At 72.0% G+C, this 113,656-nt stretch carries 83 protein-coding genes and 1 pseudogene; 28 read left to right on the forward strand and 56 right to left on the reverse strand.

Translation table 11 applies throughout. From position 1 onward, the window contains the following. The first annotated feature begins 367 nt into the window (after positions 1-367). Positions 368-1,030 carry a response regulator transcription factor gene (locus tag ABZ490_RS34085; RefSeq protein WP_059202319.1) on the forward strand — a complete coding sequence of 221 codons (663 nt, stop codon included), beginning with the start codon at positions 368-370 and terminating at the stop codon, positions 1,028-1,030. A gap of 1,052 nt (positions 1,031-2,082) precedes the next feature. Next, entirely contained in the window at positions 2,083-3,381 is a 1,299-nt protein-coding gene (locus tag ABZ490_RS34090) for a ribonuclease D (protein ID WP_358998959.1), read from the forward strand. Positions 3,382-3,390: 9 nt separating this feature from the next. Here ABZ490_RS34090 and ABZ490_RS34095 read toward each other — a convergent pair whose 3' ends face one another. The 3 genes from ABZ490_RS34095 to ABZ490_RS34105 are packed head-to-tail and all read right to left on the reverse strand — an operon-like array spanning position 3,391 to position 6,493. Further along, positions 3,391-4,221, reverse strand: coding sequence for a carbohydrate ABC transporter permease (locus ABZ490_RS34095; RefSeq protein ID WP_358998962.1), 831 nt, complete (start codon positions 4,219-4,221; stop codon positions 3,391-3,393). After that, positions 4,218-5,177 carry a sugar ABC transporter permease gene (locus tag ABZ490_RS34100; RefSeq protein ID WP_358998965.1) on the reverse strand — a complete coding sequence of 320 codons (960 nt, stop codon included), beginning with the start codon at positions 5,175-5,177 and terminating at the stop codon, positions 4,218-4,220. The genes ABZ490_RS34095 and ABZ490_RS34100 overlap by 4 nt, the downstream gene beginning before the upstream one ends. Beyond that, a complete protein-coding gene (locus tag ABZ490_RS34105) occupies positions 5,177-6,493 on the reverse strand; it encodes an ABC transporter substrate-binding protein (RefSeq protein ID WP_358998967.1) in 1,317 nt (438 codons plus the stop codon). The genes ABZ490_RS34100 and ABZ490_RS34105 overlap by 1 nt, the downstream gene beginning before the upstream one ends. 171 nt (positions 6,494-6,664) lie before the next feature. Here ABZ490_RS34105 and ABZ490_RS34110 point away from each other — a divergent pair, with 171 nt between their 5' ends. The 4 genes from ABZ490_RS34110 to ABZ490_RS34125 all read left to right on the forward strand — a co-directional run bounded on the left by ABZ490_RS34110 (position 6,665) and on the right by ABZ490_RS34125 (position 13,532). After that, positions 6,665-9,037 (forward strand): glycoside hydrolase family 2 protein, encoded by a 2,373-nt coding sequence (locus tag ABZ490_RS34110; protein ID WP_358998970.1) that lies wholly within the window; start codon positions 6,665-6,667, stop codon positions 9,035-9,037. Continuing rightward, a complete protein-coding gene (locus tag ABZ490_RS34115; RefSeq protein WP_358998973.1) occupies positions 9,034-10,062 on the forward strand; it encodes a LacI family DNA-binding transcriptional regulator in 1,029 nt (342 codons plus the stop codon). The genes ABZ490_RS34110 and ABZ490_RS34115 overlap by 4 nt, the downstream gene beginning before the upstream one ends. A gap of 126 nt (positions 10,063-10,188) precedes the next feature. After that, entirely contained in the window at positions 10,189-11,406 is a 1,218-nt protein-coding gene (locus ABZ490_RS34120; RefSeq protein WP_358998976.1) for an acetyl-CoA C-acyltransferase, read from the forward strand. After that, on the forward strand, positions 11,403-13,532 hold the full coding sequence (locus ABZ490_RS34125) for a 3-hydroxyacyl-CoA dehydrogenase NAD-binding domain-containing protein (RefSeq protein WP_358998979.1): 2,130 nt from the start codon (positions 11,403-11,405) through the stop codon (positions 13,530-13,532). The genes ABZ490_RS34120 and ABZ490_RS34125 overlap by 4 nt, the downstream gene beginning before the upstream one ends. An 88-nt stretch (positions 13,533-13,620) precedes the next feature. Here ABZ490_RS34125 and ABZ490_RS34130 read toward each other — a convergent pair whose 3' ends face one another. The 5 genes from ABZ490_RS34130 to ABZ490_RS34150 form a co-directional block, all read right to left on the reverse strand. Continuing rightward, on the reverse strand, positions 13,621-15,591 hold the full coding sequence (locus ABZ490_RS34130; protein WP_358998982.1) for a PIG-L family deacetylase: 1,971 nt from the start codon (positions 15,589-15,591) through the stop codon (positions 13,621-13,623). A gap of 11 nt (positions 15,592-15,602) precedes the next feature. Continuing rightward, entirely contained in the window at positions 15,603-18,473 is a 2,871-nt protein-coding gene (locus tag ABZ490_RS34135; protein ID WP_358998985.1) for a stealth conserved region 3 domain-containing protein, read from the reverse strand. A gap of 8 nt (positions 18,474-18,481) precedes the next feature. Next, positions 18,482-19,435 (reverse strand): hypothetical protein, encoded by a 954-nt coding sequence (locus tag ABZ490_RS34140; RefSeq protein ID WP_358998988.1) that lies wholly within the window; start codon positions 19,433-19,435, stop codon positions 18,482-18,484. Further along, positions 19,432-21,162 (reverse strand): stealth family protein, encoded by a 1,731-nt coding sequence (locus ABZ490_RS34145; protein ID WP_358999180.1) that lies wholly within the window; start codon positions 21,160-21,162, stop codon positions 19,432-19,434. The genes ABZ490_RS34140 and ABZ490_RS34145 overlap by 4 nt, the downstream gene beginning before the upstream one ends. Before the next feature lie 282 nt (positions 21,163-21,444). Further along, on the reverse strand, positions 21,445-22,572 hold the full coding sequence (locus tag ABZ490_RS34150; protein WP_358998991.1) for a hypothetical protein: 1,128 nt from the start codon (positions 22,570-22,572) through the stop codon (positions 21,445-21,447). Between the two features lie 277 nt (positions 22,573-22,849). Here ABZ490_RS34150 and ABZ490_RS34155 point away from each other — a divergent pair, with 277 nt between their 5' ends. Further along, the gene (locus ABZ490_RS34155; RefSeq protein WP_358998994.1) at positions 22,850-23,932 is read left to right on the forward strand and encodes an LCP family protein; all 1,083 of its coding nucleotides are present in this window, start codon (positions 22,850-22,852) and stop codon (positions 23,930-23,932) included. Positions 23,933-23,968: 36 nt separating this feature from the next. On the opposite strand, the gene ABZ490_RS34160 is transcribed toward ABZ490_RS34155, so the two are convergent. Then, positions 23,969-24,985 carry a hypothetical protein gene (locus tag ABZ490_RS34160; RefSeq protein ID WP_358998997.1) on the reverse strand — a complete coding sequence of 339 codons (1,017 nt, stop codon included), beginning with the start codon at positions 24,983-24,985 and terminating at the stop codon, positions 23,969-23,971. A 98-nt stretch (positions 24,986-25,083) separates the two neighbouring features. Here ABZ490_RS34160 and ABZ490_RS34165 point away from each other — a divergent pair, with 98 nt between their 5' ends. Further along, entirely contained in the window at positions 25,084-25,470 is a 387-nt protein-coding gene (locus ABZ490_RS34165) for an NTP pyrophosphohydrolase (protein ID WP_358999183.1), read from the forward strand. Between the two features lie 7 nt (positions 25,471-25,477). On the opposite strand, the gene ABZ490_RS34170 is transcribed toward ABZ490_RS34165, so the two are convergent. The 9 genes from ABZ490_RS34170 to ngcE all read right to left on the reverse strand — a co-directional run bounded on the left by ABZ490_RS34170 (position 25,478) and on the right by ngcE (position 37,819). Further along, positions 25,478-26,995 carry an amino acid permease gene (locus tag ABZ490_RS34170; protein ID WP_358999000.1) on the reverse strand — a complete coding sequence of 506 codons (1,518 nt, stop codon included), beginning with the start codon at positions 26,993-26,995 and terminating at the stop codon, positions 25,478-25,480. Positions 26,996-27,153: 158 nt separating this feature from the next. Further along, positions 27,154-29,082 (reverse strand): 1-deoxy-D-xylulose-5-phosphate synthase, encoded by a 1,929-nt coding sequence (gene dxs, locus ABZ490_RS34175; protein ID WP_358999003.1) that lies wholly within the window; start codon positions 29,080-29,082, stop codon positions 27,154-27,156. 206 nt (positions 29,083-29,288) lie between these two features. Beyond that, on the reverse strand, positions 29,289-30,710 hold the full coding sequence (locus ABZ490_RS34180) for a sugar ABC transporter permease (protein ID WP_358999006.1): 1,422 nt from the start codon (positions 30,708-30,710) through the stop codon (positions 29,289-29,291). After that, positions 30,707-31,498: an ATP-binding cassette domain-containing protein gene (locus tag ABZ490_RS34185; RefSeq protein ID WP_358999009.1), complete on the reverse strand. Its 792-nt coding sequence runs from the start codon at positions 31,496-31,498 to the stop codon at positions 30,707-30,709. Before ABZ490_RS34185 ends, ABZ490_RS34180 begins: the two co-directional genes overlap by 4 nt. A 270-nt stretch (positions 31,499-31,768) precedes the next feature. Beyond that, positions 31,769-32,854 (reverse strand): substrate-binding domain-containing protein, encoded by a 1,086-nt coding sequence (locus tag ABZ490_RS34190; protein WP_358999186.1) that lies wholly within the window; start codon positions 32,852-32,854, stop codon positions 31,769-31,771. Between the two features lie 135 nt (positions 32,855-32,989). Further along, positions 32,990-34,189: an ROK family transcriptional regulator gene (locus ABZ490_RS34195; RefSeq protein WP_358999012.1), complete on the reverse strand. Its 1,200-nt coding sequence runs from the start codon at positions 34,187-34,189 to the stop codon at positions 32,990-32,992. Positions 34,190-34,505: 316 nt separating this feature from the next. Next, positions 34,506-35,420 carry a carbohydrate ABC transporter permease gene (locus ABZ490_RS34200; protein ID WP_358999015.1) on the reverse strand — a complete coding sequence of 305 codons (915 nt, stop codon included), beginning with the start codon at positions 35,418-35,420 and terminating at the stop codon, positions 34,506-34,508. 2 nt (positions 35,421-35,422) lie between these two features. Continuing rightward, positions 35,423-36,349 (reverse strand): sugar ABC transporter permease, encoded by a 927-nt coding sequence (locus tag ABZ490_RS34205; protein ID WP_358999018.1) that lies wholly within the window; start codon positions 36,347-36,349, stop codon positions 35,423-35,425. Positions 36,350-36,355: 6 nt separating this feature from the next. Beyond that, entirely contained in the window at positions 36,356-37,819 is a 1,464-nt protein-coding gene (gene ngcE / locus ABZ490_RS34210) for an N-acetylglucosamine/diacetylchitobiose ABC transporter substrate-binding protein (RefSeq protein WP_358999021.1), read from the reverse strand. 361 nt (positions 37,820-38,180) lie between these two features. On the opposite strand from ngcE, the gene ABZ490_RS34215 reads away from it, so the two are divergent. Together ABZ490_RS34215 and ABZ490_RS34220 are read left to right on the forward strand one after the other, a co-directional pair. Continuing rightward, positions 38,181-41,903 carry a GH92 family glycosyl hydrolase gene (locus tag ABZ490_RS34215; protein WP_358999188.1) on the forward strand — a complete coding sequence of 1,241 codons (3,723 nt, stop codon included), beginning with the start codon at positions 38,181-38,183 and terminating at the stop codon, positions 41,901-41,903. Further along, positions 41,900-43,855, forward strand: a complete 1,956-nt coding sequence (locus ABZ490_RS34220; protein WP_358999024.1) for an alpha-glucuronidase — start codon at positions 41,900-41,902, stop codon at positions 43,853-43,855. The genes ABZ490_RS34215 and ABZ490_RS34220 overlap by 4 nt, the downstream gene beginning before the upstream one ends. Here ABZ490_RS34220 and ABZ490_RS34225 read toward each other — a convergent pair. Genes ABZ490_RS34225 through ABZ490_RS34250 form a run of 6 tightly spaced genes read right to left on the reverse strand, consistent with a single transcriptional unit; the run spans position 43,849 to position 51,686 of the window. Next, on the reverse strand, positions 43,849-45,900 hold the full coding sequence (locus ABZ490_RS34225) for a beta-galactosidase (RefSeq protein WP_358999027.1): 2,052 nt from the start codon (positions 45,898-45,900) through the stop codon (positions 43,849-43,851). The genes ABZ490_RS34220 and ABZ490_RS34225 overlap by 7 nt on opposite strands. Then, a complete protein-coding gene (locus ABZ490_RS34230) occupies positions 45,897-46,577 on the reverse strand; it encodes a hypothetical protein (protein ID WP_358999030.1) in 681 nt (226 codons plus the stop codon). The genes ABZ490_RS34225 and ABZ490_RS34230 overlap by 4 nt, the downstream gene beginning before the upstream one ends. Next, entirely contained in the window at positions 46,574-48,148 is a 1,575-nt protein-coding gene (locus ABZ490_RS34235) for a xylan 1,4-beta-xylosidase (protein ID WP_358999033.1), read from the reverse strand. Before ABZ490_RS34235 ends, ABZ490_RS34230 begins: the two co-directional genes overlap by 4 nt. Beyond that, positions 48,145-49,800, reverse strand: a complete 1,656-nt coding sequence (locus tag ABZ490_RS34240) for an extracellular solute-binding protein (RefSeq protein ID WP_358999036.1) — start codon at positions 49,798-49,800, stop codon at positions 48,145-48,147. The genes ABZ490_RS34235 and ABZ490_RS34240 overlap by 4 nt, the downstream gene beginning before the upstream one ends. Positions 49,801-49,821: 21 nt before the next feature. Next, positions 49,822-50,706, reverse strand: coding sequence for a carbohydrate ABC transporter permease (locus ABZ490_RS34245; protein ID WP_358999039.1), 885 nt, complete (start codon positions 50,704-50,706; stop codon positions 49,822-49,824). Next, positions 50,700-51,686, reverse strand: coding sequence for an ABC transporter permease subunit (locus tag ABZ490_RS34250; protein WP_358999042.1), 987 nt, complete (start codon positions 51,684-51,686; stop codon positions 50,700-50,702). The genes ABZ490_RS34245 and ABZ490_RS34250 overlap by 7 nt, the downstream gene beginning before the upstream one ends. Before the next feature lie 240 nt (positions 51,687-51,926). Here ABZ490_RS34250 and ABZ490_RS34255 point away from each other — a divergent pair, with 240 nt between their 5' ends. Further along, positions 51,927-52,925: an acetylxylan esterase gene (locus ABZ490_RS34255; protein ID WP_358999045.1), complete on the forward strand. Its 999-nt coding sequence runs from the start codon at positions 51,927-51,929 to the stop codon at positions 52,923-52,925. 60 nt (positions 52,926-52,985) lie between these two features. Here ABZ490_RS34255 and ABZ490_RS34260 read toward each other — a convergent pair whose 3' ends face one another. The 4 genes from ABZ490_RS34260 to ABZ490_RS34275 form a co-directional block, all read right to left on the reverse strand. Next, a complete protein-coding gene (locus ABZ490_RS34260; protein ID WP_358999191.1) occupies positions 52,986-54,059 on the reverse strand; it encodes a lytic polysaccharide monooxygenase in 1,074 nt (357 codons plus the stop codon). Positions 54,060-54,271: 212 nt separating this feature from the next. Beyond that, positions 54,272-55,252, reverse strand: a complete 981-nt coding sequence (locus ABZ490_RS34265; RefSeq protein ID WP_358999048.1) for an aminoglycoside phosphotransferase family protein — start codon at positions 55,250-55,252, stop codon at positions 54,272-54,274. Positions 55,253-55,333: 81 nt separating this feature from the next. After that, on the reverse strand, positions 55,334-56,848 hold the full coding sequence (locus ABZ490_RS34270) for an ATP-binding protein (protein ID WP_358999051.1): 1,515 nt from the start codon (positions 56,846-56,848) through the stop codon (positions 55,334-55,336). Continuing rightward, positions 56,845-57,570, reverse strand: coding sequence for a response regulator transcription factor (locus ABZ490_RS34275; RefSeq protein WP_358999054.1), 726 nt, complete (start codon positions 57,568-57,570; stop codon positions 56,845-56,847). The genes ABZ490_RS34270 and ABZ490_RS34275 overlap by 4 nt, the downstream gene beginning before the upstream one ends. 168 nt (positions 57,571-57,738) lie before the next feature. On the opposite strand from ABZ490_RS34275, the gene ABZ490_RS34280 reads away from it, so the two are divergent. After that, positions 57,739-59,034 carry a transposase gene (locus ABZ490_RS34280; RefSeq protein ID WP_358999057.1) on the forward strand — a complete coding sequence of 432 codons (1,296 nt, stop codon included), beginning with the start codon at positions 57,739-57,741 and terminating at the stop codon, positions 59,032-59,034. Positions 59,035-59,076: 42 nt separating this feature from the next. On the opposite strand, the gene acnA is transcribed toward ABZ490_RS34280, so the two are convergent. After that, positions 59,077-61,806, reverse strand: coding sequence for an aconitate hydratase AcnA (acnA, locus tag ABZ490_RS34285; RefSeq protein WP_358999061.1), 2,730 nt, complete (start codon positions 61,804-61,806; stop codon positions 59,077-59,079). Positions 61,807-62,041: 235 nt separating this feature from the next. Here acnA and ABZ490_RS34290 point away from each other — a divergent pair. From ABZ490_RS34290 to ABZ490_RS34300, 3 genes and pseudogenes are all read left to right on the forward strand, one after another. Beyond that, positions 62,042-62,715: pseudogene (locus ABZ490_RS34290) on the forward strand (class I SAM-dependent methyltransferase). Between the two features lie 88 nt (positions 62,716-62,803). Next, complete coding sequence (locus tag ABZ490_RS34295; RefSeq protein ID WP_358999064.1) at positions 62,804-64,333, forward strand: UDP-N-acetylglucosamine 1-carboxyvinyltransferase; 1,530 nt, start codon at positions 62,804-62,806, stop codon at positions 64,331-64,333. Positions 64,334-64,659: 326 nt separating this feature from the next. Next, positions 64,660-65,007, forward strand: coding sequence for a Fic family protein (locus tag ABZ490_RS34300; RefSeq protein WP_358999067.1), 348 nt, complete (start codon positions 64,660-64,662; stop codon positions 65,005-65,007). Between the two features lie 109 nt (positions 65,008-65,116). Here the strand turns inward: ABZ490_RS34300 and trxB are convergent, their stop codons facing one another. The 8 genes from trxB to ABZ490_RS34340 form a co-directional block, all read right to left on the reverse strand. Further along, positions 65,117-66,049, reverse strand: coding sequence for a thioredoxin-disulfide reductase (trxB, locus tag ABZ490_RS34305; RefSeq protein WP_358999194.1), 933 nt, complete (start codon positions 66,047-66,049; stop codon positions 65,117-65,119). A 218-nt stretch (positions 66,050-66,267) separates the two neighbouring features. Further along, positions 66,268-66,942: a serine O-acetyltransferase EpsC gene (gene epsC, locus ABZ490_RS34310; protein ID WP_358999070.1), complete on the reverse strand. Its 675-nt coding sequence runs from the start codon at positions 66,940-66,942 to the stop codon at positions 66,268-66,270. A 209-nt stretch (positions 66,943-67,151) separates the two neighbouring features. Further along, positions 67,152-68,096 (reverse strand): 2-oxoglutarate and iron-dependent oxygenase domain-containing protein, encoded by a 945-nt coding sequence (locus tag ABZ490_RS34315; protein ID WP_358999073.1) that lies wholly within the window; start codon positions 68,094-68,096, stop codon positions 67,152-67,154. 40 nt (positions 68,097-68,136) lie between these two features. Continuing rightward, the gene (locus ABZ490_RS34320) at positions 68,137-68,850 is read right to left on the reverse strand and encodes a methyltransferase domain-containing protein (protein WP_358999076.1); all 714 of its coding nucleotides are present in this window, start codon (positions 68,848-68,850) and stop codon (positions 68,137-68,139) included. Next, a complete protein-coding gene (locus ABZ490_RS34325; protein WP_358999079.1) occupies positions 68,834-69,946 on the reverse strand; it encodes a pyridoxal-phosphate dependent enzyme in 1,113 nt (370 codons plus the stop codon). Before ABZ490_RS34325 ends, ABZ490_RS34320 begins: the two co-directional genes overlap by 17 nt. 32 nt (positions 69,947-69,978) lie before the next feature. Next, the gene (locus ABZ490_RS34330; RefSeq protein ID WP_358999082.1) at positions 69,979-70,950 is read right to left on the reverse strand and encodes an SUMF1/EgtB/PvdO family nonheme iron enzyme; all 972 of its coding nucleotides are present in this window, start codon (positions 70,948-70,950) and stop codon (positions 69,979-69,981) included. Further along, on the reverse strand, positions 70,947-71,579 hold the full coding sequence (ribA, locus tag ABZ490_RS34335; RefSeq protein WP_358999085.1) for a GTP cyclohydrolase II RibA: 633 nt from the start codon (positions 71,577-71,579) through the stop codon (positions 70,947-70,949). The genes ABZ490_RS34330 and ribA overlap by 4 nt, the downstream gene beginning before the upstream one ends. Beyond that, positions 71,576-73,501 carry a WD40 repeat domain-containing protein gene (locus tag ABZ490_RS34340; RefSeq protein ID WP_358999088.1) on the reverse strand — a complete coding sequence of 642 codons (1,926 nt, stop codon included), beginning with the start codon at positions 73,499-73,501 and terminating at the stop codon, positions 71,576-71,578. Before ABZ490_RS34340 ends, ribA begins: the two co-directional genes overlap by 4 nt. A gap of 355 nt (positions 73,502-73,856) precedes the next feature. On the opposite strand from ABZ490_RS34340, the gene ABZ490_RS34345 reads away from it, so the two are divergent. Genes ABZ490_RS34345 through ABZ490_RS34360 form a run of 4 tightly spaced genes read left to right on the forward strand, consistent with a single transcriptional unit; the run spans position 73,857 to position 80,275 of the window. Beyond that, entirely contained in the window at positions 73,857-77,201 is a 3,345-nt protein-coding gene (locus ABZ490_RS34345) for an ATP-grasp domain-containing protein (RefSeq protein ID WP_358999091.1), read from the forward strand. After that, on the forward strand, positions 77,198-77,743 hold the full coding sequence (locus ABZ490_RS34350) for an NADPH-dependent FMN reductase (protein ID WP_358999094.1): 546 nt from the start codon (positions 77,198-77,200) through the stop codon (positions 77,741-77,743). The genes ABZ490_RS34345 and ABZ490_RS34350 overlap by 4 nt, the downstream gene beginning before the upstream one ends. A gap of 14 nt (positions 77,744-77,757) precedes the next feature. Next, on the forward strand, positions 77,758-79,053 hold the full coding sequence (locus ABZ490_RS34355; RefSeq protein WP_358999097.1) for an ATP-grasp domain-containing protein: 1,296 nt from the start codon (positions 77,758-77,760) through the stop codon (positions 79,051-79,053). Next, positions 79,046-80,275, forward strand: coding sequence for an MFS transporter (locus tag ABZ490_RS34360; RefSeq protein WP_358999100.1), 1,230 nt, complete (start codon positions 79,046-79,048; stop codon positions 80,273-80,275). The genes ABZ490_RS34355 and ABZ490_RS34360 overlap by 8 nt, the downstream gene beginning before the upstream one ends. 462 nt (positions 80,276-80,737) lie before the next feature. On the opposite strand, the gene ABZ490_RS34365 is transcribed toward ABZ490_RS34360, so the two are convergent. Together ABZ490_RS34365 and ABZ490_RS34370 are read right to left on the reverse strand one after the other, a co-directional pair. After that, positions 80,738-81,127, reverse strand: coding sequence for a hypothetical protein (locus tag ABZ490_RS34365; RefSeq protein WP_358999103.1), 390 nt, complete (start codon positions 81,125-81,127; stop codon positions 80,738-80,740). Between the two features lie 185 nt (positions 81,128-81,312). Beyond that, entirely contained in the window at positions 81,313-81,753 is a 441-nt protein-coding gene (locus tag ABZ490_RS34370; protein WP_358999106.1) for a GNAT family N-acetyltransferase, read from the reverse strand. Positions 81,754-81,888: 135 nt separating this feature from the next. Between ABZ490_RS34370 and ABZ490_RS34375 the strand changes: the two genes are divergently transcribed. The 9 genes from ABZ490_RS34375 (at position 81,889) to ABZ490_RS34415 (ending at position 94,914) form a co-directional block, all read left to right on the forward strand. Beyond that, entirely contained in the window at positions 81,889-82,878 is a 990-nt protein-coding gene (locus ABZ490_RS34375; RefSeq protein WP_358999109.1) for an NADPH:quinone reductase, read from the forward strand. A 73-nt stretch (positions 82,879-82,951) separates the two neighbouring features. After that, the gene (locus tag ABZ490_RS34380; protein WP_358999112.1) at positions 82,952-83,515 is read left to right on the forward strand and encodes an SRPBCC family protein; all 564 of its coding nucleotides are present in this window, start codon (positions 82,952-82,954) and stop codon (positions 83,513-83,515) included. Between the two features lie 66 nt (positions 83,516-83,581). Further along, complete coding sequence (locus ABZ490_RS34385) at positions 83,582-85,144, forward strand: class I adenylate-forming enzyme family protein (RefSeq protein ID WP_358999115.1); 1,563 nt, start codon at positions 83,582-83,584, stop codon at positions 85,142-85,144. A 167-nt stretch (positions 85,145-85,311) separates the two neighbouring features. After that, positions 85,312-87,291, forward strand: coding sequence for an FAD/NAD(P)-binding protein (locus tag ABZ490_RS34390; protein WP_358999118.1), 1,980 nt, complete (start codon positions 85,312-85,314; stop codon positions 87,289-87,291). Continuing rightward, on the forward strand, positions 87,288-88,688 hold the full coding sequence (gene pcaB, locus ABZ490_RS34395; RefSeq protein WP_358999121.1) for a 3-carboxy-cis,cis-muconate cycloisomerase: 1,401 nt from the start codon (positions 87,288-87,290) through the stop codon (positions 88,686-88,688). The genes ABZ490_RS34390 and pcaB overlap by 4 nt, the downstream gene beginning before the upstream one ends. Positions 88,689-88,747: 59 nt before the next feature. Next, positions 88,748-90,130 carry a nitrate/nitrite transporter gene (locus ABZ490_RS34400; RefSeq protein WP_358999124.1) on the forward strand — a complete coding sequence of 461 codons (1,383 nt, stop codon included), beginning with the start codon at positions 88,748-88,750 and terminating at the stop codon, positions 90,128-90,130. Between the two features lie 22 nt (positions 90,131-90,152). Further along, the gene (locus ABZ490_RS34405) at positions 90,153-92,297 is read left to right on the forward strand and encodes a molybdopterin oxidoreductase family protein (RefSeq protein ID WP_358999197.1); all 2,145 of its coding nucleotides are present in this window, start codon (positions 90,153-90,155) and stop codon (positions 92,295-92,297) included. After that, entirely contained in the window at positions 92,294-93,694 is a 1,401-nt protein-coding gene (locus ABZ490_RS34410) for an FAD-dependent oxidoreductase (RefSeq protein WP_358999128.1), read from the forward strand. Before ABZ490_RS34405 ends, ABZ490_RS34410 begins: the two co-directional genes overlap by 4 nt. Continuing rightward, a complete protein-coding gene (locus ABZ490_RS34415; protein ID WP_358999131.1) occupies positions 93,691-94,914 on the forward strand; it encodes an FAD-dependent oxidoreductase in 1,224 nt (407 codons plus the stop codon). The genes ABZ490_RS34410 and ABZ490_RS34415 overlap by 4 nt, the downstream gene beginning before the upstream one ends. A 266-nt stretch (positions 94,915-95,180) precedes the next feature. Here ABZ490_RS34415 and ABZ490_RS34420 read toward each other — a convergent pair whose 3' ends face one another. The 17 genes from ABZ490_RS34420 to ABZ490_RS34500 all read right to left on the reverse strand — a co-directional run bounded on the left by ABZ490_RS34420 (position 95,181) and on the right by ABZ490_RS34500 (position 113,348). Then, entirely contained in the window at positions 95,181-95,765 is a 585-nt protein-coding gene (locus ABZ490_RS34420; protein ID WP_358999133.1) for an NAD(P)H-dependent oxidoreductase, read from the reverse strand. A gap of 148 nt (positions 95,766-95,913) precedes the next feature. Further along, a complete protein-coding gene (locus tag ABZ490_RS34425; RefSeq protein WP_358999200.1) occupies positions 95,914-96,081 on the reverse strand; it encodes a hypothetical protein in 168 nt (55 codons plus the stop codon). A 42-nt stretch (positions 96,082-96,123) separates the two neighbouring features. Continuing rightward, positions 96,124-97,752, reverse strand: a complete 1,629-nt coding sequence (locus ABZ490_RS34430; protein ID WP_358999136.1) for an AMP-binding protein — start codon at positions 97,750-97,752, stop codon at positions 96,124-96,126. 172 nt (positions 97,753-97,924) lie between these two features. Then, positions 97,925-98,572, reverse strand: coding sequence for an NAD(P)H-dependent oxidoreductase (locus ABZ490_RS34435; protein WP_358999139.1), 648 nt, complete (start codon positions 98,570-98,572; stop codon positions 97,925-97,927). 103 nt (positions 98,573-98,675) lie between these two features. Further along, a complete protein-coding gene (locus ABZ490_RS34440; RefSeq protein WP_358999142.1) occupies positions 98,676-99,068 on the reverse strand; it encodes a DUF4440 domain-containing protein in 393 nt (130 codons plus the stop codon). 33 nt (positions 99,069-99,101) lie between these two features. After that, positions 99,102-99,716 (reverse strand): NAD(P)H-dependent oxidoreductase, encoded by a 615-nt coding sequence (locus ABZ490_RS34445; protein WP_358999145.1) that lies wholly within the window; start codon positions 99,714-99,716, stop codon positions 99,102-99,104. A 114-nt stretch (positions 99,717-99,830) separates the two neighbouring features. Then, positions 99,831-101,018: an MFS transporter gene (locus tag ABZ490_RS34450; protein ID WP_358999148.1), complete on the reverse strand. Its 1,188-nt coding sequence runs from the start codon at positions 101,016-101,018 to the stop codon at positions 99,831-99,833. 163 nt (positions 101,019-101,181) lie between these two features. Next, positions 101,182-102,666, reverse strand: coding sequence for an MFS transporter (locus tag ABZ490_RS34455; protein WP_358999151.1), 1,485 nt, complete (start codon positions 102,664-102,666; stop codon positions 101,182-101,184). Between the two features lie 96 nt (positions 102,667-102,762). Then, positions 102,763-103,248, reverse strand: a complete 486-nt coding sequence (locus ABZ490_RS34460; protein ID WP_358999154.1) for an Rrf2 family transcriptional regulator — start codon at positions 103,246-103,248, stop codon at positions 102,763-102,765. A gap of 80 nt (positions 103,249-103,328) precedes the next feature. Then, the gene (locus ABZ490_RS34465; RefSeq protein WP_358999157.1) at positions 103,329-104,897 is read right to left on the reverse strand and encodes an FAD-dependent oxidoreductase; all 1,569 of its coding nucleotides are present in this window, start codon (positions 104,895-104,897) and stop codon (positions 103,329-103,331) included. 5 nt (positions 104,898-104,902) lie between these two features. Then, positions 104,903-105,709, reverse strand: coding sequence for an arylamine N-acetyltransferase (locus ABZ490_RS34470; protein ID WP_358999160.1), 807 nt, complete (start codon positions 105,707-105,709; stop codon positions 104,903-104,905). A gap of 10 nt (positions 105,710-105,719) precedes the next feature. Further along, complete coding sequence (locus tag ABZ490_RS34475; protein ID WP_358999163.1) at positions 105,720-106,775, reverse strand: ketoacyl-ACP synthase III; 1,056 nt, start codon at positions 106,773-106,775, stop codon at positions 105,720-105,722. A gap of 164 nt (positions 106,776-106,939) precedes the next feature. Continuing rightward, positions 106,940-108,862: an anthranilate synthase family protein gene (locus tag ABZ490_RS34480; protein WP_358999166.1), complete on the reverse strand. Its 1,923-nt coding sequence runs from the start codon at positions 108,860-108,862 to the stop codon at positions 106,940-106,942. Next, the gene (locus ABZ490_RS34485) at positions 108,859-109,482 is read right to left on the reverse strand and encodes an isochorismatase family protein (protein ID WP_358999168.1); all 624 of its coding nucleotides are present in this window, start codon (positions 109,480-109,482) and stop codon (positions 108,859-108,861) included. Before ABZ490_RS34485 ends, ABZ490_RS34480 begins: the two co-directional genes overlap by 4 nt. A gap of 95 nt (positions 109,483-109,577) precedes the next feature. Then, on the reverse strand, positions 109,578-110,366 hold the full coding sequence (locus tag ABZ490_RS34490) for a 2,3-dihydro-2,3-dihydroxybenzoate dehydrogenase (protein WP_358999171.1): 789 nt from the start codon (positions 110,364-110,366) through the stop codon (positions 109,578-109,580). Positions 110,367-110,422: 56 nt separating this feature from the next. Further along, positions 110,423-111,592 carry a 3-deoxy-7-phosphoheptulonate synthase gene (locus ABZ490_RS34495; protein ID WP_358999174.1) on the reverse strand — a complete coding sequence of 390 codons (1,170 nt, stop codon included), beginning with the start codon at positions 111,590-111,592 and terminating at the stop codon, positions 110,423-110,425. Positions 111,593-111,707: 115 nt separating this feature from the next. Beyond that, positions 111,708-113,348: a carboxylesterase family protein gene (locus ABZ490_RS34500; RefSeq protein WP_358999177.1), complete on the reverse strand. Its 1,641-nt coding sequence runs from the start codon at positions 113,346-113,348 to the stop codon at positions 111,708-111,710. Between the last annotated feature and the right edge of the window lie 308 nt (positions 113,349-113,656).

Here is a 113,656-nt window from a genome sequence, read left to right on the forward strand (position 1 = left end):
GCCGCGCCCGCGCGGGGGGGCGCTTTGGGGGGTGGGGGGGCGCGGGGGGGGCGTCGGGTTCCCGGTGGGGGCGGCGGGGGCGCCCCCCCGCCCGCCCCCCGACCCATTTGGCCGTCCTGATTGACCATCTCTTTGTCGATACGGCCACTTTCGATCCCGGACCGCAAGCACCCAAACCGATTCGATCTTCGGATGATCGATCGCGTGTCCGAATTGCACGTATTGTTACTCACTAGATCGTGATCATTTTCTAAAGGACCCCGGGCCCGCTGCCGAAGACGACTGTGACCTTGAAAGCACGGTTCGTCCGGGCCGCCCTCTCCCCACAAGCCCGCGAACCGGCTCCGTCCCCCACCCAGGAGGCCTGGTGTCCGTTCTTCTCGAGCAGCCCGCAAGCCTGGTCGCCTACCGCCCGAACAAGCCCACCGCCATGGTGGTCGTGGCCGACCCGCGCGTGCGCTCAACCGTCACCCGCCATCTGTGGGCGCTCGGTGTGCGCGACGTCATCGAGGCCTCGTCCATCGCGGAGGCTCGTCCCCGCGTCGGCAACCCCCGGGACATCTGCGTCGCCGACGTCCACCTTCCCGACGGCTCCGGACTCACCCTGCTGTCGGAGACCCGCGCCGCGGGCTGGCCCAACGGGCTCGCCCTGTCCGCCGCCGACGACATCGGCGCCGTACGCAACGCCCTCGCGGGCGGTGTGAAGGGCTATGTCGTCACCGGCACCCGCACCAACGTCGGGCTCCCCACCCGGCCCGGTGCCGCCCCCATCGGATCCGCGGCCGCCCGGCTGCACCGCCGCCCCCCGGGTGCCCCGAGCCACCCGGGCGGCTACCGCGAGCTCTCCGGCCGTGAGGTCGAGGTGCTCCGCCTGGTCGCCGAAGGCCAGTCGAACAAGGCGATCGGCGTCTCGATGGGACTGTCCGCGCTGACCGTCAAGAGCCACCTCGCCCGGATCGCCCGCAAGCTCGGCACGGGCGACCGCGCCGGGATGGTCGCGGTGGCCCTGCGGACCGGCATCATCCACTGAGCCCCGGCGGGACCGCGACTTCCGGTCCCTCCGGACCCCCTCCCCCTCCGACCCGCCCCTCAGACCCTTCTCTCAGGCCCGCCCCTCCGGCCCATCCGTACGGCCCGCCCCTACGGCCCATCTCCGCGGGCCCCATCCCTCAGGCCCCTCGCCAAGGGCCCCATCCCCCCGGCGGATCGCCAGGAGCCCCATCCCGCAGGCTCCATCCCGCAGGCTCCATCCCGCGGGCCCCATCCCGCGGGCCCCATCCCGCGGGCCCCATCCCTGCGGGCCCCGACCTGCGGCCCCTTCCCTCCGGGCCCGATCCCTATAAGCCCCACACCTCTGGCCGATCTCCAGGGCCCCCATCCCTGCGGGCCCCAACCTGCGGACCCCAACCTGCGGCCCCCTTCCCTCCGGCCCATCCCTCCGGGCCCGATCCCTATCAGTCCCACACCTCTGGCCAATCTCCAAGGGCCCCATCCCTGCGGGCCCTGACCCGCGGGGCCCTTCCCTCCAGCCCTTCCCTCCGGCCCCTCCGTCCGGGCCCATCCCTGCGGGCCCCAACCTGCGGCCCCCTTCCCTCCAGCCCATCCCTCCGGCCCCTCCCCCCGGGCCCCATCCCCACAAGCCCCACACCGCTGGCCAATCTCCAGGGGCCCCATCCCTGCGGGCCCCGACCCGCGGGCCCCCCAGCCCGTCCATCGGCCCTCCTCCCGGCCCCCTCCCGCCGGCCCGTCTCCGCGGGCCCCCTCCCGCCGGCCCGTCTCCGCGGGCCCCCTCCCGCCGGGCCCTCCTTCCGCCCGTTCCCCGGTCCATCTCCCGCCCGTTCCCCTGTCCATCTCCCGCCCGTTCCCCTGTCCATTCCCTCGGTCGGCGGCCACATTCCGGATCCTCTCTCTCCCTCCGCACGGCCCCTTACCCGACCTTCCCTGGTCCTTCCCGTCCCTTGCCGGACACTTCCGGGCCCCTTTGCCGTCTCCTCCCGGCCCTGACTGGTTTACGACCCTGGGGCGCCCGTCGGCGGAACGTTCCGTCGGCGGGTCGCGTCCACACACGGATACCCTTGACAGGTGACCGACGCCCAAGAAACCGCAGCAGCCAGCTCACTGCGAACCACCGGAGGCGCCCCTCCGGACGACGGCGGATCTACTGCTTCTGTTTCCGGGGCGCCCACACCTCAGCCGACCCCCCTGCTGGAGCCCCGCGAGGGCATCCCGCCGGTGATCGCCGACGAGGCCTCCCTCGCCGAGGCCGTCGCTGCCTTCGCCGCCGGCACCGGCCCCGTCGCCGTCGACGCCGAGCGTGCCTCCGGCTACCGCTACGGACAGCGCGCCTACCTGGTGCAGCTGCGCCGCGAGGGCGCCGGCAGCGCCCTGATCGACCCCGTCGCCTGCCCCGACCTCTCCGGGCTCGGCGAGGCCCTCTCCGACGTCGAGTGGGTGCTGCACGCCGCCACCCAGGACCTGCCCTGTCTGCGCGAGATAGGCCTCGTACCCACCCGGCTGTTCGACACCGAGCTGGCCGGGCGGCTCGCCGGATTCCCGCGCGTCGGCCTCGGCGCGATGGTCGAGAGCGTGCTCGGTTTCGTCCTGGAGAAGGGCCACTCCGCGGTCGACTGGTCCACCCGCCCGCTCCCCGAGCCCTGGCTGCGCTACGCCGCCCTGGACGTCGAGCTGCTGGTCGACCTGCGCGACGCGCTGGAGAAGGAGTTGGACCGGCAGGGCAAGCTGGACTGGGCCCACCAGGAGTTCGACGCGATCGCCTCCGCTCCCCCGCCCGAGCCCCGCAAGGACCCCTGGCGCCGTACCTCCGGCATGCACAAGGTGCGCAGACGGCGGCAGCTCGGTGTGGTGCGGGAGCTGTGGCAGACCCGGGACCGGATCGCCCAGCGGCGGGACGTCTCGCCGGGCAAGGTGCTCTCGGACGCGGCGATCGTGGAGGCCGCGCTCGCCCTCCCGGCCAACGTGCACGCGCTGGCCGCGCTGAACGGCTACGGGCATCGCATGGGCCGGCGCCAGCTGGAGCAGTGGCAGGCCGCCGTCGACCGGGCTAAGGCGCTCGGCGAGTCCCAGCTGCCGCAGCCGGGGCAGCCCGTCGCGGGGCCTCCGCCGCCGCGGGCGTGGGCCGACAAGGATCCGGCGGCCGCGGCCCGGCTTTCGGCGGCCAGGGCGGCTGTGTCCGCTCTGGCCGAGCAGTTGAACATGCCCCAGGAGAACCTGATCGCCCCGGACAGTGTGCGCAGGGTGTGCTGGGAGCCGCCCGTTCCGCTCGACGGGGAGTCGGTCGCCGGTGTGCTCACGGGGCTCGGCGCCCGGCCGTGGCAGGTCGAGCAGGTGACACCCGTACTGGTCAAGGCACTGACCGCTTGAAAGAGCTGCTCATCTGGTCGCTCCTCTCATGAAGCCGTTGTAGATGTACTTCTGGAGGGCCAGGAAGACGATCAGGGTCGGCAGGATCACCAGGACCGCTCCTGCCGAGATCGTCTCCCAGTGGGCTCCGAAGGGGCCCTTGAAGCGGAACAGGGACGTCGAGATCACGCCAAGATCTTGTGAGGGCATGTACAGGAACGGGATGTAGAAGTCGTTGTAGACGGTGATCCCCTTCACGATCACGACGGTCGCGATCGCCGGCTTCAGCAGCGGGAAGATGATTTTCCGGTAGACGGTGAAGGCGTTCGCGCCGTCCAGGCGGGCCGACTCGTCCAGCGAGACCGGGATCGAGCGGACGAACTGCAGGAAGATGTAGATCGAGACGATGTCCGTGCCCATGTAGAGGGCGATGGGCGCCCAGAGCGTGTCGAACATGCCGAAGCTGTTGACGATCTGGAAGGTCGCCACCTGGGTGGTGACCCCGGGGACCAGGGCGGCCAGCAGGAACAGGGCCACCACCAGCTTGCGGAAACGGAACGTGAAGCGGTCGATGGCGTACGCCGTCATGGAACCGATGAGGACGGTCCCGCCGATCGAGAACACCAGGATGAACGCGGTGTGCCCGAAGGCCGAGAGCATCCGGCCGTCCTGGAACGCCGTCACGTAGTTGTGGAAGTTCAGCGGGTCGTCCGGGAGCGTCAGGGCCCCGCTGTCGTCGGCGAGTTCCGCGTCGGTCTTGAGCGAGGTCAGCAGGACCACGCCCAGCGGCAGCAGCACGACCAGCGAGGCGAGGACCAGGGACAGGTACATCAGCGTGCGGGCTGCGGCGCGGCGGGTCATACGAGGTCCACCCTGTCGTCGGGGACCAGGCGGCGCTGGAGCCAGGTCACTGCCAGGATGATCAGCAGCAGGACCACGGCGGCGGCCGAGGCGAGGCCCGTCTTGTTGAACTGGAAGGCCAGCTTCACGGTCTGGATCACGAAGGTCTCGGTGCCGGTCGCCCCGCCCGTCATGATGTACGGGATCTCGAAGGCCGACAGCGAGCCGGAGACCGAGAGGATCACGGTCAGCGTCAGCACCGGCTTGATGCCGGGCAGGATGATGTGCCGGAACTGGTGCCAACGGTTGGCGCCGTCCAGTGCGGAGGCCTCGTACAGCTCGCCCGGGATGGACTGGATCGCGCCCAGGAACAGCACGAAGTTCAGGCCCAGATAGCGCCAGACGGATACGCCCGCGAGGGAGGTGTTCGCGGAGACCGGGGTGCCGAGCCAGGCGTGGTCGGTGTGGTGTCCGAACAGGGCGAGGACCGAGTCGAGGGTGCCGCCGTCCTGGAAGAAGTACAGGAAGACGAAACCGATCGCGACCCCGTTGATCAGGTACGGGAAGAACAGCACGCCCTTGAAGAAGTTCCGGAAGCGGACGTCGAAGCTGAGGACCGTGGCGAAGTAGAGCGCGGCCACGATCTGCACGGCCGAGGCGGCCAGGTAGTAGCCGCTGACGAAGAACACCTCGAACAGGTCGGAGCGGGTGAAGAGTTCGGTGTAGTTCTCGGTGCCCGTGTAGTGCAGCCCGGGGCTGACGCCGTCCCAGTCGGTGAAGCTGAACGCGACCATGTTGACGATCGGCGCGTAGGTGAAGGCGATCAGCAGGGCGAGCGGTGCGGCGAGGAAGAGCCAGGGGGTCAGCCGCCGCCGGAAGCGGGCCCGGCGGGGGGCCGGGGCCGCCACGGGGGCGTCCCCCCGTACCGGCCGTGCCCCGGGACGTCCCACCGCCGGCTTCTCGGTGGTGTCCGCCATCAGGACCCCACGTTCTTCTGCGTGTCCGTCCACTTCTTGCCGAGGTCCGCGAGGAAGTCGTCCAGGGTGCCCTTGCGGGCGCCGCGGGCGAGGTCGACGAGGTCCTGGCGGTAGTCGGGGGTGTTGATGCCGACCTCGGACTCGGTGTCGATCAGTTTGACCTCGGCGCCCTTGCCGTCGTCGAGTTCGATCAGCTTGACGCCCGCGTCCTCGTACGGCTTGAGCACCTCGGGCAGGGCCGCGCCCTTCAGCGGCGAGATGGCGAGGTTGTCCTTGTCGTAGCCGGACTTGTCGGTGAACCAGTCGATCCAGGCGCGGGCGGCCTCCTTGTGCTTCGAGTGGACGTTGACGGCCTGGTTGTAGTCGGGGCTGACGACCGCGCAGAACGCTCCGCCCGCCTGGACCGGGAAGGGCATGAAGCCGATGTCGTCCGGGTCGACGCCGGCCTTGCGGGCCGCGTCCTGGAACTGGACGATCGCCCAGGTGCCGAGCCACTGCGTGGCGATCTCGCCCTTGGCCAACCGGGGCTTGGACGCCTCCCAGTTGGAGGTGGTGGGGTCCTTCTCGGCGAGGCCCTCGTGGACGATGTCGTACAGGAGCGTGTCGCCGACGCGCAGATCGGCGCCCGCGGCCCAGGGGTCGCCCTCGGCCAGCTTCGTGGTGGCCTGCGGATCGCAGTGGACCGAGCCGTTGACGAAGGTCCAGGAGGTGAGCGTCCAGCCCGCGGCGAAGTTGGTGTAGTAGGGGACGGCGTCCGTCTTCGCCTTGATCGCCTTCAGGTCGGCGAGGAATGCGGCGGGGGTGGTCGGCCAGTCGGTGACCCCGGCCTCCTTCCAGACCCGCTTGTTGTAGACGAAGCCGGGCATCACCCCGATGGGGCTCTGGCCGTACACCTTGCCGTCGACGGCGGTGAAGTCGGTGAACCGGTACTTCTCGCTGCGCTCGCGCACGGTGCCGAGGGAGGCGAAGAACTTCGGGTAGTCGCTCTTCTTGATGACCCCGGGGATCATCAGGACGTCCCCGTAGTTCTCCGTGTTCATCCGGATCTTGACTTCGGCCTCGTAGTTGGTGAGGGCCTGGAACTCGACCTTCACCTTCGGGTACGTCTTGTTGAACGCGGCCGCGTACTTCTTCATCGTGCCGTCCTGCACGAGGTCGGTCCGCTGGGTGAGGACCGTGATGCTGCCGGTGACCTTCGACGGATCGTCGGCGGCCTTGGCGTCGGCCCCCTTCGAGGTACCGCCGGTGGCGGTGCAGGCGGGCAGGACGAGCAGCGCGGCTCCCACGGCGGCGGCCAGGACTGTACGGCGGTTCATGTGCATCAGCTCCGTTCGAGGGGACGGACGAGCACGTGCGGGTGGGGCGAAAGGTGCGGGTTGGCTGATTCGGCACTCTGACAGCGCTTTCCTCAACCGGTAAAGTCCCATTCCCGCCAAGGATGGAGATCTGGCACCCAATACTCGGCTCGACCGGTTTAGGGAGTGCGCATGCTGGAGGCCTCACCGCTCGTCGACGGATGGATCCTGCGGCACGAAGGAGAGGCGCTGGCGGCCTCGGTGCCGGGGTGTGTGCACACCGATCTGCTGGCCGCCGGGGTGATCCCGGACCCGTTCGTCGGCCGGGGCGAGCACGAGGTCGCCTGGGTGGGGCGGCGCGACTGGACGTACGAGACCGACCTGCCGGACGTGCCGTCGGGGCACGAGCAGACCGATCTGGTCTTCGACGGTCTGGACACGGCCGCCGAGATCCTGCTCGACGGGCGGCTGCTGGGGTCGGTGCGGAACATGCACCGCTCGTACCGGTTCGACGTGACGGGGGCGAGCGGGCGGCTGACGGTCCGGTTCGCGTCCGCGTACGCCGAGGCCGAGGCGGTGCGCGGACGGCTGGGCGAGCGGCCGGCGGCCTATGCCGAGCCCTACCAGTACCTGCGCAAGATGGCCTGCTCGTTCGGCTGGGACTGGGGGCCGACCCTGGTGACGGCGGGGATCTGGCGGCCGGTGCGGCTGGAGCGCTGGTCGACGGCGCGGATCGCCCGGGTGCGCCCCCTGGTCACCGTCGAACAGGGTGTCGGGGTGGTCGAGTTGCGGGTGGAGGTGGAGCGGACCCGGGTGGAGGCCGGACTGACGGTCACCGCCCGGGTGGGCGGGGCGCGGGCGCAGGCCCGGGTGGAGGGCACCGGCGCGGTCGTACGGCTTGAGGTGCCCCGGGCACGGCTGTGGTGGCCGCGCGGATACGGCGAACAGCCCCTGTACGACGTGGAACTGACGTTGCGCCATGAGGACGCGGAGCTGGATTCCTGGCGGCGGCGGATCGGCTTCCGGACCGTCGAGCTGGACCGGCGGCCCGATGCGCACGGCACCGGGTTCACCCTGGTCGTCAACGGCGAGCGGCTGTTCGCGCGCGGCGTGAACTGGATCCCGGACGACGTCTTCCCCTCCCGGGTGACGCGGCAGCGCTACCGGCGGCGGCTGGAGCAGGCCGCCGGCGCCGGGGTGGACCTGGTGCGGGTGTGGGGCGGCGGGATCTACGAGAGCGAGGACTTCTACGACGCCTGCGACGAGCTGGGGCTCCTGGTGTGGCAGGACTTCCCGTTCGCGTGCGCGGCCTATCCCGAGGAGCAGCCGCTGCGCGGGGAGGTGGAGGCGGAGGCCCGGGAGAACGTCGTACGGCTGATGCCGCATCCCTCGCTGGTGCTGTGGAACGGCAACAACGAGAACCTGTGGGGGTTCCGGGACTGGGGCTGGGAGGGGCGGCTCGCCGGGGACTCCTGGGGGGAGGGGTACTACCTGGGCGTACTGCCGCGGATCGTGGCCGAGTCGGATCCCACCCGGCCGTACACGGCGGGCAGCCCCTGGTCGGGTTCCTGGGCGCGGCATCCGAACGACCCGGCGCACGGCACGCACCACTCCTGGGAGGTGTGGAACCGGCGGGACTACACCGAGTACCGGGACGAAGTGCCCCGGTTCGTCGCCGAGTTCGGCTGGCAGGCGCCGCCCGCGTACGCCACGCTGCGGCGGGCGCTGCCCGGTGAGGAGCCGGCCGCGGACTCCCCCGGGATGCTGCACCGGCAGAAGGCGGACGACGGCAACGGCAAGCTGGCGCGCGGGCTCGCCCGGCATTTCGCGCCGCCGGAGGGGGACTTCGACCGCTGGCACTATCTGACGCAGGTCAACCAGGCGCGGGCGGTGGCCACGGGGATCGAGCACTGGCGGTCGCACTGGCCGGTGTGCGCGGGCACGGTCCTCTGGCAGCTCAACGACTGCTGGCCGGTGACCTCGTGGGCGGCGATCGACGGCGACGGGCGGGAGAAGCCGCTCTACCACGAGCTGCGGCGGCTGTACGCGGACCGGTTGCTGACCCTGCAACCGCGGGACGAGGGGCTGGTGTCGGCGGCCGTGAACCAGTCGGCCGAGCCGTGGACGGGGGTGCTGCGGCTGCGCCGGATGTCCGTCGACGGGGAGGTCCTCGGGGCGGCGGAGGTGCGACTGGCCGCGGGTGCGCGGGCGGTGGGCGTGGCGCGGGTGCCGGTGGAGCTGGAGCCGGCCGGGGCGAAGGAGTTCCTGGTGGCCGACACCGGGGGGTTGCGGGCGCTGTACTTTCCGGTCGCCGACCGTGAGATCCCCTATCCGGAGCCCGAGTTCGAGGTGAGCGTGGCACCGGGGAGCGTCACGGTGACGGCCCTCACCCTCGTACGGGACCTGCTGCTCCAGGCCGACCGGCTGGGGCCGGACGTACGGACCGACCGGGGGCTGGTGACCCTGCTTCCCGGGGAACGGGTGACGATCGGAGTGACGGGCTGGGAGACTCCCGGTGCCGACGCGGCCCGTGCCGCCCTGTACTGCCTGGAGCCCTCCCGATGACGACCTCCCGCGTCACCATCAAGGACGTCGCCGCGCGCGCCGGGGTGTCCAAGGGGGCGGTGTCGCTCGCCTTCAACCGCAAGCCGGGGCTGTCGGAGGCGACCCGGGAGCGGATCTTCACGGCGGCGCGGGAGCTGGGCTGGGAGCCGAACCTGACCGCGCGGTCGCTGTCGAGCTCACGGGTGGACGTGGTGGGGCTGGCGATCTGCCGGCCGGCCCGGATGCTGGGCCTGGAGCCGTTCTACATGGAGTTCGTCTCCGGGGTGGAGAGCGTGCTGACCGAGCACGCCTGCTCGCTGCTGCTGCGGCTGGTCCGCAGCGTGGAGGAGGAGGCCTCCCTCCTCGAGTCGTGGTGGCGGGGGCGCCAGATCGGCGGGGCGATCCTGGTGGACTTCCGGGCCGACGATCCGCGGGTCGCGGCGGCCGAGCGGCTCGGGATGCCGGTGGTGGCGGTCGGGCATCCCTCGCTGACGGGGTCCCTGACCTCGGTGTGGACGGACGACGCGACGGCGGTGACGGAGGCGGTGCGCTATCTCGCCGCGCTCGGTCATCGCCGCATCGCCCGGGTCGGGGGTGCCGCAGCGCTCGGGCACACGGTGATGCGGACGGCCGCCTTCGACGCGGCGGCGCGGGAGCTGGGGCTGGCCGGGGCCTGGCAGGTGGCCACGGACTACTCCGGTGAGGCGGGGGCGCGGGCCACCCGTTCGATGCTGACCGCCGCCCCGCCGGACCGGCCGACGGCTGTCGTCTACGACAACGACATCATGGCGGTGGCCGGGCTGGCCGTGGCGGCCGAGATGGGGCTGCGCGTGCCGCAGGACGTCTCCCTGCTGGCCTGGGACGACTCCCAGCTGTGCCGGCTGACCCATCCGACGCTCTCCGCGATGAGCCATGACGTGCACGGATTCGGCGCGGAGGCGGCCCGGACGCTGTTCGGGGCGATCACCGGAGGGGGGCCGGGGTCGCACCCCGTGCCCACTCCGGTGCTGACGCCGCGGGGGTCGACGGCTCCGCCGAAGGTGTGACCTTCGCCGCTTGGGCCTGCGGGACTGGGCAGCTACGTTACCGATAAGTAGCATGGGTTCTGAGCGCGCGCTCAGCGCATGCGTGACGCAGCAGTGCCATCCCGCACCCTCTGGAGGAGAGCCATCGTGCCTCGTACCGTCAGGGACGTCGTCTTCGTCGACGGCGTCCGTACCCCGTTCGGCAAGGCGGGCCCGAAGGGCATCTACCACGAGACCCGCGCCGACGACCTCGTCGTGAAGGCGATCCGGGAGCTGCTGCGCCGCAACCCCGGTCTCGACCCCCAGAAGATCGACGAGGTCGCCATCGCCGCGACCACGCAGATCGGCGACCAGGGCCTGACCATCGGCCGCACCGCCGGCATCCTGGCCGGTCTCCCCCAGTCGGTCCCCGGCTACTCCATCGACCGGATGTGCGCCGGCGCGCTGACCGCCGTCACCACGGTCGCGGGCTCGGTCGCGTTCGGCGCGTACGACATCGCGATCGCCGGCGGTGTCGAGCACATGGGCCGCCACCCGATGGGCGAGGGCGTCGACCCGAACCCGCGGTTCGTCTCCGAGAAGCTGGTCGACGAGTCCGCCCTGTTCATGGGCATGACCGCGGAGAACCTGCACGACCGCTACCCGCAGATCACCAAGCTGCGCGCGGACGAGTACGCGGTCCGCTCCCAGGAGAAGGCCGCCAAGGCCTACGCCGACGGCAAGATCCAGGCCGACCTGGTGCCGATCTCGGTGCGCCGCACCAACGCGGACGCCGGTGAGACGGGCTGGGGCCTGGTCACCGCCGACGAGCCGATGCGCCCGGGCACCACCCTGGAGAACCTCTCCGGCCTGAAGACCCCGTTCCGCGTCCACGGCCGGGTCACCGCGGGCAACGCGGCCGGTCTGAACGACGGTGCGACCGCCTCGCTGATCGCCTCCGAGGACTTCGCCCGCGAGAACGGCCTGCCCGTCAAGATGCGCCTCGTGGCGTACTCCTTCGTGGGCGTCGAGCCGGAGGTCATGGGCTACGGCCCGATCCCGGCCACCGAGAAGGCGCTCGCCCAGGCGGGTCTGTCCATCTCCGACATCGGTCTGTTCGAGATCAACGAGGCCTTCGCCGTGCAGGTGCTGGCCTTCCTCGACCACTACGGCATCGCCGACGACGACGAGCGCGTCAACCAGTACGGCGGCGCCATCGCCTTCGGCCACCCGCTGGCCTCCTCGGGCGTGCGTCTGATGACGCAGCTGGCCCGTCAGTTCGAGGAGCAGCCGCACGTCCGCTACGGCCTGACCACCATGTGCGTCGGCTTCGGCATGGGCGCGACGGTCATCTGGGAGAACCCGCACTTCGAGGGGGACAAGTGAGCACCACCACCGAGCTGCTGAAGGGTGCGGCCGAGCTGTTCCCGGGCGAGGTCGTCACCGAGGCGCACGTACGCCACCTGGACCTGCCGTTCGGTGCCGGGCGCTTCGCCCTGATCACCCTCGACAACGGCCTCGACCACACCAAGCCGACCACCTTCGGCCCCGCCTCGCTCGCGCGTCTCGACGCCGCGATCGACCAGGTGGAGAAGGAGGCCGCGGCCGGCGAGATCGTCGGGGCCGGCGTGACCGGCAAGCCGTTCATCTTCGCCGTCGGCGCGGACCTCAAGGGCGTCGAGCTCCTCAAGGAGTACGACCACGCGCTCGCCATCGGCAAGGGCGGCCACGAGGTCTTCAAGCGCCTCGCGGGCCTCGCGGTCCCGACCTTCGCCTACTACAACGGCGCGGCGATGGGCGGCGGTGTCGAGGTCGGTCTGCACTGCGCCTACCGCACCGTCTCCAAGGCGATCCCGGCGTTCTCGCTCCCCGAGGTCTTCCTCGGTCTGGTCCCCGGCTGGGGCGGCTGCACGCTGCTGCCGAACCTGATCGGCGCCGACAAGGCCGTCTCGGTGATCGTCGAGAACAGCCTCAACCAGAACAAGCAGCTCAAGGGAGCCCAGGTCTTCGAGCTAGGGATCGCCGACGCGCTCTTCGAGGGCGCCGACTTCCTGGAGCAGTCGCTGATCTGGACGGCGAACGTCCTCAAGGGCGACGTCACGGTCGAGCGTCCGGTCGTCGACCGCGGTGAGGCCTGGGACCAGGCCGTCGCGCGCGGCCGGTTCGTCGCCGACTCCAAGGTGCACGGCGCGGCCCCGGCCGCCTACCGCGCCCTCGACATCATCGCGGCCGCCAAGAACGGCGACCTCCAGCAGGGCTACGACGCCGAGGACACCGCGCTCGCCGACCTGATCATGGGTGGTGAACTGCGCGCCGGCATCTACGCGTTCAACCTGGTGCAGAAGCGCGGCAAGCGTCCCGCGGGCGCCCCGGACAAGAACCTGGCCCGCCCGGTCACCAAGGTCGGCGTGGTGGGCGCGGGCCTGATGGCCAGCCAGCTCGCGCTGCTCTTCCTGCGCCGCCTCGAGGTGCCCGTCGTCCTGACGGACATCGACCAGGAGCGTGTCGACAAGGGTGTGGGCTATGTCCACGCCGAGATCGACAAGCTGCTCGGCAAGGGCCGGATCAACCAGGACAAGGCCAACCGTCTCAAGGCCCTGGTCAGCGGCGTCCTGGACAAGGCCGAGGGCTTCGCGGACGCGGACTTCGTCATCGAGGCCGTGTTCGAGGAGATCGGCGTCAAGCAGCAGGTGTTCGCGGAGGTCGAGGCCGTCGCCCCGGCGCACGCGATCTTCGCGACCAACACCTCCTCCCTCTCCGTGTCGGAGATGGCGTCGAAGCTCAAGCACCCCGAGCGGGTCGTGGGCTTCCACTTCTTCAACCCGGTCGCGGTCCTGCCGCTCCTGGAGATCGTCCGCGGCGAGCAGACCGACGACGCCTCCCTGGCCACGGCGTTCGCCGTCGCCAAGAAGCTGAAGAAGACGGCGGTGCTGACGAAGGACGCCCCGGCGTTCGTCGTGAACCGCATCCTGACCCGCTTCATGGGCGAGGTGCAGAACGTCATCGACGAGGGCACCCCGGTCGAGGTCGCGGAGAAGGGCGTGGAGCCGCTCGGCCTGCCGATGTCCCCGCTGGTCCTCCTCGAGCTGGTCGGCCCGGCGATCGGGCTGCACGTCTCGGAGACGCTCCACCGGGCGTTCCCGGACCGCTTCACGGTCTCCCCGAACCTCAAGGCGGTCGTCGAGGCCGGCAAGCGCGGCTTCTACGTCTACGACAGCGGCAAGCCGGAGCTGGACCCCGAGGTCGCCGCGCTGCTGAAGCAGGGCGACACGGTCCTCACCGAGGAGCAGGTGCGGGCGCGCGTCCTGGACGCGGTGGCGCAGGAGATCGGGCTCATGCTCGACGAGGGTGTCGTCGCCGAGGCGCAGGACATCGACCTCTGCCTGATCACGGGCGCCGGCTGGCCCTTCCACCTGGGCGGCATCACGCCGTACCTGGACCGCGAGGGTGTCTCCGAGCGGGTGAACGGCAAGCGGTTCCTGGAGCCGGGGACGGCGTCGGTCCCGGCGTAACCGCCGTAACCGCCGTACGGATGTGAAGAGGGCCCCCGCCGGACGGCGGGGGCCCTCTTCCCGTGTGTGCTCCCCGGGTCGGCCCGAGTCAGCCCGTGACCGTCCACGGTCCGAACTCCGTTGACCCCGGAGCAAGTTGACGGGCCACGGCGAGGCGGCCGTCGGCGCCGAGGACCGCGATCACGGCGCGGCCCAGGGCGTCGAAGGCGGCCGCGGGGGCGCCGGCGATCGTGCCGCCCAGCTCGGTCGTGGGCAGTTCCCGCCAGGTCCCGTCGCCCGGCAGGAAGCGGTGGGCCACCCCGCCGAGGTCGCCGCGGGTGACGACCAGCGTGCCGGTCGCGGGCGACGGCGCGGCGGCCAGCGCGATCGCGCCGAAGCCGCCGCGGCCCCCGATCGAGGCCGCGGGCTGGGCCCAGCGGCCGCCGGGGGCGTCCTCCTGGGCCATGAGGAGGCGTCCGGTGCCGGGCTGCCGGTAGACCGTCATGACCTGCCCGGTCGGCTGGACCACGGCCGCGGCGGGCCCGGCGGGCACGGTGAGCCGGAACCGGGGCGCCCGGCTCAGCGGTGCGTCGAGGGAGCCCTGCGCCCAGTGGAAGACGCCCTCCCTGCTGGCGGCGAACACCTCCACATGGCCGTTGGGCGCGGTGAGGGCGGCGATGCCCTCCTGGAGCTCGTGTCCGCGCAGGTCGGTCCAGTCGCCCCAGGAGCCGTCGGTCTCCTGGATCCGGGTGTGCAGGCCCTGCCCGGCGTTGCGCACGAACAGGTGCAGCCGGCCCCGTCCGTCGCGGGTGACGGCGGGGGCGCCGAGGTGGCGGTCGCGCTGCGGGTCGCCGGCGGAGGGGTTGCCGAGCGTGACCCAGCCGGTGAACACGCCGTCGGGCTCGGCCTGTTCGAGCAGGACGATCTCCCGGGTGTGGGCGCCGTCGGCGGCGAGCTGCGAGAGCCGCTCGGCGAACACCTGCCAGCGTCCGTCCGGGGTGAGGCCGACGGCGAGGCCCGGGGCGAGGGGGCCGCCGCCGAGGAGGAAGGGGCCGCGCCATTCGTCGGTGCCGGGCCGGGCCTCCAGCCAGACCGCCGCCTGCTGGTTGACGACGGCGAACGCGGCGAGCTGGCCCCGCCGGTCGGCGAGCAGCCAGTTCGCGCCGGACGGATGGCGCGGCGCGGTGCTCTGCACCCAGCCGGTGGAGCGGGCGTTCAGGGCGACCGCGTAGTCGCCGCTGCCGGCCGGGTCCCCGCAGTCGTAGCCGTCGGCCGCGCCGTAGACGTTGAGGAAGTACTCCTTGAGGGAGACCGTCTGGGGGCTCAGGTTGTGCGGCCAGCGTTCGTTGGCGTAGCCGCGGTAGGACTCCACGGCGAAGGTGCGTGTCTCGCCGGGGCCCTGGTAGTGGTCCAGTGCCAGCCAGGTGAACAGCGCGGCCGCGGTGTGGTCGCAGTGGTCGGAGAGGTCGCCGAAGTCGTGCCGCTGGGGGTGCTTCTCGTCGTGGACCAGCCGGTCCGGGTCCGGGTCCATGGTGCGCACCAGGGTGGGCCGGACCAGGTCCATGAGCTGGACCAGGGTGTCCACCAGGCCCGTGCGGGTGTAGGCGTGCGGTTCGTGCGCCAGGCCGCCGGGGACGACGAGGGTGGGGACCCGCTCGGTCTCGTCGTGCCACAGCGCGTGCAGGCTGCGCGGCGGGCCCTCCGGGGTGCCGTGCTGGCGGATGTTGAGGAAGACCAGGGTCACCCAGGGCGCGTCGGCGAGCGAGTAGGCCTCGGCGACGGCGCCGCCCGCCGTGGACAGGGTGGCGGGCTTCCAGGCCGCGGTGCGGTCGCCGAGCAGCATGGCGGCGTAGGCGGCCTTGATGCCGTTCTGCCGTGCCTTGCCGTAGGCCGCCCGGTCCTCGACGGCCGGTTCCTGCTGCCAGGGGCGGGGGTTGAGTCCGTTCGCGTCCCCGGCGGTGAGGTAGACGGTGGTGGTGCGGACACCGGCCTTGAGGCCCTGGAAGACGGCCGGGTTCATGAAGTACAGGTCGTCGTCGGGGTGGGCCACGACCTGCAGTACGGACGCGGGGCTGGTCATGCTGTCGCTCCTCACAGGGGCCATCCCGGCAGGTAGCCGGCGTGGGCGCGCTGGTTGCGCACGGACCCGGTCTCGTACTGGCTGGGGACCGGGAAGTAGCTGGGCAGGAACGCGGCGAGGATGGCGTCCTGCTCGTCCTCGGGGACGTCTCCGTCGTGGTAGTCGTTCAGGCAGAACACGTCGTACGGGCGGACGCCGAGGATCCGGTTCAGCCGGGCGGCGTGCTCGGCGAGGCCGACGTTGACGAATCCGCAGGCGATGCTGCCGGGCACGCTGCGCAGGGTGTGGTAGCCGACGTAGTGGTGCAGCGAGCTGGCGACGGAGACGTCGCTGTGGCTGCGCAGCCGACTGGCGGCGGTGCCCGACACGGCCTGCTGGTAGCGCTGTTCGATGTCGGCGAGGACACTGCGGCGCAGCGGGTGCGGGGCGTGCAGGAAGGAGTGCACGGGCGTCTGCCCGAAGTCCGCGCGGATCAGGGCCCGGTTGTTCTTCGCGGCGCTGATGGCGAACTCGTCGTCGGGGCCGGGCGGCGCCATCGGTACGGAGGTCGGCGACATGAAGTGCCGGGCCTGGCCGTTGCCGAGGAAGAACAGGTCGGGCCGCACGGTCCGGCCGAGGAACACGTCGTCGTTGAAGTACAGGAAGTGCTCGGCGAGGCCCTCGATGTGGTGCAACCGGCTCTCGATGGCGTGGGAGTTGTACGTCGGCAGCGCGCCCCGGTCGCCGAAGATCTCGCTGTGGTCGACCACGCGGACGCGCGGGTGCGAGGTGTCCAGCCAGTGCGGGACCTGCCCGTCGGTGACCAGGTAGATGTTCCGGATCCAGGGGGCGTACATGTCGATCGAGCGCAGGGAGTAGCGCAGTTCGTCCCGGTCGCGGAAGCGGGCGGCACTGGTCGCCGCGTCCTCGGTGTCCAGGCCCAGCGCGGCCAGCACGGCGTTCTTGCGCTCCAGCCAGGCCACGTCCGAGCCGTCGACCCAGGTGTAGACGGCGTCGACGGGGAAGTCGACGTCTCCGTGCAGCCGTTGGGTGAAGGCCTCGATGGTGGGGTAGGGGCGGCCGGCCAGGGTGAGGGTGGAGCGGCGCATGGCCGCGTTGGGGACCCGGTCGCCGATCAGGGTGCGGGCGGGGGCGTGCAGGTGGGCGGGGTCCTCGGGGTCGTTCTCCCAGAAGGAGATCGTGGTGCCGTAGACGGCGCCCAGGCGCAGCAGGCGCGAGGGGGCGACGACGTTCTGGTAGACGCGGACGCCCGAGGAGGGGGTGTCGGCGTAGGGGGCGACGAGGCCGGCGAGGACCGTCGCGACCGTCTTCTGGCTCTCGTTGAGGACGGCCGCGTACACGGCGTCGTCGCGGTGGCGTTCGGCGAGGGCCTTGAAGACCGCCTCGCGGTACACGGCGTGCACGGCGACGGAGTGCCGTACCAGATGGTCGCGTACGACGAGATAGGGGATGTCGGCGCCTTCGAGCACGTTGGCCACCAGGGCCAGGTTCTGCTGGACGACGTCCCAGGGGGACTCCCAGTCGAGGAGCCGGCAGATCTGGCCGCCGTCGCCGACGAACCCGCGCCGCTGGAGCAGACGTTGTTCCAGGGCGCGCTGGTCGGAGCTGCGGACGGTGGTGGCGGGGGCGGGGGCGGCGGCGGGCACGATGCCCTCGGCGCCGCCGAAGTAGGCGTGCAGGGCCTCGCGTTCGGCCTTGGCGACGGCGCGCCGGCCGGTGTCGCGTGCGGCGGCCAGCTCGTGGAGGATCCGCTCCCAGGTGGCGGTGACCACGGTGGGCGCGAAGCGGTTCACCGAGGCCAGGGCCGCGGTGCCCATCCGGGCGCGCAGTTCGGCGTCCTGGATGAGCAGCAGCAGCGCCGAGGCGAGGGCGTCGGTGTCGCCGGGCGGGACGAGGATGCCGGTCTCGCCGTCGATGACGACCTCGCGCGGACCGTTGGGCGCGTCGTAGGAGACCACGGGGACACCGGCGGCCTGCGCCTCGGCGAGGACGAGTCCGAAGGCCTCGTTGCGGGAGGTGAGGGTGGCGATGCTGGCCTTGGCCCACTCCTCGGCCAGATGCCGGGAGTTGCCGTTGAGCTGGACGCAGTCGTGCAGTCCGAGCATGTCGATCTGCCGGCGCAGGGCGCCGCTGAGCGGGCCGTCGCCGAAGATCCGCAGCTGCCAGTCCGGGTGGTACCGGGCGACCGTGGCCCAGGCGGTGACGGCGTGGTCGATCTGCTTCTCGGCGACGAGCCGGCCGGCGATGACGACCGTGCGGGTCTGCAGGGTGGAGCGGGGCCGGAAGCCGCCGGGCAGGGCGTTGGGCACGACCTCCAGCCGGGGCGCGGCGTCCCCGAGGGTCTCGGCGAACCAGTCCCGGGTGCGTTCGCTGAGCACGGCGAGGCAGTCCAGGCGGGCGGCGTACCGGCGCAGCGGCTCACCGCTCGCGCCGCGCAGTTCGGAGACCCGGTGCTCCTGGTGGACGGTGATCACCCGGGCCGGGGCCAGGTGGACGGCGAGGGCCATCAGGGCGGGGGTGGTGGTGACCAGGACGTCGGTGTCGGTGTCCTGGAGGGCGAGTCCGAGTTCGAGGTCGGAGAGCCGGTTGAAGGCGGGTTCCCAGTCGCGGTCGACGATCCGGCTGGGCTGGGCGGCGAGGCCCGTCCAGACGGTGTCGTCGACGGCGGTGGGGCGCAGCGGGCGGGGGGCGGGTGCGGTGAGGTCGACGAGGTAGTCGACGCGGACCCGTTCGTCCGGGGTGAAGAACTGCTCGCGCTTGCTCCTGAAGACGCTGAGCACCCGTACGTCGTGCCGGGCGGCGAGTTCGGAGGCCTGGTTGTACACCGCGCGTTCGGTACCGCCGACGGCGTCGGCCGTGGTCAGCAGGAACGTGATCTTCATATCTGTGGTCAGCCTGCCTCGGGCATGCGCGTGCAGGTGATGCGGAGGTTTCCTGCGGGCGTGTAGCGCGGTTGGACGATCAGGGGCGGGTGGCCCTGGGGGGTGATGGCCAGGGCGCGCATCGCGAAGACGCGCAGGGGGTTGCGGACGTCGTGCAGCCGGCGGCCGAGGCGTCGGGCGTGCCCGGTGCGGTCGGTCAGGACGACGTCCCAGTGCTCGGGCCGGGTGCCGCGCGGCGGCATCCGGTCCAGGGGGACGTCGACGCGGTAGACGCCGGCGCCGAGCGGGGTGACGGGCTGTCCGATCCGGCGCCCGGAGGCGACGAACTCGGCCCGGGGGTCCTCGACACGGGTGCCGAGGACCCGGAAGTCGACGGTGACCCCGGCATGGCCGAGGTGCACCTTGGCCACCTCCACGGCGGCCCGCGCGCCGGTGCTGACCAGACGGGCGCTGCCGCGCACGGAGCGGCCGAGCCGGTGCCGCTCCCCCGTCACCGGGGAGGCCTCCATCGGCTTGGTGGGGCCCTCGTACGGCGTCGGCGGCTTCAGGAGCAGCAGGGACAGGGTGCGCCGGCGGCGTCCGGTGCGGACGCGCAGCCGCAGTCGCCAGCGGCCGGTGCCGACGGGGACGCCGCCGACCTCGGCGCCCAGCAGGATCGCGGCGTCGACCAGGACCTCGCCGTCGGGGCCGGTGTGGACGCGGGCCTCGGCGAGGTGGCGGCGGCCGCGTCGGCGCAGCACGATCTCGGCGTGGTCGGGGCGTCCGGCGGACGGCGGCAGCTGGGCGTGCAGGTTCACGGTCTGGCCGTCGAGGATGGCGGCGTAGCGCAGCCGGGCGGTGCGTCGCGCGCGCAGCGGGACGAACAGGCCGAGCATGACGCGTTCGCGCAGGGCGACGGCCCGGGCGCGCAGCCGGGCCGCCCCGCCGCGGTCCGGTGCGGGGGTGGAGGTTCGGGAGGTCATCGGCCGAGGCGCCCCGGTCCGGTCGCGCGTGCGTCGGCGCGGGGGTGCTGCGGGGAGGGGTGCGGGTCCTCCGGCAGCTGGATGCCGGAGTCCTTCTCGAAGGGGCTGAGCACGGGGAAGTAGGCCTCCAGGAAGTTCTTCACCATCCGGCTCTGGGCGTCGGGGTCGGCCGCCGTGACCGTGTCGTTCATGCAGAAGGTGTCGAAGTTGCGGCGGGCGAGCAGGTTGTCCAGCCGCCGCTGGGCGAGGGCGTCGGCGAGGTCGACGTACACGTAGCGGATGTCGCCGACCGTGGCGCGGGCCGAGTGGTAGGCGTAGTAGTGGTGCAGCGAGGAGGCGATCGGCACGTCGCTGGGCGAGCGGAAGCGGGAGTGCTGGGTCACCCGGTGGGCCTTGGCGTAGATCTGCTCTATCTCGGTGAGGACGCTGCGGCGCAGGGCGTGCGGGGTGTGTTTCATCTTCTGGGAGATGACGGTGCCGAACTGCTGGGCGATCAGGCCGCGGCTGTTGCGGCCGGCCGCGTTGACGGGCAGGTCCTCGGCGTCCGCCCGGCCGGACGGGATCAGCGCCTTGGACTGGAAGAACTTGGTGAGTCCGTTGGCGTGGAAGAAGTGGCCGGGCTGGACCGGGCGGCCGAAGAACACGTCGTCGTTGAGGTACAGGAAGTGTTCCGAGAGGTCCCGGATGTGGTGCAACTGGCTCTCGATGGCGTGGGAGTTGAACGTGGGCAGCGCGTGCGGGTCGGAGAAGATCTCCCGGTGGTCGACCACCCGGATGCCGGGGAAGTCGGTGTTCAGCCAGGACGGCACCTGGCCGGCGGTGACGAGGAAGATGGTGCGCACCCAGGGGGCGTACTGGTGGATCGAGCGCAGGGAGTACCGCAGTTCGTCGCGGCTGGTGTAGCGGGCGTCGTTGGCGGCCTGCTCGTGCAGGGCGCCACCGGGGGCGGCGGTGTGCCGGCCGCGCAGCGCGTCGCGGTTCGCGCGCCAGACCGGGTCGGAGTCGTCGACCCAGGTGTAGACGACGTCGATGGGGAAGAGGTGGTCCTCGGGCAGGGCGGCGACGAACTCCGGCAGGGTGCGGGCGTGTCCGGTGGAGTACACGGCCGGTACGGCACTGAAACGTTTCTGCTCGGCCCAGCAGCGGCCCGCGTCCACCGGTACCTCGGTCATCACCCGGTTGGGGCGCGGGGCGACCAGCAAGCCGTCCCGCTCCGCCCAGAACTCGATGTCGCAGCCGGACTCCCGGCCGAACACCAGATGGCCGCTGGGGTCGCAGACGTTCCACGCCACACGCACCACGCCCTGGCCGCGCAGGGCCCGCCAGGTGGCGACGGCACCGCCGGGGCGCATCGGTCCGCCCGAGACGGGACCGGCGTATCCGGCGCCCTCCTCGGCGACCACCCTCAGCAGCGCCTCCAGCTCGGCCCGCCGCCGGGCGGGCACGGCGACGCTCGGGGTGAGCGAGCCCTGACCGCGCACACAGAAGTAGTCGATGCCCGCCTCCTCCAGCACGGAGACGAGGATGTGCAGATTGCGGGCCCGGGCGGCCCACGCGGTGGCCCCGGGGACCTCGACGGCCCGCAGGTGCCTGCCGGCCACCCGGACGACCCGGATCCCCGCGCCGGTACGCCGGCCACCCCGGCCCGGTCCGCCGAGCGCCCGGACGACGACGGCGGAACGGACGGCGTCGGCTGAGGCCAGGGACCGCTTCACCGAGGAACGCATCTGCTGGGGGACCCGGCGCACGATCCGGCGCCGCGCCCCCAGCGGCACCAGGGACCGATAGGTCGACACGAGCGCGCTCGCCTCGGGATTGTTGAGGCTCACCTGTACTTCCGCACTTTCCACGTCCGAGGCCGGCCGCTCACGGCACCGACACCCCCCGTTCACCTGATGAACAGCAAAGGATTACCGAATATTTACTGATCAACCATGATGTTTCCATCTGTTTCCCGGGCTGTCCAGCAGTAATCGACGGCCCGGCAGTAACCGGTTTCCCGCCTGGCCTCACACCGGCGCCGGCTCCCCGAGGACCAGCCCCGGTGCGGGAACCTGCCGCGCGAGGCGCAGCGTCCCGCCCGGATCGAAGGCCGCGACCACCACCCGGCCGCGGCCGTCGTGGGCCAGGGCCGGATCACCCGCGCACGCCAGGCCGGTGTCCGTCCACCACAGACCGGAGGACTCGGCCTCCGTCGCGCAGACCCCGACCACCACCGTGCCGGACGCGCCGCGGTGGGCGATCACCGTGCAGTCGTAGCCGTCGAGCACGGTGCGCAGCACCGCGTTCGCCCCGTCGCCCGGGGTGCCGCCCAGCGGGACGGACCAGCCGCCGCGCCGGTGGCAGATCAGCCCGCCGCCGGCCGGGTCGGTCCAGAAGTACGTCAGCCGGCCCGGCGCGGTCTCCAGCGCGGCGACGGATCCCGCCGCCGGGCCGGGCCGTACGTCGTGCGAGCGCTGCGGCTCGGCGCCGGGCTCGGGCTGGAACCAGTGCAGGGCGGCGCCCCCGGCCGGGGCGAACACCTCGACCCGGCCGTCCGAGGCCGCCGCCGCGGTGAGCCCGTCCCCCACGTCCGTGCCCCGCAGATCGGCCCAGGGCTCCCAGCGGCCGCCCTTGCCCTCCCGGCGCATCATCAGCCCGCCGCCCGCGTTGGGCGCGAACACATGCACGGTTCCGTCGGAGGCCACGGCGCCCGCCGGGGCGCCTAGACGCCGCGCCCGGTCCGGCTGGGGGTGCGGATTGCCCAGGGAGCGCCACTCCGTGACGGGCCGTCCGCTCTGGTACTGGATCGCGTGGACGATGTCCACCTCGGCCACCCCGGCGCCGCGCGGGCGTTCCCGGCGGCCCAGGAAGTGGACGTAGGCGTCCGCCCCTTGGACGATCGCGAGATGGGTGAGGTCGCGGACCTCCACGCGGTCCGGTCCCGACCAGTCCGGGCCGCCGGGCCGGGTCTCGGTCCAGCGCAGCAGTCCGCCGGGGGCGGGTGCGTACGCGGTGAGCCGGCCGTCCTTGCCGAGGGTGAGCCAGGTGCCCGTGGCCGTGCCGGTCACGGCCGACGGCGGCACGGTGGCGGCGGCCACCGGCACGGCGGAACCGTGCCGGGTCGCGGCGCGCGCGGACCGACCCCGCACCGGCATCACGGCCTCCCGACGATTTGGCCGACCCGTGACGTCGGGTGGCTGGAATTCTCACATCATATGCATGGTCCCTACACTGCTTCGCGCCACGGGCCGGACGGCCCGGTCGGGAGACCGACCGGGAGGCCGACCGGGAGCTCCCCCTCGCCCACCCGGGCCGACCAGGGCATTCGTGATGTGGATCACTGTCGTACAACGGCCGGCGGGGGTCGCCGGTCTTCCGAACGCCCGGGTGCACGCCTGCCCGGATCCGAGAAAGACGAGGACACCGACCCGTATGACGACCCCAGCCGTCGAGAGCCCGAGCACGTCGCCGTCCCCGGACGGCGCCGCACCCCGCCGCCGACGCCGGACCGGCCGGTGGATCCTGCTCGCGCTGACCCTGCTCCTCGTGGTCGGCGCCGGCACCGGGTACTGGCTGTACCGGGACCTCAACGGCAACATCAACGGTGTCGACATCGACCGCGCGATCGGCGACGACCGGCCGGAGAAGCTGCCGACCTCCGGCCAGAACATCCTGATCCTCGGGTCGGACTCGCGCGCCGGGGCCAACGCCGCGCTGAACACCGGCAAGGTCGCGGGCGCCCGCTCCGACACCGCGCTGGTGATGCACATCCCCGAGGGCCGCACCGAGGCCGTCGCCATCAGCATCCCGCGCGACACCCTCGTGACCCGGCCCGAGTGCACCAGCTCCGACGGCTCGACGGTGGCGTCCGCGAAGCGCGTGATGTTCAACTCCGTCTACTCGCAGGTCGGTCCGGCCTGTGTGGTCAAGACGGTGGAGCAGATGTCCGGGATCCGCATGGACCACTACGTCGAGGTCGACTTCGCCGGCTTCAAGGGGCTGGTGGACGCGATCGGCGGGGTGACGGTCACCGTCGACCAGGACATCCACGACACCTCCAGCGGCCTCGACCTGACCGCGGGCACCCACCGGCTGGACGGCACGCAGGCCCTCCAGTTCGTCCGGACCCGGCACGGCATCGGCGACGGCAGCGACCTGGGCCGCATCGGGCTCCAGCAGCGGTTCATGCTCGCCCTGCTGAGCGAGATCAAGAAGCAGGACCTGCTGGGCAGCCCCGCCAAGGCCTTCAAGATCGCCGACCAGCTCACCGCGGCCCTCACCACCGACTCCGGCCTCGCCTCGCTCACCAAGCTCTCGGAGTTCGGCCGCAGCCTCAACGGCGTCGACCCCGCCACCATGGAGACGATCATGCTCCCGGTGGCGTACGACAAGGTCGACCCGAACCGGGTCGTGGCCGCCGAGCCCCAGGCCTCCACCCTGTGGAAGGCGGTCCGCTCCGACTCCGAGATCCCTGAGTCGGCGAAGAAGTCCCCGGCGACCGGCGGGAGTTCCTGACCGCCGACGCCCCGCCCCACCGGAGGTGACGGCGGGTCAGACCTCCTGCCACGCCGTCAGCGCGAGCACCGGCTCGTCCTTGCGGCGGCTGAGCAGGAGGCGGCCGGTCGACGGCGACAGGGTGGCGGCGACCACCCGGTCCTCGTGGTCCACGGCCAGCGCCACCTCGGCGTCGGGGTCCAGCCGGGGGCCGGACTCGGCCCACCAGGCCCCCGCCGACTCCTGTTCGGTGGGGTAGGCGGCAAAGGCGGTCCGGCCGCTCGCCGAACGCTGGGCGAGCAGGGTGCAGTCGTGGCCGTCCAGCACACAGCGGATCGCGGCGACCGGACCGGCTCCGGCGGCGGTGAGCAGCGAGGCCGGTTTGCCGCCGGGGCGCCAGGCCCACAGCTCACCGGAGCCGTCCGTGTAGAAGACGGTGGTGTGCTCGGCCGAGGTGGCGAGGGCGCGCAGGGTCCCGGCGCGGACCGGCGCCTCCAGCGCCTCCTCCAGCACGGGCGGGGCGCCGGCCTCCTCCTGCCGCCAGTGCAGGATCCCGCCGGAGACGGCCGCGTACACCTCGATCCGTCCCGACTCCCCCGTCACCGCGACGGGCGGCCCCTCGACGTCCTTGCCCCCGAGATCCCGCCAGGGCTCCCAACCGCCCTTCTCCTTCTGGACGAGCAGGCCGAGCCCGCCGGCCCCGCCCCGGACGAGGACATGGGCGCGTCCCTCGGCGTCCACCGCGACGGCCGGCGGCCCGGTGCGGGCGCCCCGCCGGTCCGGGTGGCCGACGGGCGCCCAGTCCAGCGGGGCGAGCAGCGGCCGGTAGTGGACGGAGTGCACCAGGCCCGCCTCGGACTTCACGGTCGGCCGCCAGGACACCAGGTGCGCGTAGCCGTCGGCGCCCTGGCCGACGGCGAGCACGGGGTGCAGCCGCTGGTCGCCGCCGACCCGGCGCGGGCCGTCCCAGGGCCCGCCCGGTGCGCTTTCCGCGCGGCACAGGACGGCGTCGTCGGACGTCAGATAGACACTGAGCCGCCCGTCGCGGCCGCGTATGAGCCAGTCGCCGTTCACCCGTTCACTTTATGTCGGCGGCCTCCCCGCCACTCCCGGCGGGCCCGTGGCCGGGGCGTCCGTGGGACGCTGGTCCCATGGACGCCCTGGACGCCCCCGTGGACGACGGCCCCGCCCTGCTCGTGGTCGTCGACGGCGCGAACGTGGTCGGGTCGGTGCCCGACGGCTGGTGGCGGGACCGGCGGGGCGCCGCGGAGCGGCTGCGGGACCGGCTGGCCGCGGACGGGCTGCCGGGTCATGCCGGGCCCGTGGAGATCGTGCTCGTCGTGGAGGGCGCGGCGCGCGGGGTGGAGCCGGTGGCGGGGGTACGGGTGGATTCGGCGGCCGGCAGCGGGGACGACCACATCGTCGGCCTGGTCGCCCGGGCCGGCGGCCGCCCCCGGCTGGTCGTCACCGCCGACCGCGCGCTGCGCCGCCGGGTGACGGACCTCGGCGCCGAGGTGACGGGCCCCCGTGCCGTACGGGGCCCGGCGGACGCCTCCTGACCGAGGCTCAGTCCGCCGCCCCTCCCCCGTGCACCTCGTCGGCCGTCGTCTCCTGGTGGCGTCCGAGGCGGCTGTGCGAGCGGCCGTAGAGGAAGTAGACGAAGAAGCCGACGACCATCCAGATGCCGAACCGGAGCCAGGTCTCGGCGGGCAGGTTGAGCATCAGCCACAGCGATGCGCACACCGACAGGATCGGGACGACCGGCACCCAGGGGGTGCGGAAGGCGCGCGGCAGGTCGGGGCGGGTGCGGCGCAGGATGATCACGCCGATCGCGACGACGACGAACGCGAAGAGCGTGCCGATGTTCACCAGTTCGGCCAGCTCGCTGAGGCTGGTGAAGCCGGCCAGGATCGCGATCAGCCCACCGAGCAGGATGGTCGGCCGGTGCGGGGTCTTGAAGCGCGGGTGGACGTGGGAGAAGAAGCGCGGCAGCAGTCCGTCGCGGCTCATCGCGAAGAACACCCGGGTCTGGCCGAGGAGCAGGATCATGCAGACGGTGGTCAGGCCGACGGCGGCGCCGAAGCTGATGAAGCCCGCGTACCAGGGGTGCCCGGTGTGCTTGAAGGCGTCGGCCAGCGGGGCGCTCACGGACAGTTTGCTGTAGTGCTCCATCCCGGTGACGACGATCGACACGGCGACGTACAGGACCGTGCAGATGATGAGGGAGCCGAGGATGCCGCGCGGCATGTCGCGCTGCGGGTTCTTGGTCTCCTCGGCCGCCGTCGCGACGACGTCGAAGCCGATGAACGCGAAGAACACCACGGAGGCGGCGGTGAAGATGCCCATCACGCCGAAGTTGGACGGCGCCCAGCCGAACATCAGCTGGATCAGCGGCGCCTGGAGGTTGTTGCCCGCCTCCACCGTCTGGGCCTTGGGGATGAACGGGTCGTAGTTCTCGCCGTGGAGGAAGAAGGAGCCCGCGATGATCACGGTCAGCACGACGGTCACCTTGATCGCGACGACGATCGAGGTCAGCCGCGCGGAGAGTTTGGTGCCGATCACGAGGATCGCCGTGAGCACCAGGACGAGGGCGGCGGCGAGGATGTCGAAGCCGAAGCCGTTCGCCCCCTCGCGCCCACTGAGCGCCGCCGGCAGATGCCAGCCGGCGTTGTCGAGCAGGGAGGCGATGTACCCGGACCAGCCGACGGCCACCACCGCCGTGCCGAGCGCGAACTCCAGGACCAGGTCCCAGCCGATGATCCAGGCGGGCAGTTCGCCGAGGGAGGCGTACGAGAAGGTGTACGCCGAGCCGGCCACCGGGACGGTGGAGGCGAACTCGGCGTAGCAGAGCGCGGCGAGCGCGCAGGCCACCCCGGCCGCGACGAAGGCCAGGGCGACGGCGGGTCCGGCGTTGTTCTTGGCGACCGTGCCGGTCAGGACGAAGATGCCGGTGCCGATGATGACGCCGACGCCGAAGACGGTCAGATCCAGCGCGGACAAGGATTTCTTGAGCGCGTGCTCTGGTTCCTCGGTGTCGAGGATGGACTGCTCGACTCTCTTCGTCCGGAAGAGGGTGCTGCTCACGGGGTACCTCCCACGCTGTGTCGTCCTCGACATGATCGAGAGGGGGCACAGGTCGTATGCCCCGGCACGGGCGGGTTAACGCGAATGGGCCGGTTCGACCACTCTTCGCAGTGGTCGAACCGGCCCATCCGGGCGTGTCGGGTTGCCCCCGGCGGGCGTCAGTCGCGGGCGGGCTCCACGGAGTCCACCTCGGCGGCCGCGGTGCCGTACCTGGCGTCCAGCTTGGCGACGAGTCCGGTGACCTGGCGGGCGATGTCGGGGGCGGTCAGCCCGATCTCGGCCATGACCTCGGCGCGGGAGGCGTGGTCGAGGAAGCGGGGCGGGATACCGAAGTCGCGCAGCGGGACGTCCACGCCCGCGTCGCGCAGGGCCTGGGCGACGGCCGAGCCGACGCCGCCGACACGGCTGTTGTCCTCGACGGTGACGACCACCCGGTGCTGCTCGGCGAGCGGGGCCATGGCCTCGTCGACGGGCTTGACCCAGCGCGGGTCGACGACGGTCGTGGAGATGCCCTGCCGGTCGAGCAGGCCGGCGATCTCCAGGCACATCGGGGCGAGGGCGCCCACGGAGACGAGCAGCACGTCGGGCGTGTCGGTGCCCGGCTCGCGCAGGACGTCCATGCCGCCGACGCGTCCCACGGCGGGGACGGCGGGGCCGACGGCGCCCTTGGAGAACCGTACGACGGTCGGCGCGTCGTCCACGGCGACGGCCTCGCGGAGCTGGGCGCGGACCTGGTCGGCGTCACGCGGGGCGGCGAGCCTGAGGCCGGGGACGACCTGGAGGATCGACATGTCCCACATGCCGTTGTGGGAGGCGCCGTCGGTGCCGGTGACGCCCGCCCGGTCCAGGACGAACGTCACACCGCACCGGTGCAGGGCCACGTCCATCAGCACCTGGTCGAAGGCGCGGTTGAGGAAGGTGGCGTAGACGGCGAAGACGGGGTGCACCCCGGCGTGGGCGAGGCCCGCGGCGGAGACGGCGCCGTGCTGCTCGGCGATGCCGACGTCGTAGACCCGCTCCGGGAAGCGCTTGGCGAACCTGTCGAGCCCGACGGGCTGGAGCATGGCCGCGGTGATGGCGACGATGTCCTCGCGCTCCTCGCCGAGCCTGACCATCTCCTCGCCGAACACGGAGGTCCAGTCGGCGCCGGAGGAGGCGATGGGCAGACCGGTGTCGGGGTGGATCTTGCCGACGGCGTGGAAGCGGTCGGCCTCGTCCTGGAGGGCGGGCTGATAGCCGCGGCCCTTCTCGGTGAGGCAGTGCACGATCACCGGGCCGCCGAAGCGCTTCGCCTTGGCCAGCGCCGACTCCAGGGCCTCCAGGTCGTGGCCGTCGATCGGGCCGACGTACTTCAGGCCGAGGTCCTCGAACATGCCCTGGGGCGCGATGAAGTCCTTCAGGCCCTTCTTGGCGCCGTGCAGGGTGTCGAACAGGGGCTTGCCGACGACGGGGGTGCGCTCCAGCAGGTCCTTGCCGCGGGCCAGGAACCGCTCGTAGCCGTCGGTGGTGCGCAGGGTCGCGAGGTGGTTGGCGAGGCCGCCGATGGTCGGCGCGTACGAGCGCTCGTTGTCGTTGACGACGATGACCAGCGGGCGGTCCTTGGCGTCGGCAATGTTGTTGAGCGCCTCCCAGGCCATGCCGCCGGTGAGGGCGCCGTCGCCGATGACCGCCACGACATGGCGGTCGCGGTCGAGGATCTCGTTGCCCTTGGCGATGCCGTCGGCCCAGCCGAGGACCGTGGAGGCGTGGCTGTTCTCGATGACGTCGTGCTCGGACTCGGCCTGCGAGGGGTAGCCGGACAGGCCGCCCTTCATCTTGAGCCGGGAGAAGTCCTGCCGGCCGGTGAGCAGCTTGTGGACGTAGGACTGGTGGCCGGTGTCCCACAGGATCTTGTCCTTGGGGGACTCGAAGACCCGGTGCAGCGCGATGGTGAGCTCGACCACGCCGAGGTTGGGGCCGAGGTGGCCACCGGTCTTGGACACGGCCTCGACCAGGAAGGTCCGGATCTCCTCCGCCAGCTGGTCCAGCTCCTCCGGGCTGAGCCGGTCCAGATCGCGCGGTCCCCTGATGCGGGTCAGCAGCGGCACCCGTGCCTCCTTGCAGTAAACGCTGTTCGAGCTGTTGCCGGGCCAGTCGAGTCTAATGTTCCGCGACCCGGCCTATGACACGACTATGCCCGGCGCCTTGTGGGCACCGGGCATCCGGTCCGACCAAAAGGGGCGCGGGGAACTGCGCGACACGCCACGACGGCGCCTCACCCGCAGTCCCACCGCACCCCGTACGGCGAGAGGCGCTATCCGCGACCCGCAGCCTTCTGGGACTTGCGCGACACGGAGTCGATCACGACGGCGCCCAGCAGAACGCCACCGGTGATCATGTACTGGATCGAGGTGTTCATGTTGAGCAGGTCCAGACCGGTCTGGATGGACTGGATGACCAGCATGCCCAGGAGGGCGGACCAGACGGTACCGCGGCCGCCGAAGAGGCTGGTGCCACCGATGACGGCCGCCGCGATGGCGAGCATCAGGGTGTTGCCGCCGCCCGCGCTGAGCGTGGCGCTCGCGGTCTGGCCGGCGAAGAACATACCGCCGAGCGCCGCGAAGCCGCCGGAGATGGCGAACACGGTGATGCGGATCATCGGCACGTTGATACCGGCACGGCGGGCGGCCTCGATGCCACCGCCGACCGCGAACACCTTGCGGCCGTACGTCGTGCGGCGGAGCACGAAGTCGACGATCACCAGCGCCGCCAGGAAGAGCACCAGCGCGTTGGAGACACCGGCCGCGTCGTTGAGGACGACGGCGGCGGCGAAGGCCGCGACGGCGAGCGCGCCGACGCGCAGCAGGATCTCACCGGTCGCCCGGAACGGCACACCCGCGGCCTTGCGGCGGCGCTGCTCGTTGAAGTTGCCGACCAGGGAGAGCACGACGGCGAGGCCGGCCAGCAGGTAGGCGCCGATGATGGCCTGGTCCATGAAGAAGGAGCTCTGGCCGAGCAGGTGGACCGGACCCGTGTCGGACGGGATGTTGATGGTGCCGCTGGCGCCCAGCAGCCACAGCATCAGACCGTTCCAGCCGAGGAAGCCGGCCAGGGTGACGACGAACGCCGGTACACCGATCCTGGCGAAGAACCAGCCCTGCAGCGCGCCGATGGCGATGCCGGTGAGGACCGCGAGGACCAGCGCCAGCCAGGCGTTCATGCCATGGGTCACCACGAACACGGCGAACAGGGTGGAGGCCAGACCGCTGACCGAGCCGACCGACAGGTCGATCTCGCCGAGCAGCAGGACGAACACCAGGCCGATGGCGAGCATGCCGGTGGCCGACAGGTAGTAGCTGATGTTCGAGAGGTTGTCGGCGCTCAGGAAGCGGTCGTTCTGCAGCTGGAAGATCGTCCAGATGACGATCAGGCCGATGACCACCGGCAGCGAGCCCAGCTCGCCGCCCTTCACCTTGCGCTTGAACTCGGTGACGTAGCCCTTGAGGCCCTCTTCACGGACCAGCAGACGCGGGTCGACGACGGCGACCGGCGCGGCCGTGGGGTCGTCGGCGGGCGCGACGGTGTCCTGCGTCTCGACGACACCTGCGGTCTTCGCTGCCTTCGCGGCGTCGGCCTTCGCGGCCGTCTCCGCCTTGGTGACCTCGCTCTTCGCGGCCTGAGCGGTCTTCTCCGGCTCCGAGGAGTCGCTCTTCACGGTCTTGGACGTGTCGCTCACTTTGCCGCCTCCGCGGTGCGACGCCCCGCACGACGGGTCACGGCGTTGTCCGTGGCACCCGTGATCGCGGCGATGATCTCTTCGTGGCTGGTGTCCTTCACGGGGAAGGAGCCGTTGTTCTTGCCCAGGCGCAGGACGGCGACGGTGTCCGCGACCGCCTTGACATCGGCCATGTTGTGGCTGATGAGGATGACGCCGAGGTCGCGCTCGCGCAGCCGCTCGACCAGGTCGAGGACCTGCGCGGTCTGCTCGACGCCGAGGGCGGCGGTGGGCTCGTCGAGGATGACGACCTTCGGGTCGCCGATCAGGGCGCGGGCGATGGCGACGACCTGGCGCTGACCGCCGGAGAGGCTCGCGATCGGGATGCGCACGCTCGGGATCCGGATGGAGAGCGTGGACAGCAGTTCGCGGGCGTTCTTCTCCATCGTCACCTCGTCGATGACGCCCCGGTGCAGCAGCTCGCGGCCGAGGTAGAGGTTGCCCACGACGTCGAGGTTGTCGCAGAGCGCGAGGTCCTGGTAGACCGTCGCGACGCCGAGACCCTGGGCGTCGTGCGGCTTGGTGATGCTGACCGGCTTGCCCTCCCATTCGATGACGCCCTCATCGATGGGGTGGACACCCGCGATCGTCTTGACCAGGGTCGACTTTCCTGCGCCGTTGTCGCCCACCAGGGCGACCACTTCTCCGGCGTGAACCTCCAGATCGACATCGGTGAGGGCCTGGACCGCACCGAATCGCTTGGAGACTCCGCGCAACGCCAGCACGGGCGTAGCGGACACGTGAACCATCTCCTTCGCCGCCTGACCGGCGGGGATGCCGCGCTTGGGGTAGTGCGCGGAGGGATGTGCGGGAGGCGGCGCGAGGCCGCGGTACGCACGAGGTTTACAAGATGAACATGCGCGAATCCGCTGCCCTTGGCAACGGTTCCGTCCGACGCCCGCCCCGGCAGCGGGGTGTGAAGGTGGGGCAGGCGTCGGCGGGGTCTCGCGGGACCGCTCGGCGGTCTGGGCCCGAGTCCCTCGGCGGGACTCGGGCCGGGTCACGCGGGGTGCGCGCGGTTACTGCAGGCCGGCCTTCTTGCAGGCGGCGGCGTAGTCGGCGGTGCAGATGTCCGCGACCGTCCACAGACCGTCCTTGACGACCGTGTCCTTGATGTTGGCCACGGTGACGGACACCGGGGTCAGCAGCTTGGCCTGGACCTTGTCGCCGGAGCCGCTGGTCACCGAGGTGTCGGCGAGGGACTTGATGTCCTTGCCCTCCAGCAGGTTGACCGCGAGCTCGGCGGCCGTGTCGGCCTCGGGCTTGTAGGCCTTGTAGACCGTGGCGGACTGGGTGCCGGCGACGATCCGCTGGATGGCGGCGAGCTCGGCGTCCTGGCCGGTCAGCGGGATGTCGCCGATCTTCGCGCCCTTGAGGGTGTTGGCGATGCCACCGGCCATGCCGTCGTTGGCGGCGTAGACGCCCGCGATGTTCTTGGCACCCAGCTGCGTGATCGCCGCGGACATCTTCTGGGCGGCGACGGTGTCCTTCCACAGACCCGACTGCTCGTAGGCGATGGTGACCTTGCCGTCGAGGATCTTGTGGGCGCCGGCCTTGAACTGGGCGGCGTTCGGGTCGGCGTCGTCACCGTTGATCATGACGACCTTGGACTTGGTGGTCGCCTTGGAGCCGAGGGCGTCGAGCAGGGCCTGGCCCTGGAGCTCGCCGACCTTCTCGTTGTCGAAGGAGACGTAGGCCGAGACCGGGCCCTGAGCGAGACGGTCGTACGCGACGACCTTGACACCCTTGTCCACCGCGGACTGGATGGAGGACTTGATCGCGGCGGAGTCCTGGGCGGAGATCACGATGACCTTCACGCCCTTGGTGACCATGCTGCTCATCTGCTGGGCCTGCTTGGCCGGGTCGGCCGCGGCGTTCGCGTACTGCACGTCGCAGCCGGAACACAGCTCCTTGACCTTCGCCTCGAAGAGCGGCTTGTCGAACTTCTCGTAGCGCGCGGTGACGCTGTCGGGCAGCAGCAGGCCGATGGACTTGCTGTCCGAGCTGCTGCCGGAGTCCTTGCCCTTGTCGTCGCCGGCCTTGCCGCAGGCGGCAATCGACAGCGCCATGGACACGGCGGTGGCGCCGATCACGACTCTACGCATCGTTGCGTTCATTTGGGGTGTGCCTCCCTGACAGGGCCGCAACGCTGCGGCCGAGGTGGCTCGAAGTCAACTCGGCCGCAAGTTCGACGTCAAGAAGTAAATACTTAACGAGATGGCAACGGCGTCATTCGTTCTCTAAGTGAAGGCAGGTGTCGCGGCCGACAGGGTGCCGTCCAAAAGGGTCGAATCACCCATCTCGCCGAGTGCGAGAGCGAGTGCTCCGAGCACCTCCGCACGACCGCCGAGTGCCCCCGGGAGAACGGTGAGTTGACGCGCCGCACTGGGGATCGCGTAGCGGCCGACGGACTCTCTGATCGGACCGAGCACCAGCTCACCGGCCTCGGCGAGATCACCGCCCAGGACCACCCGGCTCGGGTTCAGCAGGTTGCAGAGATTGGCGACTCCACTGCCGACATGGCGGCCGACGTCGGCGATCACGCGACGGCAGCCCGGGTCTCCGTCCCTGGCCAGCCGCACGACGCCCTCCATCGTGAGGTCCGTGCCGTGGCTGGACTGGAGCAACGGCAGCACATAGCGGGCGGCCGCGAAGGTCTCCAGGCAGCCCCGGTTGCCGCAGCGGCAGACCGGGCCGGATTCATCGAGTGTAATATGTCCGATTTCTCCTGCGGTGCCACCAGGGCCGCGGTAGATCTTCCCCTCGATCACCAGACCGGCGCCGACACCGCTCGCGACCTTGATGTAAGCAAGATCACGCACGCCCCTGCCACTGCCCCAGACCAGCTCACCGAGGGCGCCGAGGTTGGCGTCGTTGTCCACGTGCACGGGCACGCCGAGGCGGCCTCTGAGCTCCTCGGCGGGTCTGGTACCGATCCAGCCGGGGAGGATCGCCGAGGAGCCGAGCGTGCCGGACTCCAGATCGATCGGACCGGGCACGCCGAGCCCCACCCCCGCGATCTTCGAGCGGTCCACCCCGGTGGCCTCGATCAGGCGCACGACCAGCTGTTCCGCCCGGTCGAACCCCTGCGCCGAGGAGGCGTCCACGTCCAGCGGCTCGGACTCCTCGGCAAGCACCTGATGGGCGAGGTTGCCCAGCGCGACCCTGAGGTGGGTGTGGCCGAAATCCACCCCGATGACAATGCCGGCGTCCCCGCTCAGCGATACACTCCGCGCCCTTCGCCCACCTGCCGACGTGGGCGTGACCTCGACGGTTCCGCCTTCCTTGAGCTCGCGCACGATGTTGGAGACGGTCGCGGCGGACAGTCCCGTCGTCCGGGCGATCTCGGCCTGCGTGAGGGACCCGGCCAGACGCACGGCGCGTACCACCCGCTCCAGGTTGGCCCGATGCAGCGACGACTGCGACCCCGGAGTCTCCACGACGACCTCCTGCGCACGGGACCGCTTCGATGAGATCCCGTCTATGTCCAACTAGTGAACTCTAAGCTGAGCCGTTCGGGTCCACTCCCGTCAAGAGGTTGAACAGTATCCGCACGCTCGAACAAGCAGGCCCGCGCTCACCCGAGAGAGCGTCGCGGGGTGTGCGGGGGCGGCTGCGGGGCGTTGCGGAAAGTGGCATTCCGGGTGTGAAGGACTTCGGAGCGTGGTGATCAAAAAGGGTGGGAGCGACGGAAAAGCGGCGTACACGACAACCCGTGCACCGGAAGTCCGTGTACGCCGCATGAAGACGCCGGGTTTACTTCAGGGCCCCCGCCGTCAACCCCTGCACCACCTGGCGCTGGAAGACGATGTACGCCGCGAGCACCGGGAGCATGGCCATCACCAGGCCGGCGAAGAGTCCCGACCAGTCCCCCTTGTAGCCCTGGCTGACGGCCAGTTGGACGAGCCCCTGGGTGAGGACCCGTTTGTCGGGGTCCGTGTTGAGGACCGTGGGCAGCATGTACTGGTTCCACTGGCCGAGGAAGTTGAAGATGCCCACGCTGATCAGACCGGGTTTCGCCATCGGCAGCATGATCTGGAAGAAGATCCGGGTGTGCGAGGCGCCGTCGACGAACGCGGCTTCCGCCACCGAGGCGGGCAGGGTGCGGAAGAACGCCGTCAGGAAGAACACCGTGAACGGCAGCGAGTACGCGATGTAGACCAGGATCAGTCCGTGCAGGGTGTTGAGCAGCCCCATGTTGTTGACCACGTAGAACAGCGGGACCAGCGCCAGCATGACGGGGAAGCTCATGCCTCCGATGAACAGGTAGTAGATGAACCGGTTGCCGGGGAAGTCGAAGCGGGCGAGGACATAGGCCGCCATGGAGCCGAGGACCAGAGTGCCGAGGAGCGAACCGCCCACCACCAGAACGGTGTTCAGGAAGTAGTCGCTCATGTTGGCCTCGGTCCAGGCCCGTGACCAGTTGTCGAGGTGCAGGGTGCGCGGCAGCGCCCAGGGCGAGCCGAAGATGGACCGGTCGTCCTTGAAGGAGGTCATCACCGCCCACAGCAGCGGCAGCACGACCATCACGGCCCACAGGACGAGCAGACCGTGCGAGAAGACGTTCAGGACCCGGCCTTCGGACTTCGGTGCCGCGTCCGGTCGGCCGGGCCGTCCGTCCGTCTTCGTGACGGTCACCGGGACGGGAGCGGGGGGTTCGGTCGTCTTCATGGTCAGTACTCCAGCCGCTCGCGCCGCCCGAGCCGCATCACGACGGCGGCGAAGGCCAGCGTCACGACGAGCAGGGCGACACCGATGGTCGTGGCGTAGGCGGCCTGACCGTCACGGAACGCCTTCTGGTACACGTACAGGACCATGACGGTGGTCGAGTAGTCGGGGCCGCCGGGACCGGTCGTCATGATCTGCACGACCGCGAACGACTCCGCGCCGAGGGCGAGGATGCCCAGGTAGACCCAGCCCGACTGCACGGTGTCCCAGAGCAGCGGCAGGGTCACCCGGAAGAACGTGTCCGCCCGGTTCGCGCCGTCGAGCAGGGCGGCCTCGTACAGGTCGGCGGGGATGGAGGCCATGCCCGCCGAGAACAGGACCACGAAGAAGCCGACCGTGGACCAGACGAGGACCGCCATCACGCACCACAGCGCGAGATCCGGATCGCCGAGCCAGAGCGGCTGGACCCCGCCCAGTCCGATCCCCCGGAGGAAGGAATTGACGGCCCCGCTGTCCGGGTTGTACGCGAAGGCGAACAGCAGCGCGACGATCGCGATGGACAGTACCTGCGGGAAGAAATACACGATCTTGTAGAAGGCGGAGCCCCGGACGCCGGAAACGGCGGGGCCGCCTTTTCTCCGGCGCCCGCCGGCATTGATCATGAAGGACAGGAACAGCGCGAGGCCGATCGTCACCAAGGGGACCAGGAGCGCGAACAGCAGGCTGTGCCGCAGGGACTTCCAGAAGATCTGGTCGTCCAGCATCCTGCGGTAATTGGCGAGGCCGACCATCTTGAATTCGGGACTCAGGCCGGTCCAGTCCGTGAACGAGTAGTAGATGGACTGGACGAACGGCCAGATCACGAAGAGCGCGTACAGTCCGAGCGGGAGCGCCAGGAACCCCACGATGAACCGGTATTTGCCGTGCTGCATCGCCACCTACTGGTGCTTGTAGTGCTTGATCGAGGTGTCCTTGGCGGCGGCGTCGGCGTATCCCTGGATCTTGTCGATGGCCTCCACGGGAGTGAGCCGTCCGGCCATCATCTCGCCGAGACCGCCGACGCCGATCTGCTCCTTCTGCAACTGGACGTACCAGTCCTGCATGCGCGGGTTCAGCACGTTGTCGCCGGCCTTCTGCAGTGCGGCGACACCGGACTTCAGGCCGGGGGTGAGGGTGATGCCGTCGGTGCCGCCGTTGTACGCCGTGAGCGACTTGACCTTGGCGGTGAAGTTCCTGGAGGAGGCCTCGCTGAGCATGATCCGCAGCTGCTCCATGCCGCCGGAGCCGTTCTTGGCCTTGGCGGGGACGACGAAGGGCTCGCCGCCGGAGGCCCAGATCGTGCCGAAGGGCATCGCGTCGGAGGAGTCGATGCCGGTGGGCGCGGAGACGGCGAGGTCGAAATCGGCCGGGATCACCTTGGCCGACTCGTTCTCCACCCAGGAGCCGTTGGGGAGAAACAGGGCCTTGCCCTCGGCCCAGGCGGTCTGCGACTGGATGTGGTCCAGGCCCGGGGTGCCCCGGAGCACGTACCCCTTCTTGTAGAGCTCGTAGTACGCCTCGAAACAGGTCTTGACGGCCGGGTGCTTCCAGGCGTTCGGCTCCAGGTTGTCGATGGCGTCGAGGACGTCGCGGCCGCCGACCTTGCCGATCATCGGGTAGAGCGAGAACGGGAGGTAGTACGGGTATTTGCCCGCGTACGTCCACCCGGCCATGCCCTTCTTCTTGGCCTTCGCGCAGACCGCGAGCATCTCGTCCCAGGTCTCGGGATAGGCGGCGTCCAGGGAGTCCAGGGCCTTCTGCGAGTACCAGACGCCGTAGACGGTGTAGGCGTAGTACATGATCCAGACCGGGTCGCCGTCGAACTGGCCCATCTCGACGATGCCCGGGCGCAGGGTGTCGCGGACCTTCTTGGCCGGATCGTCGTACGACGGGGCGTCCAGCAGCGGGGTGAGGTCGGCGAGCTGCTTCTTGCCGACCAGGACGCCCATGTCCATCTGCTCGGCGCCGGAGTTGTCGATGAGGTCGGGCGGCGTGCCCTGGTTGAAGCGGGGCTGGAGCGTGGACTGGATCTTCTGGGTGGCCGAGAACTTCACCTTCGCCTTCGGGAAGTCCTTCTCGTAGATCTGCACGGCGTCCTCGGCGTACTCCTTGCCGAAACCGCCGTCGAACAGCACGAATTCCATCGGGGCGGTCTCATTGACCGCGAGGGGGTTCTTCGCCGTCTTCTTTCCTGCCTTGGCCTTGTCCTCGTCGCCGGCGCCGCTGCTGGCGCACGCGCTCAGAGAGCCGAGCGCGGGGACGGAGACCAGGCCGAGCGCGGCGGACCGCCTGATCAGATCGCGGCGGCCGAAACCCGCCGATTCGCCGTTCACGGCACCATGGTGTGCGGAGCTGGATCCCATCCTCAAGTCCTCGCCTTCTCAGGTCGGGCAGAGTCATTGCGGGTCGCGTGAATCGCCGACAGGTATAGTCCACTCCCCTCCGGCGGAGCAAGATCGAGGGCACGGTCGGCCATGGGTCTTTTCCGAGTTGAGACCTCCCGGAAATATGAAGCATCCCCGGCCGGTCTGCCGGAAAAATCCACGACATGTGCCCCGTCCGGCGCAATCAACATCCTTGACATCACCCCTCACTTGGCCCCCTACTAGGGCTGCGCACCACACAGGACAACGTTGTCCAAGGCCCTGGTCCGGGCGGGGAGGATGCTCACGCATGCAGTGGTTCGGACGGTTACGCGCGGTGGCGATCACGGCCGCCCTCGTCATGACGGCCGGCGCTCCGGGGACGGCGGTCGCCCGGTCGGCACACCTCCCGCCGCCCGCCCGGGCGTTCTCCTCCTCGTTCGAGGCCGGCCAGCCCGCCCCGGACTGGACCAGCGCGCCCGAGCGGGCCTCGGGGGTCGACGGCGGCTACACGACCGGCGGGCTGCCCGGTGACGTGACCGACCGGGTCACCGCGGTCCGGGCGAGCGCCGAGAACACCGGGGGCGGCGAGGTGAAGGAGAACCTGGCCGACGGCGAGTCGAGCACCAAGTGGCTGACGTTCGCGGCCACCGGCTGGGCCGAGTTCGACCTGGACGCCCCGGCCGCGGTGACTACGTACGCGCTCACCTCCGCCAATGACGTCGCCGAACGCGATCCGGCGGACTGGACCCTGAGCGGTTCGGCGGACGGCGGCACCTGGACGGTCCTCGACAGCCGCTCCGGGGAGGACTTCACCGAACGCTTTCAGACGAAGACGTACACTCTCGCGGCGCCGGCCGAGTACCGGCACTTCCGGCTGGACGTCACCAGGAACCACGGCGCCGACATCCTCCAGCTCGCCGATCTGCGGCTCGCGACGGGCGGGAGCGACGGGCCGGTGCCGCCGGACATGCTCACCGTCGTCGACCGGGGCCCGAGCGGCTCCCCGACGGCGAAGGCGCGGGCCGGGTTCACCGGCGTGCGGGCGCTGCGGTACGCGGGGCGGCACACCGCCCCGGGCCGGGCGTACTCGTACAACAAGGTCTTCGACGTGAACGTCCGGGTCGGTGCCCGGACCCGGCTCGCGTACCGGATCTTCCCGCAGCTCGCCGACGGCGAGCGGGACTACGCGGCGACGAACGTCTCGGTCGACCTGGCGTTCACCGACGGGACCTACCTCAGCGGGCTCGGCGCGGTGGACCGGTACGGCTTCCCGCTGTCGCCGCGCGGGCAGGGCGCGGCGAAGGTGCTGTACGTCAACCAGTGGAACGACGTGGAGTCGGCGATCGGGTCGGTGGCGGCCGGGAAGACGGTCGACCGGATCCTGGTGGCCTACGACTCCCCCGGCGGCCCGGCGCGGTTCCGCGGCTGGGTGGACGACATCGCGCTGGGAGCGGTCGCCCCGGAGCCGGTGAAGGCGCATCTGTCGGACTACGCGGTGACCACCCGCGGGACCAACTCCAGCGGGAGCTTCTCGCGCGGCAACACCTTCCCGGCGACGGCCGTGCCGCACGGGTTCAACTTCTGGACCCCGGTGACCAACGCGTCCTCGCTGAGCTGGCTGTACGACTACGCGCGGGGGAACAACGCGGACAATCTGCCCACGATCCAGGCGTTCAGCGCGAGTCATGAGCCGAGCCCGTGGATGGGCGACCGGCAGACCTTCCAGGTGATGCCGTCGGCCGCGGCGGGCACCCCGGACACCGGGCGGACGGCCCGGGCGCTGGCGTTCCGGCACACGGAGGAGACCGCGCGGCCGTACTACTACGGGGTGCGCTTCGAGAACGGGCTCAGGGCCGAGATGGCGCCCACCGACCACGCGGCCGCCCTGCGCTTCACCTACCCGGGCTCCGACGCGAGCGTCCTGTTCGACAACGTCACCGACCAGGCGGGGCTCACGCTCGACCGGGCCTCGGGGGTCGTCACCGGCTACTCGGACGTCAAGTCCGGGCTGTCGACGGGCGCGACCCGGCTGTTCGTGTACGGCGAGTTCGACGCGCCGGTCACGGACGGGGCGTCGAGCGGGGTGAAGGGCTATCTGCGGTTCGACGCGGGCGCCGACCGGACGGTCACCCTGAAGCTGGCGACCTCGCTGATCAGCCTCGACCAGGCGAAGGACAACCTGCGCCAGGAGATCCCGGCCGGCACCGGCTTCGACACGGTGAAGCAGCGGGCCCGGCAGCAGTGGGACGCGCTGCTCGGCAAGGTGGAGGTCGAGGGGGCCACCCCGGACCAGCTGACGACCCTCTACTCCAGCCTCTACCGGCTGTACCTGTATCCCAACTCCGGCTTCGAGAAGGTCGGTTCGACGTACCGGTACGCCTCGCCGTTCTCCCCCATGGAGAGCCAGGACACCCCGACGCACACCGGCGCGAAGATCGTGGACGGCAAGGTGTACGTCAACAACGGCTTCTGGGACACCTATCGGACGACCTGGCCGGCGTACGCGTTGCTGACACCCACTCAGGCGGGCGTGCTGACGGACGGTTTCGTGCAGCAGTACAAGGACGGCGGCTGGACCTCGCGCTGGTCCTCGCCCGGATACGCCGACCTGATGACCGGCACCTCCTCGGACGTGGCCTTCACCGACGCCTACGTCAAGGGCGTCCGCTTCGACGCGAAGGCGGCCTACGAGGCGGCCCTGAAGAACGCCACCGTCGTCCCGCCGACCTCCGGCGTGGGCCGCAAGGGCATGGCGACCTCCCCCTTCCTCGGCTACACGAGCACGGCCACCCACGAGGGCCTGTCCTGGGCGCTGGAGGGCTACCTCAACGACTACGGCATCGCCCGCATGGGCCAGGCCCTGTACCGGAAGACCGGCGAGAAGCGGTACGCGGAGGAGTCGGCGTACCTCCTCAACCGCGCCCAGGGGTACGTGAACCTGTTCGACACCCGGGCGGGCTTCTTCCAGGGCCGGGACGAGGACGGCACGTGGCGTGTCGCATCCTCGCAGTACGACCCGCGGGTGTGGGGCTACGACTACACCGAGACCAACGGCTGGGGCTATGCCTTCACCGCCCCGCAGGACAGCCGGGGCCTCGCCAACCTGTACGGCGGCCGGGCCGGCCTGGCGGAGAAGCTCGACACGTACTTCGCGACCCCGGAGACCGCCGCGCCCGAGTTCGTGGGCTCCTACGGCGGGGTCATCCACGAGATGACGGAGGCCCGGGACGTCCGGATGGGCATGTACGGGCACTCCAACCAGGTCGCCCACCACGCGATCTACATGTACGACGCGGCCGGGCAGCCCTGGAAGGCACAGGCGAAGGTCCGCGAGGTGCTGTCGCGGCTCTACACCGGAAGCACGATCGGACAGGGCTACCACGGCGACGAGGACAACGGCGAGCAGTCGGCCTGGTACCTGTTCTCCGCGCTCGGCTTCTATCCGCTGGTGATGGGCGGCGGCGAGTACGCCGTCGGCTCCCCGCTGTTCACGAAGGCGACCGTGCACCTGGAGAACGGCAGGGACCTCGTGGTGAAGGCCCCGAAGAACAGCGCGCGGAACGTGTACGTCCAAGGGCTGAAGGTCAACGGCCGTACCTGGACGTCGACTTCGCTGCCCCACGCGCTCCTGGCCAAGGGAGGCACCCTGGAGTTCGCCATGGGTCCGCGCCCGTCGGCCTGGGGCGGCGGGAAGGACGCGGCGCCCGTGTCGATCACCCGCGACGACCGGGTGCCGACGCCGCGGACCGATGCGCTCACCGCCTCCGGGGCCCTGGCCGACAACACCTCCGGGACGGCCGAGACCGTGTCCGGCGCCGTCGCCCTGCCGACCGGGGGTGCCACGAAGGCCGTGCAGTACACGCTGACCTCCGCCGAGCGGGCGAAGGCACCCACGGGCTGGCGGCTGGAGGGCTCCGCCGACGGGACGACGTGGAAGACCCTGGACCGCCGCAGCGGGCAGACCTTCGCCTGGGACCGGCAGACGCGGGCGTTCGGTGTCGAGTCACCGGGTAGGTACGCGAGGTACCGCTTGGTGTTCGACGGTGAAGTCCGTCTGTCCGAGGTGGAGTTGCTCTCTTGAACGGGATCGATCCCGGCTGGCTGCCCCCGGAGGCCTTTCGGCCGCTGGGGGCCCGGCGCGTCCTGATCCGGGGCTCCGGCCCCCTGGTCGACACCGTGCGCCGCGAAGTGTCCGCCGCCTGCGCACGGTTCGGCGGGGAGATCGTCCAGGACGGCTCCTACGACCTCCTGCTGGAGGCGGCCGACGGCGAACCCGTGGGCGGCGACGAGGAGTTCACGGTCGCACGGGAGGACGGTACGACGACGGTCACCGCCTCCGGCGGGCGCGGGCTGCTGTACGGCCTGTTCCAGGTCGTCCGGCTCGGCGAGAAGGCGTTCTCGGGCGCCTTCCCCCGGGAGGCGCACCGCCCCGCGACGGTCCTGCGCATGCTCGACCACTGGGACAACGTGGCCGTGCACCCGGTCATGGGCCAGGTGGAGCGCGGCTACGCGGGCGGTTCGCTGTTCTGGCGGGACGGACGGGCGCGGGAGGACTTCGCGCGGATCCGGGCGTACGCGCGGCTGCTCGCCGCCTGCGGGATCAACGCCGTGTGCGTCAACAACGTCAATGTGCACGCCGTCGAGGCGAGGCTGCTGACCGACCGGATCGGTGAAGTCGCAGCGATCGCCGCCGAGTTGCGGCCGTACGGCATCCGGACGCATCTGTCGGTGACCTTCGCCGCGCCCGTCGTGCTCGGCGGGCTGTCCACCGCCGATCCGCTCCAGGACGCGGTGCGGGAGTGGTGGGCGAAGGCCGTGCGCGGGGTGTACGAGGCGATCCCCGACTTCGGCGGGTTCGTGGTGAAGGCCGACTCGGAGGGTCAACCGGGGCCGTTCACCTATGGGCGCAGTCACGCGGACGGCGCGAACCTGCTGGCCGGCGCGCTCGCGCCGTACGGCGGCACCGTGCACTGGCGGGCCTTCGTCTACGACCACCGGCAGGACTGGCGGGACCGCGGCACGGACCGGGCGCGGGCGGCGTACGACCATTTCGCGCCGCTGGACGGGCAGTTCGCCGGCAACGCGGTGCTCCAGGTCAAGCACGGGCCGATGGACTTCCAGGTGCGTGAGCCGGTCTCCCCGGTGCTCGGGGCGCTGCCGCGCACGCGGTTGGCGGTGGAGGTGCAGGCCACCCAGGAGTACACCGGGCAGCAGCGGCACGTGTGCTGGCTCGGGCCGATGTGGAGCGAGGTGCTGCGGTTCCGGCCGGGGGGCGGGGGCGGGCCGAGCGTGGGCGAGTCGGCGCGTGATCTCGTCGCCGTGGCGAACGTGGGCGACGATCCGTTCTGGACGGGGCATCCGCTGGCCCAGGCGAACCTGTACACGTTCGGCAGGCTGGCCTGGCGGCCGGACGCCGATCCGTACCGGGTCCTGGACGAGTGGATCGACCTGACGTTCCCGTCCGCCCCGGAGCGGCTGGCCGACGGGCTGCACGCGGTGCTGGACGGCTCCTGGCGGACGTACGAGAAGTACACGGCCCCGCTCGGGGTGGGGTTCATGGTGCAGCCCGGGCACCACTACGGGCCGAGCGTCGACGGCTACGAGTACAGCCCGTGGGGCACCTACCACTTCGCCGACCGCGACGGGGTCGGCGTCGACCGCAGCGCGGCGACCGGGACGGGGTACGCGGCCCAGTACGCCGCGCCGTGGGGCGAAGTGTACGAGTCCGTCGCGAGCTGCCCCGACGAGCTGCTGCTGTTCTTCCACCATGTGCCGTACGGGCAGGTGCTCAGGAGCGGGAAGACGCTGATCCAGCACATCTACGACACCCGTTTCGAGGGGGTCGAGGAGGCCGAGGAGGCCCGCCGGGTGTGGGCGGGCCTCGCCGGACTGGTGGCACCGGAACGGCACGGGCGGGTGGCGGAGCTGTTCGAGGAGCAGGTGCGCAGTGCCCGTGAGTGGCGGGACCAGGTCAACAGCTACTTCCTGCGCAAGTCCGGGGTGCCGGACGCGCACGGGCGGACCGTCTACTGAAGCCGCAGGACGGCGACGCCGAGCGGGCCGAGCGGGAGAGGCTCGCCCTGCCCCACCGGCTTTCCGGTGAGCAGGTCGGTGGCGGCGGCGTGGGCGGCCGGGCGGACCGGGCGGGTGGTGTGGTTGAGGAGGAAGAGCAGACGGGTGCCGTCCGGCGCCGTACGGTGTGCGGTCTCCAGTCCACTGTATGCGGTATACGGTCCGATCAGGCCGTGGCGGGCCAGGACGAGGCGGACCACCCGGTCGACGCCGGGCTGGTCGAGGGCCGTGGCCACGTACCAGCCCTCGCCCGCGCCGAAGGCGTGCCGGGTCACCGCCGGGGTGCCCTCGTAGAAGTCCGCGCGGTAGGTGCCGACGGCTTCGGCGCCGCGCAGCCGCACCAGCTCGAAGACCAGCCGCGCCGCGCAGAGCGTGCCCTCCAGGTCGACGGGCTGGACGACGTCCTCGGGGCGGGCGTCCCACTCGTCGATCCGGATGCCCAGGAGCGGGGCCAGGGGGCCGGGGACATCGGTGAGGAAGGCCCGGTCGTGCACGTCGGAGCGGGCGCTGAGGAAGGTGGCGAGGACCGTGCCGCCGCGCCGGGCCAGCTCCTCCAGGCGCTCGGCCAGGTCACCCTTGATCAGGTGCAGGACGGGGGCGAGGACGACGTCGTAGGGGGCGAGGTCGGCGGTGACGGGGACGATGTCCACGTCGGCGCCGGCCTCCCGGGCCGCCCGGTAGTAGGAGTGCACGACGTCCAGGTAGCGGACCAGGCGGGAGGGGCCGTCGGAGATCTCCAGGGCCCACCAGCTGTCCCAGTCGAAGAGGAGGGCGGTGCGGGCGGGGGTGCGGGCGCCCAGGGTGGCGGCGCCGATGACCTCCAACTCCGCTCCCAGGGAGGTGACTTCATGGAAGACCCGGGTGTCGTCGCGGCCCGCGTGGCCGATGACCGCGCCGTGGTACTTCTCGCAGGCGCCGCGTGAGGCGCGCATCTGGAAGTAGAGGGCCGCGTCGGCGCCGTGGGCGATCGCCTGGAAGGTCGCCAGCCGCAGCTCCCCCGGCCGGCGCAACGGGTTGACGTCGCGGCAGGCGGTGGTGGACGGGGTCTGCTCCATCAGCCAGAACGGGGTGCCGTCCTTGAGGCCCCGCATCAGGTCGTGGGCGAGCGCCGCGCGGGTGGGCGGGGCGTCCGGTGGCGGGTAGTTGTCCCAGGAGGCGAAGTCGAGGTGGGACGCCCAGCGGTGGTAGTCCAGCGGCCGGTAGGCGCCCATGAGGTTGGTCGTGACGGGGGTGTCCGGGTCGTGGGCGCGGATCGCCTCCTTCTCGGCGGTGAAGCAGCCGAGCAGGGCGTCGGTCATGAACCGCTGGTAGTCGAGGGTGATGCCCTGGAAGGCGGAGTGGTCGGGGCCCCGCCAGTGCTCGGTGAGGGCGCTGGGCGGCTCGATCTGGTCCCAGTCGGTGTAGCGGTGCGACCAGAAGGTCGTCCACCAGGCGTCGTTGAGGGCGTCCAGGGTGCCGTGCCGCTCGCGCAGCCAGCCCCGGAAGGCCCGGGCACACCGCTCGCAGTAACAGGCCCCGCCGTACTCGTTGTTGATGTGCCAGGCCAGCAGCGCCGGGTGGTGCGCGTACCGTTCGGCGAGCCGGCCGGCCAGCGCGGTGGCGAGCCTGCGGTACGCGGGCGAGCTGGGGCAGAAGTTGTGGCGCTGGCCGTAGCGGTGGACGCGGCCCTCGAAGTCGGTGCGGTTGACCTCGGGGTGGGCCTTGGCCAGCCAGGGCGGGAGAGCCGCGGTGCCGGTGGCGAGGCAGATCTGCCGGTCCTCGGCGGCGGCGCGGTCGAGGATGCGGTCGAGGACGGTGAAGTCGTAGGAGTCCTCGGCGGGTTGGGTGAGGGACCAGGTGAAGACGCCGACGGTGAGGGTGTCGATGCCGGCCCGGGTGAAGAGCCGGTGGTCCTCGTCCCAGACCTCCTGCGGCCACTGCTCGGGGTTGTAGTCACCGCCGTAGGGGATCTTGGGGGTGCGCGGGAGGTGCGCGGGGCGCGGGGGGTTCTGGCCGGGCTGGCTCATACGGTGAAGTCCTCCTCCGTCTGGGCGGTCACCGGCCGTCCGGCGTGCAGCAGGGAGAGCAGCAGCGGGGCGGCGAGCAGGGCCGGCAGGGCCTCGGTCAGCAGGGCGGTCAGTCCGGCGGCGAGGACGAGCAGGGAGCCGAAGGCCAGGGTCGCCTTCCCGTGCCGGACCGTGAAGTAGGCGGCGAGGCGGGCGGTGTCGCGGGCCCGGAAGGTGAACAGCGAGGTGAGGAGCAGGGCGTGGGCGCCCCAGAGCAGGGAGACCACGCCGATGAGCGCGAGCAGGGCCGCCCACCAGCGGGGCAGGCCGGCGGCGGAGAAGTGGGTGAGGGTGAAGGCGATCACCGTCAGCCAGGCCAGCAGGGGGGGCCAGAGCTTGAGGACGGGAACGGCGTTGAGGCGCCAGCCCCGGCCGTAGACCCGGGCCGGATGCAGATCGGTGAGGTCCCGGCCGCGGTGGTGGAGCGCGTACAGCGCGGCGGAGGCGGCCGGGCCGAGCGGCAGCAGACACACGGCGGCGAGGGGCAGGTTGGCGGGATCGGGGCCGAGGAGGAGCAGGCCGGCGAGACCGGGGGCGGCCGCCGCGAGGAACAGGGCCTCGACGGTGAGCAGGGTGTGGACCAGGGCGACGGCGCGGGAGAGGACGCCGGTGCCGAAGTCGGTCGCCGTGGCGCTCATGAGGGCTCCCGGCCCAGCAGCCGCCGCTCGTCCCACCACGGGGGTGTCTCGTCCGTGACCGGGGTCAGTTCGACGAGGGTGATCTCGTGGCGGGCGAGGGTCAGGTGCAGCTCCGTGCGGCCGTCGTGGACGGGGAGGCGGCGGTGGCCGCGGGCGGGCTCGGCGGCCTCGTGCAGGACGTCCAGCTGACTGGGGCGTGGCGAGCGGGGGCTGCCCATGTGCCGCCAGGCCGTGTATGCGTTACCCCGTTCATCGTCTACGGTCGACCGGCGAACGAATACCTCGCCCCCGCCGCCGCCGTCCCGGTGGACTCCCCCCACCGGCATCGACACCCGCACCGGCACCGGCACCGGCACGGACACCGGTACCGACAGCCGCAGGGCATGCCCCTCGGGTCCCTCGGTCTCTCCGGTCGGGTCGACCGGGGCCCAGGCGAGGACGGTGACGCGGCCGTCCTCGTGCCGGGTGACGAGATGGTCGTCGCCCCGGGCGAGGAGGTCGGGGCCCATCCGGGCCATGAACGCGTACAGGTGGTACACGGGCTTGCGGACCTGCCGGTGGGTGAGCAGCCCGAAGCCGCCGTGGAAGAGCGCGGTGGGGACCCCGGCCTCCTCGAACATGTCGCTGAACGTCCAGTAGGAGAACGAGTCCACGAGGTCGCCGCCCCGCGCCAGCACGGGGGCCAGATAGGCGGCGTGGAAGGCCGTGTCGTGGACCGGGTTGTCGGGGCGGTAGGAGGAGTTGAACTCCGTGATGTGCACCGGCAGTCCGGCCAGCCGGGTGCCCTTGAGGCGGTCCCGGGGGGTGGCGAACTGGTCCAGCAGGTCGGTCGCCGGGGCGAGGGTCTGGTGGACGCCGAACGGCACGTGTCGGGCGGGGCCGGAGGTGTAGGCGTGCTTGGAGACGAAGTCGACGGGCACCTCGCGGTGTGCGGCGAACTCGGCGAACCGGTCGAGCCAGTCGTCGGCGCCCGGGGAGATCGCGGGGCCGCCGACCTGGAGTCCGGCGTCGACCTCCCTCACGGTGTGCGCGGTCACCTCGTACAGCCGGTGGTACGCCTGCTCGTCCGCGCCCTGCCAGAAGTCGGCGAGGTTGGGCTCGTTCCACACCTCGATCGGCCAGGTGCGCACCTCGTCGAGGCCGTAGCGGTCCACGAGGTGGCGCAGGGTCGCGCGGACCAGGTCGGCCCACTCGCGGTGCGAGCGCGGTGGGGTGACGTTGCCCCGCCACCAGAAGACCGTCTGGTCCCCGGAGGCCAACTCCTGCGGCATGAAGCCGAGTTCGAGGAAGGGGCGGATGCCGAGCGCCAGATACGCGTCGATCACCTGGTCGACGTACGTGAACGAGTGGTGGACGTGGCTGGCGCCCGCGTGCTCGTAGGGGCGGTACACGCCCATGCCGTCGCTGAGCAGACCGTGGCCGCGGATGTGCCGGAAGCCGATGTCATGCTGGAGGAGGGCGAGGGAGTCCTGGTAGTCGCGGCGCAGGGCGAGTTCGATGCGGCCGGTGCCGACGCAGGCGCGCCAGGCGTCGGAGAGCCGGCCGGCCGGGGCGGCCGGGACGCGGATCACCGGCTCTCCTTCGTGAAGCGGTCGCGTGCCTTGTTGTGCAGGTCGACGAGCCGGTCCATGTTCTTGGCCTTCAACTCGGCGACGTAGGAGTCCCATGCGGACAGGGGCCGCTTGCCGAGGGCGAACTTCAGGGTGTTCTGGACGACATGGTCGCGCAGCGGGGTGTCCCAGAGGGTGGCCTGTTCCTGTTCCACGGACTGGAGGGGGTGGGCGGGGCCGATGGGGAGCTGTGCGCGCTGCGCCATGGCGTCCTGGAAGGCCTTCTCGTCGGGGCCGAAGGACGAGGAGACCAGGGCCCAGCTGCCACCGTAGGTGAAGACGCCGTTGAAGAAGCCGTAGTCCTTCTGGAGGTCCTTCGGGGCGTCCGGGTCGGAGCCCATCAGGCTGATGCCGGGCTTCAGCGTGTAGGTGTCGCCCGAGCGGGTGTACGTGGTGCCCTCGACCCCCCACTTGGCGAAGCGCTGGCCCTCGTCGGAGTACCAGAGCCAGTCCGTGAACTGGATCATCGCGACGAAGGTGTCGCTCTTGAGGGCCTTGCTGGAGATCATGACGCCGTTCTCCAGCCGGGCCCCGCCGATCACCACCGGGCCGGCCGGGCCGAGCGGCACCGGCACCATCTCGATCTTCGCGCCCTTGACCTGCTTCTCCAGGTTGTAGCGGTAGTTCTGGACCAGCTCCTGCGGATTGGCGCTGATCGCGAAGGACTTCTCGCCGAGCAGCTTCTGCACCGCGTCGTCGTCGGTCTGGGTGAAGCTCTCGGGGTCGATCAGCTTCTCGGCGACCAGCTTCGCCAGATACTCGACCATCCGGCGGTAGCCGTCCGAGGCGCCGGTGAAGACGAAGGCGTCCTCCTTGGCGTCCCAGCTGATGTTGTCGTACGTCCAGCCCGCCCTGACGCCGTACGCCTGGCCCAGATAGCTCATCAACGCGGCTGCCGGATAAGGGGTGTTGATGCTCCAGCGGTCGGAGAGCGGATAGCGGTCGGGGTATTCGGCCCGGATCGCCCGGAACACCTCGTACACCTGGTCCCAGGTGGTGGGCAGGGCCAGCCCCAGCTTCTGCAGGACGTCGGTGCGCAGCGACAGCGAGTAGCCGGACTTGGCCTTCTCGTGCAGTCCGGGCAGCAGGTAGTACTTGCCGTCGGCCTGGCGGATGGAGTCGAGTTCCGGCTCCAGCCTCCACTTCCTCACCTTGTCCTGGAAGTGGGGCATCAGGTGCACGTACTCGCTGACCGGGAGGATGGCGCCGGAGGAGACGAAGGCGACCTCGGAGGGGTGGTACGTCTTGGGGATCAGGAACGGGGCGTCGCCCGCGCCGATGAGGACGCTGCGCTTCTTCTCGTAGTCGGCGAGCGGGACCGCGATCGGCTTCAGGGTGACGCCGGTGCGGCGGGTGAGTTCCTTCCAGAACAGCCAGTCGTTCTTCAGCGGGTAGGTGGGGTTGTTGTTGTGCAGCACCGAGAACGACAGCGGTTTCGCGGCCTTGAACTGTTCGCCGACGCGGTACTCCTTCATCGCGCCGTCCCGCTTCCTGGAGAGGTCCTTGGAGTCCCCTCCGTCGTCGCCGCTGCCGCAGCCGGTGAGCCCGGCGAGGCCGATGAACCCGGCGGCGGCCAGGATCTGACGTCGTGACAGCTGACCTGCGTTCTTCACGGATACTCCCTGGTTGGGCGCTCAGCCCTTGACGGCGCCGAGCATCACGCCGGAGACGAAGTAGCGCTGGACGAACGGGTACACGCAGAGGATGGGCAGCGAGGTGAGCACGATCGTGACCGCCTGGATGTTCGCGCCGACCTGACTGAGCTGCTCGGTGGCGGCGCCCGCGTTGCCGCCGGTGGTGGCGCCCGCGATCATGTTGCGCAGATAGACGGTGACCGGCATCAGCTCGGTGCGGTCCATGTAGAGGTAGGCCGAGAACCAGGAGTTCCAGAAGGACACCGAGTAGAAGAGGACCATCGTCGCGATGACCGCCTTGGACAGCGGCAGCACGATCCTCAGCAGGATGCCGTAGGTGGTGAGCCCGTCGATCTCGGCGGCCTCCTCCAGCTCGGTGGGCAGCCCCTCGAAGAAGGCCTTCATCACCAGCAGGTTGAAGACGCTGATCGCGTTGGGCAGGGCGATCGCCCACACGGAGTTCTTCAGGCCGAGACTGGTGACCAGGACGTAGTTCGGGATCAGCCCGCCGCTGAAGAACATGGTGAACACGGCCGCCCCGACCAGGACGCCCCGCCCCTTGAGGTGCCGCTTCGACAGGACGTAGGCGTAACAGGTCGTCAGCACCATGGCGACGACCGTCGACACGACCGTGTAGAGCACGGTGTTGCCGTAGTTGCGCCAGAACGTCGTGTCATGGAAGACGATGTCGTACGTGGTGAGGTTGAACCCCTTGGGCCACAGGGTCACTTCACCGGCGCGGATCTGGCGCTCCCCGCTGAAGGAGCGGGCGACGATGTTGACGAACGGGTACAGGGTCACCAGGACGACCAGCGTCAGGACCACCCCGTTGACGCCCTGGAAGACCCGGTAGGAGCGGCTCTCCCGGCGGGCCGGCCTCACCACAGGCTCGTCCCCACCGTGCGGCGCGACAGCTGGTTCGCGGAGGTCACCAGCACCAGCCCGATGACCGCCTCGAACAGGCCGATCGCGGCGGCGTAGCTGAAGCTGTTGGACTCGACGCCGGCGCGGTAGAGGTAGGTGGAGACCACATCGGCCGTCGGATAGGTCAGCGCGTTGTACAGCAGCAGGATCTTCTCGAAGCCGACCGCCATGAAGGTGCCGATGTTGAGGATCAGCAGGGTGATCATGGTGGGGCGGATACCGGGCAGGGTGACGTGCCAGATCTGCTGCCAGCGGTTCGCGCCGTCGATGCGGGCGGCCTCGTAGAGGTCCTCGTCGATCGTGGTGAGGGCGGCGAGGTAGAGGATCGTGCCCCAGCCGGCGGTCTGCCAGATCTCCGAGCCGACGTAGATCGTGCGGAACCAGCCGGGTTCCTGGACGAACCGGATCGGGTCGTGGCCGAACCAGCCGAGGACATGGTTGACCGGGCCTTCCACGGCGAGCATCTGGAGGGTGATCCCGGCGACGATCACGATCGACAGGAAGTGCGGCAGGTACGACACCGACTGCACGAACCGTTTCAGCGAGCGCCGGCGCACCTCGTTGAGCAGCAGCGCCAGCACGATCGGGACCGGGAAGCAGAACAGGAGCGTCAGCGCGCCCAGCCACAGGGTGTTGCGGAAGACCTGCCAGAAGGTGGGGTCGGACAGGAACATCCGCACATAGCGCAGCCCCACCCACTGCTCCCCGAGGAGGGAGCCGCCCGGTTCGAACCGGCGGAACGCGATGACGTTGCCGATCATCGGCAGATAGCGGAAGACCAGGAAGAACAGCAGCGGCAGCACGGCCAGCGAGTACAGCCGCCAGTCCCGGCGCAGCGCTCTGCGCCATCCGGGACGCCGGGGCAAAGGGTCGGGGCGGACGGGTGCCCGGGGCGGGTCCTGGGTGCCGGGCGGTGGGGCCGGTGTGGTGGAGGTGCTCATGCTCGGGCCTCCCATGACGGGAACGCGATACCGAAACTTTCGAGCTTCTTACCGGTAACTTCGCGGCAACTTAGAGGCACTCAGAAAGCGCTGTCAATGGGGGCGACGGAGACGTCCGAGGCGGATGGCGGGCAGGGGAACAGGCATGGGAACACCTCCGCACGGGGTAGACCCTCGAAGCGCAGCCCCGACCGCCTCCGCAACTTTCCCTGTCCGGACCGATTCCTGCGAGGTGCCTTCGTGCCCGCGTTCGACCTGCCGCCGAGCGAGCTGGAGACCTACCGCCTCCTGCCGGAGGAACCCGCCGACTTCGACGAGTTCTGGCAGAACACCCTCAAGGACGCCGCGCAGTACGACGCGTTGGTGTCGGCCGACCCGGTGGGCACCGGTCTGCGGCTGACGGAGACCTGGGACGTGACCTTCCGCGGCTTCGCCGGGGACCCGGTCCGCGCCTGGTACTCCCGCCCGGCCGGGGTCCGCGATCCACTGCCCGCCGTCGTCGAGTACGCCGGCTACGGCCGGGGCCGGGGCCTCCCCCATGAACGGCTGACCTGGGTGAACGCCGGGTACGCGCATCTGCTGATGGACAACCGCGGCCAGGGCGACCAGTACGGCAACGGCGGCTCGACCCCCGATCCGCACGCCCAGGCGCCCGGCGGTCCCGGCCCGGCCGTGCGCGGTCTGCGGGCCCCGCGGGACTGCCACTACCGGCGGCTGATCACGGACGCCGTCCGGGCGGTGACGGCCCTGCGCGCGCTGCCCGGTGTGGACGCCGGCCGGATCGCGGCCGTCGGCAACAGCCAGGGCGGCGGACTCGCGCTGGCCGTGGCGGGTCTGCTGCCGGACCTCGCGGCCGTCCTGGTCACGGCGCCGCTGCTGTGCGGGATCCGCCGCGCCCTGGACCTCACCGACGCGGGCCCCTACGGCGAGATCTCCGCGTATCTCGCGGTGCACCGCGGCACCGAACAGGCCGCCTACCGCACCCTGTCCTACCTGGAGGGCGTCTCCTTCGCCCGCCGCGCCCAGGCCCCGGCCCACTTCGGCACCGGGCTGCGCGACACCGTGTGCCCGCCGAGCGGGACGTACGCGGCCTTCAACCGGTACGGCGAGCTGAGCGGCGGCGCGGATCCGCGCCGGGAGCTTCACGCGTACCCGTTCAACGGGCACGAGGGGGGCGAGGCGGAGCAGGTGCGTCGCCAACTGCACTGGCTGGCAGGGGTGTGGGAGGAGCACGCGTAGGAGAGCGACGGACCCGGTGGGCGTGGGGTACCCACCGGGTCCGCCCGGTGCGGGGGCCGGTCAGCCCACCCGGCAGGGCAGGCTGGTGGCGCTGTCACCTCCCGAGCCGGAGACGACGTATCCGAAGGTCGTGCTCTGGCCGGGACTCAGGGAGCCGTTCCAGTCGGCGTTGTGGACCATCACCGCCTGGCCGTTGTAGGTCGGGTTGCCGTTCCAGAGGCTGTTCACCGTCTGGCCGGCGGGCAGGGTCCAGTCGACCATCCAGCCGAGCATGGGGACGTCACCGGAGTTGGTGACGGTCACCTCGGACTGGTAGCCGCCGTTCCAGCTGTTGGTGGTGCGGCGGGTGGCGGTGCAGGTGCCGGGGACGGGCTCGTTGGGGTTGCCCGGCTCGTGGATCCCGGTCACCTCGCCGTTGCCGCCGTCGAAGACGACGTCGGAGCAGGAGTAGAAGGTCTCCTGGCTGTCGGAGCGCTGCCAGACCATGTAGATGATGTGGCGGCCCGACTTGTTCGCCGGGAGCTGCCCGGTCCAGGAGTAGTTGGCCTCGACCGTGCCCGGGGAGCCGTTGAGCGGCGGGTGGTCGACGGAGAGGAAGGGCTGGTCCTCCATGTCGTTCCAGGTGAGCGTCTTGGTCGGGTCGAAACCGTCCTTGGTGACGTAGACGTAGAACCAGCCCGGGTGCGCGGCCCAGGCGTTGTAGGAGAAGTCGACGGTCGCGCCCGAGGTGAGGTGGGTCAGCGGCCAGTCGGCGCGGGCCGCGTTGAAGCCGGTGAAGTTGGTGTTGCCGCCGCTGCACAGCTGGCCGTCCGGGACGAAGCCGCGGGTGCGGCCGGCGCCGTCGGAGCGGAGCACGGAGAACCAGTTGTAGAACGGTGTGGTGCCGCTGACCTGCTGGGCGTTCTTGCAGGCCGGGTTGACCGGCTTGATCTCACCGGTGTCGGTCAGCGCGTCCTGCCAGCACAGGAAGGTGCGGCTGCCGGGTTTCATGGGGGTGCCGTGGGCCTCGGCCGGGCCGCCGGTCGTGACGATCAGACCGAGGGCGGGGACGGTGGCCAGCAGCGCCAGGAGGACGAGGAGGAGGGCCCGGGAGCGTAACCGGGCGGATTTCTTGGCCGAACTTGTCGTGATCATGACAGACATGGCGGAGTCCGTCCTTCCGTGTACGGACCGTGCACGTGGGGGTGGATGGCGCGGGGTGCGGGTGCTGCGGGTGCGGATGCGCGAGGCAGGAGCGGCCCCATGGGTCCCCGGCGGGTTCCGGTCCGTCGGGGCCCATGATGGGAGCGCTCCCACCTCGCCTGTGGCGGAAGGTAGCGCCGTACGGCCGACTTGTAAACGGTCTGTCAGTGCTCGGACTTGAGTTCGGTCAGCAAACGGGACACCGCGGACGGGTCGGGGACGGTGTGCAATGCCGTGGCGGTCTGGTCGCTCGCGAACGCGCGCCGGTCGGGGGTGACGTCCGGGTCGAGCGCGCACTCGGCCTGGACGTACACGTAGTTCAGGGCCGTCGCGAAGAGCATCGAGAAGGAGGTCAGGTCGTCGAGGACGGCGGGGCCGCCGGCCTCGCGGTAGGCGCGGAACAGCCGGCGGGCCGCCGCGGGGCGGAAGGCGTTGCCGCCCGACCACACGAACACGACATGGGCGAGTTCACGGCGGGCGGCGACCGGGCCCGCGTTGTCCCAGTCGAGGAGGACCGGGCCGGCCCCGGTGAGCAGGACGTTCTGGGGCTGTACGTCGCGGTGGGAGACGACCAGGTCGGCGGGGTCGGACGGGGACACGAAGCGGGTCAGCTCCGGCAGGGGGCCCGCGACGCACCGGCTCAGCGCCTCGGCCCAGGGCGGGCCGGCCCGGCGGACCCGGTCGTGCAGGTCGGCCCAGTCGTCCTCCGGGTAGCACTCCTCGTACCAGTCGACGGGCCGGTCGGTCGTGCCCTCCCCCGCCCGGTGCAGCAGGGCCAGGGTCCGGCCGCACCAGTCGAGCAGCGCCGGTGCGGCGGGATCGGCCGGGGCGCCGTCGACCCAGTCGTACAGCTTCAGCCAGGAGCCGCCCCGCTCGGCGGGGAGCCGCGCGACATGGGACCCGGTGCGGGCGGGCATCAGGCGGGGTGCGGAGACGCCGAGGCCCGCGGCGGTGTCGCGCAGGGTGGCCTCGCCCTCGACGTCGGGTTCCTCGCGGGCGAAGAGGAGTTCCTTCACGGCCCAGTCGGAGCCGTTCCCGGACAGTTTCCAGATCCGGCCCAGCGCGCCCCGGGTGACGGGGGTCATCGTCCAGGGGCCGGGGCCGAGTCCGTACAGATCCGCGATTAAGTCGCCCGTGTTCCGCATGCTGGGACACCTTTCCGGCCGCCGTATCCAAGATCGGCGCACCAGGATACTGATCGGCGCGGCCGGCCGCCCGGCCGTTTCTCACCGCAGCGAGGCCCGGGAACTCCAGGTCAGGGCGTCGGCGCCCAGGTCGCCGGTCAGGGGGAGTTCGACGGTGAACTCGGTGCGGCCGGGCTCGCTCCGGACGCGGATCCGGCCGCCATGGGCCGCGGTGATCGCGGCGACGATGGCGAGGCCGAGGCCGGATCCGGTGCCCGCGGTGGCGCGGGCGCGGGAGGTGTCGGCGCGGGTGAAGCGCTCGAAGACGGTGGGGAGCAGCTCGGGCGGGATGCCGGGGCCGTCGTCGCGGACGCGGACGGTGCCGAGGCCGTCCCGGGCCTCCACGGTCGCCAGCACCCGGGTGCCGGCCGGGGTGTGCACCCGGGCGTTGGCCAGCAGGTTGGCCACCACCTGGTGCAGGCGGGCCTCGTCGCCGAGGACCAGGGGCGAGGCGTCCAGGCGGAGTTCGAGCTGCCAGTCGTGGCCGCCGCCCGCGGCCCGCGCGTCCCACACCGCTTCGGCGACCAGCGCGGCGAGGTCGACCTCGGCGGACTGGAGCGGCCGGCCCTCGTCGAGGCGGGCGAGCAGCAGGAGGTCCTCGACCAGTCCGGTCATCCGGGCCGACTCGGCGGTCACCCGGCGCCAGGCCAGGCCGGGTTCGATGCGGTCGGTGCCGCGGTTCATGAGTTCCGCGTAGCCGGCGATGGAGGCGAGCGGGGTGCGCAGTTCATGGCTGGCGTCGGCGAGGAAGCGGCGCATGCGCTCCTCGCTGCGGCGCACCTGTTCCTCGCTGCGCTGGCGTTCGGCGAGCGAGGACTCGACGTGGTCGATCATGCGGTTGAGGGCGGCGCCGACCTGGCCGGCCTCGCTGCCGGGGTCGGTGTCGCGTTCGGGGACCCGGGTGAGCGCGGCGACCTCGCCCCGGCACAGCGGCGCGTGGGAGACCTCGACGGCGGTGGCGGCGACCCTGCCGAGGGGGCGCAGCTGGCGCCGGATGACGACGGCGCAGCCGACCCCGGCCGCGGTCAGGCCCGCGGCGGCGACGACGGCCTCGATGACGACCAGGCCGCCGATCATGTCCTGGACGTCGTCCATCGGGAGGCCGGTGAGGACGCGGACGCCGTGGTTCTGCAGGGCGGTGATGCGATAGGTGCCGAGGCCGGGGACGGTCCGGTCGTGGAACCTTCCGTCGGTCCTGACGCCCGAGAGCACCGCCGTCTGGGCGTCGCTGAGCCGCTGCGGCGGGGCGTCCTGGCCCACGGTCGCGGCCGCGAGGACGTTTCCGTCGGCGTCCAGCCGGGCGGCGAGCATGCCGGCCGGGTGGCCGCTCTCGTTGAGGAAGGTCAGATCGCTCGCGAGGTCCGGGTGGAGCGAGGCCCCGCCGAGGCTGCGTTCGGCCGCGTTGGTGACCCGGTCGTCCAGGTTGCCCAGCAGGTAGGCGCGTTGGGCGAAGACGGTGGTGAGGGCCATCGCGGCGCAGACGACGATCAGGACGGCGGTGATGAAGAGCAGGAGCCGGGTGCGCAGGGAACGGCCCCCGAAGCGGTGGGCGTTCATCTTCCGTCCTCCACCGGCCGGATGGCGTATCCCAGCCCGCGCACGGTGTGGATCATGGGCGCGCGGCCCCGGTCGATCTTGCGGCGCAGGCTGGAGATGTACACCTCGACGAGGTTGCCGCCGCCGTCGAAGGAGCTGCTCCAGACCCGGTCGAGGATCTGGGCCTTGCTCAGCACCTGCCGGGGGTGCTCCATGAGCAGGCGGAGCAGGTCGAACTCCTTGGCGGTGAGGGCGACGGCGGCGCCGCCGCGGTGCACCTCTCTGGATTCGGCGGCGACCGTCAGATCGCCGAGGACGCGCACGGAGTCGTCGGTGCGGACGCGTTCGGCGCCGGAGCGGCGCAGCAGTCCGCGCAGCCGGAGCACGACCTCCTGGAGGGAGAAGGGCTTGGTGACGTAGTCGTCGGCGCCGTTCCCGAGTCCGTCGAGGCGGTGTTCGACGGCGTCGCGGGCGGTGAGCATGAGGACGGGCAGCTCGGGGTTCTCGTACCGCAGCCGGCGCAGGACCTGGATGCCGTCCAGGTCGGGCAGCATGCCGTCGAGGACGACGGCGTGCGGGGCGCAGCGGCGGGCCTCGCGCAGCGCGCTGTGCCCGTCGGGCGCCGGATAGGGGTGCCAGCCGGCCTCGGTGACGGCCACGGACAGCACTTCGGTGAGCGCCGGTTCGTCGTCGACGATCAGGACGCGGATCCGTCCGCCTCGGTTACCGGAGATGCCAGTCATGTCCCGATCGTGTCCCGGTTGACTGAGGAAAGCCTGTGCTTCGAATGTGTGCACCCGAGGAGTTCGACACGTGGACCCCCGGCCGATCGGTCGAGGATCGCACACACATCCCGTAACCCGTTCGCCACCCTGACGTTAGTCAGCTCAACGGCAGAAGAGGGGGGAACCATGAGGGCGGATATCGGACGGAAATACCGAGCCTACCCGCGCGCCCATCAGGAGCAGATCCTGATCGACTGGGGTCATGACGCGCGTGCGCTTTGGAACCTCGCCCTGGACCACCGTCTGATGGTCGGCCGCAAGCATGACGGAAGCTGGGTGTGGTCTGCGGAGCAGTGTGTCCTGCTGACCGAGATCCGCAATGACCCCGATCCGTCCGTCAACTGGATCCGTGACCTCCCGGCACAGTCCGGGCAACAGATCCTGCGCCGCCTTGACCGGGCCTTCGTCAATATGGCCAATCCTGATCATCCGGCGGGCACTCCGGTTTTCAAGCACCGTGGCGATCGGATGGGAATCCCCTTCACCGGCCAGGCCGTTCAGTTCCGCAAGCTCAACAGACACTGGGCGGACGTCCGCTTCCCGGTTCTGGGCTGGCTGCGCATCCGGCTCTCCCGAGCACTGGGCGGAACCGTTCGCAACGCGACGATCGCTCGTGACGGACTTGGATGGCACGTCTCCCTTGGAGTGCACTCCGGCAGCAAGCCTGCCGCCCCCAACGGAGGCCCCGGCTGCGGTGTCGACTTCGGAGTATCCATCTCTGCATGGATTTCCACCGAGTCCACGGGAAGATTCATGCACCCCACGCTGACAGTTGGGGAGGAGAAACGCCTCACAGCCCTGGAACAACGAAAGGAACGCCAGCTCACCTACGCCGAGAAGCACAACCGTGGCGCCCGCTCGAATCGACTGGCACGCACCATTGCCTCGATCGGAGCACTCCGAGCCAGGCAGGCCCGAAGGAGACTCGACTTCACCCACAAGTTGACCACCGACCTCTCCAAGAACCACGGGTTCGTCGGAATCGAAGACTTGCGTGTGAAGAACATGACTGCCTCGGCCAGCCGATCTCGAGCAACAGCAGACACCAGGAACAGGAAGCAGAAAGCGGGGCTCACCAGAGGAGTCCTGGACAACGCTCCCGGCGAACGACGCCGCCAATTGGCCTACAAGTGCCCGCTGTACGGAAGTGATCTTCGCCCGGTTCCCCCTCAGGGAACGTCCCAGACATGTCCTTCCTGCAAGAAACGCGATCCCAGGAATCGTCTCCGCTGTGGACGAGAATTCGCATGTGTTCACTGCGGACACATCGACCACGCGGATCGCGTCGCCTCGGTCGAAATCGAGGCCCGTGCACGCCGGATGGGCGACACGGTTACCAAGAGCACGCGCAGTCTCCATCCCGAGGCAAGGGACCCCGCAAGTGGTGCTCGGATGCGTGCAGCACCGGCCGCCGCCCGGTGAGGGCGACGGCCGGAACCCTAGGCGCTCACGCCAAGGGGCACATCAATTGCGGATCAGGCTGCGCAGCACGTACTGCATGATGCCGCCGTTGCGGTAGTAGTCCGCCTCGCCGGGGGTGTCGATGCGGACGACCGCGTCGAACTCGACGCCGGTGTCGGTGCTGACCTTGACCGTGCTCGGGGTGGTGCCGTCGTTCAGCTCGGTCACGCCGGTGATGGAGAAGGTCTCCTCGCCGGTCAGGCCGAGCGAGTCGGCGGACTGGCCGGCCGGGAACTGGAGCGGCAGGACGCCCATGCCGATGAGGTTCGAGCGGTGGATGCGCTCGTACGACTCGGTGATGACGGCCTTGACGCCGAGCAGCGCGGTGCCCTTGGCGGCCCAGTCGCGGGAGGAGCCGGAGCCGTACTCCTTGCCGCCCAGGATGACCAGCGGGGTGCCGGCGGCCTGGTAGTTCTGCGACGCGTCGTAGATGAAGGAGACCGGCGCGTCCGCCTGGGTGAAGTCGCGGGTGTAGCCGCCCTCGGTGCCCGGCGCGATCTGGTTGCGCAGGCGGATGTTGGCGAAGGTGCCGCGGATCATGACCTCGTGGTTGCCTCGGCGCGAGCCGTAGGAGTTGAAGTCACGACGCTCCACACCGTGCTCGGTGAGGTACGTGCCGGCCGGGGTGTCGGCCTTGATGGCGCCGGCCGGGGAGATGTGGTCGGTGGTGACCGAGTCGCCCAGCTTGGCGAGGACACGGGCGCCCGTGATGTCGGAGACCGGGGTGGTCTCCATCGTCATGCCCTCGAAGTACGGGGGCTTGCGGACGTACGTCGACTGCGGGTCCCACTCGAAGGTGTTGCCGGTCGGGATCGACAGCGCCTGCCACTGGGCGTCGCCGGCGAAGACGTCCTGGTAGGACTTGCTGAACATGTCCTCGCCGATGGCGTTGGCCACGACGTCGTTGACCTCGGCCTCGGAGGGCCAGATGTCCTTCAGGAAGACCGGGTTGCCGTCCTGGTCGGTGCCGAGGACGTCCTGGGTGATGTCCACCTTCATGGAGCCCGCGATGGCGTACGCGACGACCAGCGGCGGGGAGGCCAGGTAGTTCATCTTGACGTCGGGGTTGATCCGGCCCTCGAAGTTGCGGTTGCCCGAGAGGACCGAGGTGACCGCGAGGTCGTGGTCGTTGACGGCCTTGGAGACCTCCTCCGGCAGCGGGCCGGAGTTGCCGATGCAGGTGGTGCAGCCGTAGCCGACGAGGTTGAAGCCGACCTTGTCGAGGTACGGGGTGAGGCCCGCCTTGTCGAAGTAGTCGGTGACGACCTTGGAGCCCGGGGCGAGCGTGGTCTTGACCCACGGCTTGCGGGTCAGGCCCTTCTCCACCGCCTTCTTGGCCACCAGCGCGGCGGCGACCATGACGTACGGGTTGGAGGTGTTGGTGCAGGAGGTGATCGCGGCGACGGTGACGGCGCCGTGGTCGATCTCGTAGGTCGAGCCGTCGGGGGCGGTGACGGTGACCGGGTTGGTGGGCACGCCGTTGCTGGCGGCCGGGGCGTCGGAGGCCGGGAAGGACTCCTCGCCCGCCTCGTCGGCGGTGGCGACGTAGTTGCGTACGTCGCTCTTGAACTGCTCGGCGGCGTTCGCGAGGACGATGCGGTCCTGCGGGCGCTTCGGGCCGGCGATGGACGGGACGACCGTCGAGAGGTCGAGCTCCAGCTTCTCGGAGAAGTCCGGCTCGGCCTTCGGGTCCAGCCAGAGGCCCTGCTCCTTGGCGTACGCCTCGACGAGCGCGACCTGCTGCGCGGAGCGGCCGGTGAGCCGGAGGTAGTTCAGGGTCTCGTCGTCGATCGGGAAGATCGCGGCGGTGGAGCCGAACTCCGGCGACATGTTGCCGATGGTGGCGCGGTTCGCGAGGGAGGTCGCGGCGACGCCCTCACCGTAGAACTCGACGAACTTGCCGACGACGCCGTGCTTGCGCAGCATCTCGGTGATGGTGAGCACCAGGTCGGTGGCGGTGGTGCCGGTGGGCAGCTCGCCGGTGAGCTTGAAGCCGACGACGCGCGGGATGAGCATGGAGACCGGCTGGCCGAGCATCGCGGCCTCGGCCTCGATGCCGCCGACGCCCCAGCCCAGCACACCGAGGCCGTTGACCATCGTGGTGTGCGAGTCGGTGCCGACCAGGGTGTCGGGGTACGCCTGGCCGTTACGGACCATGACGGTACGCGCGAGGTGCTCGATGTTCACCTGGTGGACGATGCCGGTGCCCGGCGGGACGACCTTGAAGTCGTCGAACGCGGTCTGGCCCCAGCGCAGGAACTGGTAGCGCTCCTTGTTGCGGCCGTACTCCAGCTCGACGTTCTGCTGGAAGGCGTCGTGGGTGCCGAACTTGTCGGCGATGACGGAGTGGTCGATGACCATCTCGGCCGGGGAGAGCGGGTTGATCTTCGCCGGGTCGCCGCCGAGGGCCGCGACGGCCTCACGCATGGTGGCGAGGTCGACGACACAGGGCACACCGGTGAAGTCCTGCATGATGACGCGGGCCGGCGTGAACTGGATCTCCTGGCTGGGCTGGGCCTGCGAGTCCCAGGTGCCGAGGGCGCGGATGTGGTCGGCGGTGATGTTCGCGCCGTCCTCCGTGCGGAGCAGGTTCTCCAGCAGGACCTTGAGGCTGTAGGGGAGTCGGGCCGAGCCCTCCACCTTGTCCAGGCGGAAGATCTCGTACGACTCGTCGCCCACCTGCAGCGTGCTGCGGGCGTCGAAGCTGTTCGCCGACACGACGGTCTCCTTCATTGATGTGCGCGTACCACCGCATCCTGCCGCCACGCGGGCTTGGCCGATCCGCTGAGGTCAGGCTAAGTTAGGTAACCCTTACTACCGGACCGGTGATCCGGGCGGCTGCGGTGCGCCTCGGCAGATATCTCGATGTCGAGATAACTCTAGTACATGGGGGCTGGATGGTCATGCCCGGGCTCGTCACACCCACCGTCGCCCCCCTCTAGGCTCTCTCGCGACGAGGGGGGTCGGCATGCCCGAGGGGTGGCAGTGGGACAGGACACTGTTCCAGGGGAGCGCGGCCCACTACGAACGGGGGCGGCTGCCGGACGTGGGCTGCGGGCCCGGGACCGTGACGCTGCCGCCGGCCCGGTTCTTCACCGGGGCGGTCGGGCTCGACCCGGACGAGGACATGCCGGCCGAGGCCGCGCGACGGGCCGCCCGGGACGGGGTGACCGACGCGCGCTGGGTGGCCGCCCGGGCCGAGGAGCTGCCGGCCGGGCTGGGTGAGCTCCGGGTCGTGGCGTTCGCGCAGTCCTTCCACCGGACCGGGCGCGAGCAGGTCGCCGCCGCCGCGCCGGGGATGCCGGAGCCGGACGGCACGCTCGTCCACATCGTTGACCTGAAGGACGCGCCGACGGCACACCGGGCGGGGAGGACGCCATTTTCGCCGGGGCCGGTTTCGCGCACGCGGGCCGGCTGGTCGTACCGGCCGGACAGGTCGTGATCCGCACCGCGGACGACCTCGTGGCCTGGGCGTTCTCCCGGTCCGACGCGGCGCCGCACCTGTTCGGCGACCGGCTCGCCGACTTCGAGCGCGACCTGCGCGCGACGCTGCGGGGACAGAACCCGGACGGCCGCTTCGCCGAGCACATCCCGCCGACCGGGATCAGGATGTGGCGCAGGGGCCGTCGACGGGGCCGTTGACGGGGCCGTCGACGGGGCCGTTGACGGGAAGTCACCCGAACGGACCCCTCAAGAGGCGCCATCTCATATCTGAGATAACCTCAGCCTCATGGCAGACGACTACCTCGTACGCATCGGCAAGCTCATCCGTGATGCCCGGCAGCACCGTGGCTGGACACAGGCACAGTTGGCCGAGGCGCTCAACACCAGCCAGAGCGCCGTCAATCGGATCGAGCGCGGCAACCAGAACATCAGCCTTGAGATGATCGCTCGCATCGGTGAAGCACTGGACAGTGAGATCGTCTCGTTGGGCTACGCGGGCCCGATGCATCTGCGGGTCGTGGGCGGCCGTCGGCTGTCCGGTGCCATCGACGTCAAGACCAGCAAGAACGCCTGTGTCGCGCTGCTGTGCGCCTCGCTGCTCAACCGGGGGCGCACGGTGCTGCGCCGGGTCGCCCGGATCGAGGAGGTCTACCGTCTGCTCGAGGTGCTGAACTCCATCGGGGTGCGCACCCGCTGGATCAACGGCGGCGTCGACCTGGAGATCGTGCCGCCGGCCGACCTGGACATGGCGGCGATCGACGCCGACGCCGCCGTACGCACCCGGTCGATCATCATGTTCTTCGGCCCGCTGCTGCACCGCATGGACTCCTTCAAGCTGCCCTACGCCGGCGGCTGCGACCTGGGGACGCGGACCATCGAGCCGCACATGATCGCGCTGCGCCGGTTCGGGCTGGACATCGCGGCGACGGAGGGGCAGTACCACGCCGTCGTCGACCGCGCCGTACGCCCCGACCGGCCGATCGTGCTGACCGAGCGCGGGGACACGGTCACCGAGAACGCGCTGCTGGCCGCCGCCCGGCACGACGGGGTGACCGTCATCCGCAACGCCTCCTCCAACTACATGGTCCAGGACCTGTGCTTCTTCCTGGAGGCCCTGGGCGTGCGGGTCGAGGGCATCGGCACCACCACGCTCACCGTGCACGGCGTCCCGGACATCGACACCGACGTCGACTACTCGCCCTCCGAGGACCCGGTGGAGGCGATGAGCCTGCTGGCCGCCGCCGTCGTCACCGAGTCGGAGCTGACGGTGCGCCGGGTCCCCATCGAGTTCCTGGAGATCGAGCTGGCGGTCCTGGAGGAGATGGGCCTCGACCACGACCGCACGCCCGAGTACGTCGCCGACAACGGCCGCACCCGGCTGGTGGACCTCACCGTGCGGCCCTCCAAGCTGGAGGCGCCGATCGACAAGATCCACCCGATGCCGTTCCCCGGCCTGAACATCGACAACGTGCCGTTCTTCGCGGCCATCGCGGCCGTCGCCTCGGGCAAGACCCTCATCCACGACTGGGTCTACGACAACCGCGCGATCTACCTCACCGACCTCAACCGCCTCGGCGGCCGCCTCCAGCTCCTCGACCCGCACCGGGTCCTGGTGGAGGGCCCCACCCGCTGGCGCGCCGCCGAGATGATGTGCCCGCCGGCCCTGCGCCCGGCCGTGGTCGTCCTCCTGGCGATGATGGCGGCGGAGGGCACGTCCGTCCTGCGGAACGTGTACGTCATCAACCGCGGCTACGAGGACCTGGCGGAACGCCTGAACTCGATCGGGGCGCAGATCGAGATCTTCCGGGACATCTGAGCGGTGGAGTGTCGTGCCCCCGGGAGACGAGGGGCACGACACTCCTGTAGCGGACATCACCCGGGCGCGCCTCGTCAGGCTAGGTCGGGGCGTCGTCCTGGTCGCGGAAGACGTAGTTGATCAGGTCGAGGTGGGTGTTGATGTGGGCGAGACAGTCCCGGGCCGATGACTGGCTCAGAACCGGAAAAGTCCAGTGCTCAGATGGGTGCGGTGGACGGCGAGTTCCTTCTCAGCGGCGCGCTGCCTGACGAACCCGCCCCCACCCACCTCACCATCAGCGACGCGCGCGCGAGACTGTCGCGGGGCTCCCCCCAAGGTGCAGATCGGTGGACGCCAAGCGCACACCGTTCTGCCCGGCGAGAAACCTGGTGCCCTATGCCGGAGAGGTCTTCGGTCGTCTCGCCTCCTGCAGTCATCTGCGGAATCTCCCCCGGCAGAAATTCGTCATCCAACTGGCCACGTTGTACGGCGACCTGAACGTCCTCCACCCGTTCCGCGAGGGCAACGGCCGTGCCCAGCGGGCGTTCCTTGCCCAACTCGGCGCCGACGCGGGATACACCCTGAACTGGTCGGGCATGGACCCTCAACGCAACGAGGACGCCTCGGTGAAGAGCTTCCTCGGTGACAACAAGCTGTTGGAGCAGCTGCTCGACGAGCTGGTCACCACGTACTGACGCCCGTCACTCCGAGGATGGCTGCTTTGACGGTTGCTTGTCGCACTGTCTGTGGCCCGCCTATGGGAGCGGACGGACCACAGGCGGGGATCGCTGCGGGAACTCCCCTTCAGTCGGCGGTGGTTGCCGCGAGGTGGCGTTCGGTGTCCAGGGCGGCTGCGCAGCCGGTGGCCGCCGCCGTGACGGCCTGGCGGTATAGGTGGTCCACGGCGTCGCCCGCGGCGAAGACGCCGGGGAGGCTGGTGCGAGTCGTGGGGTGGTCGACCTTGATGTAGCCGGCATCGTCCAGGGCGAGCAGGCCCTTGAACAGGTCGGTGCGGGGGTCGTGGCCGATGGCCACGAACAGGCCGGTGACGGAGAGGGTGCGGTCCTCGCCGGTGACGGTGTCGCGCAGGGTCAGGGAGGTGAGCCGGCCCTCGCCGTGCAGGGCGGTGACCTCGCTGTTCCAGGCGAAGCCGATCTTCGGGTCGTTGAAGGCGCGGTCCTGCATGACCTTCGAGGCGCGCAGGGTGTCGCGGCGGTGGACGACCGTCACCGACCGGGCGAAGCGGGTGAGGAAGGTGGCCTCCTCCATCGCCGTGTCGCCGCCGCCCACGACCACGATGTCACGGTCCTTGAAGAAGAAGCCGTCGCAGGTGGCGCAGGACGAGACACCACGGCCGGAGAGTTCGTCCTCGCGGGGCAGGTTCAGTTTCCGGTGCTGGGAGCCGGTGGCGACGATCACCGTGCGGGCGTGGTGCCGGGTGCCGGTGGAGTCGGTGACGGTCTTGACGGGGCCGGTGAGGTCGACGGCGGTGATGTCGTCGTCGACGATCTCGGCACCGAAGCGTTCGGCCTGCTCGCGCATCCGGTCCATCAGGTCGGGGCCCAGGACTCCCTCGGGGAAGCCGGGGAAGTTCTCCACCTCGGTGGTCGTGGTCAGGGCGCCGCCCACGAGGAGGGAGCCGGCGAAGACGAGGGGGTTCAACTGGGCACGGGCGGTGTAGAGGGCCGCGGTGTACCCGGCGGGGCCGGAGCCGATGACGATCGTGTCGCGTACGATGCCGCCGGCGGGGGTACTGGTGGTGGTCAAGGCGGGTCCTTCGGTCGGGGCGGGTCCGTTGGGGGGCGGGGGGTGCGGGCCGATCAGTTGACGGCCTGGGTGAAGGTGAAAGAAGCGGTTTGGGTCGTAGGTTCGTTCGACCGTCTGCGGGCGGCCGGCGTGGCGGACGCGGCGAGGACCGGGCCGCCGGTTCGGCTGCGGGGACTCGCGAGGGCGCTTCAGGGGTGCGGGGGCGAGCCGGCGGACCTGGGCGGGCCATCGGTGCCGTGGGTGGGCCGGCGGGGGGCGGCGGTTGTCGGCAGGTCGTGCAGGACCAGGGCGTGGGCGGGGATGCGGCAGCCGTCGCTCACCGTCACCGGGCCCAGCACCGAGGCACCCGTGCCGATCAGGACGCGGTCGCCCAGGACGGGGTGTCGTCGTCTGGCGCCGTCGCTGTCGCGCACCCAGCCGCGGGAGCCGAGAGTGACGCCGTGATACAGCGTCACGTCGTCGCCGACGACGGCGGTTTCACCGATGACGACGCCGAAGCCGTGGTCGATGAACGCCCGTCGGCCGATACGGGCACCCGCGTGGATCTCCATGCCGGTCAGCACCCGGGCCGAACGGGTCAGCGCGGCGGCCCGCAGCCGGCGCCCGCGCGTGTACTGGCGGTGGGCCAGCCGGTGCAGGGCGAGCCCCTGCCAGCCTGCGTGCAGCAGCGCCTCCAGCCGGCCCGAGCAGGACGGGTCGCGGTCGAGGACCGCCTGGAGATCCTCGCGGATCAGCCGGAGGAGGGAGAGGAGGGAGGGGGTGGCGAAGGGTCGGGGGGTACGGGGGCGGCGGCGGACGGCATCGAGGGCGCGGCGGATACGACGGGGCGCACCGCGCCGCGGCCGAGGGGAGTCGGGCCTCACCGGATCGGCGCGGTCCCGGAGCGGCCCACCGGGACCGGCCACCGGCCGGCGCCCCCGCAGGACCGGGGCCCCGCCCCTCGCCGACCCACCGACAACGCCGTCCGCGCCCGGCACCCCGCGGCGCGCCGGAGGCTTCGTGGTGGGTGCCTTGTCGGGTACGGGAGGAAGCGGAGTTCTCGTTCGTGTCGCCCGGGGCGAGTGGGCGCCGGTCATCGTGCCGTGGCCGGGACGGGCGGGGTGTCCAGGCGGTTGATGCGGTACATCGTGCGCTGGAAGAGTTCGTCCGCGGTGAGGGTGGCGAAGCGTTGGGGCGCCGTTTCGGCGCCCGGGACGCGGAGGGGGGTGAGGGTCGTCCAGGGGGCCGGGTGGCAGAACTGGACGATGGACAGGCGGCCCTCCTGCTGGCCGGGGCGGGCCACGACACGGTGGACGGCGGCTCGGGCCAGGCCGTTGGTGAGGCGGTCGAGGACCATGCCGACGTTGACGACGGCGTGGCCGGGCGGGGCGTCCACGGCTGTCCACTCGCCGTCGACCAGGACCTCCAGGCCCGCCGCGGTCGCCCTCGGCAGCGCGGTGATCAGGTCGAAGTCCTGGTGTTCCACCGCCCACATATGGCGGTCGGAGGGGGCCTGGTCCATCGGCGGGTACCAGGTGGCCCGGTTGACGACGGGGCCGTCCTCCAGCATGTCGGCGAAGTAGTCGGGGTGGGCGCCCAGCGCGTCGGCGAGGGCCCGTACGACGTCGTGCTGGAAGCGCAGCATGCGGAGGTGCAGTTCGCGCAGCGCGGAGCCGATGCCGGGCACCAGGTGGTCGGGGAAGTACGGGTCGGGGTAGCGGGCCGGGTAGCGAACGCGCAGGGGATGGTGCCCGGGCAGCGGCGCACCCCAGTGGAAGAGTTCCTTCCAGTCCGGCACCGAGCCCTTCTCCGCGTGCTCCACCAGCGGCGGGGTGTAGCCGGACTGGCCGTTGCTGCCGGGTGTCCGGCATGTCTTCTTCGCGTCGGCGTCCAGCGCGAAGAAGGCGCGCAGGAAGGCGTACGCCTCGTCCAGGAGGCTTTCCGGAACGGTGTTGCGGACGAGGAAGAACCCGTCGCGCAGGGCGGCCCGCAGGTGCTCCCGGCTGCCGGGCCGTTCCAGGTCGATTTCCTTGAGCATGGTCGGTCCCTTCACGGGAAACGGGTCACGGCGACGGAGGTCATCCGTCGGTTCTGCGGAACGACAGCGCCAGGTACTCGAGCCAGTGGCCCTGGTACCGGAAGTTCCGGTCGATCACCAGGCGGTCCGCCGGGGTGAGCCCGGCGCCGGTGTACAGGTCGGTGACGGCCTGTTCGGTCAGCCACCAGTTCAGCCGGCCGTCGGCCAGGGGGAGCTCGGCGATCTCGCCGTCGGGGCTGAGGAACACGCTGACGACGAGCACGCCGCCGGGGCGCAGCAGGCCGGCGCCGTGGGCGGCCCAGACAGGCCAGTCGGCGCGGCGCTGGTGGTGCAGGCAGCCGTTGTCCACGACGAGGTCGAGGCCGGATTCCGCGACCTCCAGGAAGTCGCCCTGGCGGAAGCGGACTTCGCCGCGTGCGGGCGGCGGGACGTCCCACACGTCCAGCAGGTCCAGTCCCGTGGCGTGGGCGTCGAGTCCTTCGGCGAGCTCGGTGGTCTGCCGGCCGCGGCCACAGCCGACGTCCAGGATCCGACGGCGCCCGGGCCGGGTGGCGACGGGCGCTTGGGCGAGGGCGAACCGGGTCACTTGGTCGTTGGTCTCGGCTCCGGTCCACGAGTCACGGCCCTCGCCGTACCAGTTCCCGAAGGAGTCGGCGACGACCCGCCGGTAGGCGCGGTAGCCGGCGGGGATGCCGGTGGCCGTCGTGTCAGTGGCCGGTGTGTCAGCGGCCGGTGTGTCAGTGGTCGGCGGCATGGGCCCACTCCTCAGCTGTTCCGCGGCCGGCGGCGATGGCCACCGCGTGGCTGCCGCGCGGAGCCTGGTCGACGATGCGGGACGCGTGGAGCCAGGCGCCCGCGGCACTGCTGGAGACGGCGACCTGCTGGGCGCGAAGCAGGTGCCGCATGGCGTCCAGCGCCTCGGCGTAGCCGGTCCGCGCGAAGGTGAAGTCGTCCTCGTACGGGGCCAGCAGCGGCTGTTTCAGGCCGTGGCCGAGGCCGCCGGTGCCGCTCATGCGGCGGGCGCCGTCGGGGGCGCGGCCGTCGCCGTAGGGCGCCTCCGCGGGGAAGACGGCGACGGCCAGGCAGCCCGGCCAGCGGGTGCGCAGGGCCTGCGCGGTGCCGACGAGCGTGCCGGCGGAGCCGACCGCCGCCGCGAGCGCGAGGGGCCGTACGCCTTCCGTGGTGAGCTGGGCGGTGATCTCGGTGCCGGTACGTTCGCGGTGCACGGCGACCGCCTCGGGGGCGCAGTGCTGCAGGAGCAGCCGGCGTTCCTCGCGGGCGGCGATGCGTACGGCCTCCTCCATCGCGCCGAGGAAGCCGGCGTCCTTGGACCCGTACGAGACCCGCGCGCCGTGCCTGCGCAGGGTGCCGACGAGACGTTCGGGCGAGCCGTGCGGCACGGCCAGGTGCAGGTCGATGCCGAGCCCCGCGCACATCTCCGCGAGGGAGAGTGCGAGGGAACCGCCCGAGTACTCGGCCAGCCGCACGTCGCGGGTGTCGGCCCGGGCCACCGCCGCGCACAACAGGGCGTACGCGGTACGGGCCTTGACGGTGCCGGTCAGGTTGGCGGCCTCCGTCTTCAGCCACACGGTGCCCCGCCCGCCTCGGCTGGGCACGGGCACCAGCGGAGTGGCCCCCACCGCGGGCCGCAGCGTGGCCAGCCGCGGCAGCAGCCGCAGCGCCCGCCGCTCCAGCGGGGCGAAGGCCGCCTCGATGCCGGCCCGGTCGGGGGCACGGACGGCCAGCGCCCGCGCGATCCCGGCGAGTCCGGGCGCCAGGGGCGCCAGGCCGGCCCGGGCCGGGGGCATCGGCAGTGTCGCCGCGCCGGCCGTCGCCGTGTCCGTGGCCACCGGCGTCCTCGGCCCGGTCCTCAGCGTCCCGCTCATGACGGGCGCTCGCCGGTGACCAGCCGGAAGCCCACCGGGTACAGCGGCCCGGGAAAGGCGCCGTGGCGGCGGCGGGTGCGGGTGAGGTCGCCGAAGCGGGCGAAGCTGCCGCCGCGGGCCACGCGGTAGGTGCCCATCGTCTCGACCAGGTGATCGGCGATGTGCTCGCCGCCCGGGTAGGGGACGTAGTCGTCGGCGGTGAACTCCTCCACGTTGCCGCCCATGTCGTGCGCGCCGAACGGTGCCTGTCCTGCCGGGAAGGCGCCGACGGGGGTGGTGGTGTGCACGCCCGACTCCCGGGTGTTGGCTGCCTCCGGGTCGAACCCGCCCTCCCACGGATAGGGACGTCCTTCCGGTCCCTTGGCCGCGTACTCCCACTCCGCCTCGGTCGGCAGCCGCCACGGGTGGCCGGTGCGGTCGCTCAGCCAGCGCGCGTAGTGGTCGGCGTGCTCGGCGCGGATGCCGGCCACCGGGTGGTTGGAGCGGTCCCAGGGGTAGGCGCCCAGGTACCAGGTGGTGGGGCGGTCCTCCAGGCCGGTGTCGGCGAGGAAGTCGCGCCACTCGCCGTTGGTCACCGGGTAGCGGGCGATCCAGAAGTCGGCGACCTCCACGGTGTGTTCGGGCGTCTCCTTGACGATCCAGGACTCCACCACGCCCTTGTCCGCCCAGGCCCGGGTGACGTACCCGACCTCTTCGGCGGGCAGCCCGATCGGGACCGTGGCGCCGGGGACGAAGCAGGTGCGCGGGACGGGGGTGATGCGCGGGTCGCCGAGCACGGCCAGCATGCTGCCGGCCGCGAGCCGTGCGGCCAGCGGCAGCTCGGGGTCCTCGACAGCGGCGGCCAGCCGCAGGGTGTCCGCGGAGTCGGGACGCACACGCGGGCGCCGGAAGCTGTGCACCCGGTCCGGGGCGGCGAGGTCCGCCTGCTCCTTGAAGTGCGGGGAACGGGCGATGTCTTCGAGGTTCATGCGCTGGCCTCCTTCAGCAGCGCCAGGGTGTGCCCGCTCTTGGCCTTGGCGGACAGGTAGCGCTCGTTGTGCGGGGTGAGGTGGACAGCAGTGGGCAGCACGGCGTCGACCCGGATGCCGAGTTCGCGCAACTGCGCCACCTTGTCGGGGTTGTTGGTCAGCAGCCGGACGCGGGTCAGGCCCAGCGCCCGCAGCATCGCGGCGGCGGCCCGGTAGTCGCGCTCGTCCTCACCGCGCCCGATGATCCGGTTGGCGCGGAAGGTGTCGATGTCCTGGTCCTGCAGGACGTAGGTGTCGAGCTTGTTGTACAGGCCGATGCCACGGCCCTCCTGGCGCAGGTACAGCAGCACGCCGCCCTCGGCGGCCATCGCGGTCAGCGCCTCGTCCAGCTGGGGCCCGCAGTCGCAGCGGGCGGAGCCGAACACGTCGCCGGTCAGGCACTCGCTGTGCAGCCGTACCAGGGGCACGCTGCGCGGCGCGTACGGCAGCACGCAGGCGACGTGCTCCTGCGCGTCCGGCAGCTGGTGGAAGGTGACGAGTTCGGCCGGCCGGCCGGCCGCGCGGTCGAGGGTGATGGGCACGCGGGCGCGGACCGAGGCGGTGTGCGGCAGCGTGGTGAGCGGGTTCATGCGGCCCTGCTTTCTGTCGTACGGTTTTCCGTCGTACGGCCTTGTGTCGTACGGCCCTGTGTCGTACGACCTTCTGTCGCGCCGGCGGTGAGCAGTTCATTCAGGTGCAGCGAGGTCCGCACCTCGGGGCGGCCGGCCCGGTCGCGGCCGACGACCAGGACGCGGCCGTCCCAGCCGGCCACGGCGACCGAGCCGTCGGCGAGCCGGAGCATGCAGGACAGGCCCTGGGCGAACTCGGCCAGCACCCGGCCGGAGGCGAGGGTGGCCGCGGAGTCCTCCCAGTCGACCTGCCAGGCGTGCAGACCGAAGTCGTAGGAACCGGCCAGCACGACGGGCCGCTCGGCGTCGCCCAGCAGGGCCACGCACTTGACGGACTCGTCGGGGCCGAGCAGGGTCTGCACGTCTGCGGCGCGCCAGCCGCCGTCGGCCTGCCGGACGAGCCGGCCGACCTTGACTGTGTGGTCGCGCGAGGCACTGGCGGCGGCCTCGGCGCCGAGCGCGGCGACCGCGTTGACGAGGTTGCCGTGCTCCCACAGCTTGCTGCGCCCGCGTGGTCCGCCCACCTCGACGGTGCGGTCGGTGGCCGCCGACAGGAACCCTCCGGCCACGGCGGTCAGCGACTTCACGGAGCCGTCGTGCGCCTCGATCCGCTCGAGTACGTCGAGGGTGCCGGGGTCGAGCAGGAGGAACTCGCCGTTGTAGGTGCCGGCGACGAGCATGCCCTCGTGGACGGTGAGGGAGGGGACGGGTGCGCCGAGGCCGGGGCTGGAGGTGAGCGTCGTGCCGTCGTGGCGCAGAACGTGTCCGGAGTAGGTGCCGGCGCAGACGGTGTCGCCGTCGACGGCCAGGGACAGGATCGGACCGTCGGTGAGGACGGTCGTGCGGACCGCCCCGGTGCCCTCGGTGCCGGATCCGTCGGTGCGTACGGCGACGACGAGACCGGAGTCGGTGCCGATGAGCAGTTCGTCGCCGCGTTGGGCGAGCGCGTTGGGGCCGTGGGTGGGGGTGTCGGGGGCGGCGGTCTCGCGGGCCGTGGTGAGGTCGTACAGGTGCGGGCCGTTCCAGAAGCTGCCGGCCGCGACGACACCGCCCGCGACGGCCACCGAGCGCGGCCACACCCGTCGGTCCTCGACACGGTGCAGTCGGGTGCCCACGACGTCGAACCAGTGCAGGGCGCCGTCGTAGGCGCCGACGACGAACGAGGAGTCGTCCTCGGCCCAGGCGACCGCGCGGGCCGCCGAGGTGGACACGGGGACCGTGCGCACCAGGTCGAGGCCGGCGGTGAGCAGGTCGACGGCGCCGTCGTCGCGGGCGACGGCGAGCAGCCGGCCGGAGTGGGACCAGGCGCAGCCCTCGATGGAGGAGTCGTAGCGGCGGGTGACCGGCGCGGCGGTGCCGTCCGGGTCGCTGACGGCCACCAGTCCGTCCTCGCCGACGGTGGCGACCAGACCCTGCTCGCTGACGGACACCATCATGCAGTGCGCCTCGTGCGAGCCGACCTCGGCGAGGAAGACACCGTCGGCGGCCGACCAGAGGGTGGCGCGGCCGTCCTCCGAAACGCAGATGAGCCGCTCGCCGTCGGGCAGCCAGGCGACCGAGTTGATGTCGTCGGTGTGCCGGGCCAGAACGGTGCTCAGGGTGCCGCGGCCGTGCGCGTCCACCCGCCAGACCGCCACCGTCTTGTCGGCCGATGCCGTGGCCAGCACCTCGGGGTCGACCGGGTTCCAGGCGGAGGCGTTGACCAGGCGGCGGTGGCGCAGCCGGGCCAGCGGAACGGGGCGGGAGGGATCGCCGGTGTCCCAGACGATCACGGTGCCGTCGTACGAACAGGTGGCCAGGCGCTTTCCGTCGGGCCTGAATCCCACGTGGGTGAGGGGGGCCGAGTGGCCTGGCCCGGAGGCCGGGAGATCAATGGTTCGCACGCCGTCTCATCCTTTTCTCGGGTGGCTCGGGGTGGCTCGGATGGCTCGGATGGGTTTCTCTGCCGAGCGCCGAAACTAGGCGGGCGGATTGAGGAACAGCGAGCAGGCGGCACGCAATCCGGCAACTTCCGGTATTACGGCCCGCCTTGTTGACAGCAGGCCGTGACGTGCTTCAAGGGGGCAAGCGACCGCTCAGGCACGCTACTTGACCCTTTCCTCCGGGTCTCCTTGAGGAGTTCGGCGGTCGGGCGGACGCTGACCGCAAAAGCAGGACGACCGGGACGGGGAGCTGAGCGGCGTGCACATAGTTCTGATGGAGACAACGTCCGTCCGCGGATTCGACATGGTCGCGGAAATGGCGGACTCGGGAATCGAGGTGAGTTTCGTCACCGGGAATCTGGCCGCCTATCGCGGGCAACCGGGATTCGAACTCGCCTCGCGCGCCGCACGCCTCGTGGAAGTGCCGAACCCGGCCGCCGGAGACCTCGCGGCGCGGCTGCGCGGAAAGCTCGGCCCCACCCCGCCGGACGGGGTGATCGGCCGCGACGAGGTGTATCCGTACGCCGTGGCCGAGCTCGCCCGGGATCTCGGGGTGCCGCACGAGTCGCTGGACACCGCACGCGTCCTCGGCGACAAGGCCGCCGTGCGCGCCCGACTCGCGGAGCACTCCGTCGGCTCGCTGGACTGGCGGGTGGCCGCCACCGAGGCCGAGGGGCTGGCCGCGGTGGACGAGATCGGGCTGCCCGTCGTGGTGAAGCCCACCGCGGGCGGCTGGTCGGTGGGCGTGACCGTCGCGTGGACCCGGGCGGTGGCGGCCCGTGCGCTGGCCGAGGTGCTCGGGGTGCCGGCGGGACGGGACGGGGCGCCGCCGAGGGCACTGGTCGAGCAGTACGCGGTCGGCCGGCACATCAGCGCGGAACTGCTGGTGCAGGGCGAGCGCGTGGTGCTGCTCGGGTTCGCCGAACGGCTGCAGGCGCCGCCCGGCCAGGCCGCCGAGCTGGGCGGCCACTTCCCGGCCCGTATCGACCAGGAGGCGGCGGCCCGCGCCTTCGTCCACGACGCCGTCCGCGCGCTCGGTATCCGTGCGTCGGCGGTCCACGCCGAACTGCTGCTCACGCCCACCGGGCCCGAGCTGATCGAGATCAACGCGCGGGTCGCCGGGCATGTGGTGACCCGTCAGATGTCCCTGGCACTGGGCCGCTCGCTCACCCGGGACCTGGTGGCGCTGGCCGTCGGGGAACCGGTCCAGGAGGCCGCCCCGGCGGAGACGGTCGTCGCTCTGCACCAGCTGTACAGCCCCGTGGCGGCGGTGGTGCGCGGCGCGAAGCCGGCGGACGCCCTCACCCCGGACGTGATCGAGACCCATGTCACCGTCGAGCAGGGCGACCACGTCCCGCCCCTGCGCACCAACCACGACCGCTTCGGCTACGTACTGGCCCGGGGCCGCACCGGCGAAGAGGCGGCAGGGACAGCCGCCGAGGCCGCGGCGCGCATACTGGACTCACTGGAACTGGAGCCGCGGGCTCGGCCGGCCCGGTCGCCGCAGCCGCTCGCCTCCGGCGACGGCATCCCCTCCGGGGACCATCTGCTCCTTCTGCTCGGTGCCGACGACCCCGTCGAACGGATCCTCGCCGCCCTCGGAGCGGTCACCGCGCGGCTGAGCGTGGTGTGGACCGGGGGACCGGACGGCGAGGGCGCGGCGCGCGCGTTGTGGCGGCGGCAATACCACGGGCAGTGGCACAGCGCCCCGGGAGCGGACATCCGGGCCGCCGCCCGTCTCGTGCACGCCGCCGAGCCGGTGCGGGCCGCCCTGACCTTCTCCTCGTCCCCCGTCTCCGCGCAGTTGCGCGACGGCGCCCGGGCCGCCTCGACCACCGCTCCCCCACCGCACGGCCACACCGTCGTGGTGGCCGCACACCGCGACGACGTCCGCGTCCTCACCGTCGTCGACGAGGAACCGGACACCCGCCTGTGCCCCTCGGGCCTCCCCCCGCGGCTGAGCGCGTCGCTCGCCCGACGGGCCGTGCGCGCGGTACGCGACGCCCGGCTGGAGGGGGTGGTGCGCTGTGTCTTCCCCACCGCCGGACCGGACACCCACGCACCCGCCTCCCGTCCCCCCGTCCTCCTCCCCGGCCTGGACGCGGCGACCGTCGATCTGTGCGACGCCACCCGCACCCGCAGCGTCGTCTGCGCCGTCGCGGAGATCGCCCTCGGCCGTACCCCGCGCGGGGCCGCTCGCGGGACGGTCGCCGTGCAGCGGGAGGTGCGGGCGCCCGCCCGGCGCTTCCGGGTGGTCGAGGCCACCACCGACGGTGAACTGAGCGCCTGGCCCGGCCTGTTCAGGGCGCAGGTGTTCATGGGGGCCGGTGCTGTCCACGACGGCCGGGAGGCCGTCCTACGGTTGCGGCACACCGTGGTCGCGGATGGTCGCGCACCGGCGCGGGAGGCCGCGGCGCGGCTGGAGAAGGCGCTCCTCCTGCGCACCGCCGAGCGGGACCGTACGCACGTCCTGCTCCTCGACCGGCTCGGGGCCGGCACCTGGACCCTGGCCGACGGCACGACCCCCGTACTGCCCTCCGACCGCTTCCGGACGAGCGTGCTGACCTCGGCCGACGACGGGTTCGGGCCCGCCGCGCTGACGGTGCGCACCGACCTTGGCGACGGCCTCGCGCTGGACGCCCTCGCCCGTGCCGTGCACGCGGCGCATCCGGTGCACCGGGTGGCCGCCATGTCGGAACGGCTGCTCGAACCCGCGGCGCGGCTGCGGGAGTTGCTGCGCGTGCCGGGTGAACGGCCCGAGGACGTACAGCGTTTCGTGGACAAGGCCGTCATGAAGCGGATCGCCAGGCGGCACGGGATCCGGTGTGCCGACGGGTTGCTCGCCCACACCCCCGAGGACGTGACGGAGATGTTCGACCGTCATGGCAAGGTCGTGCTCAAACCGCGGGCGGCCTCCGGCTCCCAGGGCGTGGCCGTCATCTCGTCCTGGCCCGCCCTGCAGACCTGGCTGCGCGAGGAGTTCGTACCGGGCACGCAACTGTGCGAGGAGTTCGTCGACGCCCCGATGTGCCACATCGACGCGGTCGTGCGGGACGGCGAACCGGTGTGGAACGTGTCCGCGTACGAGCGCGACACCTTGGCTCTGCGCAGCGGCCGGCCCCTGTCGTCGGCGAGCGTCGCCGACCCGGCGGTGCGGGCCGCGGCCGGCCGGCTGCTGGCGCAGGTCGTGGACGCCTGGCGGGTCCGCTCGGGCGTGCTGCACCTGGAGGCGTTCGTCACCGGCGAGCGGCTGACCTTCTGCGAGGTGGCCGCCCGGCCCGGCGGCGCCGGCGTCGTGGAAGCGTTCCTCGCCACCGACGGCGTCGACCTGCGCCACGCCAAGCTCCTCGCCGACGCGGGCGAGGACCCGCTCACCGGGCGCCGGGAGCCCGTCGCCGCCTACGCCGGCTGGACCGTGCACTACTGCGACGGCGGCCGGCTGCTGGAGTACGACGACACGGCGGTGGCGCCGTACGCCCACGTCCGGTCCGTACGGGCGCGCGTCGGCGAGACCGTCCCCGCCTCGACGTTCTCCGGCACCGGCGTGAGCACCCATGTCTTCGTCCACGACGGCCACTCCGAGCTCATGCGGCTGCTGGCCCGGGCCGAGCGCGAGATACGCGTCGTGACCGGCCCGGCGGACGAGGGGGTACGGCGATGATCCTCGGTCTCCTCGGCAGCGCCGCCAAGGACTCGGTGACCCGCGAGGTCCTGCTGCGGGCCGGCGAGCGCATCGACCGGGCCGGCAGCGGCTTCGAACTGGTCGACCTGGCCGTGGAGTTCCGCGAGCCGCACGCCCTCGTGGACTACGACGACCCGCCGCCGGGCAGCCAGACGGCGCTGTTGCGGGCCCGCGTCGCCCGCGCCGACGGCGCGGTGCTCGCCACGCCCGTCTATCACGGCTCCTACAGCGCGCTGCTGAAGAACGCGCTGGACCACCTCACCGGAGACGCGCTGGCCGGACGGCCGGTCGGCCTGATCGCCGCGGGCGGCGGGCCGCGTGGCGCAGGCACCGCCTGTGACCAGCTGCGCACCGTCGTCCGGGCGCTCAGCGGCTGGGCGGCGCCCACCCATGTCGCCACCACCGCCTCCGACCTGCTCCCCGGAGAACCCCTCGACTTCCTCGACCGGCGGCTCGACGTGCTGGTCGGCGAACTCCTGTCCTTCCGTTCGGCCCCCGCGTCGTTTCCCGTCCTCAGCTGAAAGGCCTCACCGCCATGGGTACCCCCCATCTTCTCCTCCTCGCCGGGATCGGCGGACACGCCCCTGACCAGGCCCTCGCATCGCTGGCCACCGTCACCGACACCGTCAGCGTCGTGTACGTCACCGCCTGGCGCCCTTCCGGGCAGGTCCGGGCAGGCTGGGAACAGCGCGGCCTCGGCGGCGAGTTCCTGGACGCCCCGGACCTGGACACCGCGGTCGAGGCCGCCCTCGCCCTGCACGGCCGACTGCCGCTCGACGGCGTGGTGACGTACTCGGAACTGCTGCTGCGCCCGCAGGCCGAGATCGCCGACCGGCTGGGGCTGCCCGGCAACCCGCCCGAGGCGGTGGCCGTCGCCCAGTCCAAGGCCCGCCAGCGCCTGGTCTTCGCCGAACACGGCGTGCCCTCCCCCGAGTTCGAGGTGATCACCAGCGAGCGGGACCTGGCGGCGGCCGCCGCCCGGGTCGGGCTGCCGGGGGTGTTCAAGCCCTCCCTGGGCGCGGGCAGCCAGAGCGTCCGGCTGGTGTCCACCTACGCGGAGCTGATCCACGCCTTCGGCAGCGCGCGCGCCGAGAAGACACCGTTCCTGCAGTCGGACGAGGCGTATCTGCTGGAGCAGCGGATGGCGCTCGAGACGGACGGCGACAGCGGCTACGCGTCCTACTGCAGCGTGGAGTCGCTCCTGGCCGACGGCACCGCCCACCATCTGGCGGTCTCCGACCGGCTGCCGCTGGAGCACGGCTATGCCGAGGAGGGCGTCGTACTGCCCGGCAGGCCGGACGGCGCGACGCGGGCGGCCGTCGTGGACCTGGCCGACCGGGCGATCCGGGCGATCGGGCTGACCTGCGGCGCGGTGCACACCGAGATCGCGCTGACGCCCGACGGCCCGCGCGTCATCGAGGTCAACGCGCGGGCCGGCGGGCCGCTGCCCACCATGTTCGAGGTGGCGGCCGGGTGGGACTACGCCGCCGAGACCGGCCGCAGCGCGCTCGGCCTGCCGCCGACCCGGCTGCCGGAGTTCACCCGGGTCGCGCTGCTGCGGTTCCTGCCGATCCCGGCCGGCAACTGGCGGGTGGCCGACCAGACCCCGGTCGCGGAGCTGCTGCGCGCCTTCCCCGAACTCGTCTACGTCTCGCCCCGTTTCGGGCCCGGCCAGCGGGTCAGCCGCAAGGGCACCCTGCACCTGGCCAGCTTCATGGTGGACGCCCCCGACCGGGCCGCCGCCCGCGCCGTCACCCGGCGGGTGGAGCGGGCCCTGGCCATCCGGCTGGTGCCGGGACTCGACGCGCCGTCAGGGGCGGACCGTGACTGATCACGACACCGTGCCCCGTACGGCCCCGCCCCGCCGGTTCTACGTGGTGGGCCTGTGCGACGCCCTCGGCCTCGGGATGTACCTGTCGTCGTCGGTGCTCTTCCTCCACCGGGCGACCGGTCTGACGAATCAGCAGATCGGCCTCGTGCTCAGCACCTCGGGCGTGGCGTCGCTGCTGGGTGCCATGCCCATCGCGCGGGCGGCGGAACGGTTCGGCCTCCGGGTGGTGCTGGGCGTGCTGTTCGCGATCCGTTGCGCGGCCTTCCTGGCGCTCGCGTCGGTCGCCACCTTCGGGCAGGCGCTGGTCGCGGCGGCGGTGGCGGGGGTGCTCAGCCGGGGCATCGGCCCGCTGATCGAGTCCGGGCTGATCAGCCGGGTACGCGACGAGCAGGCCGTGGGCACGCTGGCGCGGCTGCGGACCCTGCGCAACGCCGGCCTGGCGGCCGGTGCGCTGCCCGCGGGCGCCGCGATCGCCGTCGGCGAGGAGTGGGCGTACCGGGCGGTGCTGGTGGCCTCCGCGGCGCTGTTCCTGTGCTGTGCGGTGGTCTGCCGCGGCTTCCCCGCTTCGGCCGCCGCCCCCGGCCGGCGGGGCGGGCGCGCCCGTATCCTGCGCAACCGCGCCTTCCTCGCCATCACCGCGCTCTACGGGGCGTTCACGCTGTCGGCGCTGCTGCTGGGCATCGGGATGCCGCTGTGGATCGTGCAGCGGACCCAGGCCCCGTCGTGGACCGTGACGCTGATCCAGTTGCTGAACACGGCGGTCGTCGTGGCGTTGCAGGTACGGCTGAGCAAGGGCTCGGAGCGGCCGACGCGGGCCCGGGCGCTGATGTGCGGCGGGGGTCTGCTGGCCGGGCTCGGCGCGCTGGTGGTGCCGCTGACGGCGCTGGGCTCGGGAGGGTTCGCCTTCGGGGTCGTGGTGGTCGCGGCGCTGCTGCTGTCGCTGGGCGAGCTGCTGATCACCGCGGGCACCACCGGAGCGGCACTGCAGCACATCCCCGAGGGCCAGAAGACCAGCCATCTGGCGGCGCTCAATCTGGGGTTCGGGGTGACGACGGTCGTGGGCCCGCCGCTGATCAGCACCAGCGTCGGCTGGGATTGGGCCGGCTGGACGGGCTGGGCGGCCTTCTTCGCGATCCTCGGCCTGCTCGCCCTGCGCGTCCCCGGGCCACCGGCCCGGGTCCGGCGGGAGGAACAGGAGCCCCGTACGGCTGCCGCGATCTGAGCGGCACGCTCCGTGCGAGGGGCCGTGCCTGCGGTCGGCGGCACGACCCTGACGGGGTCGCAGAGCCCCGGGCCCCGGCGGGAGCGTTCGAGTTCGTGGCGGCCCCGGGTGGAGGCCGGCGGCACCAGGCCGTCTCACAGGTCGGGTGCCGCACCGCCGCGCGGCGCGGGGTGACGACCGGACCGGAGAAGGCCGGAGACGTGCCGTCGGGGCCGGGCAGGGCGATCACCGGGGTGCCGGCCTCCGGGCGAGGACCGCCTCCCGGGTCGCACCGAGCCCTGGCGGTGGATGCGGTCGCCGAGTGCGGCGCGGAGCGGGCCGGTGACCTCGTCGCCGTACTTCTGCCGGGCGGCGGTCACGCCCCGGACCGGTCGCCACCCGTCGGTCGGCAGCCGACGGGAGGCCATGTACGCCCAGGGGCACACCGGATCGAACCAGAAGTCGACGGGGACGGGGGCGGGTTCAGCGGTGGTCGCGGTCGTGTTCCCCTTCCTCGTTCTCCTCGTGCGCGATCCGCTCCAGCAGCGAGCGCGCTCCGGCCCCGGCGTCCGTGGCGTCCGCCTCGGGTGCTTCGGCCACGGCGGCCAGCTGTCCGAGCAGGGCCGCGAACCGGCCCCCGCCGACGTAGAACACGGCCACCGCGCCCTCCCGGAGCACGTCGCGAACGCGGTCCGCGGTCAGTTCGTGATCCCCCGCCGAGGCGATCAGCAGCCGGCGGGCGAGGCTCCGCTCCAGCGGGCCGGGGCGCCAGGTTCCGGCGGCCAGCTCCTGGGCCAGGGCGGCCGTCAGCTTCACGAGCAGTTCGGTGACCGTGGCGTCCTGCCCGCTTCGGGCAAGGGTGGTGTCGGACATGGGGTGGCTTTCACTTCCTCGTCGTACCGACCGCGCCGAGCACACATGCCTGCGGCGCGAGCGCCGCGAACACGGCGCGCACCCACGCTCGACGGCAACGGCCAAGCCCTGACCAAGGCCCGGCCAAGCCGCCGTCGTCCGTCAGGGAGGAGGACGTCCGAGCGATGCCATGGCCGTCCTCGCCGTCAGTCGGTCCCGACGTTCAGTGTGAAATGCAGCGCCGAGACGGTCATCCGGCGGGCGTGGTAGAAGCGGTGGGCGGCGAGGTTGGTGGTGCCGGAGTCGAGCTCGACGCGTACGCAGCCAGCCGCGCGGGCTCGTTCGGTGAGGTGGGCGACCAGGGTCGTGCCGATGCCGGCCGAGCGGCAGGTGGCGTCGGTGACGAGGTCGTCGACGAAGAGGATCCGGCCCCGGCTGGTCGCCAGGACCCGGTGTGTGGCCACCGCGACGCAGTGCCCGTGGGTGTCGTAGGCGGCGGTGAAGGTCAGGCCCTGCGCATGCGCCTCGACGGCGAACCGGTCGAAGTCCGCCTCGGTGAGTGCCGGCCTCAGCGCCAGCAGCAGCGGTCGTATGTGCGCGGACATCCGGCGGTCGCCGGGTGCCACGTCGGTCGGAGTGAGGGACACGACAGGCAGCGTAGGCGCGCAACTGCCTTGCATTGAACTTGAGTTGACACACGGGTCGGCGACCTGACGGACCGTGGCCCGCGATCGGCACAGGATCTGCCGTGCGGCGCCGGGGCGCTGCCAGACTCGGCGACCATGCGTGCCGCTTACACAACCCAGTTCGGCTCCCCCGACGTCATCCGCCACGGCGAGCTGCCGCCGCCCGTGCCCGGCCCGCACGACGTGTTGGTCGATGTCGAGGTGAGCGCCGTCAACCATGTGGACACCTTCGTCCGTTCGGGTGTCTGGCGCACCCCGCTCCGGTTCCCCTTCGTCATCGGCCGCGACCTGGTCGGCACGGTCGCCGCGGCCGGACCCGGCGCGACCGGCTTCCGGGTCGGTGACCGGGTGTGGTGCAACAGCCTGGGCCACGACGGCCGGCAGGGCGCCGCCGCCGAGCAGGCGGTGGTGCCCGTGGACCGGCTCTACCGCCTGCCCGACGGGGTGGACCCGGTGGACGCGGTCGCCCTCGCCCACCCGGCCGCGACCGCGCACCTGGCGCTGTTCACCCACGGCCGGCTGCGCGCCGGCGAGACCGTCGCCGTACTCGGCGCGGGCGGCAACGTGGGCAGCGCGGCCGTCGTGATGGCGAGCCGGGCGGGCGCCCGGGTGATCGCCGTCGCCTCCGCCCGCGACGAGCCGTACGTACGGTCCCTGGGCGCCGACCATGTCGTCGACTACCGCTCCGCCGACGTCGCCGGGCAGATCCGCGCCGCCGCTCCGGACGGCGTGGACGTCCATGTCGACACCTCCGGCCGCAACGACCTGGAGCCCGCCGTGGACCTGCTGGCGAGCCGGGGCCGGATCGTGCTGCTGGCCGGGCTGCACACCCGCCCGGTGCTGCCCGTGGGGGCGCTGTACCTGATGGACCGTTCCGTGCGGGGCTTCGCCATCTCGCACGCCGACACCGCCCAGCTCGCCGACGCCGCCCGCGGCATCAACGGGCTGCTGGCGGCTGGCCGGCTGCGCCCGCGGGCCACCGAGGTGCTGCCGCTCGCCGAGGCCGCCGAGGCGCACCGCCTCCTGGAGGAGGGAAAGGTGCGCGGCAAGCTCGTACTGCGCGTACGGCCCCCAAAAAAGGAATAGCAAGCAATTCGACTTGACGGACCCCGACCGGATTCATTGCCCGCAGCATCCCGCAATCAGCAGAATTACCGCCATGACAATCACCGACAACGAAACCGTCATCAAAAATTCGCCACTCTTCGAAATCAACGCCCGAATTCGCGTCGCCGCGAGCCCGGCGGAGATCTACTCCGTGGTCAGCGACCTGACCCGCAGCAAGGAGTGGAGCCCCGAGTGCATGGGGGGCGAATGGATCGAGGGCGAGCCCTCCGCGGCCGGCTCGGTCTTCCGCGGTGAGAACCTGCGCAGCGAGGACGTGGTCGGCTGGGCGCCGCTGGTGCGCGGCACCTGGTACACCGAGGCCCGTGTGGTGGCCGCCGAGCCCGGCCGGACCTTCCGCTGGATGATGCTCACCCACGCCCGTGAGGACCAGGAGTCGATCTGGGGCTTCGACGTCGAGGACGCGGGCGACGGCACCTCCTGGCTGGTCCACCACTTCCGGATGGGCAAGGCCACCGCCGGCATCCACAAGATCGTCGCCGATCTCGACGAGGACGCCCGCAAGCGGTTCGTCTCCGAATGGACGGCGAAGCTCGAGCAGGACCTGGACGACACCCTGGCCCGTATCAAGGCCGTCATCGAGAGCTGCGCGAGCTGAGGAATCGGCCGAGTAATCCGACACCTCCCTTCAGGAATCCGCAGCCATGGACGAGAGATCGGTCATATGTTTCTCCAGCGAATAGGCAGCAAAGGAATTCGGCTGGGCACGCTCTTCGACCGAGCGGCGGCCCGGCATCCGGCGAATCTCGTGATTCTGGACCACGACCTGGACATCGCACCCCATCTCGGCCGGCGCATGACGCTGACCGAACTGGCCGACCTGGTGGACGACTTCGCCTCCCGGCTGTGGTCCGTCAAGGTACGGCCCGGGGACCACGTCGTGGTGCACAAGAGCGACGGCTTCGACATCTCCCTGCTCGCCTGCGCCATCGCCCGCACCGGAGCCGTCCCGGTGCTGCTGTCGCCGAAACTGGACGGCGCGACGGTCGCTGAGCTGCTGCGCCGGGTGGGGCAGCCGTTCCTGCTCACCGACCGGGACAAGCTCGAACACCATCTGCCCGCCGAGGTCTTCGGCCTGTCCCGCAGGGTGCTGCTGACCTCCGGCGAGCACGAGGGAGCGACCTCGTTCGCCTCGCTGGCCGGCGTCGAGCGCGTCCCGGCGGTGGCCATGCCCATCGACCACCCCACGCTCATCACCCACACCTCCGGCACGACGGGCACCCCGAAGCTGGCCGTGCACACCGGCATGAGCTTCCAGGCCCGCTACCGGCCGCAGGCCACCGTCGTCCGCGCCGCCGTGCGCCGCAGCGAGCCCATCGCCGTTCATGTGTCGTTCGTGCACTCGCGGCTGTTCACGGCGATGCCCATCTCGATCCTGCAAGGCCATCCGCTGATCGTCCTGCGGGACGACGACCCGGAGACCGTGGGCAACCTGTTCAGCCAGGTGCCGCCCGGGTTCATCGAGGCCCACCCCAACACGTTCCTGCGCTGGGAGGTGCTGGCCGACGACCCGCGGGGGCCGCTGGCGAACGTGAAGTACTTCTCCAGCACCTTCGACGCCATCCACCCGCGCACCGTCAACACCCTGCTCAAGGCCTCCCGCCGCACGGGGCGCCGCTTCGCCCAGGCCTACGGGCAGAGCGAGGTCGGTCCGATCGCGGCCCGCACCTACTCCCTCGAGGACGGCGCCGACTTCAACGGCCGCTGCGTCGGCATGCCCTTCCCGGGCATGACCGGGGTGCGGGTGGTCAGCCGCAACGGGGCTCCGGTCAGCAAGGAGAACCCGGGGTTCATCGAGGTCAGGAGCGACGGCAGGATCGTCACCTACCTCGGCGAGCACCAGCGCTGGCAGAAGCAGGTCCACGACGGCTGGTGGCGGATGGGAGACCTCGGCTACCGCACCAGGTGGGGCTGTCTGCATCTGCTGGACCGCGAGGTCGACGAGATCCCCGGCGTGCAGTCCACCCTGGAGATCGAGGACAAGCTCTTCACCCGCCTGCCCGCGCTGGTCGAGGTCATCATCATCCCCGGTCCGGACGGCCGCGCGGTACCGGTCGTGTGCACCCGCGACGACGCCCCCCTGGACGAACTCGCCTGGAAAACAGCGGTCGTCGACCTGCCGGCCCTGGCCGACCCGGTCCAGTGGCGCATGGAGGACCTCCCCCAGACCGCCACCACCAAGATCAAGCGCCTGGAACTGGCCCGTCTCCTGGCCGCCGGCGAGTAACCGCCCTCCCGCGTTCGCAGACCCACCGGAGCCGGGGCCGCACCCGCACCCGCACCCGCCCACACACGGGAGCGGCCCCGCCCCCTGTGCATCCCCGTCCACGGCCCGGCGGCCGGCCCTCCTTCCCCCACCGCCGACGCCACCCTGCCCAGAAACGGAGTATCCGCATGAGCAGCACCCTCGAGGTCTGCGTCATTGGTGCCGGCCCTCGCGGGCTGTCGGTGCTGGAACGGCTGCTGGCCAACGAGCGCCACGCGCCCCGGCACAGCGCGGTGACGGTCCACGTCGTCGACCCCTCGGCACCCGGCGCCGGCACGGTGTGGCGCACCGGGCAGTCCCAGCATCTGCTGATGAACACCGTCGCCTCGCAGATCACCGTGTTCACCGACGACAGCGCCCGGATCGACGGCCCCATCGAGCCCGGACCCAGCCTCTACGAGTGGGCCCGGAGCCTGGCCCTGCTCGGCGACCCGGCCGAGTTCGGCACCGCCGTCCTCGACGAGGCCCGGCGCCTGGGCCCCGACTCCTACCCCACGCGCGCCTTCTACGGCCGCTATCTGCAGAACTGCTTCGAACGCATCGTCCGGTCCGCCCCCGCCCACGTCGAGGTCCGCACGCACCGCTCGCGCGCCGTCGCCGCCGCCGACACCCACGGCGTGCCCGGCGGCCCGCAGGGCATCCGCCTGGAGAACGGCACCCGGCTGAACGCGCTGGACGCCGTGATCATGGCCCAGGGCCACGTCCCGGCCCGGCTGTCCGCCCGCGAGGCCCGCACCGCGAGCCTGTCGCGCATCCACCACCTCACCTACGTCACCCCGGCCAACCCGGCCGACCTCGACCTGACCGGCATCCGCCCGGGGCAGAACGTCCTCGTACGCGGTCTCGGTCTCAACTTCTTCGACCACATGGCCCTGTTCACGCTGGGCCGCGGCGGCCGATTCGAACGCGCGCCGGGCGGCGGGCTGGTCTACCGCCCCTCGGGCCGGGAGCCGAAGCTGTACGCCTTCTCCCGGCGGGGCGTGCCGTACCACGCGCGCGGCGAGAACGAGAAGGGCGCCACCGGCCGCTACTTCCCCCGCCTGCTGACCGCCGAGTACATCGCGACGCTGCGCGAGCGCTCCGCCACCGGCGTCCCCGTCTCCTTCAGCACCGACCTGTGGCCGCTGATCTCGCGCGAGGTGGAGTCCGTCTACTACGGCGCCCTGCTCACCGAGCGCGGCGACGGGGAGCGCCGGGAGGAGTTGACCGAGCGGTTCCTCGCGCTGGAGCCGGACGCCGACCCGGCCGCCCTGCTCGACGTGTACGGCGTCCCGGCCGGGCAGCGCTGGGACTGGGAGCGTCTGTCCCGGCCTTACGGGCAGCGGGAGTTCGCCGACCGGGAGGAGTTCACCGGCTGGCTGCTCGGCCATCTGCGGCACGATGTGGAGGAGTCCCGCAAGGGCAACGTCAGCGGTCCGCTCAAGGCCGCCCTGGACGTTCTGCGCGATCTGCGCAACGAGATCCGGCTCGCGGTCGATCACGGCGGCCTGGACGGCAACTCGCACCGCGACGATCTGGAGGGCTGGTACACCCCGCTCAACGCGTTCCTGTCGATCGGTCCGCCGGCCTCCCGCATCGAGGAGATGATCGCCCTGATCGAGGCGGGCGTGCTGACGCCGACCGGCCCGGGCACCCAGGTCCGCATCGACACCACGGCCCAGGTGTACGTAGCGGCATCGACGGCCGTGCCGGGCGAGCCGGTGCGGGCGACGGCCCTCATCGAGGCCCGCCTGCCCGAGCCGGACCTGCGCCGCACCGACGACCCGCTGCTGCAGCACCTGCTCGACACCGACCAGGCGACGCCGTACCGGATCGCGGGTGCGGGTGGCACCAGCTACGAGACCGGCGGACTCGCCGTCACCGAGCGCCCGTACCGGCTGCTCGACGGCCGGGGCCGCGCCCACCCGCGGCGCTTCGCCTACGGCGTGCCCACGGAGTCGGTGCACTGGGTGACCGCGGCCGGCATCCGGCCCGGCGTGGACTCGGTGACCCTCGGCGACTCCGACGCGATCGCCCGCTCGGTGCTGGCGCTGCCGCCGGTGGCCCATGTGCCCGTCGGCGTGCGGCCGGTGGACGCCGAGGGCGAACTGCCCGGGGTGATCGTATGACCTCGCCGCCCGACGACCTCGCGGACGTCGGACTGCTGTCGCCGGTGCGGGCCGGCACCGCCGTCGAGGCGGCCACCGGCGACCGGGCGTGGCTGCAGGCCATGCTGGACGCCGAGGCCGCCCTGGCCCGGGCGCAGGCCTCGCTCGGCACGCTGCCCCGGGAGGCCGCCGAGACCATCACCCGGATGGCGCGGGCGGACCTCCTCGATGTACGGGCACTCGCGCTCGCCGCACGGGAGACCGCGAACCCGGTGGTCGGCCTCGTGAAGGCGTTCACCGGGGTGGTGGCCGGGCAGGACGCGCAAGCCGCCGAGTTCGTGCACCGGGGCTCCACCAGCCAGGACGTCCTGGACACCGGCACCATGCTGGTCGCCCACCGGGTGCTCGGAACCGTCCGGGCCGACCTGCGGCGCACCGCCGGGGCGCTGGCCGGTCTCGCCGCCCGGCACCGGGCCACCCCGGCCGTCGCCCGTACGCTCGCCCTGCACGCCGTCCCGACGACGTTCGGGCTGCGGGCGGCCGGCTGGCGGCAGCTGGTCCTGGACGCGGAGGCCCGGCTGGCCCGGGTCCACGAGGGCGGGCTGCCCGTCTCGCTCGGCGGGGCCGCCGGCACACTGGCCGGCTACCTGGAGTACGCGGTCGTCGGCGACGACGGCCGGCGGCCCGAACCCGGCGACTACCTGGACCGGCTGGTCGACGCGTACGCCGCCGAGACCGGCCTCGCCCGCCCCGTGCTGCCCTGGCACGCGCTGCGCACGCCGGTCGCCGACCTGGCGTCCGCGCTGGCCTTCACGGCCGGTGCGCTCGGCAAGATCGCCGTCGATGTGCAGTCGCTGGCCCGTACCGAGGTCGGCGAGGTCGCGGAGCCCGGCGGGGTCGGCCGGGGCAGCTCCTCCGCCATGCCGCACAAGCGCAACCCGGTCCTCGCCACGCTGATGCGCAGCGCGGCCCTGCAAGTGCCTGCGCTGGCCGGCGCGCTCGTCCAGTGCCTGGTCTCGGAGGACGAGCGGTCCGCCGGCGCCTGGCACGCGGAGTGGCAGCTGTTGCGCGAGTGCCTGCGGCTGGCCGGCGGGGCGGCCCACACCGCGGTGGAGCTGGCCGAGGGCCTTCAGGTCAGGCCCGAACGGATACGGGCCAACCTGGAGTCGACGGGCGGTGGGACGGTGTCGGAGCGCATCGCCGCGCAGCTCGCCCCGCTGCTCGGCAGGGCCGGGGCCAGGAGTCTGGCGACCGAGGCGGCGCGGACGGCGGCCGACACCGGCCGCCCGCTGGCCGAGGTACTGGACGACCTGCCGCACCTGCCGTCCGGACTCACCCCCGGCCTGGCCGAGTTGTGCGACCCGGCCGCCTACACCGGCGCCGCGGCCGCCCTGGTCGACCGCGCGCTGCGGCACTGAACCGGCGCACCCACGTCCCCGCGGTTACCCCGCCAGAAAGCCGAGGAGAAGAGGAGAAGATGACCAGCGCACGCACCGCGCGAGGGCGGTGGATCGAGAACTGGGACCCCGACGACGAGGACCTGTGGGAGCGGGGCGGCGGCCGGCGCGTCGCCCGGCGCAACCTGGTGCTGTCCGTGCTCTCCGAGCACGTCGGCTTCTCCGTGTGGAGCATGTGGTCGGTGCTGGTGCTGTTCATGTCGCCCAGGATCGGACTGGGCTTCGCCCCCGACGAGAAGTTCCTCATGGTGGTGGTGCCCACGCTGGTGGGCGCGCTGCTGAGGCTGCCGTACAGCTACGCGGTGACCCTGTTCGGGGGCCGCAACTGGACCGTGTTCGCCTCGCTGGTGCTGCTCGTCCCGGCCGCCGCGACGGTCTGGTTCGTGCAGCGGCCGGGCACCCCGCTGTGGGTGTTCCTGCTGATCGGCGCCACGGCCGGGGCGGGCGGCGGCAACTTCGCCTCCTCGATGACGAACATCACCGCCTTCTACCCGCAGCGGCACCAGGGGTGGGCCCTCGGGCTGAACGCGGGCGGCGGGAACCTGGGCGTCGCCGTGGTCCAGCTGCTCGGCCTGCTGGTGATCTCCACTGTCGGGGACACGCATCCGGCGTACGTCGCCGCGTTCTACCTGCCGCTGTCCGCGCTTGTGGCGGTGCTGGCCGCGCTGCGCATGGACAACGTGACGGTGCTGCGCACCGAGCGGGGCGCGCAGCGCGAGGCCGCCGCGAGTGCCCACACCTGGTTGATCTCGCTGCTGTACGTCGGCACCTTCGGCTCGTTCATCGGCTTCGGGTTCGCCTTCGGGCTCGTCCTGCAGAGCCAGTTCGGGTCCACGCCGCTCCAGGCCGCCTCGTTCACCTTCCTCGGGCCGCTGCTCGGCTCGGTGGCCCGCCCGCTCGGCGGCAGGATCGCCGACCGGTGCGGCGGGGCGCGGGTGACGCTGTGGGCGTTCGCCGGGATGGCGGCCGGGATCGGCGTGCTGCTGACGGCCACCCGCAACGACTCGTTCCCGTTGTTCCTGGCCGGGTTCATCTCGCTGTTCGTGATGAGCGGCATCGGCAACGGCTCGACGTACAAGATGATCCCGGCGATCTTCGCCCGGCAGGCGGAGGACGCCGTCACCTCCGGCCACGACGCGACCGCCGCCTTCGCCCGCTCCCGCCGGCTGTCCGGGGCCGTCATCGGCATCGCCGGCGCGATGGGCGCGCTGGGCGGTGTCGCCATCAACCTCGCCTTCCGCTCGGCCTACGGCCGGCTGGGAACCGGCGAGCCCGCGTTCTACGCCTTCCTCGCCTACTACGCGCTGTGCGCCGCGGTGATCCGGGCGGTGTACCTGCGGGGCGGGCGCAAGACGGCTCCCGGGTCCGCCGGCGAGCAGGTACGGACCTCCCGTGTCGGCTGAACGGGACAGCCCGGTGCGGGCCGTGTCCGCCGCACGGGGCGGCACGCGAGAGAGCACCACCCACTGCCCGTACTGCGCGCTGCAGTGTTCCACCGTGCTGTCGGGCGAGCGCACCGTGGTGGCCGTGCGGCCCTCGGCCGACTTCCCGGTCAACCGGGGCGGGCTGTGTCAGAAGGGGTGGACGGCACCCGCCGTGCTCGCCGCTCCCGACCGGCTGCTGACTCCCCTGGTGCGCGGGGCCGACGGCGAGCTCGAGCCGACCGGATGGGACGAGGCGCTCGACCTGGTGGCCGGGCGGCTGACCCGGATCCGGGAGGAGTACGGCGCCGACGCGGTCGCGGTGTTCGGCGGCGGTGGTCTGACCAACGAGAAGGCGTACACGCTCGGCAAGTTCGCGCGGGTGGCGCTGGGCACGAGCCAGATCGACTACAACGGCCGGTTCTGCATGTCCTCGGCGGCAGCGGCGGCCACGGCAGCCTTCGGGCTCGACCGCGGGCTGCCGTTCCCGGTCACCGATCTGGACGAGGCCGACGTGATCCTGCTGGCCGGGGCCAACCCGGCGGAGACGATGCCGCCGCTGATGCGGCACCTGGCGGGCGCGGAGCTGGTCGTCGTCGACCCGCGGCGCACCCGCACGGCCCAGCAGGCCGCGCTGCACCTGCAGCCGGTGCCCGGCACCGACCTCGCCCTGGCGCTGGGCCTGCTGCATCTGGCCGTCACCGAGGGCCTGGTCGACAAGGAGTACGTCGCCGAGCGCACCGGCGGTTTCGACACGGCGTGGGAGCACTGCGTGGCCTGGTGGCCGGAGCGGGTCGAGGAGGTCACCGGCGTCCCGGCGGCCGACCTGCGCGCGGCGGTCCGGATGCTCGGCGACGCCCGCCGCGCCTACGTCCTGACCGGCCGGGGCGCGGAGCAGCACAGCAAGGGGTCCGACACGGTCGCCGCGTTCATCAACCTGGCCCTCGCGCTCGGCCTGCCGGGCCGCGAGGGCAGCGGCTTCGGCACACTGACCGGGCAGGGCAACGGGCAGGGCGGCCGGGAGATGGGCCAGAAGGCCGACCAGCTGCCCGGCTACCGCTCCCTCACCGATCCGGCGGCCCGCGCGCACGTGGCGTCCGTGTGGGGCGTCGACGCGGACGCCCTGCCGGGGCCCGGCCGCAGCGCGTACGAGCTGCTGGACGCGCTCGGCCGCGACAAAGGCTCGCGGGCCCTGCTGGTCTTCGGCTCCAACCCGGTCGTCTCCGCACCCCGGGCCGCGCACATCACCGAACGCCTGGGCGCCCTCGACCTGCTGGTGGTCGCCGACTTCGTGCCGTCGGAGACCGTGGCCCTGGCCGACGTGGTGCTGCCGGTGGCCCAGTGGGCCGAGGAGGAGGGCACGCTGACCAGCCTGGAGGGCAGGGTGCTGCGCCGCCGCGCCCATCTGACCCCGCCGCTGGGTGTCCGCACCGACCTGGAGGTCCTGCACGCCCTGGCCACCCGTCTCGGCCAGCCCGCCGACCGCTTCTCCACCCGCCCTCGAGAGGTCTTCGACGAACTCCGGCGCGCCTCGGCCGGCGGCCCGGCCGACTACTCCGGCATCAGCTACGCACGGCTGGACGCGGGCGAGGCCCTGCACTGGCCGTGTCCGATGGAGGGCGGCCAAGGCGGTCAGGGCGAAAACGACCAGGACACCGCCGGCAGCCTCGGCAGCCATCACCCGGGAACTCCCCGCCCCTTCCTCGACCGGTTCGCACACCCCGACGGCCGGGCCCGGTTCGCGGCCGTGGAGCATCGGGCCGCCGCCGGGGAACCCGACGGCGCGTTCCCGCTGTACGGGACGACGGGGCGGATGCTGGCCCAGTACCAGTCGGGCGCGCAGACCCGCCGGGTGCCCGAGCTGGTCGCCGCCGCGCCGGAGGCGGTCGTCGAGGTGCATCCGGACACCGCCCTCCGACTGGGCCTTGCCGACGGCGGGTTCGCCGACGTCGGCTCGGTGTACGGCGCCGTCCGGGCGCGGGTGCGGCTGACCCGTACCGTGCGCACGGACACCGTGTTCGTGCCGTTCCACTTTCCGGGCGCCGCCCGCGCCAACCTGTTCACCGGCGATGCGCTCGACCCGCGCAGCCGTATGCCGGAGTTCAAGGTGACCGCGGTGCGTGTCACCCCGACGGGTGAGGGACCGTGAGCGGCGTCGTCGTCGCGGGCGGCGGTCCCGCGGCGCACCGGCTGGCCGCCCGGCTGCGGCAGTTCGGGTACGCGGGCGAGGTGACGGTGGTCGGCGCCGAGCCTCGGCCCGCCTACAACCGCGCCCTGCTCGGCTCGGTCCTCGACGGCCGGCTCGACTCCGGGCGGCTGTCGCTTCCCGCGCTGCCCCCGGACGTGGCGCAGCTGACCGGCGTACGGATGCGGGCCGTCGACCGGGTCCGCCGCACGGTGCGGCTGAGCGACGGCCGCACACTGCCGTACGACGTCCTGGTGCTGGCCACCGGCGCCCGGCCCCGCGTGCCGAGGGTGCCGGGCCTGGTCTCCGCGCCCGGACGGCTCGCCGAGGGCGTGCGCGCGGTGCGCACCGCGACCGACTGCCGTCCGCTGTCCGAAGGGCCCGCCGTGGTCCTCGGCGGCGGTGTCCGCGGCGTCGAGTCGGCGCTGGCGCTGCGCCGGGCCGGGCACGAGGTGGCGCTCGTCCATCCCGCCGCGCGGCTGATGGGCGGTCAGCTGGACGCGCCCGCTGCCTCGGTGCTGGCCGACTGGCTCGCCGACCAGGGTGTCACGCTGCACCTCGGCCGCCGTGCCGACGGGTACACGCCCGGCAAGGTGGTCCTGGACGACGGCCAGGTCCTCGCGGCGGGCACGGTGCTGCTGTGCACGGGCACGAAACCGGAGACCCGGCCGGCCCGGGCGAGCGGTCTCGAAGTGCGCGAGGGGGTGGTCGTCGACACCCTGCTGTGCACGAGCGACCCGCACATCCACGCGATCGGCGACTGCGCCGAGCACGCGGGCACGCCCGGTGGGACGGTGCTCCAGGCGTGGGAACAGGCGGACGCGCTCGCCCGGATTCTCACCGGGCGAAGGACGCCGTACGCACCTGGGCGGCGCGTGCTCAGGCCGCACACACCGGGCAAGGACATTCTCGTCCTGCCGGCGGCCGGGCCGCGCCCGGAGCCGGACCCCGCCGCGAGCGTCTCCCTGCTGGACCGGGCGGGCGGCCGCTACGCCCGCCTCGTGCTGCGCGACGGACGGGTCCACGAGGGGATCGTCATCGGCTCGGCCTCGGCCGTGGCGGCCGTGAGCCGGCTGTACGTCCGTGACACGCCGGTGCCCTCCGATCTGCTGGCGCTGCTGACCGGCGGCGACGGCGAGTACGAGGGCGACGGGCAGCTGCCGGAGGAGGCTGTGGTGTGCCACTGCAACAACGTCACCCGGAAGGCCCTCACGGACGCCTGGCACTCCGGCGCGCAAGGCCCGTCGGCACTGGCCGGGGCGACCCGGGCGACCACCGGGTGCGGCAGCTGCACCTCCGTGGTCCGCGACCTGTGCGCGACGCTGGCGGCCGCCGAAGCTCCTGAAGGGGGAACCCCGTGACGACGCGCAACCTGGTCGTGGCAGGCCACGGCATGGCGGGCCACCGCCTGGTCGAGGAGGTGCTCGGGCAGGACCGGCACGGCGAGTGGCACGTCGTCGTGCTCGCCGAGGAACCTCGGCCCGCGTACGACCGGGTGGCGCTGTCCTCCCTGGTGGACGGCGCCACCCCCGACGACCTCGCGCTGGCCGGCCCCGGCCTCCTCGGCGACCCGCGTCTCGATCTGCGCCTGCGCACCACGGTGACCGGGGTCGACCGCGGCGCGAGAACGGTGACCTGCTCTGACGGCAGCGTGGTCGGCTACGGCGCGCTGGTGCTGGCCACCGGGTCGCGGCCGTTCGTGCCGCCCGTGCCCGGACATGACCTGCCGGGGTGCTTCGTGTACCGGACGGTGGAGGACATCGAGGCGATCCGGGCGGCGGCCGTCCCGGGCCGTGCGGCGGTGGTGGTCGGAGGCGGACTGCTGGGCCTGGAAGCGGCCAACGCCCTCCTGCTTCTGGGCATGCGCCCCCATGTGGTCGAGACGGCCCCGTGGCCGATGGCGCAGCAGATCGACGAGGGCGGCGGCCGGGTGCTGGCCGAGGCGATCGGTGGGCTCGGCGTGCGGCTGCACTGTTCGGCCATGCTGCGCGCGGTCGGGGCGGGGGCGGACGGCCGCGCGGAGCGGGTCGAGCTGGCCGACGGGACGTCACTGGACGCCGGGCTCGTCGTCTTCGCCGCGGGGGTCCGCCCGCGCGACGAACTCGCCGCCGTACTCGGGCTCGAACGCGGTGAGCGGGGCGGCTTCCTGGTGGACGAGTGGTGCCGGACCGCGGACGAGCGGATCTGGGCGGTCGGCGAGTGCGCGGCGGTCGCGGGACGCTGCCACGGGCTGGCGGCGCCCGGCTTCCGGATGGCCGAGACCGTGGCCCGGCAACTGCTCGGCGCCCCGGCCGAAGCCTTCGCCGGAGCGGACACCTCCGCGAAGCTCAAGGTCCTCGGCATCGAGGTGGCCGGATTCGGCGACGCCCACGCCCGCACCCGGGGCGCGATCGAATACATCCGGGACGACCCCCGCACCGGCACCTACGCCAAGCTGGTGCTCGCCTCCGACGCCCGCACCCTCCTGGGCGGCGTCCTGGCGGGCAGCACGCACGCGTACCCTGTGCTCCGCACACTGACGGGGCGCCGGCTGCCTGCGGCTCCCGAGGAGCTGCTGAACGGCACGCCCGGTAGCCGTTAGCGGGCTCGGCGGGCTCGCACACGCGCCGAGACCCTGCCGGGCATCCGGGTGCGGAGGAGACCGGATGCCCGGCAGGGTCTTTTCTCGCGGGCCCGCGACGAGGGGTGTGCGCGGGGCCGCGGTTCGGAGTGGTCCGGTGGCGTCCCGGGCGGCACCAGGGGTGGGGTGCGGCGCCCGGGCGGCCCGTGGAGATGCCCTGGCCCAGGGGTGGCGGGTGCGGCGTCGCTGCGGGGTTGTCCCGGGGAGTACCTGGTCGGTACGGGTCCTCAGTTGTCGTAGGGACGGCGGGCCTTGGCCTCCTTCGTGGCCAGCGCCCACCAGCTCAGCTTGTCCCACAGGACCTTGGCGGCGGCCTCCGCGTCGGCGGGCTCGGTCAGGTTGCCCTCGGCGTCGAACTGCGACCAGGGGCCGTGGAAGCTGACGGCGTCGCGGACCGGGACGGCGTGCAGCTCGGTGAAGATGTGCTTCAGCTGCTGGACGGCGCGCAGACCGCCGGCGAGGCCGCCGTAACCGACGAAGCCGACCGGCTTGGCGTGCCACTCGTGCTGCGTCCAGTCCACGGCGGCCTTCAGGGACGCCGGGAAGCTGTGGTTGTACTCCGGCGTCACCACCACGAAGCCGTCGGCCTCGGCCAGCCGCGCCGAGAACCTGGCGAGCAGCTCGGCGACGTCGGGCTCCGGCTGGTCGCTCAGCCCGGTGGGCAGCGGGTAGTCCGCCAGGTCGACCAGGTCGACCTCGATGTCGTCGCGCTGGTCGGCGGTGCCGGCGAACCAGTTCGCGATGGTCGGGCCGAAGCGGCCCCTGCGTACGCTCGACAGGATCACAGCCACGCGGATGCGGTCACTCGACATGTCAGCCCTTTCACTGCGGTCTTCCTCGGCCTTCCACCAGGAAACCAAACCCGCACGCCGGTTTCCAAGTCGTATCGGATTCTTCGATACGACGACATGCCGCTGCCGGGTCCGCCAGGACGGGCGGACCCGGCAGGAGGCGGGCGGGTCAGTCGATGCTCTGCAGGATGTGCGGCTCGGCGAGGTCCTCCTCGTAGCCGGCCAGGCGGATCGGGGCGGATCTCGCCCAGACTTCCAGGAAGCCCGGGTCCGGGGGTTGCGGGCCGTGCCCGCCGCCCCGCACCGTCCCCTCGGCTGTCCGTTGATGCGCTGTCACGGGTGCTCTCCCTTCGCTCGGCCGGCCGCCGTGCCGGACCGTTCAGCCGACGTGGGCCCCGGTCGGCTCCGCGGCCGTGTTCTCCGTTTCCTCGCCGGTCTCCCCCGGCGTGAGGGTCTCGGCCAGCTGCCGGGCCAGCTCCAGCCGCCGGATCTTCGCGGTGGCCGTGCGCGGCAGCTCGGACAGCCGGCGCCGAACCGGCGCGCACAGGGCGGGCCAGTCGGCGACGGCGGCCTGCCAGCGCTCCATGTCGAGCGGCTCGTCCCCGCGCGTGCACACCACCGGCACCGGCCGCTTGTCGGGGCCGGGCACGACAACCAGTTCGGTCAGCTCGTCCAGCTTGCGCAGGACGGCGTCCTCGATCTCCAGCGTGGACTCGATGCCCGGGATGACGTCGACCTCCCGGTCGAGCAGGTGCAGGCAGCCCCATTTGGTGCGGTATCCGACGTCACCGCCGCGCCACCACTCGCCGACGACCTGCTTGTCGAAGCGCTCCTGCTCGCCGTAGTACGTCAGCGCACGGCCCGCCGTGGCGACGTCGATGTAGCCCGGGGTCTCCTTGGACGGCTTGGCACCGTTGCGGGACACCAGCCGGTACTTCGTCATGCCGGGCGTCGGGTAGCCCTGACAGCGGCCGTCGGCCTTCAGGGCGTTGCGGCGCCGGTAGGTGCGCGCGGCCAGCGGGCCGCACTCGCTCTGGCCGTACACCTGGAGGAAGACCGGGGCACGGCGGTCCGAGGCGTGCAGGAACTTGTGCATCGTGCTCGGGTGGATCGCGTCGAACGTGCTGTTGAAGTACTTGACGTTGGAGATGGGCCGGCGCGGGTCGTCCAGCATCGCCTCCCACTCCAGGAACGAGTTGGGGTGCGTCTCCAGGACGCCCGGACGGTGGCGGACCAGCATGTCGGCGACGTGCGCCGGATCGCCGTCGTTCAGGAACACCATCGGCATGCCGCGCATCTGCAGCACGGCAAGGCCCAGGTACATCCGCGAGTGCACGTACGACACGTGCATGGCGGCCGTCTCCCGCTTGCGGATGAGGGAGACCACCCTGTCCTGCCAGTTGCCCCGGGCGCCCAGCGAACGCGCCGAGTGCACCACCAACTTGGGGACTCCCGTGGTTCCGGAGGTGTGCGTCATCAGGGCGGGCTGGTCGGGGGCGAGCAGCACGGGGCGGCGCTCCGGCGCGCCCGCGAGGTCCGCCAGGCGCACAGCGTCCGGGTGGGAGCCGGCCACGGTGACGACCCGCGCGGTCAGCCCGGTGAGCGGCAGGCCGGCCAGCGAACCGGTCAGCTTGGCCTCGTCGGTGAGCAGGGTGGGGCGCTCCAGCCGCTCGAGGAGCTTGCCGACGGTCTCGCCGTCCAGGTGCGGGGAGAGCATCGCCGGCACCGCGCCGATCCGGGCCGCGGCGCAGGCCAGCACGGTGATGTCGAAGCTGGACGTCTTGTGCACGGCGACGTGTTCGCTGGGGCGCACCCCCGCGGCCCAGAGCCGGTTGGCGGTCTCGGCCACATGGCCGGCGAACTCCGCCACCGTCAGCTTCCGGCCCGCCTCGGGGAAGGCGTCCATGTCGTGGTCGAGCGTGATCGGGGTGTCGCCGAACTTCTCGGCCGCACGCTCGGAGACGACCCCGAGGTAGAGGAACTTCTTGCTCTTCGGCACCTTGAACATCAGGACTCTTCCTCCGAGAACCGACACACGAAAAGGGGAATTACCATTCATAAACTCCCACGCAATCCCGCCCCCGGAAAGAAAAGGCCGGTCAATACGTCATCTCACGGCGCGGAAAAACGAAATCGGCCGGGTCGCGCGGCAGCGCGGCCCGGCCCTTTCATGGAAGGCTTCAGACAGCCTTCAGCCCCTGCTTGAGCGCCTCGGCCACCCGGAGGGTGCGGACGGTCTGGTAGCCGACGGCGGCGAGGTTGTCGTCGGTGACGTTCTGCGCGAGATGGCCCGGGATCGCCTGCAGGCCCGAGGTCGCGCTGACGCCGTACGGGTTGCCGTTGCTCGGCGTGAGCAGGATGTCGTCGGTGACGCCGGGCGGCACGATGACGGCACCCCAGTGGTAGAAGACGTTGCTCAGGGACAGGAGCGTGGACTCCTGACCGCCGTGCGGGGTACCCGTCGAGGTGAACGCGGACATCGCCTTGTTCATCAGGCCGCGCCGCGCGTGCAGTTCGAAGGTCTGGTCGATGAAGTGCTTGAGCGGGCCGGCCAGCAGGCCGTAGCGGCCCGGCGTGCCCCAGACGACCGCGTCCGCCCAGTCGAGGTCGTCGATGGCCGCGACCTCGACCTCGTGGGCGGCGGCCCGGTGTTCGTCGCTGGCCGCGGTCCATTCCGTGTAATTGGGCGCGAGAGGTTCGTCGGTGATTTCCGCGACCCGGCGCAGCCGCACCTCTGCACCGGCCTTCTCCGCCGCCTCAGCGGCGGCCACAGCCAGCTTGTGGATGTTTCCGGTGGCCGAGTAGTAAACGATGGCGACATTGGTCATGGCCGTGCTGCTCCCTCAATTGGGTCGTGTGCTCACGCCGTTTCCGGCGGCTGGGTGCGTCTTCATGGTCGCGCGGCACGCACCGGGCGGCCAACGCGGAGGATTAGTCCGTCAGGTCGGCGGCCACCTCCACTCCCGGCGGGTTGTCGATGATGTAGCGCCACAGGCCGTCGGCGCCCCGGCGGGCGACGTCGGTGGCGGTGCCCTCGATGTGTACGTGCTCGCCGTCGGGCCTGGTGCCGTCGATGACGAAGTCGCCGATCAGCAGGGCGGTGTCGTCGTAGACGTACGTGTGGCGCAGGCTTATCCCGATCGGGACGCCGAGGGCGAGGAAGTTGCTGGTCGCCCGGCGGCGGTCGTCGCCGGTGACCACCACGCCGGGCGTCAGTACCCGCACGGCCCGCGGTTCGAAGAGCCGGTCGATGGCGCCCAGGTCCTTGGCGTTGAAGGCCTCGACGAACGTCGAGGGGAGCAGGGCGGGGTCGCTGACTGCCATGATGTGTCCTCCTGTTCCTGTCGTCCGGCCGGGTCAGCAGGCGGCCGGGACGTCCGCGACGGCCTTGAGGGCGGCGGCGACCTGGATGGTGCGGCGGGTCTGGTAGGCGACGGCGCCGACGTTCTCCTCGTGGATGAAGCCGGCGCGGCTGCCGGCCACGGTGCTGGCGCCGTACGGGTTGCCGTTGTTCTTCTCGTACAGCACCTTCTCGGCCGAGCCGGTGGCCACGATGACCGAGCCCCAGTGGCAGATCGCGTTGTGCAGCGCGAGGATGGTCGTCACCTGGCCGCCGTGCTCGGCGGAGCCGGAGGCGAAGGCGGAGACGGCCTTGTTCAGGAGCCGGCCCTGGATCGACAGCGGCGAGGTCGTGTTGATGAACTGCATCAACGGCGGGGCGGCCAGCCCGAAGTGGACGGGTGAGCCGAGCAGCACGGCGTCCGCCCAGTCCAGGTCGTCCAGGGTCGCCTCGGGTATGTCCGCCACACTGGCGGCGTGCTCGGTGGAGCCGGGCCGCCCGGTGGTGGCGAGTTCGGGCACCCGGCGCAGCCGCACCTCGGCGCCCTCCGCGACCGCGGCGTCCGCGGCGGCCCGGGCGAGCTGGTGGGTGGAGCCGGTGGACGAGTAGTAGATGACGGCGACATTGGTCATGGTCGGGTGCTCCCTGGGCGTACGGGTGATGAGGACAGGGCGGTGGAGCGGGCGGCGCTGTCCGCATCGTGGGGCGCCGGGCCCGGATGCGGCAACGAAGCGCCGGGGAGTGCGTCAGGTCGTACGAGCGCCTCGTACGACACCGCCGACGGCGAGCGCCAGGGCAGCCGCCAGGAGCAGGGCGAGCGGGGTGAACCGGTCGAAGAGCGCGGCGAGTTGGGCGCCCGCACCGGCTCCCACGTTGAGGGTGAAGCCGTACAGGGCGATCGCGGTGGTCTGGGCGGCCGCTCCGGCGCGGGCGCCGACCGACTGGATGAGCGCGGGGCCGAGCGTGGCGAAGCCCGCCATGAACACGAACAGGGCGGCACCGAGCTGGACCGCGTCGTCCCGGGCCGCGGCGGCGGCCAGCATCGCGGCGACGGTCACCACGAGGGCCACGGCGGCGCGCCGGGGCGCCGGGAAGCGGGCGAGGGCGGAGGCGGCCAGGACGGCGCCGAGGAGCGCCGGCAGGGCGCTGGCGCGCAGAGCGAGCAGCGGTGCGCCGCCGCCCGCCACGGAGGCGGGCCCGTACAACTGGACGCCGGTGTAGACGGCGGTCAGGCTGCCCGCACCGACCAGGATGACCAGGTACAGCGGAATCATCCGGGCGCCCAGGGCGGGCCTGAGGCCGGACAGCCCGCCGGTGCCGGTGCCCTGTCGCTCCTCGGGCAGCAGCACCCGCCAGGAGACGGCAGCGCCGGCCAGCAGCAGCGGCACGGTCCCCCAGAACACCCAGCGCCAGCCCACCAGCGACGCCACGAGCTGCGCCTCGAGCTGGCCGATCAGGACGGTGGCCCCCATGCAGGCGGAGACCACGGTCAGGGCGAGGGAGACGCGGTGCGGGGCGATGCGGGCGTGCAGATAGGCGTACGACATGGGGATGAACGAGCCCGCGAACAGGCCCTGCGCGGCGCGCAGGGCGACTCCGGCGCCCAGCGAGGCGGCCAGCGGCAGGACGGCAGTGATCAGGGCCATGGCCAGGACGTTGACCACCATCACGTTGCGCCGCCCCCAGCGGGTGGACAGCGGCCCGCTGACGAGCGAGCCCACCGCGTGGGCGAAGGCGAACGCGGTGGTCGAGGCGGCGGCCGAGACGGCCGACACGCCCCAGACGCCGGCGAGTTCGGGCATCAGCGGGATGGTCACGTACATCTGGCCCACCACGAGCACGCCCATGACGGAGACGGTCGCGGTGGTCGCGGCGAGCGGCGCGGTGCGCGGTGCGGCCGGGGACGACACCTCGGCAACCGATGTTTTCGACATACACCGATCGTCCGAGGGGCCTGGACCGTCGGCAATCGGCGACCCCGCTATGCGTCAAGTCCCTTGCACACGAGAGAAGTCGACGGCTGACGGTGGACGCCTGGCATGCCGAACCCCCGCACCAGGCGGGGGAATGGTGGGTGCGGAGGTCCGGCGTCCGGAGTCAGACCTGGGCGGTCTGCGGCTCGTCGGCGGCAGCGGACGCGGCCCCGCCCTGGGCGACGGCCCGGTCCTTGACCGGCTTCTGCAGACCGAGAGCGACCAGCGCGGTGAGCGCGATGCCGGCCGCGGCGACGAACACCGCGGTGCGCAGTCCGTCGGTGGTGGCCGAGCGCAGCGCCTCGCCGTGGAGGCCGCCGAGGCCGGAGTTGGCGATGGCGACCAGGACCGCGAGGCCGACCGCGCCGCCGATCTGCTGCGTGGTGGAGGCCAGGCCGGAGGCGATGCCCTGCTCCATCGGGTCCACGCCGACGGTGGCGGCGCCGAACATCAGCGTGTAGCCGGCGCCCTGGCCGAGCCCCATGACGATCATGCCGGGGATCAGCGAGACGTAGGAGCCGTCGGTCGCCAGGGTCAGGCCGACGATGACCGTGCCGACCAGCCCCACCAGCAGGCTGGCGATCATGATGGCGCGCAGGCCGAACCTGGTGGCCAGTCGGCCGGCCGTCTGGGCGCCGATGGAGATGGCGACCATCGGGACCAGGAAGGCCAGACCCGTCTCCAGCGCGCTGTAGCCGTGCACGCCCTGGAAGTAGACCGTGAGGAAGTAGAGCAGGGTACCGAAGGTCGCCATGTAGAAGAAGGTGACCGCGGAGCCGGTGGCCAGGTTGCGGTTGCCGAACAGGCGCAGCGGCATCAGCGGGTCGGCGCTGTGCTTCTCGATGGCGAAGAAGGAGACCAGCAGCACCGCGCCGAGCACGAAGGCACCGACCACCATGCCCGAGCCCCAGCCCGACTCCGGGCCCTGGACCACGGCGAAGACGACGGAGGTGGTGCCGACGGTGGCGGTCAGGGCACCGCCCAGGTCGAAGGAGCGACGGGTGCCGCCCATCTCGTCACGGGCGATCAGCGGGAAGGCGAACAGGATCGCCAGGGCGGCCAGGGGCACGTTGACGAAGAACACGGACTCCCAGCCGAACGCCTGGGTGAGGACGCCGCCCAGCAGCGAGCCGAGGATCATCCCGGAGCCGCCTGCCGTGCCCCACACGGCGAAGGCGCGGTTGCGCTCCTTGCCCTCGGCGAACCTGGTGGAGACCAGGGTCAGGGTGGCGGGGAAGAGGAACGCGCCGCCGATGCCCTGCACCGCGCGGGCCGCGACCAGCGTCCACGGGTCGGAGGCCAGGCCGCCGAGCAGCGAGGACACCCCGTACAGGGACAGGCCGAGGACGAAGATGCGGCGCGGCCCCCACAGGTCGCAGGCCCGGCCGCCGAGCAGCAGGAACCCGCCGAAGGCGACGGCGTACGCGCTGATCACCCACTGCAGGGTCTGGGCGGAGAATCCGAGCCCGTCACCGATCTCGGGAAGCGCGACGTAGACGATGTTGTAGTCGATGGAGATGATCAGCTGGGCGAACGCCAGCAGCGCCAGGAGGAGTCCAGGGCGCCGGCGCGGTGCCTCGGTGGCGGCGCCTGTGGCCGAAGACGGCATGACTGTGCCTTTCACTACGGGGTCACAAGGGGAATCGGTACGAGATACCGGGGGTGCCGGGGTGCGGCTGTGCGGCTGTGCGGCTGTGCGGCTTGCTCAGGTCTGGTCGAACCAGCGGCGTACCTGGTCCGGCACGGCCGGGTCGGCCCGCCGGACCTCGTCCGCCAGAGCGGCGATCGTGCGGTCCGCCAGCCTGTGCCGCCAGGCCAGCTCCGCCTGGGAGAAGGCCTGGGCGACGGTGCAGGTGGTGCGGTGGACGGCCGGGCCGGCCAAGTCGCCGGCCGGGCCCTGGTGGCGGATGCCCGTGCACAGGAAGGCCCGTGCCGAGCCGTCTATGGCTGCCGCCACATCCATCAGGGAGATCTCCTCCGGTGCGCGGCCGAGACGGAATCCGCCGCGCGGGCCTGAGCGGGACGAGACGATGCCGGCTCGTCCCAGCGCGTTCAACTGTTTGTTCAGATAGGCCGTGGGCAGGTCGTGGAACTCGGCCAGCCGGACGGCCGGCACCGCCCTGTCAGGAAGGATCCAGGACAGGTTCATGCAGCAGTGCACTGCCCATTCCACGCCCTCTCTCAGCTTCATGTCCTGGACATTACGCATCCACGATGTCCGCTGACAGGGCTCGCCTCTTTTAGTGTCAAGTCGCCCGGTCCACGCCCGTTCTAGCTGGTCAGAGCCTGCTTCAGCTCGGCTGCCAGTCGGCCGAGATCGGCCTCGTGGCCGTGCGCGGCGATATGCCCGTCGGGCCGCACCAGCCAGTAGCCGGCACTGCGGCAGCCGGTGGCGTGGGAGCTCTCGCGCCGGCGCAGCACGACCGTGCGCACGGCTGCGCCGTACCGGCCCACGACATGCCCGGCCTCGGTGCGCCAGGCGTCCGAGGGCGGCGCGAGCACCAGCGTCCAGGCCCGCGGGTCGACGTCCGGCCCGCTGACGCCGTACGCCAGCGCCTGCCGACGCGGGAAGACGGCGCCGTCCTTGAGGCCGCCCGGTATCCGGCCCGTGAGCCGGCAGCCGGCGAGCCCCGAGGGCCGCTGGGTGTCGCGCACCGGCGGGTAGGCCAGGCGCCGTCCGGCCATCACCGGCGTGTAGAACCGCGACACGACACCGGTGCGGTCGAGGAACCGGAAAGCGGCGTCCCGCGCGAGCACCTTGGCCCGGCTGTCGGCCACCCAGGCCCGGGTCTGCAAGTGGGTGTCGCGCACGATCTGCCGGGTGGCCTCCGAGCGTTCGGTGCCGTAACTCGCGAGCAGCGAGGCGGGCGAACGGCCCTGGATGACCGCGGCCAGCTTCCAGCCCAGGTTCTGGGCGTCCTGCAGGCCGTTGTTCATCCCCTGGCCGCCGGCCGGGCTGTGCACGTGCGCGGCGTCTCCGGCGAGGAAGACGCGTCCGGTGCTGAAGTCGGAGGCGTGCCGCGCGTGCACCCGGAACACGGCGTGCCACACCGCCTCGGTCAGGCGCACCCCGCGCGGCCCGCGCTCGTCGAGGATCTCCTGCATCATCTCCAGGGAGACCTCGCGCCGGCCCTGCGGCATCACGGACAGGAAGCGGTGGACGCCGCCGGGCATCGGCACGACGACCAGTGCGCCGCTGGGCGCCTGGTAGAACAGGCATTCGTCCGGCGGGAGGTGGCCTTCGACACGTGCGTCGATCAGCGCGAAGGCCATCTCGTACGTGCTGCCCTGGAAGCCGATGCCGAGCTGGCCGCGCACCGCGCTGCCGGCGCCGTCGGCGCCGACGACGAAGGGCGCCCGGATCCGGTCGACACCACCGTCGGGCAGCTCCACCACGGCGGTGACGCCGTCGCTCGCGCCGATGTCGCCGCCGTGGTCCACGCCCTCCAGGGCCAGCAGCCGCATCCCGCGCTCCACCTTCCCGCCGAGCTCGGCGAACCGCTCGGCGAGCAGGCGCTCGGTGACGTGCTGCGGGAGCACCCGGCAGGCGGTGTCCTCGGTCAGGGCGAAGGAGGCGAGCGGCCTGCGTTCGGAGAAGTAGCTCAGCCGGTTCACCCGCACGGACTCGCGTACGACGCCGTCGGCCAGCCCCGCGTCCTCGAGGATGTCGAGGGCGCGCGGCCACACGGACAGCGCCTTGGGCGTGGTCGACGGTGCCTCGGCGCGGTCGATGACGCGGACCCGTACGCCGCGGCGCATCAGCTCCACGGCGGTCAGCAGTCCGGTGGGGCCGGCGCCGACGACGAGCACGTCCATGTCGGGCGCGGTGTTCTCGGTCATGGCGCTCATTCCGTGCGCACCCCGGCGGTGATGCCCCCGGCGGGCTCCTTCGGCAGCCGGTCCAGGACGATGCCGAAGTGTTCCTTGTACGCCGCCAGCGCCTCGGCCTCGTCGGCGAGCGTGCGCTTGGAGCGCTCCTCGCCCGCGACCATGCTGACCTGCTGGTTGGCCTTGAGGGTGACCAGGCCGTCGGTGGTGCGGATGGAGCAGAACAAGCCCTGCAGGAAGGAGGAGTCGGGAGAGGTGCGGTACCACCACAGGGTGGGCGCGAAGTCGGGGATGGTCACCGGGCGGTCGGCGACCCGGTACAGCGGCTTGCCGCCCAGGTACACGTCGACGGCGCCGTCGTCCGCGTCGTGCAGCCGGTACTCGCCGTGCGGGTCGTGCTGCACCTCGCGGGAGGCCAGGTTGAGCGGGAAACGGCTGTTGCGGCCGAAGCCGACGTCGACCAGCCAGTCCTCGCCGTCCGCCTTCACGCGCAGCGCCAGATGGCCGAGGAAGGGACCGAGCACACCGCCCGGGCGGTGCACCCAGCCCGGCAGGATGTCGACCTCGTAGCCGAGCGAGGTCAGCAGGAAGTACAGGGCGGGGTTGACCTCGTAGCAGCCGCCGCCGCGGTTGCCGTACACGATCTTCTCCAGGACGCGCTCGTCCATGAAAATGTCCGTGCCCTCGATGTGGTAGTCGAGGTTCTCGAAGGGCACCGACAGGAGGTGACGCTCCATCAGGTGGCGCAGTCCTTCGAGGTCCGCCCGCTCGGGCCGCTTGGCGCCGATGCGGCGCAGGTAGTCGTCCATGATGGCGTCCGACATCACTGTCTCCTTAGAGGTCGGGGGTGGTGGTCGAGGGGTGGTTGAGCTGCCAGCGCAGCAGCGACAGGCCCATCGCCATGCCACCGCCGAAACCGGCCAGCAGTACGAGGTCCCCGTCGCCGATCCGCCCGGAGCGGGCCGTGTGGTCGAGGGTGATGGGGACGGATGCGGCTCCGGTGTTGCCGAAGTCCTCGTAGGTGTAGCGGGTGCGGCCGTCGGGGATGCCGAGGGTGGCCGAGAGGGCCTCCAGCATCCGGCCGTTGGCCTGGTGCGGCACGAAGTGGTCGAGGTCGCCGGCGCCGAAGCCGGACTCCTCGACGAAGGCGGTGATGGCCGGGGTGACCGTGGCGTTCACGAAGTCGCGGACACCGCGCCCGTTCATGGTGAAGTAGTGCCGGCCCTCGGCGAGGGTCTCGGCGCTCGCGGGCAGCCGGCTGCCCCCGGCCGGCACCTCGATCAGATCGCGTTCGGCACCGAACCCGGCCAGCCGTCCGGCCAGCAGACCGTGACCGGGCCGGGCCGGCCCGAGCACCACCGCGCCGGCGCCGTCGCCGAAGAGGATCGCGGTACGCCGGTCGGCGGGGTCGAGGATGCGGGAGTAGATGTCCGCGCCGATGACCAGCGCGTACGGTGAGTCGGAGCCCGCGAGGAGGTGCTGGGCGGCGTTCAGCGCGAACACGAAGCCGCTGCAGACGGCGTTGACGTCGAAGGCGGCGGTGCCGTGGCCCGCCCCGAGGCCGTCGGCGACCACGCTGGCGGTGGCCGGCTGGGGCTGGTCGGGCGTGGAGGTGGCGACGACGATCAGCGCGAGGTCCGCGGCGCCGATGCCGGCGGCCTCCATCGCAGCGCGGCCTGCGGCGACGGCCAGGTCCGAGGTGGCCTCGTCCGGTTTGGCCCGGCGCCTGCTTCGTATCCCGGTCTTGCGGACGATCCATTCGTCGGTGACCCCGGCGGCGGCTGCCACCTCGTCGTTGCCGACCACATGAGAGGGCAGACAGGAGCCGGTGCCCAGGATGGCGATGCCGGTGTTCGGCCGGCCGCTCCGGGCCGTACCCGTGGTGATCATTGTGTGACCCTTCCGTCGGAGTTCGGGCCTCCCCGCGCAGCCCGATGCTCCCGAGACCGCCCGGCCGCGGACAAAGCCCGGACGGCGAAGCCGTCAGGTCGCCGGGGAGTACGTCAGCTGGGGCGGCCGGCCCGGCACCGGGTGCCGGGCCGACCGCGGGGATGTCACGCCGCGGGCGCCACCGGGAGGCCGGCCAGCAGGCCTCGCACCAGGTCACCGATGATGGCCACCCCGTTCTGGGTGAGCACCGACTCGGGGTGGAACTGCATCGAGGCGAAGAACTCGCCGCGCAGCGCGTGCACCTCCTGGCTCTCCGGGTCGCGGGCGATCTCGACCACGCCGGTGCCGCCCGCCTCCGTCTTGTCCTCAGCGCTCACGGCCGCGAACGTGTTGTAGAAACCGACGCGTTCGCGCCGCCCGAAGAGATCCACGTCCACCTGCACGCCCTGGTTGGGGACGGCCCGGCGGCGCAGGTGCAGGCCGAGCCGGCGGCTGAGCACCTGATGGCTGAGGCAGATCGCGAGGAACGGCCGGCGCTCGGCCAGCAGCCTGCCGGTCGCGGCGTCCAGATGGGCGATCTTGTGGTGGGACAGATCGCGCGGATCACCGGGCCCCGGCCCCATCACGACCAGGTCGTGACCCTCGAGATCGTACGGCTCGTCGTACCGGCGGACCGTCACCTCGTGCCCCAGGGAGCGCAGTTGGTGCCCGATCATCGAGGTGAAGGTGTCCTCGGCGTCCACCACGAGCACCCGGCGGCCCGGCGGCAGCGCCGTCTGCCCGGCGGGCGGTGTGTCCTGGGCGAGCCAGAAGCCGGCGATGGTCTCGTTGCGCCGCTTCAGCGCCCGCCGCACCTGCGGGTGGGCCGCGAACCGGCCCCCGTCCCCACCCTCCAGCGCGGCGAGCAGCCCGGCCGCCTTGGCTCGGGTCTCGGCCACCTCGGACAGCGGGTCGGAGTGGCGCACCAGGGTGGCCCCGACGCCGATGCGCAGCGTGCCGGCCGCGTCGATGTCGGCGGTGCGGATGCAGATCGCCGAGTCGAGGGCGGAGCGGCCCTCGGCGTCCCTGCCCATCAGGGCGACGACCCCGCTGTAGTAGCCGCGCCCCTCCCGCTCGTACCGGCCGATGACCCGGCAGGCACTCTCCAGCGGCGAGCCGGTCACGGTCGGCGCGAACAGCGTCTCCCGCAGCACCTCGCGCGGATCGCGGTCGGTGCGCCCCTCGATGAAGTACTCGGTGTGCGCGAGACGGGCCATCTCCTTCAGGAAGGGTCCCGTGACCCGCCCGCCCCCCGGGCAGATCCGGGCCATCATCTTCAGTTCCTCGTCGACGACCATGTACAGCTCGTCGGCCTCCTTGCGGTCGGCGAGGAAGTCCATCACCTCCGGCAGGGTGGGCCCGGAGGCCGGATAGCGGTACGTCCCCGAGATCGGGTTCATCACCGCGGTCCCGCCCTGCACGCTGATGTGCCGCTCGGGCGTGGCCCCGACCAGCGTGCGCTCACCCGTGTGCACGACGAACGTCCAGTACGCGCCCTTCTCCCGCTCCAGCAGCCGCTTGAAGAAGCTCAGGGCGCTGCGTGGGGTGTAGTCGGAGATGTCGGCGGTGAAGGTGCGCTTGATGACGAAGTTCGCGCCCTCGCCGGTGCCGATCTCGTCGGCGATGATCCGGCGGACGGTCTGCGCGTAGGCGTCGTCGTCGACGTCGAAGCGGCCTGCGGCCGTCCGGATGGGCTCGTCCGGCAGCAGTTGCAGTGCGGCGGCCAGCGGGACCGTCTCCTGCCGGGTGACGCTCAGCGCCACCAGCGGGGTGCCGTCGTCGTGCCCGGCGAAGCCGCGCTCGGATATCTGCCGGTACGGGACGAGGGCGAGGACGTCGTGCCGTGGGCCGCCGGTGCCCGCGGTGGGCGCCGGCAGCGGTATACCGGCCAGTGTCCGGTGCTCGCTCACCTCGCCCACCAGGACGTCCAGTACCCCGGTGCCGGTCGCCTCGGGGCGGTACAGCAGGGCGAACGGCGGCGGCGTGGGGCCGAGGATGTCGTCGAGCGGACCGCCCTGGTCGGGGTGGCAGGCGCGGGTGCCGGTCATGCGAGGACCTCCTTGGTGGTGGTGACGACCGCGCAGCGCGCGGCGGCGTACTCGACGGCCATCCGGTGGTGGCTCTCGTCGAAGTCGGCGACGGCGTCGGCAACCAGGAACGTCTCGATGTCGTGGCTGAACGCCTCGACCGCGGTGACCAGCACGCCGACGTGGGCGTAGACCCCGCAGACGATGAGCTGGTCGCGCCGGTGGAACCGCATCCGGGTGAGCAGGTCGGTCTGGTGGAAGGCGCTGTAACGCCACTTGGTGAGCAGCCAGTCCCCGTCGCGGGGGGCGAGCGCGTCGACCACCTCGCGGTCGGCGGGCGCGGGCCGCATGCCCGGCCCCCAGAAGTCCTTGAGCAGCCCGCGCTGGTGCTCGCTCATCCCGCCGGGCTGGGCGGTGTAGGCGACGGGCACCCCGAGCTCGGCACACCGATCCCGCAATTGCGCCGCGTTCTCGACGAGTTGGCCGCGCAGAGGATCGGGGAACGGCTCGAGGAAGTAACGCTGCATGTCATGCACGAGCAGAACCGCACGCTCCGGGTCGGGAATCCACGGCGCGGTGTTGGCGGGCAGTTCGGACGGGGTGGGCAGGGGGTACGACGCGATGGGCGGAAGTCCGGCCATGACGAACTCGGTTTCCTTTCCTGCAGTTTCGGATGACGGAGCCACTGAGCGGGTTAGATGAGGTCCGCATGCGAACCGCCTTTCCGGCGGAGCGCTCAGGCGCCCAACGCCGCGCCGCCGTCGACGGTCAAGGTGTGCAGGGTGATGTGCGACGCCTGATCGGACAGCAGGAAGGCGACGGCACGAGCCACGTCCTGCGGCTGGGCGAGCTTCCCCAGCGGGATGCCGACCCGGAAGGCGTCGAGGTTCCCGGCGAGCGTGGCCCGCGGCCCGGAGTCGTCGTGCCACATGGAGCTGAGCATCGGCGTGTCCGTGGACCCCGGCGCCACGATGTTGCACCGGATCCCGTACCGCGCCACCTCCAGCCCGAGGCTCTTGGTGAACATCTCCGCGGCGGCCTTGGACGCGGCGTACGCGGCCATCCCGCTGCGGGGCGTTGCCGCCGCGTTGGAGGCGACGGTCACGACGGCTCCCCGCCCGCGCGGCACCATACGGCTCACCACCGCGCGCGACAGATGGAAGACCCCCGTGGTGTTGACGGCGAACGTGCTGGCCCAGTCGTCGTCGCTGAACGTGCTGACCTCGCCGAGCCGCAGCACACCGGCCGCGTTGACGAGGTAGTCGACGGGGCCGAGGCGCTTCTCGATCTCGGCGACGACGGCCTCCACCGCCGCGCCGTCGGTCACGTCGGCCGGGAACGGCGCCACCGGCAGCGCGTCCGCGCCGAGTTTGCCGATGACCTCGCCGAGCTGCTCGGCGTCCCGGTCGACGGCGGCCACGGCGACGCCCCGTTCGCCCAGGACCCGGGCGACGGCCTCGCCGATGCCACCGGCGGCGCCGGTCACCAGGGCCAGTCTGCTCTCGCTTGCGCTCTCGCTGTGCATGTCGTGCGTTCTCCTTTGCATGCCGTGCGCGCGGGGACGGTCGGACACGGGGCGGTTCACGCCGGCCAGGCCGAGACCACCGAGACGGCCTGGCCGGCGTTGAGCCGCGGATCGCAGAAGCTCTCGTAGGCGTCGCCCACCCGGTCGGCCATGCTCGCGTCGGACACGCACTCCAGGACGGCGTCGGGCGTCGTCTCCAGGTGCAGTCCGCCCGCGATGCCGCCGTGGTGGACGACCGCGTGGTGGAAGGCGGCGACCTCGCGCTCGGCCGCCTCCACGTACCGGGTCTTGAACCCGCCGGGGGTGGTGACGGTGTTGGCGTGCAGCGGGTCGGTGAGCCAGATCGCCGGGTGCCCGGCCGCACGCACCGCCTCGACGAGCGGCGGCAGCGCGTCGGCGACCTTGTCGGCGCCCATGCGTGCGATCAGGGTGAGCCGCCCCGGCTCGCGCCGCGGGTCCAGTCGCCGGCACAGCTCCAGCAGGTCCTCGACGCTGGTGGTCGGGCCGACCTTGCAGGCCACCGGGTTGGTCACGCCGGCCAGCAGGGCGACGTGGGCGCCCTCGGGCTGCCGGGTGCGCTCCCCGATCCACGGCCAGTGGGTGGAGGACAGCAGCATGCCGTCGTCCTCCCGCCGCAGCAGCGGGACCTCGTAGTCGAGCAGCAGCGCCTCGTGGCTGGTCCACACCTCGGGGTCGATGCGGTCGGGCGGGGCGGGCAGGCGCCAGCCGAGGTGGCACATGATCTCGTCGGCCGCCATGTAGCCGGTCAGCAGGCGCAGCGGGTCGGGGCGTCGGCCCTCCGGGGTGGGGTCGGGGCCGTTGACCAGGTGGCCGCGGTAGACGGGCAGTTCGAGGCCGCCGACCAGTTCGGTGGGCCGGGAGCGCGGCTTGGTGAACTGTCCGGCGATGCGGCCCACGCGGATCACGGGCTTGCCGCTGATGAGCCGGAGCGCCCCGGCGAGCAGGTCGAGCACGGCCGCCTTGCGGGTGACGTGCCCGGCGGTGCACTCCTCGGGGTTCTCGGCGCAGTCCCCGGCCTGCACGACCAGGGCCTCGCCGGCCGCCACCCGGGCGAGCCGCCTGCGCAGGGTGCGTACGTCGTCGACGCTCACCAGAGGAGGACGGCTCGCCAGGTCCGAGCGGACCCGGCCCACCTGGGCCAGGTCGTCCCACTGCGGCTGTTGTGGGGTGATCTTCAATTCGATGTCGAGCAAGGAATCGTCCACGGTTGTCTCCAGACACGGACGGCTGGCAGCGCGGCGCACGCCACGGCTGCGGATACGGGTGCGGACAGGGTGAACAGGGGGTACGGGTACGGGAGAAGGTCGGAGAGGGTGCGGGTCAGTGGGGGCGGGGCGCCCAGCCCACCGCGTCCCAGAAGCCGAGCTGGGCGAGCTTGGCCGGGTGGGCGACCTCGACGACCCCGGGCCCGCCGAGGACGAGCGTGCTCGGGGCGTCCGGTGTGAACGGCCGCCAGTCCGGCGTGTTCGGGGTGCGCGGGACGGACGTACGGGCGAAGGCGGCCACGGCGTCGATGAACACGTCGGACAACAGCCGCTCCACGGAGCCGTCGCCGAGGATCTGGGCGAACTGCGGCAGCCGGTGCGTGCCGAACAGGAACGGCGAGGTGGCCTCGTGCGGGGTGCCGAAGTGCGGCGGGCGGGCCTCGTGGGCGAACTCCATCGTGTACAGGGGGGAGTCGCCGTGCCGGGCGTGGCGCTCGGCGAACCGGACGATCTGGTGCCGGAAGTACGCGTCGCCCCAGATCTCGGTCCACAGGGTGAGCGGGTCGCGGGGCAGGCCGGCGTCCACGGCGGCGGCCCGGTAGGCGGCGACGCAGGTCTCCGCCAGGTGGTCGTCCGCGCCGGGCTCGCCCAGCGACAGCACCTCGCGCACGGCCCGGCGCAGCTCGGCCTCCCCGCGCGGGGCGGGGGCAGGCTGCGGGGAGGCCGGGCCGGTGTAGAAGGAGCCCTCGGTGCGGGTGTGGACGGACAGCACGGGCACTTCGGGGCCGGGCAGCCGGTGGTCGTGGGCGGGCGTGGTGCGCCCGTCGACCACCGGGCCGCGGTACCAGCGCCCGCTGGCGACGATCCGCTCCTCGGGGCGCGGGGCGAAGAGCTCCTCCCAGGCCGCGGCGAGCGCGGCGGCCGGCACCTCGCGCAGACCGGCGACGGTGGTGCCCAGCCGGCCCGCGACGGCCTCGTACGCGGTACGGGCGTCCTCGGGTGTCAGGGCGGTCGCGGGCGGGGTTGCATGGCTGGGGCTGATGGACACGATGCGCCGGATCAGCCCGCGCAGCTCGGGCAGCAGGGCCAGCTGCCAGGCGGTGGCGCCGCCCGCGGAGGTGCCGCACACGGTGATGTTGCCCGGGTCCCCGCCGAAGGCGGCGGCGTTGGCGTGCACCCAGCGCAGCAGCGCCTTCTGGTCCTGCAGACCCCAGTTGGCGAAGTGGCCGGTGTCCGGGTCGGTGAGTTCCTCGTGCAGGCCGAAGCCGAGGACGCCGAGCCGGTAGTTGAAGGTGACGACGACGAGGTCGCCGCGCTCGGCGAGCCGGGCCCCGTCGTACGCGGGCATGCTGCCGGCGCCCGCCTGCCAGCCGCCGCCGTGGATGTAGACCAGGACCGGCAGGCTGCCGCCGGGGTCGGGTGTCCAGACGTTGGCGTACAGCGAGTCCTCGCTGCTGGGCGGCACGGGCCGGTTGGGGATGACGCTCTGGAGGGAGACGTCGGTGAAGCGCACGGCGTCGCGCACCCCGTGCCAGGACTCGGGCGGCCGCGGGGAGGCGAAGCGCAGGGGGCCCAGCGGCGGCCGTGCGTAGGGGACACCGCGGAAGACGGCACCACGGCCGACTCGTTCGCCCGCGATCAGCCCGGCCGAGGTGCGCACCACCACCCGGGGCTCGGCGGCGCGGGGGCGGGGCGGGGCCGCGACGGCGGGGGACACGCCCCGCCGCTCGGCTTCGGCCTGCGGCTGGCTGGCCATGGTGAACTCCTCGGACACGGGGACGGCTTGGTGCGCCGATCGTGTGCCGCCGGCTCGGGGGTCGCCAAAGAGCGCCCCGGCAATCCGTCAGCTGCCCCACGGAGTCCGTCAGCTCGTCGACCGGGCGGTCCGCGGAGCTGACTCAACCGGGCACGGATCGGCCGGAAGGGCCGCTGCCGCGCCGTACACTGCGCCGTGCCCGACGCCCGGTGTCCCGTTCCCACCGAGTGGGCGGGGGCCGGATCCGGCCTGGAACTGCCCCGGCAGGTGATTACGGCGTAATCACCAAGGCGGCAGCTCCCGCCACA

The organism is Streptomyces sp. NPDC005811 (assembly GCF_040630405.1).
Lineage (GTDB): Bacteria > Actinomycetota > Actinomycetes > Streptomycetales > Streptomycetaceae > Streptomyces.

What these genes read in the sequence shown, in the direction of transcription:
- ABZ490_RS34095 (WP_358998962.1), bottom strand. Translation starts at nt 4,221, where the DNA reads ATGACCCGCCGCGCCGCAGCCCGCACGCTGATGTACCTGTCCCTGGTC.
- ABZ490_RS34100 (WP_358998965.1), bottom strand. Translation starts at nt 5,177, where the DNA reads ATGGCGGACACCACCGAGAAGCCGGCGGTGGGACGTCCCGGGGCACGG.
- ABZ490_RS34105 (WP_358998967.1), bottom strand. Translation starts at nt 6,493, where the DNA reads ATGAACCGCCGTACAGTCCTGGCCGCCGCCGTGGGAGCCGCGCTGCTC.
- ABZ490_RS34110 (WP_358998970.1), top strand. Translation starts at nt 6,665, where the DNA reads ATGCTGGAGGCCTCACCGCTCGTCGACGGATGGATCCTGCGGCACGAA.
- ABZ490_RS34115 (WP_358998973.1), top strand. Translation starts at nt 9,034, where the DNA reads ATGACGACCTCCCGCGTCACCATCAAGGACGTCGCCGCGCGCGCCGGG.
- ABZ490_RS34130 (WP_358998982.1), bottom strand. Translation starts at nt 15,591, where the DNA reads ATGACCAGCCCCGCGTCCGTACTGCAGGTCGTGGCCCACCCCGACGAC.
- ABZ490_RS34135 (WP_358998985.1), bottom strand. Translation starts at nt 18,473, where the DNA reads ATGAAGATCACGTTCCTGCTGACCACGGCCGACGCCGTCGGCGGTACC.
- ABZ490_RS34140 (WP_358998988.1), bottom strand. Translation starts at nt 19,435, where the DNA reads ATGACCTCCCGAACCTCCACCCCCGCACCGGACCGCGGCGGGGCGGCC.
- ABZ490_RS34145 (WP_358999180.1), bottom strand. Translation starts at nt 21,162, where the DNA reads ATGCGTTCCTCGGTGAAGCGGTCCCTGGCCTCAGCCGACGCCGTCCGT.
- ABZ490_RS34150 (WP_358998991.1), bottom strand. Translation starts at nt 22,572, where the DNA reads ATGCCGGTGCGGGGTCGGTCCGCGCGCGCCGCGACCCGGCACGGTTCC.
- ABZ490_RS34155 (WP_358998994.1), top strand. Translation starts at nt 22,850, where the DNA reads ATGACGACCCCAGCCGTCGAGAGCCCGAGCACGTCGCCGTCCCCGGAC.
- ABZ490_RS34185 (WP_358999009.1), bottom strand. Translation starts at nt 31,498, where the DNA reads ATGGTTCACGTGTCCGCTACGCCCGTGCTGGCGTTGCGCGGAGTCTCC.
- ABZ490_RS34190 (WP_358999186.1), bottom strand. Translation starts at nt 32,854, where the DNA reads ATGCGTAGAGTCGTGATCGGCGCCACCGCCGTGTCCATGGCGCTGTCG.
- ABZ490_RS34200 (WP_358999015.1), bottom strand. Translation starts at nt 35,420, where the DNA reads ATGAAGACGACCGAACCCCCCGCTCCCGTCCCGGTGACCGTCACGAAG.
- ABZ490_RS34205 (WP_358999018.1), bottom strand. Translation starts at nt 36,349, where the DNA reads ATGCAGCACGGCAAATACCGGTTCATCGTGGGGTTCCTGGCGCTCCCG.
- ngcE (WP_358999021.1), bottom strand. Translation starts at nt 37,819, where the DNA reads ATGGGATCCAGCTCCGCACACCATGGTGCCGTGAACGGCGAATCGGCG.
- ABZ490_RS34215 (WP_358999188.1), top strand. Translation starts at nt 38,181, where the DNA reads ATGACGGCCGGCGCTCCGGGGACGGCGGTCGCCCGGTCGGCACACCTC.
- ABZ490_RS34225 (WP_358999027.1), bottom strand. Translation starts at nt 45,900, where the DNA reads ATGAGCCAGCCCGGCCAGAACCCCCCGCGCCCCGCGCACCTCCCGCGC.
- ABZ490_RS34230 (WP_358999030.1), bottom strand. Translation starts at nt 46,577, where the DNA reads ATGAGCGCCACGGCGACCGACTTCGGCACCGGCGTCCTCTCCCGCGCC.
- ABZ490_RS34250 (WP_358999042.1), bottom strand. Translation starts at nt 51,686, where the DNA reads ATGAGCACCTCCACCACACCGGCCCCACCGCCCGGCACCCAGGACCCG.
- ABZ490_RS34260 (WP_358999191.1), bottom strand. Translation starts at nt 54,059, where the DNA reads ATGATCACGACAAGTTCGGCCAAGAAATCCGCCCGGTTACGCTCCCGG.
- ABZ490_RS34265 (WP_358999048.1), bottom strand. Translation starts at nt 55,252, where the DNA reads ATGCGGAACACGGGCGACTTAATCGCGGATCTGTACGGACTCGGCCCC.
- ABZ490_RS34270 (WP_358999051.1), bottom strand. Translation starts at nt 56,848, where the DNA reads ATGAACGCCCACCGCTTCGGGGGCCGTTCCCTGCGCACCCGGCTCCTG.
- ABZ490_RS34275 (WP_358999054.1), bottom strand. Translation starts at nt 57,570, where the DNA reads ATGACTGGCATCTCCGGTAACCGAGGCGGACGGATCCGCGTCCTGATC.
- ABZ490_RS34280 (WP_358999057.1), top strand. Translation starts at nt 57,739, where the DNA reads ATGAGGGCGGATATCGGACGGAAATACCGAGCCTACCCGCGCGCCCAT.
- acnA (WP_358999061.1), bottom strand. Translation starts at nt 61,806, where the DNA reads ATGAAGGAGACCGTCGTGTCGGCGAACAGCTTCGACGCCCGCAGCACG.
- ABZ490_RS34295 (WP_358999064.1), top strand. Translation starts at nt 62,804, where the DNA reads ATGGCAGACGACTACCTCGTACGCATCGGCAAGCTCATCCGTGATGCC.
- ABZ490_RS34315 (WP_358999073.1), bottom strand. Translation starts at nt 68,096, where the DNA reads ATGCTCAAGGAAATCGACCTGGAACGGCCCGGCAGCCGGGAGCACCTG.
- ABZ490_RS34320 (WP_358999076.1), bottom strand. Translation starts at nt 68,850, where the DNA reads ATGCCGCCGACCACTGACACACCGGCCGCTGACACACCGGCCACTGAC.
- ABZ490_RS34330 (WP_358999082.1), bottom strand. Translation starts at nt 70,950, where the DNA reads ATGAACCTCGAAGACATCGCCCGTTCCCCGCACTTCAAGGAGCAGGCG.
- ribA (WP_358999085.1), bottom strand. Translation starts at nt 71,579, where the DNA reads ATGAACCCGCTCACCACGCTGCCGCACACCGCCTCGGTCCGCGCCCGC.
- ABZ490_RS34345 (WP_358999091.1), top strand. Translation starts at nt 73,857, where the DNA reads ATGGCGGACTCGGGAATCGAGGTGAGTTTCGTCACCGGGAATCTGGCC.
- ABZ490_RS34350 (WP_358999094.1), top strand. Translation starts at nt 77,198, where the DNA reads ATGATCCTCGGTCTCCTCGGCAGCGCCGCCAAGGACTCGGTGACCCGC.
- ABZ490_RS34355 (WP_358999097.1), top strand. Translation starts at nt 77,758, where the DNA reads ATGGGTACCCCCCATCTTCTCCTCCTCGCCGGGATCGGCGGACACGCC.
- ABZ490_RS34365 (WP_358999103.1), bottom strand. Translation starts at nt 81,127, where the DNA reads ATGTCCGACACCACCCTTGCCCGAAGCGGGCAGGACGCCACGGTCACC.
- ABZ490_RS34375 (WP_358999109.1), top strand. Translation starts at nt 81,889, where the DNA reads ATGCGTGCCGCTTACACAACCCAGTTCGGCTCCCCCGACGTCATCCGC.
- ABZ490_RS34380 (WP_358999112.1), top strand. Translation starts at nt 82,952, where the DNA reads ATGACAATCACCGACAACGAAACCGTCATCAAAAATTCGCCACTCTTC.
- ABZ490_RS34385 (WP_358999115.1), top strand. Translation starts at nt 83,582, where the DNA reads ATGTTTCTCCAGCGAATAGGCAGCAAAGGAATTCGGCTGGGCACGCTC.
- ABZ490_RS34390 (WP_358999118.1), top strand. Translation starts at nt 85,312, where the DNA reads ATGAGCAGCACCCTCGAGGTCTGCGTCATTGGTGCCGGCCCTCGCGGG.
- pcaB (WP_358999121.1), top strand. Translation starts at nt 87,288, where the DNA reads ATGACCTCGCCGCCCGACGACCTCGCGGACGTCGGACTGCTGTCGCCG.
- ABZ490_RS34400 (WP_358999124.1), top strand. Translation starts at nt 88,748, where the DNA reads ATGACCAGCGCACGCACCGCGCGAGGGCGGTGGATCGAGAACTGGGAC.
- ABZ490_RS34420 (WP_358999133.1), bottom strand. Translation starts at nt 95,765, where the DNA reads ATGTCGAGTGACCGCATCCGCGTGGCTGTGATCCTGTCGAGCGTACGC.
- ABZ490_RS34430 (WP_358999136.1), bottom strand. Translation starts at nt 97,752, where the DNA reads ATGTTCAAGGTGCCGAAGAGCAAGAAGTTCCTCTACCTCGGGGTCGTC.
- ABZ490_RS34435 (WP_358999139.1), bottom strand. Translation starts at nt 98,572, where the DNA reads ATGACCAATGTCGCCATCGTTTACTACTCGGCCACCGGAAACATCCAC.
- ABZ490_RS34440 (WP_358999142.1), bottom strand. Translation starts at nt 99,068, where the DNA reads ATGGCAGTCAGCGACCCCGCCCTGCTCCCCTCGACGTTCGTCGAGGCC.
- ABZ490_RS34445 (WP_358999145.1), bottom strand. Translation starts at nt 99,716, where the DNA reads ATGACCAATGTCGCCGTCATCTACTACTCGTCCACCGGCTCCACCCAC.
- ABZ490_RS34450 (WP_358999148.1), bottom strand. Translation starts at nt 101,018, where the DNA reads ATGTCGAAAACATCGGTTGCCGAGGTGTCGTCCCCGGCCGCACCGCGC.
- ABZ490_RS34455 (WP_358999151.1), bottom strand. Translation starts at nt 102,666, where the DNA reads ATGCCGTCTTCGGCCACAGGCGCCGCCACCGAGGCACCGCGCCGGCGC.
- ABZ490_RS34460 (WP_358999154.1), bottom strand. Translation starts at nt 103,248, where the DNA reads ATGAAGCTGAGAGAGGGCGTGGAATGGGCAGTGCACTGCTGCATGAAC.
- ABZ490_RS34465 (WP_358999157.1), bottom strand. Translation starts at nt 104,897, where the DNA reads ATGACCGAGAACACCGCGCCCGACATGGACGTGCTCGTCGTCGGCGCC.
- ABZ490_RS34470 (WP_358999160.1), bottom strand. Translation starts at nt 105,709, where the DNA reads ATGTCGGACGCCATCATGGACGACTACCTGCGCCGCATCGGCGCCAAG.
- ABZ490_RS34475 (WP_358999163.1), bottom strand. Translation starts at nt 106,775, where the DNA reads ATGATCACCACGGGTACGGCCCGGAGCGGCCGGCCGAACACCGGCATC.
- ABZ490_RS34480 (WP_358999166.1), bottom strand. Translation starts at nt 108,862, where the DNA reads ATGACCGGCACCCGCGCCTGCCACCCCGACCAGGGCGGTCCGCTCGAC.
- ABZ490_RS34485 (WP_358999168.1), bottom strand. Translation starts at nt 109,482, where the DNA reads ATGGCCGGACTTCCGCCCATCGCGTCGTACCCCCTGCCCACCCCGTCC.
- ABZ490_RS34490 (WP_358999171.1), bottom strand. Translation starts at nt 110,366, where the DNA reads ATGCACAGCGAGAGCGCAAGCGAGAGCAGACTGGCCCTGGTGACCGGC.
- ABZ490_RS34500 (WP_358999177.1), bottom strand. Translation starts at nt 113,348, where the DNA reads ATGGCCAGCCAGCCGCAGGCCGAAGCCGAGCGGCGGGGCGTGTCCCCC.